The 115,343-nt window shown below is 59.9% G+C and carries 97 protein-coding genes and 2 tRNA genes (2 of these 99 cut by a window edge); 52 read left to right on the top strand and 47 right to left on the bottom strand.

The annotated features are described in order from the left end of the window. Nucleotides 1–65: the end of a flagellar biosynthesis anti-sigma factor FlgM gene (gene flgM / locus I6L46_RS03650; protein WP_005334177.1), read on the top strand. Its footprint begins 256 nt before the window's first position; 65 of the gene's 321 nt are visible here — the last part of the coding sequence; its start codon lies off the left edge, out of view; its stop codon occupies nucleotides 63–65. Further along, nucleotides 62–478: a flagella synthesis protein FlgN gene (locus I6L46_RS03645; protein WP_040066163.1), complete on the top strand. Its 417-nt coding sequence runs from the start codon at nucleotides 62–64 to the stop codon at nucleotides 476–478. The genes flgM and I6L46_RS03645 overlap by 4 nt, the downstream gene beginning before the upstream one ends. Nucleotides 479–514: 36 nt before the next feature. On the opposite strand, the gene yfcE is transcribed toward I6L46_RS03645, so the two are convergent. Then, nucleotides 515–1,057: a phosphodiesterase gene (gene yfcE, locus I6L46_RS03640; protein ID WP_216977424.1), complete on the bottom strand. Its 543-nt coding sequence runs from the start codon at nucleotides 1,055–1,057 to the stop codon at nucleotides 515–517. Between the two features lie 10 nt (nucleotides 1,058–1,067). Further along, entirely contained in the window at nucleotides 1,068–2,711 is a 1,644-nt protein-coding gene (locus I6L46_RS03635; protein ID WP_216977423.1) for a peptide ABC transporter substrate-binding protein, read from the bottom strand. A 156-nt stretch (nucleotides 2,712–2,867) separates the two neighbouring features. Between I6L46_RS03635 and I6L46_RS03630 the strand changes: the two genes are divergently transcribed. Beyond that, a complete protein-coding gene (locus tag I6L46_RS03630; RefSeq protein WP_216977422.1) occupies nucleotides 2,868–3,767 on the top strand; it encodes a DMT family transporter in 900 nt (299 codons plus the stop codon). Nucleotides 3,768–3,786: 19 nt separating this feature from the next. Here I6L46_RS03630 and rsuA read toward each other — a convergent pair whose 3' ends face one another. Then, nucleotides 3,787–4,479 carry a 16S rRNA pseudouridine(516) synthase RsuA gene (gene rsuA, locus I6L46_RS03625; RefSeq protein ID WP_069555270.1) on the bottom strand — a complete coding sequence of 231 codons (693 nt, stop codon included), beginning with the start codon at nucleotides 4,477–4,479 and terminating at the stop codon, nucleotides 3,787–3,789. A gap of 168 nt (nucleotides 4,480–4,647) precedes the next feature. Here rsuA and I6L46_RS03620 point away from each other — a divergent pair, with 168 nt between their 5' ends. Next, nucleotides 4,648–5,847: an HD-GYP domain-containing protein gene (locus I6L46_RS03620; RefSeq protein WP_216977421.1), complete on the top strand. Its 1,200-nt coding sequence runs from the start codon at nucleotides 4,648–4,650 to the stop codon at nucleotides 5,845–5,847. Nucleotides 5,848–5,864: 17 nt separating this feature from the next. On the opposite strand, the gene I6L46_RS03615 is transcribed toward I6L46_RS03620, so the two are convergent. Together I6L46_RS03615 and fsa are read right to left on the bottom strand one after the other, a co-directional pair. Continuing rightward, nucleotides 5,865–6,044 carry a hypothetical protein gene (locus I6L46_RS03615; RefSeq protein WP_005344504.1) on the bottom strand — a complete coding sequence of 60 codons (180 nt, stop codon included), beginning with the start codon at nucleotides 6,042–6,044 and terminating at the stop codon, nucleotides 5,865–5,867. A 131-nt stretch (nucleotides 6,045–6,175) separates the two neighbouring features. Next, a complete protein-coding gene (fsa, locus tag I6L46_RS03610) occupies nucleotides 6,176–6,829 on the bottom strand; it encodes a fructose-6-phosphate aldolase (RefSeq protein WP_158111122.1) in 654 nt (217 codons plus the stop codon). A 128-nt stretch (nucleotides 6,830–6,957) separates the two neighbouring features. Between fsa and I6L46_RS03605 the strand changes: the two genes are divergently transcribed. The 4 genes from I6L46_RS03605 to I6L46_RS03590 all read left to right on the top strand — a co-directional run bounded on the left by I6L46_RS03605 (nucleotide 6,958) and on the right by I6L46_RS03590 (nucleotide 13,111). Next, nucleotides 6,958–7,854 (top strand): glycyl-radical enzyme activating protein, encoded by an 897-nt coding sequence (locus I6L46_RS03605; RefSeq protein WP_216977420.1) that lies wholly within the window; start codon nucleotides 6,958–6,960, stop codon nucleotides 7,852–7,854. A gap of 4 nt (nucleotides 7,855–7,858) precedes the next feature. Beyond that, entirely contained in the window at nucleotides 7,859–10,291 is a 2,433-nt protein-coding gene (locus tag I6L46_RS03600) for a formate C-acetyltransferase/glycerol dehydratase family glycyl radical enzyme (RefSeq protein WP_216977419.1), read from the top strand. 94 nt (nucleotides 10,292–10,385) lie between these two features. After that, on the top strand, nucleotides 10,386–11,132 hold the full coding sequence (locus tag I6L46_RS03595; RefSeq protein ID WP_005350628.1) for a DNA-binding transcriptional regulator YciT: 747 nt from the start codon (nucleotides 10,386–10,388) through the stop codon (nucleotides 11,130–11,132). 128 nt (nucleotides 11,133–11,260) lie between these two features. Continuing rightward, complete coding sequence (locus I6L46_RS03590; protein ID WP_216978004.1) at nucleotides 11,261–13,111, top strand: extracellular solute-binding protein; 1,851 nt, start codon at nucleotides 11,261–11,263, stop codon at nucleotides 13,109–13,111. Nucleotides 13,112–13,205: 94 nt separating this feature from the next. On the opposite strand, the gene I6L46_RS03585 is transcribed toward I6L46_RS03590, so the two are convergent. Continuing rightward, the gene (locus I6L46_RS03585) at nucleotides 13,206–13,598 is read right to left on the bottom strand and encodes a DUF2750 domain-containing protein (protein WP_005334204.1); all 393 of its coding nucleotides are present in this window, start codon (nucleotides 13,596–13,598) and stop codon (nucleotides 13,206–13,208) included. A gap of 159 nt (nucleotides 13,599–13,757) precedes the next feature. Then, nucleotides 13,758–14,306 carry a hypothetical protein gene (locus tag I6L46_RS03580; RefSeq protein WP_108540237.1) on the bottom strand — a complete coding sequence of 183 codons (549 nt, stop codon included), beginning with the start codon at nucleotides 14,304–14,306 and terminating at the stop codon, nucleotides 13,758–13,760. A 245-nt stretch (nucleotides 14,307–14,551) separates the two neighbouring features. Between I6L46_RS03580 and I6L46_RS03575 the strand changes: the two genes are divergently transcribed. Continuing rightward, a complete protein-coding gene (locus I6L46_RS03575) occupies nucleotides 14,552–14,800 on the top strand; it encodes a TIGR02647 family protein (RefSeq protein WP_005334209.1) in 249 nt (82 codons plus the stop codon). On the opposite strand, the gene I6L46_RS03570 is transcribed toward I6L46_RS03575, so the two are convergent. The 11 genes from I6L46_RS03570 to I6L46_RS03520 form a co-directional block, all read right to left on the bottom strand. Next, on the bottom strand, nucleotides 14,787–15,092 hold the full coding sequence (locus I6L46_RS03570) for a hypothetical protein (RefSeq protein WP_108540234.1): 306 nt from the start codon (nucleotides 15,090–15,092) through the stop codon (nucleotides 14,787–14,789). The genes I6L46_RS03575 and I6L46_RS03570 overlap by 14 nt on opposite strands. A gap of 90 nt (nucleotides 15,093–15,182) precedes the next feature. Continuing rightward, a complete protein-coding gene (locus I6L46_RS03565; protein WP_005302803.1) occupies nucleotides 15,183–15,392 on the bottom strand; it encodes a cold-shock protein in 210 nt (69 codons plus the stop codon). 208 nt (nucleotides 15,393–15,600) lie between these two features. Then, nucleotides 15,601–16,701, bottom strand: coding sequence for a dihydrolipoamide acetyltransferase family protein (locus I6L46_RS03560; RefSeq protein ID WP_216977418.1), 1,101 nt, complete (start codon nucleotides 16,699–16,701; stop codon nucleotides 15,601–15,603). After that, nucleotides 16,698–17,684: an alpha-ketoacid dehydrogenase subunit beta gene (locus I6L46_RS03555; protein WP_021231077.1), complete on the bottom strand. Its 987-nt coding sequence runs from the start codon at nucleotides 17,682–17,684 to the stop codon at nucleotides 16,698–16,700. Before I6L46_RS03555 ends, I6L46_RS03560 begins: the two co-directional genes overlap by 4 nt. Beyond that, nucleotides 17,677–18,765: a pyruvate dehydrogenase (acetyl-transferring) E1 component subunit alpha gene (gene pdhA, locus I6L46_RS03550; protein WP_042052718.1), complete on the bottom strand. Its 1,089-nt coding sequence runs from the start codon at nucleotides 18,763–18,765 to the stop codon at nucleotides 17,677–17,679. Before pdhA ends, I6L46_RS03555 begins: the two co-directional genes overlap by 8 nt. Nucleotides 18,766–19,066: 301 nt before the next feature. Further along, nucleotides 19,067–19,936 (bottom strand): hypothetical protein, encoded by an 870-nt coding sequence (locus I6L46_RS03545; RefSeq protein WP_216977417.1) that lies wholly within the window; start codon nucleotides 19,934–19,936, stop codon nucleotides 19,067–19,069. Next, nucleotides 19,933–23,922 (bottom strand): non-ribosomal peptide synthetase, encoded by a 3,990-nt coding sequence (locus I6L46_RS03540; RefSeq protein WP_216977416.1) that lies wholly within the window; start codon nucleotides 23,920–23,922, stop codon nucleotides 19,933–19,935. Before I6L46_RS03540 ends, I6L46_RS03545 begins: the two co-directional genes overlap by 4 nt. 124 nt (nucleotides 23,923–24,046) lie before the next feature. Further along, nucleotides 24,047–24,808, bottom strand: coding sequence for a 2,3-dihydro-2,3-dihydroxybenzoate dehydrogenase (gene dhbA / locus I6L46_RS03535; protein ID WP_216977415.1), 762 nt, complete (start codon nucleotides 24,806–24,808; stop codon nucleotides 24,047–24,049). After that, on the bottom strand, nucleotides 24,805–25,737 hold the full coding sequence (locus I6L46_RS03530; protein ID WP_216977414.1) for an isochorismatase family protein: 933 nt from the start codon (nucleotides 25,735–25,737) through the stop codon (nucleotides 24,805–24,807). The genes dhbA and I6L46_RS03530 overlap by 4 nt, the downstream gene beginning before the upstream one ends. Further along, nucleotides 25,734–27,380, bottom strand: coding sequence for a (2,3-dihydroxybenzoyl)adenylate synthase (locus I6L46_RS03525; RefSeq protein ID WP_216977413.1), 1,647 nt, complete (start codon nucleotides 27,378–27,380; stop codon nucleotides 25,734–25,736). Before I6L46_RS03525 ends, I6L46_RS03530 begins: the two co-directional genes overlap by 4 nt. Continuing rightward, nucleotides 27,377–28,525, bottom strand: coding sequence for an isochorismate synthase MenF (locus I6L46_RS03520; protein ID WP_107685135.1), 1,149 nt, complete (start codon nucleotides 28,523–28,525; stop codon nucleotides 27,377–27,379). Before I6L46_RS03520 ends, I6L46_RS03525 begins: the two co-directional genes overlap by 4 nt. A 266-nt stretch (nucleotides 28,526–28,791) precedes the next feature. On the opposite strand from I6L46_RS03520, the gene I6L46_RS03515 reads away from it, so the two are divergent. Both I6L46_RS03515 and I6L46_RS03510 read left to right on the top strand, forming a co-directional pair. Further along, on the top strand, nucleotides 28,792–30,744 hold the full coding sequence (locus tag I6L46_RS03515; RefSeq protein WP_216977412.1) for a TonB-dependent receptor: 1,953 nt from the start codon (nucleotides 28,792–28,794) through the stop codon (nucleotides 30,742–30,744). 118 nt (nucleotides 30,745–30,862) lie between these two features. Continuing rightward, nucleotides 30,863–31,927, top strand: coding sequence for a 3-deoxy-7-phosphoheptulonate synthase (locus I6L46_RS03510; RefSeq protein WP_216977411.1), 1,065 nt, complete (start codon nucleotides 30,863–30,865; stop codon nucleotides 31,925–31,927). A 72-nt stretch (nucleotides 31,928–31,999) separates the two neighbouring features. Here the strand turns inward: I6L46_RS03510 and I6L46_RS03505 are convergent, their stop codons facing one another. The 3 genes from I6L46_RS03505 to I6L46_RS03495 form a co-directional block, all read right to left on the bottom strand. Further along, nucleotides 32,000–32,998 carry a LacI family DNA-binding transcriptional regulator gene (locus I6L46_RS03505; RefSeq protein WP_182927599.1) on the bottom strand — a complete coding sequence of 333 codons (999 nt, stop codon included), beginning with the start codon at nucleotides 32,996–32,998 and terminating at the stop codon, nucleotides 32,000–32,002. A gap of 176 nt (nucleotides 32,999–33,174) precedes the next feature. Beyond that, entirely contained in the window at nucleotides 33,175–35,076 is a 1,902-nt protein-coding gene (locus I6L46_RS03500) for a transglycosylase SLT domain-containing protein (RefSeq protein ID WP_040066126.1), read from the bottom strand. Between the two features lie 99 nt (nucleotides 35,077–35,175). Then, nucleotides 35,176–37,680 (bottom strand): bifunctional diguanylate cyclase/phosphodiesterase, encoded by a 2,505-nt coding sequence (locus I6L46_RS03495; RefSeq protein ID WP_216977410.1) that lies wholly within the window; start codon nucleotides 37,678–37,680, stop codon nucleotides 35,176–35,178. A 368-nt stretch (nucleotides 37,681–38,048) separates the two neighbouring features. Between I6L46_RS03495 and raiA the strand changes: the two genes are divergently transcribed. Beyond that, nucleotides 38,049–38,387 carry a ribosome-associated translation inhibitor RaiA gene (gene raiA, locus I6L46_RS03490; RefSeq protein ID WP_005334257.1) on the top strand — a complete coding sequence of 113 codons (339 nt, stop codon included), beginning with the start codon at nucleotides 38,049–38,051 and terminating at the stop codon, nucleotides 38,385–38,387. A gap of 111 nt (nucleotides 38,388–38,498) precedes the next feature. Here the strand turns inward: raiA and I6L46_RS03485 are convergent, their stop codons facing one another. Then, entirely contained in the window at nucleotides 38,499–39,008 is a 510-nt protein-coding gene (locus I6L46_RS03485) for a VC2046/SO_2500 family protein (protein WP_216977409.1), read from the bottom strand. A 124-nt stretch (nucleotides 39,009–39,132) separates the two neighbouring features. Between I6L46_RS03485 and I6L46_RS03480 the strand changes: the two genes are divergently transcribed. Continuing rightward, nucleotides 39,133–39,217, top strand: a tRNA-Tyr gene (locus tag I6L46_RS03480). 34 nt (nucleotides 39,218–39,251) lie between these two features. Then, nucleotides 39,252–39,336 (top strand) — tRNA-Tyr (locus I6L46_RS03475). A gap of 176 nt (nucleotides 39,337–39,512) precedes the next feature. On the opposite strand, the gene I6L46_RS03470 is transcribed toward I6L46_RS03475, so the two are convergent. After that, nucleotides 39,513–43,313: a translocation/assembly module TamB domain-containing protein gene (locus I6L46_RS03470; RefSeq protein WP_216977408.1), complete on the bottom strand. Its 3,801-nt coding sequence runs from the start codon at nucleotides 43,311–43,313 to the stop codon at nucleotides 39,513–39,515. A gap of 61 nt (nucleotides 43,314–43,374) precedes the next feature. After that, nucleotides 43,375–45,150: an autotransporter assembly complex family protein gene (locus I6L46_RS03465; protein WP_005334265.1), complete on the bottom strand. Its 1,776-nt coding sequence runs from the start codon at nucleotides 45,148–45,150 to the stop codon at nucleotides 43,375–43,377. 514 nt (nucleotides 45,151–45,664) lie between these two features. Between I6L46_RS03465 and I6L46_RS03460 the strand changes: the two genes are divergently transcribed. Both I6L46_RS03460 and I6L46_RS03455 read left to right on the top strand, forming a co-directional pair. Beyond that, the gene (locus tag I6L46_RS03460) at nucleotides 45,665–46,039 is read left to right on the top strand and encodes a hypothetical protein (RefSeq protein WP_159143464.1); all 375 of its coding nucleotides are present in this window, start codon (nucleotides 45,665–45,667) and stop codon (nucleotides 46,037–46,039) included. A 133-nt stretch (nucleotides 46,040–46,172) separates the two neighbouring features. Next, nucleotides 46,173–46,451, top strand: coding sequence for a peptidylprolyl isomerase (locus I6L46_RS03455; protein ID WP_033136755.1), 279 nt, complete (start codon nucleotides 46,173–46,175; stop codon nucleotides 46,449–46,451). 39 nt (nucleotides 46,452–46,490) lie between these two features. Here I6L46_RS03455 and I6L46_RS03450 read toward each other — a convergent pair whose 3' ends face one another. Beyond that, nucleotides 46,491–47,159, bottom strand: a complete 669-nt coding sequence (locus I6L46_RS03450) for an HNH endonuclease (protein WP_216977407.1) — start codon at nucleotides 47,157–47,159, stop codon at nucleotides 46,491–46,493. Between the two features lies 1 nt (nucleotide 47,160). Next, complete coding sequence (locus I6L46_RS03445) at nucleotides 47,161–48,402, bottom strand: AAA family ATPase (RefSeq protein WP_216977406.1); 1,242 nt, start codon at nucleotides 48,400–48,402, stop codon at nucleotides 47,161–47,163. Nucleotides 48,403–48,757: 355 nt separating this feature from the next. Between I6L46_RS03445 and I6L46_RS03440 the strand changes: the two genes are divergently transcribed. From I6L46_RS03440 to mltB, 8 genes are all read left to right on the top strand, one after another. Beyond that, a complete protein-coding gene (locus I6L46_RS03440) occupies nucleotides 48,758–49,432 on the top strand; it encodes a DUF1499 domain-containing protein (RefSeq protein WP_216977405.1) in 675 nt (224 codons plus the stop codon). Nucleotides 49,433–49,457: 25 nt separating this feature from the next. Continuing rightward, entirely contained in the window at nucleotides 49,458–50,039 is a 582-nt protein-coding gene (locus tag I6L46_RS03435) for a carboxymuconolactone decarboxylase family protein (protein WP_216977404.1), read from the top strand. Further along, complete coding sequence (locus tag I6L46_RS03430) at nucleotides 50,039–52,192, top strand: FAD-dependent oxidoreductase (protein ID WP_216977403.1); 2,154 nt, start codon at nucleotides 50,039–50,041, stop codon at nucleotides 52,190–52,192. Before I6L46_RS03435 ends, I6L46_RS03430 begins: the two co-directional genes overlap by 1 nt. 17 nt (nucleotides 52,193–52,209) lie before the next feature. After that, nucleotides 52,210–53,409, top strand: coding sequence for an ABC transporter substrate-binding protein (locus I6L46_RS03425; RefSeq protein ID WP_216977402.1), 1,200 nt, complete (start codon nucleotides 52,210–52,212; stop codon nucleotides 53,407–53,409). A gap of 77 nt (nucleotides 53,410–53,486) precedes the next feature. Beyond that, nucleotides 53,487–55,121 (top strand): ABC transporter permease, encoded by a 1,635-nt coding sequence (locus I6L46_RS03420; protein WP_216977401.1) that lies wholly within the window; start codon nucleotides 53,487–53,489, stop codon nucleotides 55,119–55,121. A gap of 23 nt (nucleotides 55,122–55,144) precedes the next feature. Beyond that, nucleotides 55,145–55,795: an ATP-binding cassette domain-containing protein gene (locus I6L46_RS03415; RefSeq protein ID WP_216978003.1), complete on the top strand. Its 651-nt coding sequence runs from the start codon at nucleotides 55,145–55,147 to the stop codon at nucleotides 55,793–55,795. A 14-nt stretch (nucleotides 55,796–55,809) separates the two neighbouring features. Further along, nucleotides 55,810–56,424 (top strand): CDP-alcohol phosphatidyltransferase family protein, encoded by a 615-nt coding sequence (locus I6L46_RS03410; protein ID WP_216977400.1) that lies wholly within the window; start codon nucleotides 55,810–55,812, stop codon nucleotides 56,422–56,424. A 132-nt stretch (nucleotides 56,425–56,556) separates the two neighbouring features. Next, nucleotides 56,557–57,648 carry a lytic murein transglycosylase B gene (gene mltB / locus I6L46_RS03405; RefSeq protein ID WP_124929777.1) on the top strand — a complete coding sequence of 364 codons (1,092 nt, stop codon included), beginning with the start codon at nucleotides 56,557–56,559 and terminating at the stop codon, nucleotides 57,646–57,648. Between the two features lie 48 nt (nucleotides 57,649–57,696). On the opposite strand, the gene I6L46_RS03400 is transcribed toward mltB, so the two are convergent. After that, entirely contained in the window at nucleotides 57,697–58,179 is a 483-nt protein-coding gene (locus tag I6L46_RS03400) for a MarR family winged helix-turn-helix transcriptional regulator (protein ID WP_005334289.1), read from the bottom strand. A gap of 95 nt (nucleotides 58,180–58,274) precedes the next feature. Between I6L46_RS03400 and I6L46_RS03395 the strand changes: the two genes are divergently transcribed. Further along, nucleotides 58,275–59,156: a DMT family transporter gene (locus I6L46_RS03395; RefSeq protein WP_216977399.1), complete on the top strand. Its 882-nt coding sequence runs from the start codon at nucleotides 58,275–58,277 to the stop codon at nucleotides 59,154–59,156. A gap of 86 nt (nucleotides 59,157–59,242) precedes the next feature. Here the strand turns inward: I6L46_RS03395 and pgm are convergent, their stop codons facing one another. Then, nucleotides 59,243–60,907: a phosphoglucomutase (alpha-D-glucose-1,6-bisphosphate-dependent) gene (gene pgm / locus I6L46_RS03390; protein ID WP_216977398.1), complete on the bottom strand. Its 1,665-nt coding sequence runs from the start codon at nucleotides 60,905–60,907 to the stop codon at nucleotides 59,243–59,245. Between the two features lie 58 nt (nucleotides 60,908–60,965). Further along, nucleotides 60,966–61,475 (bottom strand): replication initiation negative regulator SeqA, encoded by a 510-nt coding sequence (gene seqA / locus I6L46_RS03385; RefSeq protein WP_075115494.1) that lies wholly within the window; start codon nucleotides 61,473–61,475, stop codon nucleotides 60,966–60,968. A 274-nt stretch (nucleotides 61,476–61,749) separates the two neighbouring features. On the opposite strand from seqA, the gene I6L46_RS03380 reads away from it, so the two are divergent. Genes I6L46_RS03380 through fldA form a run of 4 tightly spaced genes read left to right on the top strand, consistent with a single transcriptional unit; the run spans nucleotide 61,750 to nucleotide 63,690 of the window. Continuing rightward, entirely contained in the window at nucleotides 61,750–62,532 is a 783-nt protein-coding gene (locus I6L46_RS03380; protein ID WP_254203123.1) for an alpha/beta fold hydrolase, read from the top strand. Nucleotides 62,533–62,587: 55 nt separating this feature from the next. After that, nucleotides 62,588–62,809, top strand: a complete 222-nt coding sequence (locus I6L46_RS03375; RefSeq protein ID WP_005334296.1) for a DUF2788 domain-containing protein — start codon at nucleotides 62,588–62,590, stop codon at nucleotides 62,807–62,809. A 20-nt stretch (nucleotides 62,810–62,829) separates the two neighbouring features. After that, nucleotides 62,830–63,126 carry a LexA regulated protein gene (gene ybfE, locus I6L46_RS03370; protein ID WP_005334297.1) on the top strand — a complete coding sequence of 99 codons (297 nt, stop codon included), beginning with the start codon at nucleotides 62,830–62,832 and terminating at the stop codon, nucleotides 63,124–63,126. Nucleotides 63,127–63,165: 39 nt separating this feature from the next. Further along, nucleotides 63,166–63,690: a flavodoxin FldA gene (gene fldA / locus I6L46_RS03365; RefSeq protein ID WP_005334298.1), complete on the top strand. Its 525-nt coding sequence runs from the start codon at nucleotides 63,166–63,168 to the stop codon at nucleotides 63,688–63,690. Between the two features lie 90 nt (nucleotides 63,691–63,780). Here the strand turns inward: fldA and I6L46_RS03360 are convergent, their stop codons facing one another. Beyond that, nucleotides 63,781–64,254 carry a DUF4442 domain-containing protein gene (locus tag I6L46_RS03360; protein WP_005334300.1) on the bottom strand — a complete coding sequence of 158 codons (474 nt, stop codon included), beginning with the start codon at nucleotides 64,252–64,254 and terminating at the stop codon, nucleotides 63,781–63,783. A 241-nt stretch (nucleotides 64,255–64,495) separates the two neighbouring features. On the opposite strand from I6L46_RS03360, the gene fur reads away from it, so the two are divergent. Beyond that, complete coding sequence (gene fur, locus I6L46_RS03355; protein WP_005334301.1) at nucleotides 64,496–64,924, top strand: ferric iron uptake transcriptional regulator; 429 nt, start codon at nucleotides 64,496–64,498, stop codon at nucleotides 64,922–64,924. Between the two features lie 116 nt (nucleotides 64,925–65,040). On the opposite strand, the gene glnS is transcribed toward fur, so the two are convergent. The 3 genes from glnS to nagE all read right to left on the bottom strand — a co-directional run bounded on the left by glnS (nucleotide 65,041) and on the right by nagE (nucleotide 71,321). Then, nucleotides 65,041–66,702, bottom strand: coding sequence for a glutamine--tRNA ligase (gene glnS / locus I6L46_RS03350; protein ID WP_216977397.1), 1,662 nt, complete (start codon nucleotides 66,700–66,702; stop codon nucleotides 65,041–65,043). 355 nt (nucleotides 66,703–67,057) lie between these two features. Continuing rightward, on the bottom strand, nucleotides 67,058–69,721 hold the full coding sequence (locus I6L46_RS03345) for a beta-N-acetylhexosaminidase (RefSeq protein WP_005334304.1): 2,664 nt from the start codon (nucleotides 69,719–69,721) through the stop codon (nucleotides 67,058–67,060). A gap of 121 nt (nucleotides 69,722–69,842) precedes the next feature. Continuing rightward, nucleotides 69,843–71,321: an N-acetylglucosamine-specific PTS transporter subunit IIBC gene (gene nagE, locus I6L46_RS03340; protein ID WP_021231106.1), complete on the bottom strand. Its 1,479-nt coding sequence runs from the start codon at nucleotides 71,319–71,321 to the stop codon at nucleotides 69,843–69,845. A gap of 273 nt (nucleotides 71,322–71,594) precedes the next feature. Between nagE and nagB the strand changes: the two genes are divergently transcribed. From nagB to I6L46_RS03325, 3 genes are read left to right on the top strand one after another with little or no spacing between them, the layout of a single operon-like run. Beyond that, nucleotides 71,595–72,395: a glucosamine-6-phosphate deaminase gene (gene nagB / locus I6L46_RS03335; protein WP_005334308.1), complete on the top strand. Its 801-nt coding sequence runs from the start codon at nucleotides 71,595–71,597 to the stop codon at nucleotides 72,393–72,395. Nucleotides 72,396–72,404: 9 nt separating this feature from the next. Next, the gene (gene nagA, locus I6L46_RS03330; protein WP_216977396.1) at nucleotides 72,405–73,550 is read left to right on the top strand and encodes an N-acetylglucosamine-6-phosphate deacetylase; all 1,146 of its coding nucleotides are present in this window, start codon (nucleotides 72,405–72,407) and stop codon (nucleotides 73,548–73,550) included. 4 nt (nucleotides 73,551–73,554) lie between these two features. Beyond that, nucleotides 73,555–74,769, top strand: coding sequence for an ROK family protein (locus I6L46_RS03325; RefSeq protein WP_103250501.1), 1,215 nt, complete (start codon nucleotides 73,555–73,557; stop codon nucleotides 74,767–74,769). Between the two features lie 71 nt (nucleotides 74,770–74,840). Here I6L46_RS03325 and I6L46_RS03320 read toward each other — a convergent pair whose 3' ends face one another. After that, on the bottom strand, nucleotides 74,841–76,457 hold the full coding sequence (locus I6L46_RS03320) for a phosphoethanolamine transferase (RefSeq protein ID WP_216977395.1): 1,617 nt from the start codon (nucleotides 76,455–76,457) through the stop codon (nucleotides 74,841–74,843). A gap of 230 nt (nucleotides 76,458–76,687) precedes the next feature. Between I6L46_RS03320 and I6L46_RS03315 the strand changes: the two genes are divergently transcribed. From I6L46_RS03315 to I6L46_RS03275, 9 genes are all read left to right on the top strand, one after another. Beyond that, complete coding sequence (locus tag I6L46_RS03315) at nucleotides 76,688–77,923, top strand: HD-GYP domain-containing protein (protein WP_040066103.1); 1,236 nt, start codon at nucleotides 76,688–76,690, stop codon at nucleotides 77,921–77,923. A gap of 353 nt (nucleotides 77,924–78,276) precedes the next feature. Beyond that, entirely contained in the window at nucleotides 78,277–79,947 is a 1,671-nt protein-coding gene (locus I6L46_RS03310) for a sensor histidine kinase (protein ID WP_216977394.1), read from the top strand. Next, nucleotides 79,944–80,648, top strand: a complete 705-nt coding sequence (gene btsR / locus I6L46_RS03305; RefSeq protein ID WP_005350523.1) for a two-component system response regulator BtsR — start codon at nucleotides 79,944–79,946, stop codon at nucleotides 80,646–80,648. Before I6L46_RS03310 ends, btsR begins: the two co-directional genes overlap by 4 nt. A gap of 140 nt (nucleotides 80,649–80,788) precedes the next feature. After that, nucleotides 80,789–82,210 (top strand): carbon starvation protein A, encoded by a 1,422-nt coding sequence (locus I6L46_RS03300; protein WP_005350521.1) that lies wholly within the window; start codon nucleotides 80,789–80,791, stop codon nucleotides 82,208–82,210. Nucleotides 82,211–82,433: 223 nt separating this feature from the next. After that, nucleotides 82,434–82,772: a DUF3302 domain-containing protein gene (locus I6L46_RS03295; RefSeq protein WP_005337862.1), complete on the top strand. Its 339-nt coding sequence runs from the start codon at nucleotides 82,434–82,436 to the stop codon at nucleotides 82,770–82,772. Between the two features lie 3 nt (nucleotides 82,773–82,775). After that, complete coding sequence (locus tag I6L46_RS03290; RefSeq protein ID WP_216977393.1) at nucleotides 82,776–83,813, top strand: HlyD family secretion protein; 1,038 nt, start codon at nucleotides 82,776–82,778, stop codon at nucleotides 83,811–83,813. A gap of 115 nt (nucleotides 83,814–83,928) precedes the next feature. Then, nucleotides 83,929–85,689 carry a DEAD/DEAH box helicase gene (locus tag I6L46_RS03285; protein WP_216977392.1) on the top strand — a complete coding sequence of 587 codons (1,761 nt, stop codon included), beginning with the start codon at nucleotides 83,929–83,931 and terminating at the stop codon, nucleotides 85,687–85,689. A 113-nt stretch (nucleotides 85,690–85,802) separates the two neighbouring features. Next, nucleotides 85,803–87,242: a D-alanyl-D-alanine carboxypeptidase/D-alanyl-D-alanine-endopeptidase gene (dacB, locus tag I6L46_RS03280; protein WP_203116158.1), complete on the top strand. Its 1,440-nt coding sequence runs from the start codon at nucleotides 85,803–85,805 to the stop codon at nucleotides 87,240–87,242. A 94-nt stretch (nucleotides 87,243–87,336) separates the two neighbouring features. Then, entirely contained in the window at nucleotides 87,337–87,633 is a 297-nt protein-coding gene (locus I6L46_RS03275; RefSeq protein WP_224970215.1) for a GrxA family glutaredoxin, read from the top strand. A 104-nt stretch (nucleotides 87,634–87,737) separates the two neighbouring features. Here the strand turns inward: I6L46_RS03275 and I6L46_RS03270 are convergent, their stop codons facing one another. Further along, the gene (locus I6L46_RS03270) at nucleotides 87,738–88,583 is read right to left on the bottom strand and encodes an endonuclease/exonuclease/phosphatase family protein (RefSeq protein WP_005337873.1); all 846 of its coding nucleotides are present in this window, start codon (nucleotides 88,581–88,583) and stop codon (nucleotides 87,738–87,740) included. Between the two features lie 107 nt (nucleotides 88,584–88,690). Here I6L46_RS03270 and I6L46_RS03265 point away from each other — a divergent pair, with 107 nt between their 5' ends. Further along, a complete protein-coding gene (locus I6L46_RS03265; protein ID WP_005337874.1) occupies nucleotides 88,691–88,915 on the top strand; it encodes a hypothetical protein in 225 nt (74 codons plus the stop codon). Here the strand turns inward: I6L46_RS03265 and yciA are convergent, their stop codons facing one another. The 6 genes from yciA to I6L46_RS03235 all read right to left on the bottom strand — a co-directional run bounded on the left by yciA (nucleotide 88,916) and on the right by I6L46_RS03235 (nucleotide 97,462). Further along, complete coding sequence (gene yciA, locus I6L46_RS03260) at nucleotides 88,916–89,320, bottom strand: acyl-CoA thioester hydrolase YciA (RefSeq protein WP_033113469.1); 405 nt, start codon at nucleotides 89,318–89,320, stop codon at nucleotides 88,916–88,918. It abuts the gene before it with no gap. A 59-nt stretch (nucleotides 89,321–89,379) separates the two neighbouring features. Beyond that, the gene (locus I6L46_RS03255) at nucleotides 89,380–90,198 is read right to left on the bottom strand and encodes an NAD-dependent epimerase/dehydratase family protein (RefSeq protein ID WP_216977391.1); all 819 of its coding nucleotides are present in this window, start codon (nucleotides 90,196–90,198) and stop codon (nucleotides 89,380–89,382) included. Nucleotides 90,199–90,422: 224 nt separating this feature from the next. Beyond that, entirely contained in the window at nucleotides 90,423–91,073 is a 651-nt protein-coding gene (locus I6L46_RS03250) for a hypothetical protein (protein WP_216977390.1), read from the bottom strand. Between the two features lie 241 nt (nucleotides 91,074–91,314). Beyond that, on the bottom strand, nucleotides 91,315–94,890 hold the full coding sequence (nifJ, locus tag I6L46_RS03245; RefSeq protein WP_216977389.1) for a pyruvate:ferredoxin (flavodoxin) oxidoreductase: 3,576 nt from the start codon (nucleotides 94,888–94,890) through the stop codon (nucleotides 91,315–91,317). Then, the gene (locus tag I6L46_RS03240) at nucleotides 94,887–96,533 is read right to left on the bottom strand and encodes an NAD(P)-binding protein (protein ID WP_216977388.1); all 1,647 of its coding nucleotides are present in this window, start codon (nucleotides 96,531–96,533) and stop codon (nucleotides 94,887–94,889) included. Before I6L46_RS03240 ends, nifJ begins: the two co-directional genes overlap by 4 nt. 176 nt (nucleotides 96,534–96,709) lie before the next feature. Next, nucleotides 96,710–97,462 (bottom strand): ABC transporter substrate-binding protein, encoded by a 753-nt coding sequence (locus I6L46_RS03235; RefSeq protein WP_216977387.1) that lies wholly within the window; start codon nucleotides 97,460–97,462, stop codon nucleotides 96,710–96,712. A gap of 125 nt (nucleotides 97,463–97,587) precedes the next feature. Here I6L46_RS03235 and I6L46_RS03230 point away from each other — a divergent pair, with 125 nt between their 5' ends. Together I6L46_RS03230 and I6L46_RS03225 are read left to right on the top strand one after the other, a co-directional pair. Then, the gene (locus I6L46_RS03230) at nucleotides 97,588–99,390 is read left to right on the top strand and encodes an MOSC N-terminal beta barrel domain-containing protein (RefSeq protein ID WP_254203122.1); all 1,803 of its coding nucleotides are present in this window, start codon (nucleotides 97,588–97,590) and stop codon (nucleotides 99,388–99,390) included. A 222-nt stretch (nucleotides 99,391–99,612) separates the two neighbouring features. Continuing rightward, nucleotides 99,613–101,325: a methyl-accepting chemotaxis protein gene (locus tag I6L46_RS03225; protein WP_201986494.1), complete on the top strand. Its 1,713-nt coding sequence runs from the start codon at nucleotides 99,613–99,615 to the stop codon at nucleotides 101,323–101,325. A 77-nt stretch (nucleotides 101,326–101,402) separates the two neighbouring features. On the opposite strand, the gene htpX is transcribed toward I6L46_RS03225, so the two are convergent. From htpX to bioB, 5 genes are all read right to left on the bottom strand, one after another. Then, the gene (gene htpX / locus I6L46_RS03220) at nucleotides 101,403–102,275 is read right to left on the bottom strand and encodes a protease HtpX (RefSeq protein ID WP_069527876.1); all 873 of its coding nucleotides are present in this window, start codon (nucleotides 102,273–102,275) and stop codon (nucleotides 101,403–101,405) included. A 113-nt stretch (nucleotides 102,276–102,388) separates the two neighbouring features. Then, nucleotides 102,389–103,066 carry a dethiobiotin synthase gene (gene bioD / locus I6L46_RS03215; RefSeq protein WP_216977385.1) on the bottom strand — a complete coding sequence of 226 codons (678 nt, stop codon included), beginning with the start codon at nucleotides 103,064–103,066 and terminating at the stop codon, nucleotides 102,389–102,391. Between the two features lie 59 nt (nucleotides 103,067–103,125). Continuing rightward, on the bottom strand, nucleotides 103,126–103,941 hold the full coding sequence (gene bioC / locus I6L46_RS03210; protein ID WP_216977384.1) for a malonyl-ACP O-methyltransferase BioC: 816 nt from the start codon (nucleotides 103,939–103,941) through the stop codon (nucleotides 103,126–103,128). Continuing rightward, on the bottom strand, nucleotides 103,934–105,130 hold the full coding sequence (gene bioF, locus I6L46_RS03205) for an 8-amino-7-oxononanoate synthase (RefSeq protein WP_216977383.1): 1,197 nt from the start codon (nucleotides 105,128–105,130) through the stop codon (nucleotides 103,934–103,936). Before bioF ends, bioC begins: the two co-directional genes overlap by 8 nt. Next, entirely contained in the window at nucleotides 105,127–106,215 is a 1,089-nt protein-coding gene (gene bioB, locus I6L46_RS03200) for a biotin synthase BioB (RefSeq protein WP_216977382.1), read from the bottom strand. Before bioB ends, bioF begins: the two co-directional genes overlap by 4 nt. A 221-nt stretch (nucleotides 106,216–106,436) precedes the next feature. On the opposite strand from bioB, the gene bioA reads away from it, so the two are divergent. The 3 genes from bioA (at nucleotide 106,437) to I6L46_RS03185 (ending at nucleotide 110,027) form a co-directional block, all read left to right on the top strand. Beyond that, on the top strand, nucleotides 106,437–107,711 hold the full coding sequence (gene bioA / locus I6L46_RS03195; protein WP_216977381.1) for an adenosylmethionine--8-amino-7-oxononanoate transaminase: 1,275 nt from the start codon (nucleotides 106,437–106,439) through the stop codon (nucleotides 107,709–107,711). A gap of 146 nt (nucleotides 107,712–107,857) precedes the next feature. Further along, nucleotides 107,858–109,077, top strand: a protein-coding gene (locus I6L46_RS03190) for an IS3 family transposase (protein ID WP_216977143.1) whose coding sequence is annotated in 2 segments (ribosomal slippage) — nucleotides 107,858–108,206 and nucleotides 108,206–109,077 — 1,221 coding nt in all. Because the reading frame shifts where the segments join, the coding sequence is not laid out codon by codon here. A gap of 137 nt (nucleotides 109,078–109,214) precedes the next feature. Then, complete coding sequence (locus I6L46_RS03185) at nucleotides 109,215–110,027, top strand: HAMP domain-containing protein (RefSeq protein WP_005350472.1); 813 nt, start codon at nucleotides 109,215–109,217, stop codon at nucleotides 110,025–110,027. Between the two features lie 9 nt (nucleotides 110,028–110,036). Here I6L46_RS03185 and I6L46_RS03180 read toward each other — a convergent pair whose 3' ends face one another. After that, complete coding sequence (locus tag I6L46_RS03180) at nucleotides 110,037–110,381, bottom strand: hypothetical protein (RefSeq protein WP_005359354.1); 345 nt, start codon at nucleotides 110,379–110,381, stop codon at nucleotides 110,037–110,039. Nucleotides 110,382–110,581: 200 nt separating this feature from the next. Here I6L46_RS03180 and asnS point away from each other — a divergent pair, with 200 nt between their 5' ends. The 4 genes from asnS to I6L46_RS03160 all read left to right on the top strand — a co-directional run. Next, on the top strand, nucleotides 110,582–111,982 hold the full coding sequence (asnS, locus tag I6L46_RS03175) for an asparagine--tRNA ligase (protein WP_005337914.1): 1,401 nt from the start codon (nucleotides 110,582–110,584) through the stop codon (nucleotides 111,980–111,982). Between the two features lie 110 nt (nucleotides 111,983–112,092). Continuing rightward, nucleotides 112,093–112,848 carry an ABC transporter substrate-binding protein gene (locus I6L46_RS03170; protein WP_216977380.1) on the top strand — a complete coding sequence of 252 codons (756 nt, stop codon included), beginning with the start codon at nucleotides 112,093–112,095 and terminating at the stop codon, nucleotides 112,846–112,848. Between the two features lie 374 nt (nucleotides 112,849–113,222). Then, a complete protein-coding gene (locus tag I6L46_RS03165) occupies nucleotides 113,223–114,566 on the top strand; it encodes an anaerobic C4-dicarboxylate transporter (protein WP_005337916.1) in 1,344 nt (447 codons plus the stop codon). A gap of 170 nt (nucleotides 114,567–114,736) precedes the next feature. Continuing rightward, nucleotides 114,737–115,343: the 5' portion of an adenine nucleotide alpha hydrolase gene (locus tag I6L46_RS03160; RefSeq protein ID WP_216977379.1), read on the top strand. 50 nt of this gene lie beyond the right edge of the window; the window shows 607 of its 657 coding nt (coding positions 1–607); the start codon lies at nucleotides 114,737–114,739; the stop codon falls past the right edge of the window.

Below are 115,343 nucleotides of genomic sequence, written 5' to 3'. Positions count from 1 at the left end.
ACAGCGACGCTGTGGCCAAGAAGATGTTCAGTTTCGAGGCCAATCTGGACAAAGTTCTGGGATGATGGATTTACCTTCGTTACTGCACACCCAAGATGATTACCTCAGCCAGATGCAAGGCATTCTGGAAGAAGAGTTCAGCTTGCTCGAACAGCATCAGGCACTGGCCCTGCCCGCACTGACCGAGCGCAAACAGCAGTTGCTTGCTGCGATAGAAACTCTGGACAAGACACTGGCAGAGATGCCGGAACTGGCACTGCAGCTGGCAGCCTATCCCGACGAGATGGCGCAGCTTCGTGCAAAACTGGATGCCTGCCAGGCACAAAATGATATCAACGGTCGATTGCTTGAATTGAGCATCGTCTCCAACCGTCGTCTGGCAACCTTTCTGAGTCAGCTGCGCGATCGCAACAGCCTGACCTATGACGCCAAGGGTAACACTCGCTCTGGCACCCGCTCCTACGGTATCAAGGCCTGACATCTCTTATCAGGCCTTGCATTTTTGCTCTCCGTTTTAAAGCTCCAGTCGCAACAGCTCTCGCCCGTCCTCACACGCATTGACGCGCAGTACTCCGTCCTCATAGCTCCCGTAACTGGCAGGCAACTCGCCGCGCGGGAAACAGATCGACCCCGGGTTCATCAAGATCCGTTCTCCCTGCCACTCCAGCACCGGCACATGGGTGTGACCGCTCAGGAAAAGACTACCCTCCGGCAGTTGTACCTCGTCCGGGCGATAAAGATGACCATGGCTGACAAACCAGCGCCGCTCATCGACCAGCAGCTGGTTGTAGGGGGCGGTGATGGGAAAACGCAACAGCATCTGATCCACTTCGGAATCACAATTGCCCCGCACCGCGATGATCTGCGGTGCCAACTCGTTGAGCCGATCGGCCACTGCAGCCGGGTTATACCCCTCCGGCAGAGGATTACGCGGGCCATGGTTGAGCAGATCGCCGAGCAGCAGATAGTGATCCGGCTGCCAGGGCTCAAGTTGGGTCAGCACCCGCTCCAGCGCAATGATGCTGCCGTGGATGTCGGAAATGATGGCAAGTTTCATGAAATGCTCCTCACTGCGGGCTGAAATAGAGATCCTTGGTGGCAATCGTCCCTTTCAAATTCTGGCTGGGCAGCCCTCGCAGCGCGGGATCGACCAGTCTCATCTGATTGTAATGATACACGGGGAGGATCGGCGCCTCCTCAAGCAGCAACTGTTCGGCATGCCGGTAGAGTTCAACACGGCTCGCGCTGTCCAGCGTATTGGCTGCCTGCTCCAGCAACAGATCAAAATCGGGATTGCAGTAGCCGCTCTCGTTGCGCAGATCCTGACAACGGAAGCTGCCCAGCATGGCTGACGGCTCCACGTAATCGCCAAACAGAAAGCTTCTGGCCACCTGAAAATCACCGCTATCCTTGGCCACCTGATAGGCGCCCCACTCCAGACTGTTGAGAGTGACCTGTACCCCCACCCCCAGCTTCTGCCACATGGCGGCAATGGCCATCGCCATCTGCTTGTGGGTTTCTGCGCTGTTGTAGGTAATGCTCAGCTTGAGTGGATTGGCACTGTTATACCCGGCCGCTGACAGCAGCGCTGCCGCTTTGGCCTGGCGGGTTGGCATATCCTCAAGCGCCACAGGCAATATCACCCGGGGGTAACCCGGCATCTCCGGCAACAGCGACCATGCCGCCTGTTCATCCTGCCCGCTCACCGATCCAATGAGCTGCTGTCGATCAACCGCCATGGAGAGCGCCTGACGCACCCGCACATCCTGCAGTTCGGGTCGCTTCAAATTGAACGCATAGAGATAGGTGCCAAACAGCGGCAAGCCCCAGAGCCGCTCCGGAGACTCGCGCTTCATCTTCTGGTAATAGCCGAGGGAGACCTTGTTGGTGAGCTGGATTTCACCAGCCTCATAGCGCAGCCGTTCGGCATGTTGCGAGGTGATAGGCAGATAGGTGACCCGTCCGATACGGGTGTGAAGGTCATCCCAGTAGTGGATGTTGCGCTCGGCTTCTATCTGCTCGTTTGGCGTCCAGCTTGCCAGCCGGTAAGCACCATTGCTCACCAGCTTGCCGGGCTCGGTCCATTGTTTGCCAAATTTGGCTATCGCCTTCTGGTTGACTGGCACAAAGGGGCGCTGACTGATGAGCTGCAGGAAATAGGGAGCCGGCCGCTCCAGGGTGATTTTCAGGATCTGATCGCTTTGCGCTTCAATGCCCAGATTGCCGAGCTCCAGCGCGCCGGCATAGATGGATTGCGCATTGTTGATCCCCGTGGCCAGCAGCAATCCGGCAGAAGGGGAGTTGATGGCCGGATCGAGCAGACGGCGCCATGCATAGACGAAATCAGCGGCCACCAGCGGCTCGCCATTGGACCATTTCAGTTGGGGGCGCAGGAAAAATCGCCACTCCAGCCCATCTTCACTCACCTCCCAGCGCTGGGCCTGAGCGGGGACGATATTCCCCTGCCCATCATCACTGACCAGCCCTTCAAACAGATCGACCAGTACCGCCTCCCCCGGAAAACCGGAGCGCACCAGTGCCGGATCCAGCGACTCCGGCTCGGCACCGTTGCCCTTTACCAGGGTTTGCCGATCGGCAAGCAGAGGCTGCTGCTCAACGGTGGTGGCATGGGCCAGTGGCCCTGCCAGCACGGCAAGCAATAGCGGGGAGAGCCAGCGTTGCGCCAGCTTGGGGAAGAAACCATACCTCATGACAAAACCTCGAATAAAACCACTGCAGGAGGGGAAGGCCGACGGCGCGCCTGATGAATGCCTGATGCCGCTCTTGTTATCCCCGAAAACGCCCCGTATTGTATCGGGCTTGCCCGGGAGATGGAGTCTTTCGGGTTAATTTTTTCAGGAGTTTTTATGGGTTATGAGTGGCTGGCCCTCGCGTCGGCCAGTTTATGGGCAATTGCAGCGTTAATTTCGGTCAAACCGGCCCGTCATCTCGGCGCATTTGCCTATAGCCGCTGGCGCATGTTTCTGGTCAGCCTGATGCTCGGCACCATGAGTCTGCTCACCGGTGGCTGGCAAACCCTCACCGCAAGCGCCCTGCCCCTGCTCGCCATCTCGGGGCTGGTCGGCATCTTCGTGGGCGATACGGCGCTGTTTGCCTGCATGAACCGGTTGGGGCCAAGACGCAGTGCCCTGCTCTTCTCTTGCCATGCGCTGTTTTCCGCCCTGCTTGGGATCTGGCTCTTTAATGAACAGCTGACGGGCTGGCGACTGCTGGGGGCCATGCTGGTCTTTGCTGGCGTGATGCTGGCAATCCTGTTTGGCAGACGCAGTAGCAGCAACGAGTGGGAGCAGATCCGTGGCAATCTGGCGCTGGGAATTGGCCTTGGCCTGACGGCGGCACTGTGTCAGAGCGTGGGAGCCATCATCGCCAAGCCGGTGATGATGAGTGGTGAGGTGGATGCGGTGAGTGCATCGGGTATCCGGATGGGCAGTGCCCTGCTGGCCCACTGCGTCCTTCGGCTGGGGCGCTTGCCGCTGGCCATGCCGCTCAAACCGGTCAATCGCCAGATCCTCGCCATGATTGCCACCAACGGTTTTCTGGCGATGGGGCTGGGGATGACGCTGATCCTAATGGCGTTGCGGCAGGGCGAGGTGGGCATGGTGGCCATTCTCTCCTCCACCACGCCGGTACTGCTGCTGCCGCTATTGTGGTGGCACTCGGGGGAGCGGCCATCCATTGCCGCCTGGGCGGGGGCACTGATTGCCACCCTGGGCACCGCGCTGGTGCTGGGCTTCAGCACTCACTGACACCCGGCACCATCCCAGATCAGAACAGGGCAATCTCCTCAACGGTCAGCTCGCGGTATTCACCGGGTGCCAACTCTTCATCCAGCGTCAGGCCGCCCACCCGCTCGCGATGCAAGCCAACGACCTTGTTGCCGATGGAGGCAAACATCCGCTTGACCTGATGGTACTTGCCTTCATGAATGGTCAGGCGGGCCTCGCACTCGCCTAGAATTTCCAGCTGGGCAGGACGAGTTTTATCGGTCTCGTTACGCAGGTAGACCCCTTCGGCGAACAGCGCGATCGCATCCGGGCTTACCGGATCGGCCAGCCAGACGTGATAGGTCTTGGCACACTCGTGACGCGGTGAGGTGATGCGGTGGGACCATTGACCATCGTCGGTCACCAGCACCAGACCCGTGGTATCGAGGTCGAGGCGACCCACTACGTGCAGCTTGCCCATCGCCGGTTCATCCATCAGGAAGAAGACGGTCGGGTGATCCGGATCCTCGTTGGAGCAGACGTAACCTTCCGGCTTGTGCAGCATGAAATAGCGGTTGCGCTGCTCCAGCGTCAGCAGCACGCCGTCAAACTCGATCTGGCTCTGCTCATTGATATGAAAGGCGGGCTGCTTGACCACAATGCCATCCACCATGACCTCGCCCTGACGGATCAGTTTGCCTGCCAGCGAGCGGGTCAAATCGGAACAATCGCACAGAAATTTATCAAGCCGCATTCACAACCTCGGAGTCCAACAAGTAAAGGGGCGTCATTATATCGGGCGGGGGCGACAACGCCACTGTTAAGGGGTTGCCAATTATGACGAATTGGTCATCCGATGTTACACTTCTCCGGTGTGACCCATCCGAACGATACTCATAATAATAAGAGTCAGGAAGCCCTCATGAAGTCTCAAGCATCCTATCCCGTCATTCCCGTCAACCAGCTGAAACCCGGCATGTATGTCATTGCTATCGCCAGCCAGACAGGTGGGATGGAGATCGCCCAGATGGGCTTGGTGACCAGCGTGGCGCAAATTGCCAATCTGGTGCGTCAGGGGGTACTCACGGTGCGCATCGATCTGGCTCGCAGCAAACTGGGCAGTGCCGAAAGTGACGCCGTTACCTCCCCCGATCTCAATGCCAACAGCGCCCAGGTAGGGCGCCGGGCCAGTGCCAACGGCGAAGGACGGGAGCTTAAAATCCGCCGCCTCTATCAGGAAGCGCGCGAGCTGCAAGGCAAGTTCATTCGCCATCTCAAAGCGGGTGAACCCATCGACATCACCCCGCTGGCCGAAGTCGCCGAAGAGATGGTGGACACCATGTTCACCCACGGCGATGCCATGCTCTGTCTGGCCCGTATTCGCGCCAAGGATGCCTACCTGATGGAGCACTCCATGAACGTGGCCATTCTGCTGGCCAACTTCGGCCGCTATCTGGGACTGGAACGCAGCGTGCTCAAGGAGCTGACCCTGGGTGGCCTGCTGCACGACGTGGGCAAGATCATGACCCCGGACGAGGTGCTCCACAAACCGGGCAAACTGACCGATGAGGAGTTCGCCATCATGCGTCAGCATGTGGTGCACAGTTACGAGATCCTCAGCAATACCCCTGGCATCACCCCCACCATGCTGGAAGTGGCCGCCAACCACCACGAGCGGCTCGATGGCTCCGGCTACCCGCAGCGACTCAAGGGGGAGCAGCTCTCTCTCTATACCCGGATGAGCGGCATCGTCGATGTCTATGATGCCATCACCGCGGATCGGGTCTACAAAGCAGGTATGCAACCGACCCAGGCCTTCCGCATTCTGCTCAAGGGGGTCAATCAGCACTTTGATGCCGAACTGGTCACCAAGTTCATTAAGTGCATGGGGGTCTATCCGGTGGGAACCTTGGTACAGCTCTCAAACCAGCGCCTGGCTATCGTGATGCAGCGCAACGAGCAGCAGCCGCTCAAGCCGGTGGTCAAGGTGATCTATCACGCCACCCAGCGTCACTACCTTGATGTGCAGTGGCTGGATCTGGCCAAGTCAGGGGTGCAGGAGAGCATCGAAAACACGGTCGACCCCAAAGAGTTTGGCATCAACCTCGCCAACTTCTTCTAATCCCTCACCTCGGATCTTCATGATTGGCGCTGGCTGTCGAGCCAGTGCCGGATCAGAAACTCCTCATCCAGCGGCGAGAGATCAAAACGCAGGCTGGCCTCTTCAATGGCGGCGATATCGTGCTGGTGATGCTCGCTGAGCCAAAGCACCGCACGACGCAAATCTTCACCATGGGGGAGCAGCAGATGGTCGCTCATGGGATACCTCCGGTAGACTGCAGGGCGGCCCGCGAAGGTGGCCACCTGTTTCCAGTCTAGTCGGTCAATCCCCATCACCCGCGCTTCTTCACCCTCCCCCCTCAATCACTGCAATCAGCTTGCCACCGGGATCAGCGACCGAAAGCGCGCTGCCAATCCTGATCGAACTTCACCAGCGCCGCATCCACCGCCGGCACGTTCAGCAGCTGCTCGGCCACATCGAGCGGCAAGGTGATCGATTGGCAACCGGCCAGCAGGCAGTCGAGCGCCTGACGGGGAGTGCGGAATGACGCCGCCAGCACCTTGCTGTTCGGTGCGTGCAGCACAAGCAGCTGTTGCAACTCCTGCACGGTGGCGATGCCATCGCCCCCCTGGGCATCCAGCCGGTTGACATAAGGTGCGACATATTCCGCCCCCGCCACCGCCGCCAGCCAGCCCTGCAGCGGGGTATAGACAGCGGTGCCCAGGGTCGGCACACCGTTGGCGGTCAGGCTCTTGATTGCAGCCAGCCCCTCTGCGCATACCGGGATTTTGATCACCAGATCCGGGTCCAGCTCACGCAGGGCAAATGCCTCGCGCACCATCTCGGTTTCGGTTTTGGCCATCACCTGGGCAAACAGGCGCGCCTTGGGCCCCAGCACATCGCGCAGGGCGGGCAGCAGCTCGCGAAGCGGCAATCCCCCGGCGGCGGTAATGGAAGGATTGGTGGTGACACCGGCCAACGGCAGGATCCGTGACCAGCGACGCACTGCCGCCACATCGGCGGTATCGAGATACAGCTCCATCTCTGACTCCTTAACGGGATGTTCAATATGTCGCCATTCTAGCGAAAAAACATCTGCAAATAGCTTGATCGAAATCAAATCAACTTTCGAATGAAAGCAAATAGAATGAAAAAACAAAAGGAGGCGGTATGATTTTCGACCTGCAACGATATTCAACTCACGATGGCCCCGGCATTCGCACCCTGGTGTTTCTCAAGGGGTGCTCGCTGGCCTGTCTGTGGTGTCAAAACCCGGAAAGCCGCTCTCCCAAGCCGGACATACTACTCGACCGGCGCCAGTGCATCGAGGGATGCCAGCTCTGCAGCCAGGCTTGTCCGGCAATCTTGCGTGACAGCGAGGGCATCCAGCTCAGCCGTTCTGCCCTCAAGGCCGATGATATGGAACGGCTGCGCGGCCTCTGCCCAAGCGAAGCGCTGCAGGTGTGCGGCCGCGATGAAACCCTGGACACCCTGATGGACACCATCTTGCGGGATCGCCCCTTCTTCGAGCGCAGCGGCGGTGGCGTCACCCTCTCCGGTGGCGAACCGTTTATGCAGCCCGAATTTGCTGCCAACCTGCTGGCCCGCTGCAAGGCCGAAGGGCTGCACACCGCGGTCGAGAGCTGCCTGCATGTGCCCTGGCACCAGATTGAGCCAAGCCTCCCCTCATTGGATCTGCTGCTGGCGGATCTCAAACACGTGGATAAAGAACGCTTCTTCCACTGGACCCGCGGCAAGGTGGAGCTGCCCATCGCGAACCTCAAACGCCTCGCCGAGCACGGCGTGCCGATGCAGATCCGGGTGCCGCTCATTCCCGGCTTCAATGCCGACCGCGCATCGATCGAAGCCATCACCGACACCGCAGCCAGCCTCGGCACGGTGCAGGAGATCCACTTCCTCCCCTACCACACCTTAGGCGTGGGCAAATATGCCCTGCTGGATCTGCCCTATCAGGCGCCAGAGACACCGCTCGACGACCCCGATTTACTCCACTTTGCCCATGCATACGCCCAACGTCAGGGGCTGCCCCCTGTGACCAGAGGATAAGATCATGACCCAGCTCGACCTCAATACCCTCAGCCCGCGGATCCGCGCCCACAAAGAGAGCCTGATCCACATCGTTCAGCCGCCGGTCTGCACCGAGCGAGCCCGCCACTACACCGAAGCTTATCAGGCTCATCTCGCCCGGCCGCTGCCGGTGCGCCGCGCGCTGGCGCTGGCTCATCACCTCAAGGAGCGCACCATCTGGATCAAGCACGACGAGCTGATCGTCGGCAATCAGGCCAGTCAGGTACGGGCGGCGCCGCTGTTTCCCGAATACACGGTGAGCTGGATTGAGAAGGAGATCGACGAGCTGGCAGACCGTCCCGGCGCCGGTTTTGCGGTCAGCGAAACCGACAAGGCGATCATCCACGCCCTCACCCCCTTCTGGCGCGGCCAGACGGTGCAGGATCGCTGCTTCGGCCTCTTTACCGACGAGCAGAAAGCGCTGCTGGAGAGCGGCATCATCAAGGCCGAGGGCAACATGACCTCGGGGGATGCCCACCTCGCGGTCAACTATGAGGAGCTGCTCACGCTGGGTCTCGATGGCTTCAAGGCCAAGGCGGCCGAGCGCCGCAGTCGGCTGGATTTGGCGGATTGGGCCGATCTGCAGTGCGAGCAGTTCCTGCACGCCGTCGCCATCACTCTGGATGCGGTCAGCGATCACATCTCGCGCTACGCCGCACTTGCCCATGATATGGCAGCACAAGAATCTCGCCCCGAGCGCCAAAGCGAACTTGAGACCATCGCGCTCAACTGTGCCCACATCGCCCACCAGCCCCCCGAGACCTTCTGGCAGGCGCTGCAGCTCTGCTACTTCATCCAGCTCATTCTGCAGATCGAATCCAACGGCCACTCGGTGTCGTTTGGCCGGATGGATCAGTACCTCTACCCCTGGTATCGCCGCGAGGTGGAATTGTCGGAATCCCTGCCTCGGACGCGCGCCATCGAACTGCTGCAAGGGTGCTGGCTCAAGTTGCTGGAGGTGAACAAGATCCGCTCCGGCACCCACTCCAAGGCCTCCGCCGGCAGCCCGCTCTACCAGAACGTCACTATCGGTGGCCAGAACTGGCGGGATGGCAGTGCCAATGATGCTGTCAATGGCCTCTCCTACGCGATTCTGGAGTCCTGCGGCCAGCTGCGATCCACCCAGCCCAACCTCTCGGTGCGCTACCATGCCGGGATGAGCGAGGATTTCCTCGACGCCTGCATTCAGGTGATCCGCTGCGGCTTCGGCATGCCCGCCTTCAACAATGACGAGGTGGTGATCCCAGAGTTCATCAAGCTCGGGGTAAGCGTGGAGGATGCCCACCATTACGCCGCCATAGGCTGCATCGAGACCGCCGTGCCCGGCAAGTGGGGCTACCGCTGCACCGGCATGAGCTTTATCAACTTCGCCCGCATCCTGCTGGCGGCGCTGGATGGCGGCCGCGATGCCACCACCGGCAAGGTATTCCTGCCCCAACCCCAGTCGCTGCGAGACGGGAGTTTTGGCAACTTTGACGAAGTGATGGCCCGCTGGGATGAGCAGGTGCGCTACTTCACCCGCAAATCCATCGAGATCGACTGCGTGGTCGACAGCGTGCTGGAGGCTCAAGCCCATGACATCCTCTGCAGCACCCTGGTGGATGACTGCATCGAGCGCGGCAAGACCATCAAGGAGGGGGGCGCCGTCTATGACTGGGTCTCCGGTCTGCAGGTGGGGATCGCCAACCTCGGCAACAGTCTGGCAGCCCTGAAGAAACTGGTGTTCGAGCAGGGTGTGGTGGATCAGCACGAGCTGGCTGCTGCGCTGGAGCAAGATTTTGCCGGACTGGCGGGGGAGCAGCTGCGCCAGCGCCTCACCAATGCCGCCCCCAAATATGGCAACGATCTGGACGAGGTTGACCTGCTACTGGTGCAGGCCTACCAGAGCTACATCGACGAGCTCAAGGGACTGCACAACACCCGCTTCGGCCGCGGCCCCATCGGCGGTACCTACTATGCGGGCACCTCCTCCATCTCCGCCAACGTGCCCTTCGGTGCCGCCACCATGGCCACCCCGGATGGTCGCCATGCCCGCACGCCGCTGGCGGAAGGGGCCAGCCCCTCGTCGGGTTCGGATCGTCTCGGCCCGACGGCGGTGTTCAACTCCATCGGCAAGCTGCCCACGGCGGCCATCCTCGGCGGGGTGCTGCTCAACCAGAAGCTGAGTCCGGCGAGCCTTGAGAACGAGCGGGACAAGGCCAAGCTGATGAGCCTGCTGCGCACCTTCTTCGAGGTGCACAAGGGGTGGCACGTGCAGTACAACATCGTCTCGCGGGAGACCCTGCTGGCGGCCAAAGCCAATCCGGATCAGTACCGGGATCTGGTGGTACGGGTGGCGGGCTATTCAGCCTTCTTCACCGCCTTATCCCCGGATGCGCAAGATGATATCATCGCCCGCACCGAGCACAGTCTCTGACGGGGCGCACCCATGGCGCCAGTGACGTCATATGATTGGCAAGCCACCCCACGGGTGGCTTGCCGCTATCCACCACCTTCTATGTGAGCGCACCATGAATCCACGCCACCAACTGATCCTCACTCTGGTCCATCAGGCTCGCAAGATGAGCGTGAGTGAACTCTCCCGACATACCGGCGTGTCTGAGGTGACGGTGCGCAACGACCTCACCGCGCTGGAAAAACAGGGGCTGCTCAGACGGGTACACGGCTCGGCTATGGCGCTGGAGACCGATGACCCGGATGCCCGGATGAACATCAATTACCTGCTCAAGGAGCGCCTCGCCGAGCGTGCAGCCCAGCTGGTAGAGGATGGCGAAACAGTCTTTATCGAAGGGGGCAGCGCCAACGCCATGCTGGCGCGACATCTGGCCCTGCACAAACGGGTCACCATCATCACCATCAGCAGCTATATCGCCCATCTGCTCAAAGACACCCCGGCTCAGGTGGTGCTGCTCGGCGGGCTGTTCCAGCATCAGAGCGAGAGCGTGGTGGGGCCGCTCACGCGCCTCTGCATCGAGCAGGTGCACTTCTCCAAGGCCTTTATCGGGGTCGACGGTTTTCATCCCGAGATGGGTTTCACTGGCCGCGACATGATGCGGGCCGACGTGGTCAACAGCGTGCTGGCCAAGGGGATGACCAATGTTGTCATCACCGACAGCAGCAAATTTGGCGCCATCCACCCGAGCCAGCTTGGCGCGCCGGGCCAGATCAACGTACTGGTTACCGACGATGCCCTTCCCGCCCCCATGCGGGCTGCCATTGCGGCCAAGGGGATCACCCTGCACTGCGTTGCGGCCTAGGCCACCCGCTAATTCACGCTATTTCATTGACCTGACAGGATAAAATTTTCATGATGAGCCAGTTCCCATCGGGACTGACATCACCAGTGCGTGACCTGCAGGAAGCAGATTTTCAGGAGAGCAAGGACATGCCATCGACCATCACCGCCGGGGAGCGCCGACTCCCCCCTATCATTCGCGCCACCGCCATCACCCTGACCCTGTGCTGGAGCCCGTTTGGCTGGAGTGCCACGCTGCCCGCCGACTTGAAGTGGGAGAGCAACAACCAGGATCCTCTCTATGCCGATCCAGCCGCCAAGCGCGGCGGTACCTTTCGCACCTTTATGACCAGCTTCCCCCTGACCCTGCGCAAATATGGCCCCGACTCCAACGGCGGCTTTGCCGGTTACGTGCGGGAAACCAACCTGCCTCTGCTGAGCACCCATCCCGTCACCGGCAGCCCCATGCCGATGCTGGCAAACGAGTGGGCCTTCGGCGCCGACAACAAGACCCTCTATTTTCGCATCAATCCCAAAGCGCGCTGGTCAGACGGCCAACCGGTAACCGCCGATGACTGGCTCTTTACCCTCAAGATGATGCGCAGCAAAGAGATCAACGACCCCTGGTACAACAACTACTACAGCACCCAGATAGCCGATATCACTAAGTTTGATGATCACACCCTGGCCATCACCAGCGGCACCGAAAAGAGCCGCCAGGATCTGCTCGAGTCGCTGCCCATCAGCCCGGAGCCGAGCCACGCCATCAAGCTCACCAGCAATTGGGTCAATGAGTACAACTGGAAGGTGTTGCCGGTCACCGGCCCCTATCAGATCGATCAGGTGAAAAAGGGCAAATCGGTCACCTTCAAAAGGATTGAAAACTGGTGGGGGGATGACGAGCGCTACTTCCAGCATCGCTTCAATCCTGCACGGATCGAGATCAAGGTGCTCAGGGATCTGAACATCGCCTGGCAGCACTTCCTGCGCGGCGATCTCGACACCTTCCCGCTGGTGATGCCCAACTGGTGGCACGACAAGACCAAAACCGCGGAGTTCGAGAAGGGTTATATAGCGCGCACCTGGTTCTACAACCAGACCCCGCAATCGCCAATGGGGCTCTATCTCAACACCGCCGATCCGCTGCTGAATAATCTCGATGTGCGACTCGGGATCCAGCATGCCCTCAACCTCGACAAGATGCTCACCACCCTGCTGCGGGGGGATTACCAGCGACTCAACAGTTATGGCTCAGGTCAGGGGGAGTTTACCAACAGCGAGATCAAGGCCCGTCCGTTCGCTCCCAAACTGGCACGGGAATACTTTGCCAAAGCCGGTTTCAACAAAGTGGGGCCGCAGGGAATTTTGCAAAACGACAAGGGGCAGTCACTTACCCTCGCTATCACCTACACCACGGCGGAGCACGCCCAGCGGCTCACGCTGCTGCGGGAAGAGGCCAAGAAGGCGGGGCTTAATCTGGAGCTCAACCTGATGGATGCCTCGGCCGGTTTCAAATCGATGCTGGAGAAAAAGCACCAGAGCGCCTGGATGGCCTGGGCGGGCAGCCGCTATCCCGCCTATTGGGAGTTCTTCCACAAGGTCAACGCCAACAAGCCCCAGACCAACAACATCATGAACATCGATGACGATGCCATCACGGCTCTGGTGGAGCAGTATGACAAGGAGTTCGACTTTGCCAAAAAGGCGGCCCTGTCACGGCAGATCCAGCAGCGGCTCTATGAGCTGGCAAGCTTCGTCCCCGCCTATCAGGTGCCCTACACCCGGGAAGGCGCCTGGCGCTGGATAAAACTGCCAAAAGTACCTGCAACACCCAAGAGCGAGCAGCTTTACTGGCCTCTTGGGGGCGACAACAGCGGTTACAGCTATGGCGGTCTGCTATGGATTGATGAAGAGCTAAAATCCGAGACCAGGGCAGCCATCAAGAGTGGCAAGACTTTCCCGGCCGAGCCCATCATCGACACCACTTATCGCCAGCCCTGATTGCATCAGCCCATCGGCAAAAGTCCTTAAAACAAAAGACCCCGCCAGATAGCGGGGTCTTTGTTGGCAACCGGTGTTGCGAATAGCTCGGTGATCAGCCGCGTTTGGCCTGCTTCTCGGCAATGGCGTCAGCCACGTCAGCAGGCTCCAGTACGATGCCTTCCTGATCCGGGGTCGGGAAAACGGCAACACACAGTTCGTCCTGCTCCATACCGTCAACCCAGCGCTCCAGCCACACCTTCAGGGTGATGGACTGCGGCTTGCAATCGGCCCACTCACCTTCGGCCCACGCCTTGGCGTACTCCGGGTGCGGCCATACCGGGATGCAATCTTCATCGTCGGTGGTCAGCATCATGACGCCATGCTCGTCAGTCAGGACGAACAGCTCTTCATGCTCGACCAGCTTGCTGATGAAGTGATCGTAACGGTAATCAGCGTTCAGTTGCAGCGCGGCATTGCGCTCGGTGTCGCTCAGTTCATAGCTCATTGGCCAAGTCTCTCTCTCGATAAAGGGCGCCATGTTCACATCTTGTCGTCAGCTTGTCCAGCTTGCAGCCCCTTGGCACCGGATGGGGAGGACAATGACGCAAATAAGGATAGAGCAGCCTCCTCGATAGCGAGACCGCCAGCCATCATATTGCCCCTTTTACAGCGCAGGGGTGATCAGCTCCACATCAGGCTGCTCGCTCAGCTTTTGCCGCAGCCAGTAGGCGGACTCCACCTCGACAAAGCAGAGCAGATCCCGGCCATTGGCCGCCATCGCCATCAGCTGCTCAAAACGCAGCTGTTGTTGCTGCTCCCAGGCGGCAGCGAGTTTGGCACCGTGGGCCTCATCCACCACTTCGCGACGCAGCTCGAACAGGTTATCGGTGATCGGGCTGTTGATCTTGGCGGCGGTGTGCCAGTACATCAGCAGGTTATCCATCATCTCGCTGTCGTAGTTGGCCAGTGCATCCAGCTCGGGTGTATCACCGCTGTCGCTGGCGGCAAAATCACACCAGCCCGCATCGAGTGACGCCAGCTCATGAGCCCCCTTGGCATGCTTGCGTAACAGCGCAATGTCGGCCCCCTTGCGTGCAGGCAACCATACCTCGCCCTGATGGGCATCCAGCAGGGACGTCAACGAAGCAGCGGGGTAAACCGGAAAGCGGGTACAAAGTGAATGCAGCAGGGATACCAGAGTGATCTTGACCATGAGCGATACCTTGAACAGGGCGAACAGCCACCAATAGACCGTCCGATATAAAGAAGTGCCCTATCCTACCACGTTTGGTCCGGCTCAGCCCTTGGCGAAGCTGTCAGCCAACCATCTGATTACGCCGAAAAAAACAGCATTTGAAACGCAGCATCCAGCCAAAGATCAATAATTTGAGCCAGCGCCCACTAAAGTGGATCCGGGGATGCTAGTTTGCATACATCTTTAGCGTAAGGAGTAAATCCATGATTGGGATCGACCAGGTTTCTAACGAATTCGTGAACGATTTGAAAATACTGGCATGCTTTGATCCGGCCAACATGAGCCTGGGGATTAAATTACGCAGCGATATGTCTGAAGAGTTGTGCCAGGCGGCAGCCCGTCTGCATCAACAGGGGCTCATCAGCGCAGAAGATGGCGGCTATCTCACCCCGTTTGGCATGACCATGGTTGAACACCTGCAACATCTGTTGGTCGCACTCAAACCGCTTTGACCGGCTGTGGTGCCCAGAGCGAAAAGTTGAGTAGCTCCCAGCGCTCCCCTTGGTGAAGATGACAGGCAAACAGCAAAGGACCTTCGGGTCCTTTTACTTTGCCATCCACCAGCCACTCCCCCTCCCTTTCAGGCACCAGTCGCGCATTCACCTCATCGGGTTGCTGTGCAGTGCCCATCCGGACCTGGACAAATTGCTGGCAGATCACCTGCGCTTCCATCGCGGATTGAACCGGTACCGGCGCATCGGACGTCGGAGTCAAGGTGGCAGCAAGCAGGAGCGATAACAGCATGATTCAGCACATGGGAGTCAGTAGCAGAAGCCATATAAACAAAAAGCCGTGGCACCAGAGGTACCACGGCTTTCTTAAATTCTGTAAGAATTACAGAGCGGTTACGTTCTCAGCCTGCGGGCCTTTCTGACCTTGGGTCACAGAGAACTGTACGCGCTGACCTTCAGCCAGGGTACGGAAACCGTTACCTTGAATGGCGCTGAAGTGAACGAAAACGTCCGGGCCGTTTTCTTGCTGGATGAAGCCAAAACCTTTGGTTTCGTTGAAAAACTTAACGGTACCGGTGATCATGTTAGACATATCTTTTAAACCTGTATTCAAAATAATTACTTATGCTTTTCAGCGGGTAAAGCTCAAAAAACGGGATTAACTTATGAACAACAGGACAAGATGTGAAACATCGTATTCATTGACATAACTATCGCCCTTTCAAGCTGGTTTGGATTATACGTGGCTTTGTAGATTACGCAAACAAATTTGTGCCCTGCCAACGGCAGGGCACAAACCGTTATAAGGTGGCTGCTTCCAACGCTTCGACCAGCGCTCTGAGAAAACGAGCCGCCTCCCCGCCAGTACAGGCTCTGTGGTCAAATGTCATCGACAGCGGCAATGCCCTGACGGGACGCGCTTCACCATGGATGAACACCACTTTTTCGAACAGTTTGCCTGCCCCTATGATGGCTACCTGCGGCGGCGTGACGATGGGGCTGGCATAGCGGCCTGCGATGGCACCGAAGTTGGTGAGCGTAATGGTCGCCCCCTGCAACATCTCGCGCGGCACGGCGCGCGCCTTCACATCGGCGATCATCCGATCCAGCCCTTGCCGGATATCTGCCCCCTCCCGCTCGGCCACGTTCTCCATCACCGGCACATAAAGGCCATGCTTTGAATCCACCGCGATGGCTACATTGACCTCTTTGAACAGCCGCCGTGACAGGGTTTCACCATCAAACCAGGCGTTCATCGAGGGCTCGGCGCGGCACGCCACGCCAATGGCCTTGATAAGGCGCACCGTCACATCCTCATCAGGGCGCCAGTGACGCAAATCCACCTCATCGGTGATGCTGACCGGCACCACAGTCTGATGAGAGAGCTCCATCGCCTTGGCCATGGCCCGCCGTGACCCTTTGAGGAATTCGTTGCCACTGCTCTGCTGGGCCTCGAATGCCTGCTGCACATCCAGCTCGGTCACCATGCCGCCGCTGCCACTTCCCTTGATCCGGTCGATTTCCAGACCCAGCTTCTGCGCCAGCAGGCGCACGGCAGGCATGGCTTGCACCAGCGCGCCACCAGGGGCAATGGCCCCCACCACGAAGTGATCCTCGATATGCTGCTGATGGGCGCTCACCTTGCCCACTACGGTGCCATCATCCTCCCCCCCCTCGAACTCCACCAGCGGCACACCGATATGGAGGATATCCCCCTCGGCGCCGCAGAGACGGGCGATCACCCCGGCCACCGGAGAGGGTACATCCACCAGCGCCTTGGCCGTTTCCACCGACAAGAGCACCTGATCGACCGCGACGGTATCACCGGCACTCACCTTCCATTCGACGATCTCGGCTTCGGCCAACCCTTCACCCAGATCCGGTAATTTGAAAAATTTCATAGCCACTGGTTCTCCATCAGCTGGTGAGCGGCATCGGCGATATCCTGCTCGGTGATGAGGTAATACGCTTCGTTGCGATAGTAGGGAACGGCGGCATCCACGCCGGTCAGCCGTTTGGGTGGCGCCTTGAGGCTGGGAAGTGCCTGCTCGGTCACCCGCGCCACAATTTCGGCTCCGACCCCGAAGCTGCCACACGCCTCGTGCACCACCAGCAAGCGGCCGGTCTTGCGCACCGAGGTGAGGATGGTCTCCATATCCAGCGGCTTGATGGTGGCCAGATCCAGCACCTCGCACTGGATATCCTGCTCGGCCAACAGGTTCGCCGCCCGCATCACCTCCTGAATGCAGGCTCCCCAGGCCACTACCGTGATATCCCGGCCCGGGCGCAGGGTAAAGCAGACATCCAGCGGCAGGCCGACACCGTCATCCACCACCTCGGATTTCATCGAGCGATAAATGCGGTCCGGTTCGAAAAACATCACGGGATCCGGATCGCGGATGGCCGAGAGCAGCAGGCCATAGGCGCGTCTCGGGCTGGAGGGGATCACAACTCGCAGCCCTGGAATATGAGCAAACAGCGCCTCGACACTTTCGCTGTGATGCTCCGGCGAATGGATGCCCGCGCCATACGGGGAGCGATAGACAAGGGGACAGGAGAGGCGGCCACGGGTACGGTTTCGCATCCGCGCCGCCTGACAGATGATCTGCTCCATACCGGGGAAAATGAAACCCTGAAACTGGAACTCAGCCACCGGCTTGAGCCCCTGAGTGGCCATACCGACCGCCACCCCGGCGATCAGCCCCTCGGCCAGCGGCGTGTCGATCACCCGCTTAAAACCGAACTTGTCGCGCAGGCCAACGGTGGCGCGAAACACCCCGCCGTTGACCCCCACATCCTCGCCCAGTACCACCACATCCGGGTCGTGTTCCATCTCGTAGTGAAGGGCCATGTTGACCGCTTCCAGCAGACTGATCTCACTCATGGCCAACCTCCTGCTTCATCCCCTTGGCAATCACTCGCTCGCGCTGGGGCATGAGTTCGGCGGGCAGGCTGGCGTAGTGATAATCGAGCATCGCCTCCGGCGGCTGGGGCGCCATCGCCTCATAACGGGCGACCGCCTGTTCTACCTCTCGGGTAGCCTCCGCCAGCAGGCTCTGCTCCTGCTCTTCATCCCACCAGCCTTTGCTATGCATAAACTGGCGCAGCCGCTTGACCGGCTCTTTCGCCCAGGCGGCCTCGACCTCGGCCCCATCTCGATAGCGAGTGGCATCGTCGGCCGTGGTGTGATCGCCGAGGCGATAACTGACCGCTTCTATCAGGGTCGGCCCCTTGCCGCTGCGGGCCCGCTCGACGGCACTGCGGGCGGCATCGTAGACCGCAACCACATCGTTGCCATCCACCTGCAGGCTGCGCACCCCTGCACCAATCCCCTTTTGGGCCAGCGTAGGAGCGCTCGATTGCAGCTTGCGCGGCACCGAGATGGCCCACTGGTTGTTGTTGACGATGATCACCATCGGCAGGTGCCAGACACCGGCGCAGTTGAGCCCCTCCAGAAAATCCCCCTTGGAGGTGCCGCCGTCACCGATGGTGACCACGGCAACCCGCGGTTGATTACGCAGTTTGAAAGCCGAGGCAATACCGCAGGCGTGGGTGATCTGGGTGGCGATGGGAACGCAGATGGGGAGATCTTCAGAGGGAGTCCCATCGGGTTTGAGAAAATAACTGCCCCGCTCGTCACCGCCCCAATATTGCAGGTTCTTCTCCATCGGCACGCCCCGCACATAGAGGGTGGGCATGTCCCGATAGTAGGGAACGTAGACATCCTGCGGCTGCATGGCGAGCCCAATGCCAATCCCCACGGCTTCTGCGCCGAGATGGGAGGGAAAAGTACCGAGTTTGCCGGTTCGTTGCAGCGCAATCGCTTTTTTGTCATAGCTGCGCACCATCACCATATTGCGGTAGAAGGTGTGCAGTATCGCCTTGTCCAGCCAGGTCGGTAAGGTGGCGACCGGGCACCCTTCCGCATCGAGGTAACGAAGGAAAGGGATGTCGACATGGGTCATAACTGGCTCCTTGCCGTTGTGAGCGTCACCGATGCTGGTGACACCTAGATGTAAATACCTTGTTAAATAAAAAGCAAAGGGATTTACTCAGGTAAGACCAGTAGAAACTTCTTTAAAGTAACGAAGGAGCTGAATTTTCGGCGATGAGTGGTAAGGTATGCCGTAAATGGTGCAACTTTGCAGCACTGAACGCAGGATGCCAAATGTGAAAAAGGGGAGCCTTGCTCCCCCATTGAGTTACTCAAGTCAGCAGTTACTTCAGTTAGCTGTTACTTCGGTCCGCCGTTACTCCAACCAGCAGTTACGCCAGCCACTGTTGCAGCTGGCGGGCCATGCCAGCTGGCAGCAAGTGAGCGCGACTCAGCAAGCGGCTGCGCCAGGGCTCGGCCAGCAAGGTGGGGCAAATTCGCATCTCCCGCCCCCGGTCAGCCACGCGCACCAACCTGTCGATAAGAGTCTCCAGCGGCGGATGCTCTGGCCAGTGGGGATAGAGGTCGGCAGTTGTGATATCGGCCAGCTCGCACACTCGCTCCTCTTCCTCATCTCCCTTTCCATCAGCCATTGGCCAAGGGTGAAGCACCTGCAGCCAACCCGGCCGTGCGGCCTCCAGCAACTGGCCCAGCGTCGGCTGCGCAAAGTGGGGATCCCCAGCGACTTTGAGCAGATGACGCGCCCCCGCCAGCACCACCACGCCGCGGGCGGGAAGTGCAAGAAGATAGTCGGCCAGCGCCAGATCCCGCCCCCTGTTGTGTTGCTGCCACCGCTCCGGACTCATCTCCTGCCACTCGAATAAGGGCTCGCAGAGATGCACCCGCAGCCGCATATGTTCAGGGCGCGCCAGATTGCTCTGGCGCAGAGCGGAAAAGAGAGCCGGAAACTCGGGGGCCATCCAGGCGGGAAAGGCGCAGGAGTCGAGCCAGACCGGATAGAGCAGCGCCAGCGTCAGCGGCTCACCCTGCCAGCTCTCCTGCCCCGTCAGCCAGGCATCGAGCAAGCTCTGATGGCGGCGGTTGCCGCACTCCAGCACCAGATCGGTCATGACTCCCCAGAGCGCAGGATCACAGAGCCAGGCGTGTTGGCGCCGGATAAAATCCGGGTGCCAGTGCGGCTCCCCCAGTCCCACCAGCTTGCCCGCCTGCAAGGCTTCCCGGATGGCGGCAACCGGGGTCATGCATCCCCCTCCTGCCGGATGTGCGGTTGCTGCCCGACCCCATCGACCCGCTCACCAATAAGGGCGCCGATCTTTGCCAGCCAGTCGGGATGCACCATCTCCTGATGGAGGCAGGGGAAGCGCTCATAGCGGATTTCCCCTTTTGTCAGCGGCTCCCAACCACGTCCATCCAGCCAGGGCTGGCGGGAGGCTGACGCCTCGATAAAGATCACCTCCCCGTGGTAGCAGTAGTCGACCGGTTCACGGATCAACCTGTTGTTATGGCCAACCAGCTCAATCATGGCGCTCACCACCTGCTCGTCGAGCATGGCCAACGCACTCCCCTCCGCCCCCAGCCGTGCCACCACCTCGTCGCGGGTGAGGGAGTCGAGCGCATCGTCCGCAACCGCAATGCCTCCCATCCGCAGCAACGCATCGAGCATCCGCTGCTCGTCGGGCAACGGCTGGGTCTGCCACTGCTGACAGGGGTAGGCATCGAGCAGCAGCACCATGGCAACCTCCTGTCCCTGCTCTTGCAGCATGGCGGCCATCCGGTGCACCAGCATGCCCCCGAGCGACCAGCCGAGCAGCCAGTAGGGCCCCTCGCTCTGCTGACGACGCAGCTCGGTCACATAGTCGAGTGCCAGCTCGTCGAAACTGGCGGGCAGCGGCGCATCCGGCTGACAGAGCGCCCGCGCCTGCAGGGCATAGACGGCCATGTTGGTCGGCAGATGGGGCACCAGCGGCGCATAACACCAGCCGAGCCCGCCGGCGGGGTGGACGCAAAAGAGAGTGGGACCAGATGTACCCGCCGGCGCACCGGACGCTCGCAGGGGCAACAGCATGGGCATTGCCTCCCGCTCGCCGCCAAGACGGCGCGCCAGCTGGGCAGGGCTCGGCGCTTCGAACAGGCTAGCCAGAGTGAGCGCCTGTCCGGTCGACTCTTCAATGCGCACCACCAGCTGCGCCGCCAGCAGGGAGTGGCCGCCGAGGGCAAAGAAGTTATCGTCGGCGCCGACCCGCGCCAGCCCCAGAACCTCGGCGAAGAGGCGACAGAGCCGCTCCTCCAGCAAGGTTTTCGGCAGTGACTGACCCACCGCCGACGCCATGTCGGGCAGCGGCAGCCCCTTGCGATCCAGCTTGCCATTGGGGGTAAGCGGCAGTTCGGCCAGGTTTACCAGGAGCCCCGGTACCATGTAGTCGGGCAAGGCAGCGCCAAGGGCGGGTGTAAGCTCGGCCAGCGTCAGCTCTGTGCTATCTGCGGCCACCACATAGGCCACCAGACGGCGATCGCCGGGGGTAAATTCGGGGGCCAGCACCACCGCCTGCGCCACCCGGGGATGGCGCAGCAGCACCTGTTCGATCTCCTCCAGTTCGATGCGCTGGCCGCGGATCTTCACCTGAAAATCGAGGCGCCCCAGATACTCGATGGCGCCATCCTCGCGCCAGGCGGCCAGATCGCCGCTGCGATAGAGCCGTCCCGCCCCGAAGGGGTTGGCAATAAAGCGCTCGGCGGTGAGCTCGGGCTGGCCAAAGTAGCCCTCCGCCACCTGCACGCCGCCGATCCAGAGCTCCCCCGCCACACCGGGAGGCACCGGCTGCAACCAGGGGTCGAGAATGTGGATGCTGGTATTCCAGACCGGATAGCCGATGGGCACGCTGGTCACCGCCTCGTCTGCCCGGCAGGGATACCAGGTGACATCCACCGCCGCTTCGGTCGGGCCATAGAGGTTGTGCAGGGGGGCTGAAAATGCCCCATACCAGCGCTGCACCAGATCCGCGGGCAGCGCCTCACCGGAGCAGAAGACCTGCCGCAGGGCGCAGCAACGGGCAGGCTCGGCCTGTGCGACGAAGATCTGCAGCATGGAGGGGACAAAGTGCAAGGTGGTGATCCCTGCCTGCTCAATCAGCTCGGCAAGGTAGGCGGGATCCTTGTGGCCGCCCGGTTTGGCGAGCACCAGCCGCGCCCCGGTCATAAAGGGCCAGAAAAATTCCCAGATGGAGACATCGAAACCGGCCGGGGTCTTTTGCAGCACCCGATCCGCCGGGCCGATGGGATACATGTGCTGCATCCAGAGCAGCCGGTTGACGATGGCGCCATGGCTCACCACCACCCCTTTGGGGCGGCCGGTCGAGCCGGAGGTGTAGATGATGTAGGCCGCATCTTCCGGTTTGGGGGCTGGCAGATCACAAGGTGCTGTCGTTGCCAACTCTCCCGCCGCCAGCTGCTCTGCCACACCGGGGGCATCGAGGCAGACAAGTGGCGCGGCCACGTCGAGCGGCATCTGAAGCGTATGACAGGTCAACACCAGCGCAGGATCACTGCTGGCGAGAATGTAGCCGATCCGCTCCGCCGGATAGTCCGGATCAACGGGTACATAGACGGCCCCCACCGCCATGATGGCCTGCTGGGCGAGAATCAGCTCGGTAGAGCGCGGGATCACTACCGCCACCCGACAACCGGGGCCCACGCCCCTTCCCGCCAGATAGCTGGCCAGCTGGCGGGTACGCTGGCGCAGTTCGGCCACACTCCAGTGATCGGCGCCACACTCCAGCGCGATGGCGCTCTGATCCGCCGCCGCCAGCCCCTCGGCCAGCAGTGCGCTCAGGGTGGTGGTCGGCAACGGATGGTCGGTTTGGTTCCAGCGCGCCAGCTCAGCCTGCTCGCAGGGCAGCAACAGCGGCAAGCGCACCGCCAGGGCCTCGTCATCCGCCTCACTCCAGGCCGCCAGATAGGCCAGCAGCCGGGCCAGATGACGTTCACTCTCCTGTTTGCTGAAGCGCCCCTGACGGGTTTCGAGAGTAAGGGTCATAGCGCCTGCCTCCTCGGCAAAGTAGAAGGCGCACTCCTCCACCGGCCCCGCCGCCAGCACCTGCACCTCGCCACGAACATGGTTGTGTCCTTCACCAACGCTGAGGGTACGGGCAAAGGGCATCAGATTGACCTGAGGGCCAAACAGCGGCTGACCCGGCTGACGCTGCTGCAACCACTCCTGACGGCAGCTCTGATGACGGCGCAGGGCGGCAAATTGCCGCTCGACCTGTGCCTGCAACTCCCCTACCCGGCTGGTGCCGCTCAGCTCGATGCGCAGGGGCACCACATTGACCTTCATGCAGGGGGTATCGGCCGCCGCTGAGCTCAGTCGCCCCATCAGCGGAATACCCAGCACCACCTCGCCAGCGCCACTCATCCGCTGCACATAGCTGGCCACCGCCGCCAGCAGCAGGCTGTAGGGGTGACAGGCCGAACGACTCGCCCGCGCCACCAATGCCTGCCACTGGCGGCCAGCAAGCCGTTGTTCAAGACGATAGGTGGGGCCCGGCCCTTGCGCCGGACGGCGGGAGAGCGACGCCGGGTTCTCCACCCCGGCCAGCTGCTGCACGAAGAAATCGCGATCCCGCGCGGCACGCGGCGAATCCTGATAGGCCGCCTCCTCGGCCAACAACTCCTGCTGGGTCGCATAACGACAGGGAGCAAGCTGCTCGCCGATGCAGAGCGCCTCATACCAGCTCGCCACCCGCTGGCAGAGCAAACTCAGGCCAAAGCCGTCGATGGCGATATGGTGCACGGCAATAAACCAGGCCCACCGCCCCTCGCCAAGGCGATAGAGCGTCGTGGCAAACAGTGGCCCCCCGGCCAGATTGAAGGGGACGGCCAGCTGCGCACGCATCTCGGCCTGCGCGGCTGCGAGTGGATCGGCTTCGCTGCGCAAATCTCGCTCTGCCAGCTGCCAGCAGGCGGGGTTGGCCACCATCTGCGGACCATCGGCAGTAGCCACAAAGGCGCAGTGCAGACCGGGGATCTCGTCGATGGTCTGGCGCACCGCGCGGGTGAAGTGATGAGGAGCCAGCGCCCCCTCCAGCAGCCAGTATTCGCCGGTATTGCAGGCGGGGCTCTGCGGGTATTTTTGCTGGGCAAACCAGATGCCCGCCTGAGCAGTGGTAAGTGGCCAGCGTGGGTGCTCCCCACGCTGGTGGGTGGCGCGCATCGCCATTGTCTGTTCCATGGGAATGTCCTTGCGCAAACATAGAGCGGGCAGCGGCTGCCCCTGCCCGCATGGCTGAAAAGCGAGGAGGCCAGGCCTCCTCCATAAAGAGAGTGTCACGCCTGCCAGATCGGCAGCGCGCGGGCTAGACCCCCAGGGTGGCACCGCCATCGACCACCAGATCCTGCAAGGTGATATGGCTGGCGGCATCGGAGGCGAGAAACAGCACGCAGGCAGCCACCTCGTCGGGTGTTCCCAATTTGCCAAGGGGGATCCCCAGCTTGAACTGCCCGGGCAGGCCCGCGATGGTGCGCAGCTCCCCTTCACGCTGTTCCCCCTCCTGCCACATGCCGTACAGCATCGGGGTACGGGTCGAGCCCGGCGACACCAGATTGCAGCGCACGCCGTAGGGGGCGAGTTCCAGCCCTGCCGTTTGGGTCAGGCTGGTCAGCGCCGCCTTGGAGGCACCATAGATGCCCATCCCCACTCGCGGCACCCGACCGGCATTGGAGGAGACATTGACGATGGCGCCCCTGCGCCGTCCCTGAAACCAGGGGGTCAGGGCCCGCATCAGGTAGAAAGGGGCGAAAGTGTTGATGGCGAAGGTGCGCTGCAAGAGGGCGTCATCCACCTCATCGAGCCTGCAGGTCGCCAGTACGCCAGCGACATTGACCAGCACATCGGGCCCCAGCCCCTCGTCCAGCAGCTGTTCGCTGCAGCGGGTCACGGCCTCGCTGTCGCTGACATCGATTACCACCCCCTTCACGTTGCCGGGCAGCGCCTCGGCCAGTTGCAGATCGAACGCCACCACGCTGGCTCCCGCCTCGGCAAAGGTGCGCGCCACCGCATGGCCAATTCCCTGCGCCGCGCCGGTTACCCAGACGGTTTTGCCTTGCCACTCGCTCATGGGGTGTACTCCGGTTCGCTGACGTGAACTTCGTTAACCTGACGAGCCTTGGCCTGACTGACATTAAGCTGACGGGAGAGGAGCTCCCACCAGTGAGCCAGGGTCGGCGTGCGGGCCAGCTCGGCCAGCTCCACCACCAGCCCCTGCTGACGCCACTCTTCCACCAGCCCCATCACCGCCAGCGAGTCGAGACCATAGTCGAGCAGATTGTCATCCTCGGTGGGCTGCTCCTGCTGCATCTCGGCGGGCAGCCGCGCCAACACCAGATCACGCAGTGACTCTCGAGTCAGGGGGCGTTTGCTGGCCGCCATCACCTCGGCCACGGTAATCACCCGACCGGCATTGCGGCTGACATAGGAGAGCGCCAGCAGATGATCCTCGCGGGAGAAGTCGGCGATGGCATCTGCCACCAGGAAGGGGCGGATATCGCGCATAAAGGCATCGACCGCCGTCTGCATCACCCCGATATGGCCGTAGATGCCGCAGATCACCAGCTGATCCCGCCCCCATTCGGCCATCAGCTTCGCCAGCGGTGAGCGGCAAAAAGCGCTGTAGCGCCACTTGGTCAGCACCGTATCCTGCGGCTCGGGGGCCAGCGCCGAAACAATCGGCTGACGCTCCGGCGCTCGGGTCAATCCGGGCCCCCACATGTCGTTGAGCAGGGCCCGATCGGCCTGGCTCTGCTCGGCGGGCTGGGCGGTATAGACCACCGGCATGCCAAGAACTCGCGCCTGACGGATCAGGGTGGCGATATGGTCGATAACCTGATTGATCAGCGGATTGCCCGGCCCGTAGAAATCGACGAAATAGTGCTGCATATCGTGGACCAGCAAAGCGGCACGGCCCGGTTCGAAGGGCCAGTTTACCCGCCCGGTTGGCAGCTCTTCTGCGGTAGGCAGCGGATAGGCGGCGAGGGATTGAATGGTCATGCACACTCCTTGGCGAGCTGCTCGCGCAGCGTCTGTTTGTCTATCTTGCCGACCGGGGTGTGGGGCAGTTGCTCCACCAGCACCAAGCGATCGGGCAGTTTGTAATCGGCCACCCCCTGCTCGCGCAGGAAACGGCGCAAACGGGGCAGATTGAGGGGCTCGCGGCACATCAAAAAGGCGCAGCTGCGCTCCCCGAGCATGGGATCGGGCATGGCGACCAGCGCCGCCTGCCGCACCTCCGGGTGGGTCAGCAACAGCTCTTCAATCTCGAGGGCGTCGATCTTCTCGCCACCCCGGTTGATCTGATCCTTGTTGCGCCCCACCACCATCAGATGACCGCCGGGCAAGCGGCAGACAAGATCGCCGGTGCAGTAGAAACCGTCCCGGTCAAAAGCCCGCTGATTGTGGGCATCAGCCTTGAAGTAGCCGCGAAAGGTGTAGGGGCCACGCGTCCAGAGCTCGCCGCACTCACCATCGGGCAAGGGGCGCCCGTCGCTATCCCTCACTTCCACCTCGTCGCCCGGGCTCATTGGACGGCCCTGGGTATTGACGATGTGCCACTGGTCATCCTCGATGCGGGTGTAGTTGACCAGCCCCTCGGCCATGCCAAACACCTGCTGCAAACGGCAACCAAGGCGGCTCGCCACCGCCTCGGCATGAGCCGGGCTGAGGCGCGCACCTCCCACCTGCACACACTCCAGAGAGGTCTGCGGATAGTGGCTGGCCGCCTCCAGCCAGAGCGCCAGAGCCGGTGGCACCAGTGCCGCCCAGTTGACCTGATGGCGCTGCACCAGCGGCAGACAGGTTGCGGCGGAAGGATCCTTTGCCAGCACCACGCAGCCACCGACATAAAACACCCCGAGTGCCCCGGGGGAGCTCAGGGGAAAGTTGTGGGGCGCTGGCAGAGCGCAGAGATAGATCACCCGCTCATCCCAGCCGCACACCGCTACGCTCTGGCGCACGCTGTAGCCATAGTCATCGTGGGTACGGGGGAGCAGTTTGGGGGTGCCGGTGCTGCCGCCGGAGAGCTGGAAAAAAGCGACTTGATCGGCCGGGGTAGGAGTTGGCTCGATAGCCGTCAGCGGCGAACCATCAGCACGGGCTATCGGGTCAGGCTGACACCATGCAAATCCTGACTGAAGATCGGAGCCTTCTGCCTGCTCGAACAGCAGTGTCTGGCAGGAAGGCGATACCAGCTCATCAAGGGCCACGAGGCTCCCCGCTTCACCGGCAAAGCCGGGATGGGAGGGGCTGAGTACCAGCAAGGCGGGCTCAATCTGGCGGGCAAAGGCCACCAGCTCGCGCCGCTGATGGCTGTAGAGGGCGTGCACCGCCACCACTCCGCAGCGGATCAGGGCAAACCAGCAGATATAGAACTCTGCGCAGTTGGGCAACTGCACCAGCGCACTATCGCCGTGGCCCAGCCCGCGCGCAGCCAGCCGCGCCGCCAGTGCATCGACCTCACGCTTTAACTGGCCATAATTGAGGGTTCGCTCGCCGCAGATCAGGGCCGTGCGCTCGGGATAACGTGCGGCGGAGTCATCGAGCAGTGCGGTGAGCGGTTGTCCGCACCACCACCCTTGCGCCCGGTAGTGGGCCGCCAGCTCGGCGGGCCAGGGGGTAAAGGGCACCAGCGGCTTCATGCAGTTACCTCCGGCTCCCGGCTTTCGAGGCCGAAGGCGCGCAGCATGGTGCCGAGCTTGGCGGCGGTCTCCTGCCACTCCGCTTCCGGCGAGGAGCCCACCACTACCCCGGCGCCGGCATAGAGCCGCAGTTGCCTGCCGGCCAGCACGCCACAGCGAATGGTGACTACCCACTCGCCATTGCCATCGGCATCCATCCAACCAACGGCGCCGCAGTAGAAGCGGCGATCGTACCCCTCAAGCCGGGCGATGGCCTGACGCGCTGCCGAGAGCGGCGTGCCGCACACCGCCGGTGTCGGGTGCAGCGCCAGCGCCAGAGCCAGCACGGGAGAGGGCTCATGGAGCCGTCCGGCGATGCGGGTCGAGAGGTGCCACATGGTAGGAGTGGCGATCACCTGCGGCTCCAGAGGGACGTCCAGCTCGCGACAGAAGGGAGCGAGGGCCGCAGCGACTGCATCGGCCACCAGCGCATGTTCATAGCGATCTTTTTGCGCCCCCAGCAGCTCGGCACTGGCCGCCGGTTGATCAGGAAAAGCGTGGCGCGGACGGGATCCCGCCAGCGGATTGCTCACCACCGCCATCTCGCTGCGCGATACCAGCAGCTCGGGGCTGGCGCCAAGCAGGGTCTCCCCATCCGGCAGCGGGATCTGGAACACATAGGCGCCCGGATTCTGGGCCAGCAGAGAGCCATAGGCGTGTGCGGGTGAGGTCTGCTCTGCGCTCTGCACGTCGATGGCGCGCGACAGCACCACTTTCTCAAGCCGCCCCTCGCTAAACTGCTGCAGCGCCGCCCGCACCGCCCCCTGATAGTGGGCAGCGCCGGTCACTTCACTCACCGCACCATGGAGCTGGCAACAGCGGGCGGGCAACAGGGCATCCCTTGCAACCCACTGCGATTGCGCCGGGATCACCAGATGCCAGGGGGATTGGGTATCAAACGGAATGGCGCCGATGGCGATGGGATTGTCCATCCCCTGTTGGCGCAACTGACGCAGATGGGCGAGCAGTTTTTCCGGTGGAATGCCGGTAAAACTGTCGTGGATACCGGAAGCGACCAGTACCCTGTCACCGCTGGCAAAACAGCACACTTTATCCAACCCGGCCGCTGTGGCGGGCCACTCTCCTTCCAGTGCATGGTCACACATGACAGTGCTACTCCTTGGAATGAATCACTGCCTGACACGACTTAAGGTGAGTCATTTGACTCACCAGATATCAGGGTGAACGGCATCCTAACAAGGAGCGAAATAGTGATCAATACAAATGATAATCAATTTCATTAACTTCTTTTTAGTCAAAAGAGGGTGACGAACGAAACTGAACTTCGCCGATAAAAAAGAGTTGCGATCGGAGCAAATTCAACTTGATAATGATAACGCTTATCATTTGTATATTATGGAAGATGTAAATAATGAAATCCTCAACCTCCCGTTTTATTGCTCCCAGCCTGCTGGCCACCACCATCGTCACCCTGCTGACCCAGCAAGCGATCGCCGCCAGCAACGCCCCTCAAGTCGATGAGGTGATCACCGTCACCACCACGGCGCACAATACCCGCTCGGCGCCAGCCTCTATCTCTGTCATCACGGCCGAACAGATCGCCGCAGCGCCCGTCAATGACCTTGCCGACCTGCTGCGCCACGAAGTGGGCATTCAGGCTGAAGCTGACACCAATGGCCGCAGCGATATCGGTATTCGCGGCATGTCCGGCAAGTACACCCTGGTGCTGGTGGATGGCAAACGCCTCTCCTCCTCCAATGCCCTGTGGCGCGGCGGCAACTTCGACAACACCCCGGTCCCCCTTGGCATGATCCAGCGGGTCGAGGTGATCCGTGGCCCCATGTCGGCACTTTACGGCTCCGATGCCATCGGGGGTGTCATCAACATCATCACCAAACAGCCGGGCAAAACCTGGCAAGGGGCGGCCGATGCCGACTTCAAGGCCATCGAGGGCAAGGATGGCGGCGATCAGCACAGGACCAACCTGGGCTTTACCGGCCCGCTGACCGACAACCTGCTGATCCGGATGAACGGCGAGGTGTATGATCGTCAAGCCTGGACCCCCACCGAAGCTGCTGACGGCATCCCCCTTATCGAAGCCAAGCAGACCCGTAACTTTGCCTCCACCCTGAGCTGGCTGGTGGATGAGCAGCAGCGCTTCGAGTTTGACTATCTCTACAACCAGGATGAGCGGCCCCTCGATATCTTCCGCAAGACCGGCAACAAGGTGCACAGCCGCCAGCAGCAAAACGATCGCAACCTGTTTGGCCTGACTCACAAAGGGAACTGGAGCTGGGGTGACACCACCGTCATGGCCAACTATGAAAGTTCCCAGATCGATGATTTCAATACCAGCTACTCGACCCCGCAGCAGCGCGAACTGGAGGAGAACACCTTCACCCTCAAGGGCTACACCAACCTGGCGCTGGCCAACCACTACCTGACCCTGGGTGGTGAATATCTGGATCGGGAGCTGGTGGATGCGGTGAGCTACAAGGATATCGGCGGCAAGGAGAGTCACTCTCAGGAGGCACTGTTTGCTCAGGACGAGATCGGCCTGACCGACAGCCTGACCCTGACTCTGGGCGGTCGTTACGATCACCACGAGATCTACGGCAGCCACTTCACCCCGCGCGGCTATCTGGTGTACGAGCTGAACGATGTGGTGACCGTCAAAGGCGGTGTCAGCCAGGCCTTCAAGGCGCCGGCACCGCACCAGTACTCCAATGGCTACAGCATCGAGAGCTGCGGCGGCAGTTGCCGCATCTATGGCAGCGACAAGGTCAAGCCGGAAACCAGCACCAACTACGAGCTGGGCGTTATCGCAGGGCAAGGGATCTGGGAGACCAGCGCCACCCTCTTCTACTCCGATATCGACGACATGCTCACCTTCAAACAGCTGCCGAACTCCACTGACCGCACCTGGTACAACCTGGAGAAGGCCACCACCAAAGGGCTGGAGCTGACCGGCAGGCTCGATCTGACCGACGACATCAATCTGGGGGCCAACTACACCTACCTGAAAGCGGAAGGCGATCAGGGTCAGGCCCTGCCCGAACGGCCGGAGCACAAGGCCAACGCCAAGCTGACCTGGCAGGCTACCGAGCGGGTCAACGCCTTCGTTGGCACCACCTACACCGGCACCCAATATGCGGAGCAGACCGTCAACAAGACCGTGGTGCTGCACAAGCTGCCCAGCTATCAGACTTTCGATCTGGGCACCGGCTTCAAGGTCACCGAGAACTTTGATCTGCGGGTTGGTATCACCAACCTGACCGATGTGCGCCTGCAGGAGAAAGACCCCACCTTCCAGAACGTGGAACCGGGTCGCAGCTACTACATCAGTGGCTCGGCCCGCTTCTAAAGGTCATCAAGCCAACAGCGCGGGCCCATGCCCGCGCTGCGTTGCCCGACACAATAAGGGGAAGCTCCCCACTGGACAGCAATGAGCATGCAGGTTTCTATTTCCATAAGGATCGCTCATGTTCACTTCACTACTGAACGCATCACCCCTTGCCACCCTGCCCACGCCGGATGAGTTACTGCAAAATCACCCCGTTCCTCCCCGACTCACCCGTCAGATAGCACGCAGCCGCCAGCAAGCCCGCCATATTCTGCATGGAGAGGACGACCGCTTGCTGCTGGTGATCGGCCCCTGCTCCATCCACGATCCCGTCGCCGCCCGCGACTATGGTGGCCGGCTGGCCGAGCTGCAGGGCCAATACGGGGATCAGCTACAAGTCGTGATGCGCACCTATTTCGAAAAGCCGCGCACGACGCTCGGTTGGAAGGGATTTATCTTCGACCCGAGTCTGGACGGCAGCGATCGGCTGGCGGAGGGATTGCGCCAAGCGCGCGAACTGCTGCTGGCACTCGGGCAAGAGGGGCTCGCCTGTGCCACCGAATTTCTCGATCTCACCAGCATGCTCTATCTGGGGGATCTCATCAGCTGGGGCGCCATCGGTGCCCGCACCACCGAATCCCAGCTCCACCGCCAGCTGGCCTCAGCCCTCCCCTGCCCCATCGGTTTTAAAAACAGCACCGATGGCAACGTCCGGATCGCGGTCGAGGCCATCCTTGCCAGCCGGGCCGCGCACCTCTATCCGCAGCCTTCCGGTGACGGGCGGCTGGCACTGGTGCGCAGTCATGGCAACCCCGATGGCCACCTGATCCTGCGCGGTGGCCGCCTGCCCAACTATCAGAGCAATCATGTGGCAGAGGCAGGTGAGCTGCTGCGCCAGCACCATCTCTCCCCTCGCCTGATGGTCGATTGCAGCCACGGCAACAGCCAGAAGCAGCACGCCCGCCAGCTACCCGTGGCTCGGGATCTGGCTGCCCAGCTGGGCAACGGCTGCCACACCATCGCTGCCGTCATGGTGGAGAGTTTTCTCAAGGAGGGACGCCAGGATATAGGCAACCAGCCGCTGCGCTACGGCCAGTCGGTCACCGATGGCTGCATCGGCTGGGAGCAGACGCGGGAAGTGCTCGATACCCTTGCAGAAGGGGTGGAAGCGAGCCGCCAGCAGCGTATTGCCCTGGCGGGGTAAAACCGGAACTAGTGTGGCAGAAAAAGATATGGCCCCGATGGGGCCATATTGCTCTGAACCTCTCGCCGCAGATCAGGCGACCGATTCACGCTCCACCAGCTGGGCTTCGAATTTGAGCGGCAACCCGTCTACCGGCTTGTGATCGAGCAGACGCAGCGCCAGCTCGGCGGCGCGGCTGCCCATCTCCTCGATGGGGTAGCGCACCGTGGTGAGTTTGGGATAGATGTAGCGGGCATAGGGGATATCGTCGAAGCCCACCACCGACACCTGCTGCGGGATCTTGTAACCACGCTCCAGCAGACAGGAGATGGCTCCGGCCACCATGCCATCGTTGAAACCGAGCACGGCAGTGAACTCGACACCGCGCGCCAGCAGTTCGCTCATCGCCACATAACCACCGTTCTCGTCGGCAAAGCCGCGGCTGATCAGGGCCGGATCAAGGGCGATACCAGCCCGTCCCAGCGTCTGGGTATAGCCCGCCATCCGTTGCTGACCATCGACGAACTCCTCGTCATCGGAGGTAATAAAGGCAATCTTGCGATGACCGGCGTCGAGCAGATGCTGGCAAGCCGTGGTGATCCCCGCCTTGTTGTCGAGCCAGACGCAGCGATCTTCGGCACCCGGCACCTGACGGTTGATAAAGACGATGGGAGTGGTACCCGCCGCCAGCTCGCTCAGCTCCTCGTCGGGCAGCGCCTTGCTGTGCAGGATCAGGGCATCGCACTGACGCTGCAGCAGAGCCTGAATGGCATGGCGCTCGCGGGTAATGTCATGGTTGCCCGACATCACAATGGTGAACTTGTTGGCCCGATCGACCATGGTTTCAATGCCCCGCATCATCTGGGCGAAGAAGGGGCCACCGCAGAGGTCGCCGACCAGCACGCCAATGCAGTTGGAACGCTTGCTGACCAGAGCCTGGGCAAAGCTGTTGGGCCGAAAATTGAGTTCCTTCATGGCCGCCAAGACGGCCTCGCGCTTTTCCGGGGCGACCTGCGCCGTGTTGTTGATCACGCGCGATACGGTGGAAATAGACACATTTGCCAGCTGAGAAACGTCTTTTATCGTTGCCACTATCCATTCCTTTATTGTGAGGGGAACCTGCTGGTGCCGACGGCCGAGTATATCCCGCTCCCTGGAATATTTCCCGGAGCCCGATCACCACTCATGTTTCCTTTTGTAACAGAGCGTTGCTGATGATACCCGCTGCCTGCGGAATTTGAAAACGGGGCCGGCTGGCGGCCCTCGACTCAATAGGCGTGATTGAGCTCCCGCTCTGACATGAAGCGCAGCGGCTGCTGTAGCTTGTGCTGATAAATGAGATCGAACGACAACACGTTTTGCACGTAGTTGCGGGTCTCCTTGTAGGGAATGCTCTCGACCCACACGTCCATCGGCTTGTTGTCACTCTGCTCTCGCCAGCGTTTTACCCGTCCCGGCCCGGCGTTGTAGGCGGCCGCCGCCAGGATCCGGTTGCCGTCATAGACATCCAGCAAGCGCTTGAGATAGGCGCTTCCCAGACGAATATTCATCGTCGGATCAAACAGTTGCTGCTCGTTGCGATAGGGTACCCCCAGCTTGCCGGCAGTCTCTTTGGCAGTAGCAGGCATCAGCTGCATCAGACCGCGCGCGCCCACCGGCGACTGGGCCAGCGGATAGAGGGCACTCTCCTGACGGGAAATGGCATAGAGCAGACTGGTGTTCATGGTGCGCTCTTGCGCCATCTGGGAGAAGGTGCGCTTGAGCGGCAGCGGGAAGCGCAGGTCGAGGGCATCCCACGCTTCGGCGCGAATGCTGGCGAGAATGGCCAGCTCGTGCCAGCCCTGATTGAGGGCGATATGGCCAAACTCGATGCGCTGGGCCACTGGATTGCGATCCATGTTGTGGATCCACTCCGAACGGGCCGCCGCAATCTCGTTCATCGACAGCAGCTCGCGTACCCGCAACAGGAAGGGCCAGCGCTGACTGGCCGTGCGCCAGTCCGGTACATGCTTGACGCTCTGGTTCTTGATGCGATAGGGCACACCGGTGCGCTGGGCGGCCATAAAGCCGTAGAAACCGCGCAGGTTGGCAGTCTCCAGATAGAGATCCCGCGCCGGTTTTTGCTGCCCCTGCACTTCAAGGGAGCGCGCCATCCAGTAGCGCCAGCGATCCTCTTTCTGACGGGCCATCGGCATCATCTTCACCCAGCCGGAGAGGCCACGCCAATCCTGCTCCCAGATGGCCAGTCGCGCCCGCAGCTCGGTGATGTCGGGATCAGCCAGCTTTTTCACCGTGCTGTCGACCCAGCTACGCTGGGCAATGGAGCGATCCAGCAGCAGGCGGCGGGCAATGGCACGCTCTACCGGTTTCACCTCGGCCTGGGTCAGGCCGAAACGGCTGCGAAACAGCGCAAGCTGGCGCAGCACCGACTCAGGCTCCTGATTGGCATAGCGGGTCAAGCCGAGGGAAAGCAGCTTGCGGGAATAGGGATTGCTGCTGAAATAGGCCGGGTTCATCGCCTTGGCTGGCTGCTCGAACAGGGTCACCATCTGATCGCCATAGCTCTGCAAGCCGCTACCTAGGGTCGCGCCAAGGTGGCGGATCAGATTGGGATTTTCCGCCTCGAACGCCAGCGTCATCCGCTGCCAGATCTTCTCCTGGGTTCGCTGACCGGATGCCTGCCACAGCTGGAACAGCGGTGAGCAGGCATCGGGACGGGATTGGCCGCTCATCCAGATCTTGCCCGCCCCCTGCAACGCCTCTTTCGGCTTGCCGGTGTAATAGAGCGCCTGATAGTGCATGCAGAGCAGATCGGTGGAGCTCGGCTTGGCCGGATAGAAGCGCAGGAACTGCGACCACTGCTGGCTCTGGGCCAGATAGGTCAGATAGCTGCGCTCCAGCCGGTTGGACTGGGGAGTATCCCCATGCTGGCGGATAAAACGGGTCACATCGTTGTAATCGGCCGCCCCCGGACGAAAGGCGAGCTGATAGTAATCGAGATAGGGCAACAGGGGATAATGGGTCAAACGGGCACGAATTTGCTGGAAACGGGCCTGATCATTGGCCCGTACGGCGTCATACGCCTGACGGTAGAGCGTCTGGTCGGCAGTCTGCGCCATCAGGGTCGGCACGAACAGCGCCGACAAAACAATTCCCCATACAGCTTTCACTGAACATCTCCATTGAGGGCAATACACCGCCCGGGGGCGGTGGGTCTACTGCCTCTCATTCTACCCTTTGCCGGGCAGCGCTACAGCGGGGAGCAGGGACTATTTTTCTGCCTCGCTCAGCTGCATTTCGCGCAGTTGCTCCGGTCTGGTCAGCCGCTGTACATATTTCTCCAGATAGGGCACCGGCAGCGGCTTGGAGGCGAGATAGCCCTGATAGAAACTACACCCCTGCGCCTTGAGAAACTCCAGTTGCTGACGGGACTCCACCCCTTCCGCCGTGACGTTGAACCCCATATGGCGGGCCATGGCGATCACCGCCTCGACGATGGCCATGTTGTCACCATCTTTCGGGATGTCCTGAATGAAGGAGCGGTCGATCTTGAGCTCATCGGCAGGCAGCCGCTTGAGGTAGCTCAGGGAGGAGTAACCGGCGCCAAAATCGTCGATGGCAAAGCTGATGCCGAGCTCCTTGAGCTCGGTCATCTTGCTGATGGTGTCCTCGGCATGACCCAGCACCACGGACTCGGTGATCTCCAGATTGAGGCAGGCCGGATCCATGCCGGTTTGCGCCAACACATCGTGGATCCGCTCCACAAAATCGGTGGCATGGAACTGCTTGGCACTGACGTTGACCGAGATCTGCGGAATGTGGATGCCGTTCTCCTCCCACAGCACATACTGGGCGCACGCCTCGTACAGCACCCAGTTGCCGATATCGACAATCAAATCGGTCTCCTCGGCGATGGGGATAAATTCGGCCGGCGAGACCAGCGAGCGACCGGCCGGCTGCCAGCGAATGAGCGCCTCGACACCAATGATATCGCCGCCATCGACCATATGCTGGGGCTGATAATAGAGGGTCAGCTCTTGCTGACTGAGGGCGTTACGCAGTTCGTTGTGAATGAGCAGACGGCGATCCGCCTGCTGCTGCATCGAGGCATCGAAGAAGCGACGGGTCTTGCGGCCAGCGGACTTGGCCTGATACATGGCGGTATCCGCCTGCTTGAGCAGATCATCAACCCCCTGCTCCCGATCCGGAAACAGGGTAATGCCGACACTGGCGCCGATGTGCAGCACTTGCCCCACATAGGTATAAGGAGCGGCAATCTCGGTGATAAGCCGTTCGGCAATGATATCGGCCTGCATCTCAGCCTGGGGCGGGCTCGCCGAGAGCGATGGCAGCAGCAACACAAACTCGTCACCGCCGAGGCGGGCCAGGCAATCTCCTTGCCGCACCAACCGTTTGAGACGGGCGGCGACCTCCTTGAGCAGCCAGTCACCGGTGGCGTGGCCGAGGGAGTCGTTGATGGTCTTGAAGTGGTCGAGATCGATAAAGAGCAGCGCGCCAATCAGACCGTCGCGGGTCGCCTCGTTGAAGGTCTGCACCAGAGTCTCGTGGAGCTGACGGCGATTGGGCAATCCGGTCAGCTCGTCGTAATAGGCGAGATCCTGAATGCGTCGCTCGGCCGCCTTGCGCTCGGAGATATCCTCGAAGCAGATGACAAAGTGGCTGATCACTCCTTTTTCATCCTGCACCGGTGTCACTATCTCCCACTGGGGATAGGTGTGACCATCGACATGGCGACGCTGGGTCTCCCCCTGCCAGCGGCTGAGGGTATTGAGCTCGTAGCCGAGCCCCCCCAGATTTGGCCAGAGATCCTCTTCAAGATGCAGGCCCAGCACCGACTGGCTGTCGAAGCCGGTGATCTGGCTGAAGGCGTTGTTGACCCGCAGGATCTTGAACCCCGGATCCGTAATGATGATCCCTTCGTGGGTCTCGAATGCAACGGCAGAGAGGCGCATCTGGGCATCGGATTGCAGACGCTCCAGCTCGGCCACCATCCGTACCGAGAAGGTATTGAGCACCGAGGTGAGGTTGCTGGTATCTGCCGGGGCCGAATAGAGCAGCGCCAGATGGCCCAGAAGTTGGCCTCTGGCATCAAACAGCGGCTGACCATAATAAGTCTGCCCGGCCGCCAGCCAGGGTTGATACTCCTGCGACTCGTCGATCACCTCGAAACAGATGGCCCCTTGCTTGTAGAGCTCCTGACAGGGGGAACCCGCCAGCGGATAGTCCTTCAGCGCCAGCCCGTCGGCAGCCAGCACTTTGACCCGGTCTGCACCGCACAACTCACCCACCCAGACCGCATCCACCTTGAGGATATGGGCCAGCTGGCTGACCAGGGTATTGAAGAAATCGAGCCCGGTGCGGGCAGAGAGCGCCTGCGCCAACTGGGTGAGCAAGGTGGTTTGCAGCAATGGCAAAGAGAGGTTGAGAGAGGAGACCGCACTATTGGCGGTATCAAGAGGGGCCAGCCAGCCACAGCAGATCTGCTGGGTGGGCACAAACTGGCCACTCCAGAGCACATGGTTAAGCTGCCCCTGATCATCTTTCAGATGACCGATGAACTGTTCAGGCAGATGTGATTCATGAAGCCGGACGAGAAAGTCGGCAAAGCCTGCCTCATCTTCCGGTAACAGGCGAGCGGCCCAGGGATGATTGCCCTCCCCTTGCCACTGCTGGTAGGCCCCCTGATCAGAGAGACTCCACTGATCATGTTGCCGATCGAAAAACCACATGACTTGCGTGGCCTGCTGCTTCATTTACCACTCCAACACAACAACCAACCACGTTTGATGTCCAATCAGGCATAGCAACGCCCCCTGCATCCGCTCATCAGATCAGAGGTTGCGAGGGAAGAGTACAAACATGCGATATCAAGCAGTGGAAACCGGACATGAGGTCGACACGAAGTGCTGCCAAGAAGGGACAGAAACGATCCTATTCCCGTCATACTGCCTGCCAGTTTCATGGAGCTCAAGCTGTTTTTGGCACGAAACCGGAAAAGATCACAATTTATAAGTTGCTGAATAGCTAAGGGAAGGTTATGTGACATGGATCACATTTCAATCTTTACCAATGAGTAATCTGAAGGTGAAGACACAAGCAAGACGACCCGAAGGGGGCCAATATGAAAATCGAAATTACCAGCAAAATCATCGACATCACCCCGGCTATCCGCGAGCGCATCGAATCCCGTTTTGAAAAGCTCGAACGTCTTCAGGTGCCTCTCATCACACCCCATGTGATTGTTTCCAAAGAGCGTCTGATGTTCACTGTCGAAGCCAGTGCTGGCATCCCCAACGGCAAACTGTTTGCCCAGGCAGAGCATGAGGATCTCTACGCCGCCATCAACGAACTGGGGCAAAAACTGGAGCGCCAACTCAACCGTCACACCGAAAAGCCGATTGCCCGTCGTGCCAATGCCGCGCTCAAAGAGCAGCCGCAACCGGATGAAGCTGACGCTTGATAGCATGCCGCAAGGCTAAAAATTCTAAAGAGCATAAAGGCGGGGTCACCCGCCTTTTTGTTGCCTGTGATTTGCCGACAAACATCGCGTTACACCAGTAAACAGGCGCCATCAACTGAGCCAGTGCAACCGGGTATCCACCCCCTCTTGCAAACGATCGAGGATCGGCAGCAATACCAGCGGATCCTCCTGCCTCGGCACATCGGCCAGCTTTCCTTGCAACCGCTCCCGCGCCAGCGGTGACAGGTTGTCGTAGACAGCCTCATCCAGCAAGGATTGCTTGACCGCCAGCGGCGGCGTTTGCAGCGCCAGCCAGAGCCGCACATCCACCATGCTTCCCCCCTGTTGCAACCGCTCATTGATGGCACTGCAGTCACTCCCAGCCCCTTCAGCCACCAGCACCTCTGCCGGTCTCAGGTCAAAGTGCATACGCCAGTCACGGCTCTGGGAAGTGGCCGCCGGTTTGGCATCAAACCAGGGCTGCTCCTCCACCGCGTCGGTCAGCAGGGCCAGATGCAACCGGAAATCCGCCCGATCGCCATGTTGCAGGTCACGGTTGAGGCGCTGCCCCAACTGGCCCTCATCGACGAGCAGGTGATTACGGATTGAACTGGGCAGCATGAGATAACTCTCGAAAATGGCGATTTCACTGGTTATCGGCCACAAATCCAATTCTTTTAATGGAAAAATCCTGCTTGGGGGTTCACAAAACCGGAAGATCTGTTAGTATGCGCCTCGCACTTGTGGAGGGGTTCCCGAGCGGCCAAAGGGATCAGACTGTAAATCTGACGGCTCTGCCTTCGAAGGTTCGAATCCTTCTCCCTCCACCATTTCAAGTACGACAATTTGAAAGCAATACCCCGTGGAGGGGTTCCCGAGCGGCCAAAGGGATCAGACTGTAAATCTGACGGCTCTGCCTTCGAAGGTTCGAATCCTTCTCCCTCCACCATCATTCAGAAAACCCGGCCTGGCGCCGGGTTTTCGCATTTCTAGTCTGCCCAATCCGTTATTTCTCTGCCCTCCAGTGCCTTATCGCCGTTTGCCTGCTGCCGATCGCGCAATAAAAAAACGGGAGGCCTGCGCCTCCCGTTTACGTTCATATCAGCCCTGTTACGGGATGAAGCGTTAGAGGGTGAAGCGATAGAAGATATCGACCGCTTGAGCCACCCCGCTCATCGCCTGCAGATAGAGCCGTGGCAATACCTCGTAGCGCAGCTTGAATTCGGCGATGGGGCTGAAAACCCCGACCCCGTACTGGAACTGCAAGCCCGGCAGCAGATAGGCCGACAGCGTCACCTGGGTGTTGTCGCCACTGCCCGCGGTATCGAGAGAGACATCGCTCATCCCCAGCGACTCGCCGATGCTCGACACCACGCCATTGGCCTGACTCACCGCACCGGCCACCAGCAGACCGTTGAAACCGCCATCCTCACCGCCGGTCTGCAACCCTTTGCCACGCAGCAGATAGGAGAGCTGTTCCGACTGCGCCATCTGCGGCTCGGAGTAGACAGTGATTTCAGGCTTGCTGGCAGGGCCTGTCACCCGCACCCCGACCGTCACCTGACCCTCGATGGTATCGGGATCCCGGTTGGCTTCGATGTTGAGGAAGGGCCGATCCAGCGGACCGGAGAAGAGGATCCGCCCCTCCTTGATGATGAGGTTCTGACCATATGCCTTGAAGCGGCCATTGGTCAGCACCAGCTGGCCGTTGCCTGCCAGCGGTTTCTCGGGATCCTGACGGATATTGAGACCACCGGAGACATCGGTCTTCAGTCCCATGGCATCAAGTTTCACATCGTTGCCAAGGCGGATCGCCACCTTCATCGCCAGCGGCAGACTTGCCTGCTTGGGAGCAGGGGGCAGATCGTCATAGACCACGGTCACATCATCAGAGACCGCCACCGCCGAATCCGGCAGACTCTTGACCAGAATGCGCGCCCAGGGAATATCCACCTGACCGGTAATGCGGGTCTCCTCCCCCAGCGACACCGCGATATCGGGCGAGACTCTGACCCGGCCCATGCCCGGATATTGTGCCTCCAGATCCTTGCCCTGAATGGTGAGGCTGCCGCTGACCGGCATCTTGGCCCAGCTGAGCCAGCCGCCCAACGCCAGCGGCCCCTTGCCCACCAGCATGGAGCCATCGAGCTCGGCGCGATTGCCTTCAATCTTGAGGCGGGTCACCAGCTTGGTCAGGGTCACCATGTCGGAGTGAGTCTGCACTTCACCGTCACGCAGGTTGAGCTGACCAAACAGCAGGGGCGCCGCCAGGGTGCCGTCGAAGCGGGCATCGGCGGAGATGATCCCTTGCAGGGAGCGCACCTCAGGGATGAGCGGCGCAAAGGTATTGAGCTTGAGGTCGTCAAACTTGAGCTGACCGCCGAGCAGACCGCGACCGGCAGGCTCCCTGATCAGCAAATCGGTATCGATATTGCCGATCTGCTTGGAGGCAAAATCGAGGCGAATGGCCGCCTGCTGCCGCTCGAAATCCAGGGCCAGAGCCAGCTGCTGATAGTCGGTCTTGAGGCCATCGGCCACAAAAGTGCCCGGCGTGGTGCGCACCACCGCATGCAGGGTCGGCTGATTGCCACGCCAGCTGGCACGCCCATCGGCGGAGAGCATCGCCTGCCAGCGGAAGTTGTCCGGCAACCAGGGGCGCAGCCGCTTGAGATCAAACTCGCTCAGGGCAAACTCCAGGGTGCCCTGCGCAGCAGAGACCTGACTCCCCTTGACGCAGAGGCTGGCCCCCTGGGAGCCGAGGCAGAGATCCCCCATCGCCAGCCGCTGACGCGGCAGATCAAGATCCAGTGCCCAGGGGGAGCTCAAGTCCCAACGGCGCAGCGGGGTTTTCAGCCGCAACTCGGAGAGCGCCCCGCGCCAGTGATCCCCCCGCACACCGCCCCCCAGTTTGAGGTTGGCGGCAACAGGGTCACCCTTCATGGTCAGGGTCAACAGATGCTGACTGATATCGCCGCTGAGGTTCAAGGCCAGCTGGCTGAGCTTGGTATCCCCCTGTTTCAGCTGCGCCACCAACAACGCGAGTTCACCAGCCGGTTTGGCGCCGATCACTGCATTGCCCTTGAGACTAATGCCCTTCAGGTCGGTGCCGGCATAGTAGAGCCGGTCGGAGGCGAGATCCGCATCGATTTTTGGCGTCTGCTGATTGCCACTGACCTTCACCTGTCCCTTGATATCCCCTTTCAGGCCAGGATAGATGCCCCCCAGCTGGGGAGCCTGCAGGTTGGCATCGAGCTTCCACTGGGCGCTGCTGATACTGCCCTTGGCCTGCAACTGGTTGGGGCCACTTTGCAGCGAGAGCGCCGGGATCAGCCACTCCATCTTGTCGTTGCCGCTAAGCTCCCCCTTGAGGGCCAGCGGGTACTGGTTGAGTTTGCCATCCACCTTGAGCTTGGGCAGTTTCAGCTCCCAGTGGCCCGCTTCGTTCATCACGAAACGGCTCTCCAGCTCACCGGCCAGCGTCCCTTTCAGCTCGGGCAGCAGCTCGGCCGGATTGATCCCCTTGAACAGGGTCGTTCCCTGCCACTCGATCCCCTTGTTCCAGGCGAGCTTGCCATCGAGCTTCAACTCCCCCTTGAGGGCATTGAGCTGCAAGGCTATCTTGCTGAGCCGCTCCAGATCCCCCTTCCCGTCCAGCGCAAGCTTGAAGGGGGGGACATCGGTTCCCTTGCCGGAGGTATTGAGGGCAAACTGATAGCCGGAGAGCTTGCCCTTGGCAGTCAGGCTCCCTTTATCCAGCCGATAGCTCGGCTCATCTTTGGCAGGCTTGTGAAGAGGCCAACCGAGGCTCTTCCAGTCGAGGGTCAAATCAAAAGGGAGATCCGGGTCGAGGGCGGCCAGCGAGCCCTTGAGATTGGCTGCAATCGGCCCCTTTGCCGACAACGCCAGCCCCAGCTTGCCGACCGAACCGCTCAGCGCCAGCGTGGCCTGCTCACCCTGCAGTTCGCCATCCAGCAACCCCTTGCGAGCCTTGGCATCCAGCGTCACCGCCAGCGGGTAGTCATCACTTAGCTGAATGTGGCCCTTGAGCGCCAGATCGGCCATGGCGTGGCGCAGCGAGAGCTCGCGCACCTCGATGCGATCGTCGGCAGCAGTGGCCGAGAGCAGCAGCTTGTCGAGCCCTTCAATCAGCTCGCCCTGCTTATATTGCACCCGGGTCGCGCTGACCCCTTCCAGCTGGATGGGGAAAGGAAGATGAATGGCGGGCAGGAGAATGGGGGCAGCCTTTGCCGTATTTGGAGCTGGCGTCCCTTTGCCCTGTTTGACGGTCTTGGCGCTGGCCTTGTCGGTACGAGCAACCGCAGCACCGGCTTGCTTCTCGTTAGCGGCCGGCTGCTTGGCGGATTTGGCTGCGCTGGCAGGTGTCGCGTCATCCAGCGTCACCGTCAGGTTATCGAGCACCGGGCCGCGTACAATCAGCCCCTTGCGGTTGAGGGTGGCGCCGATATCGAGGGATCCCAGGGTCACGGCAACACCGGGTACCGCCAGATCGAGATCGGCCACCTTGAGGCTGTCGACCTGAATTTTGAGTGGCAGCGGGCGCCAGACAAAGGGTTCGGAAGGCTCTTCCGGTGCAGGCTCCGAGTCGGCCACCTTCACCACCGGATGAGTCACTTCAAGCGATTTGATCCAGAGTTTGCCCTGCAGCAACTTGCCGAGATCCCAGTCGAGCACGGCGCGATCCACCGTGACATCCACCAGCTCATCCTGCCAGCCCACCCCTTCCAGGGTCCAGCCATAGCCAAGCTGACCCGCCACCAGCTCCCCCTTAAGAGAAGGAAGCGCTCCCTTGGCCTGTTGCCACAACCACTTGTTGCCCTGATGGGTAAAGCCCAGCAGGCTGACGCCGATGAGCAGCAGGAACACCAGCCCCATCAGCCAGAGAAAAATACGTTTTAGCCAGATCACAATGCAGACCCCCGCGCAAGATACAGCCGCAGCGGCCAAAGAAAAAAGCGTTTAGACAACATCATAATTCAGGCCCCAATGCGAAATGTAGCCGCAAGGGCTTGTCCTCCTCCGATACCCCGACCGCCAGATCCAGCCTGACCTGACCGATGGGGGTGACCCAGCGCACACCGACGCCGGTACCTATTTTCCAGGGTTCGCTGTAATCGGTGGTGGAGGTACCGCCATCCACAAACATGGCCCCCAGCCACTTCTCGCTGAAGCGGTAGTTGTATTCCAGACTGGCCACGCTGGTGTAGCGGCCACCGGTCAGCTTGCCATCCGGCCCGGTGGGGGAGATGCTCTCGTAACCAAAGCCGCGCACCGTCTGATCGCCACCGGTAAAGAAGCGCAAAGACGGCGGCACCAACGAGAAGCTGTCACCTATGATGGCCCCCTGCTCGGCCCGCATCAGGAATCTGTGGTTATCGCCAAGAGTTCGCAGCCACTTGCTGCGTCCCCACACCCGCATAAAGCTGATGTCGGAACCCCATCTGGGATCGGAGAACTCCAGCGTCAGCTGCTGGCGATCCCCCCAATCGGGCACCAGAGTGCCGCGCACCCGCAGTCGGGACCAGGAGACCCCGGGGATCAGCAGCAAGCTGTTCCCCTCGTCGGCGCCCTGGGTATAGATCTCGTTCTCCAGCCGGATAAAGACGTCCCGATCCCAGCTCTCCGGCCGCCGCGTCCAGCGGTGTACACCGATGGTAGTGAGATCGGAGCGGGTATCGTTGTTGTCCTTGTACTGGTAGCCGGTCTGGATGGAGTAGTAGTCCCGCAGCGGGTTGCCCACCGGGATCTGATAGTCGAAGCTGAGCTCTGCCTCCGGCGCCGACACCTTGGCGGTGGCAAACAGACGATGACCATAGCGGTTGACCCAGGGCTTCTCCCAGGTGGCACTCATCCGCGGCCCCACGTCGGTGGCATAACCGATACCCGTCTCGATTTCGTGATCGACCCGGTTATCCAGCGTCACCGCAATGGGCACCCGATAGTTGCTCGCCTCGCTCAATACCGGCTTGATATCGACCTGACGGAACAGCTTGGTGGAAGAGACATCCTGCGACATCTCGGCCAGACGGATGGCGAGATAGGGGTCGCCGCTCTTGATGTTGATAAGCGGGCGGATCAGGTGAAGCGCTTCGGGAGTGGCATCGTAGCGGATCTCGCCAAAACGGTAGCGATGGCCCGATTCGAACAGAATAAAGATCTCCGCCGTCCCCTTGTCCGGGAACACCTTGACCTGACTCTTGCTCAGCTTGGCATCAAAGTAACCGCGGGCCAGCCCGAGGCTGCCCAGATCCGCCTTGATGGATTCATATTTGGCGTGATTGAGGGGCTCACCTTCTTTGAGGGGCAACTTGTCCAGCAGGGCGCTGTAGAGCTCGTCGCTGCCCGCATCCCCCTCCAGCAGAATATCGAGGCGGGAGACGATGACCGGCTCCCCTTTGTCCACCTCAATCACCACTTTGGACGGAGTCTTCTTGTCGCGGCTCAGGGTGATCTTCGGCTGGTAGTAGCCATAAACCTGCAGCGCCTTTTGCACGCTCTCGGTGATTTTGGCGCGGGCCGGGCGGTATTGCCGCTCCTGATAGACTGGCAGGGCATTGAGATAGGCTTCAACGTTATCCTTGTTCTCCCCTTTCAACCCCTTGACCTGATAGGTGAGCTTGGCGGCAAACGCGGGCGAAGCCAGCAGCGACAGCAACAGGCCCACCCCCAGTACCCGCAGGCCGCGGCGAAACGCAGGGCCGGACAGTGAACGCCCTGCCAGCAGGGATGAAATGCATCCTGTCAAAGGTCAATATTCCTGAATCTGTGGTGAAGGAAACCAGCGCCCTTTCGGGCCAACCCCGAATGCGGCGCAGCACGTCATGCAGTGCATGGCCGCGACACAAAAATGCGCGCCAGAAAAATGGCGAACCTTATCCTAACATAGGCATCCGCCAGCGACAGCGCGGTGCCATTGGCAAATTCGCCATATCTTTTAAGAGGTTGACCACAAATCACACATTTTGCTGACAATAACGCCGCCCGCTTTCCCGATGGGGGCGAGCTTACCCGCTCTGAACAAGGTTCACTTCGTCGTCAGGCCGCCTTTGTCACCTCTCCCCCTCTCATTAACACCAGAAACCCACCACGACAGAGTTTGTCGGCATCACCCCACCCTCACCGTTTAACAGGCCCGGCACACCCTAAAGCCCGCCGTAGCGGGTGATTAAGAATTGCTCGTTCAGCGCAATCGAATTATCCCGCTGCCTTTGCAGACGTCCCTCCCTCACACTTGAACCATCAACTGAAGGAGACACATCATGCATGCACGTAGCGAACAGATGGCTGACTATATTGCCGATCGTCTCGAGTTCATCACCTTTCTCGCCTGTTGCAGCGCCCTGCTGGCCCTGCTGACCGGCATGAGTGGCCAGCAGGCGCTGGCCTTTACCGCCCTGAACCTGCCGTTTGGCCTCGGCATTTTGCTGGCGATGGCGCTGCTGGCCCCCCTGCCCGCCCACTGGCGGCTGCCGGGAGTCGCCTTGCTGCTGGCAGGTTGCGCCCTGATGACCCTGCAACTGGGGGGAGAGTGGCTCAATCCGCTGGCCATCTGGAGCCTCTACGCCCTGCTCGGTCTGGAGATCATCTGGCAAGCGCGTCCCCGCGCCGTGCTGGCCACCCGCGCTCGCCAGTAACAGGGCTGACGATCGCCGGTAAATGGCGGGTTGTGATGGCTGACGCCGGTGGCAAATTGGGGTACTCTTGCGCCCCGATTTGCTACCCCCCTTGGCGTTAACAACCTTCGCCATCACTCCCAGGAGCGCCCCGATGAAAAAAGCCTGTGCCCAGCACATTCTGGTCAAGACCGAAAAACAGTGTCTGGAGATCAAGGAGAAGATCGAGAAGGGAGCCGACTTCGGCCAGATGGCCAAGCGCTTCTCCACCTGCGCCTCTTCAAAACGCAGCGGCGATCTGGGGGAGTTCAATAAAGGGGATATGGTCAAGCCCTTTGACGATGCCGTCTTCAAGGGTGAACTGCTCAAGGTGCTGGGACCGGTGCGCACCAAGTTCGGCTTCCATCTGATCAAAGTTTTATATCGGAATTGAGAGAAAAAGAGCTGACGTATACGTCAGCTCTTTTTCTTGCTACTCAGCAACACCAATAAATTCTTTCAATAAAGGACCAAGCTCGTCATCCTCAAGTATGCACCAACTGAGAAATGCGCTGTAGGGTGCTGACGGTTTAACTAATAGCTTCATTCTTTCCAAAGCAATTTCTTGTTCTTGTGGCAATACCGTATCGCTATAATATTCATCTAGAAGGTCTAGTAACAGATTGTATTGTGAGAAAACTTTCTTTCTTAAGAATGATGCAGAAACAGTTTTATTCGGTGTATGGGTGCTATTAAATATCTTGTCGAGCAAATCTGAAGTCAAATTTGTTTTTTCATCATTAAACTGAGCTTCTATTTGAAGTTTTTTTGCGTATGGAGTTACTGGCGGAACATGCTTGATCGCCCTTAAAACATCAACGCTTGCATCACAACAATCAACAAGGTCATCATATTTAGCCAACTTTATATTATTACACCGACCGCATGAAAAATAGAGGTTATTCCAATCAAATTTTAGATTTTCATCACCTTGGTGTGGAATAAAATGCTCCACATTTATATCTTGAGGTTCTTTCGTTTCACAAATATAGCATTTCTTATGGAATACCCGATTCAAAGCATCCCATACATCCTGTGAATCATACTTCACTTTATTAGCAAGCGAAGCCGGGGCTGGTTCATTTCTAACAACATTGAACATATTACGACCTCTTTGCCTTGCTAAGCGCAATTTTAGCCGATTTGACAAAATATAAAGACTCAGCATCCAAGGTTGTATCATCTGACGGGAGTATGTTTATCAGCGCTTCTATTCCATCCATATCAAGAGGTGATGCTTTCAATAAGGCCGCCAATTTCTCTATATTTTTTTGAAGCAAACTGGATATGGGGAGTACGCCAAACAACCCTTCTAATACAGCTTCATAGGAGTACATTGAGAGATCATTAACCTGCTCAAGACGTGATAGGTCATAGATCACCGCATCATCAACCGATGAGACGACAAATGGAGAGTGTGTACTAACAATAAACTGTACTTTTGGGAATGCTTTCTTTAAAAATGCGAGAATTTTCTTTTGTAATGAAACATGTAAATGTGCGTCTATTTCATCGATCAGAACAATCCCTGTTAATTCATCTGGGTCGATTGAGCGAAGAGATACTTTAGTAATTAGATCTGCATATACCGCCATAATTGAAGAGAAACCAGAAGATAAACTTTGAAATGTATATGGATCTTTGTGAGGCTGATGGATTTCAAATGATAAGGTATCTGATTTGAATACCAGCCTTAGACTATTGTCTTCAAATAGATCTTGTAGATCCATCTCTAGCTTATCAAACCACTTCTCAATACGCATAGCCTCTTCTGGATTATTATTTATTTTCCTTGACTCAGAAAAAGCTTGATTAGCAATATTGGAGACAAGAAACTCCTCCAACATTGACGAAGAATTTATTGCCCTATTCCTTGTGAATTCTTGATCCTGAGAACGCAACTTATCAATACTAATTACAGATGAAGGCTTAGTGATATCCGATTTTCGCATTGCTTCGAAAGTGATTAAGACACTTTTGAACCCCTGATAATTAACAATAAACTCTTCTATGTTTTTTATTTCAATTGATGGATTTTTTACACTCTCTATTTTATCCTTGGTCTCGGCAACCATTCTTTTATAATGATCATAATGTTGATCAGCTGGCCCCAACCTTTCAAAATTACTCTCGTAAGACCCCAAATTACTGTGAAGCTGATCAATGTCATAATTTTTCTTTTCAACAATGGCCTGTTGGAGCTTCGTAAATAAATATTTCATAAGTTGGGTTTTACCACAGCCATTCCCCCCAGTTAAGATCAGTGTTTTTCCATCCAAGTCAATATCAACAACCTTATCTGAATAGGGTATTTTTGTTTTGATTTTTGTTAAATAACCAGACATATAATCACCTCAATTAATATTGATGTGATTATATTGCAATCTATGTTTTTGTGTAGAACTACATGTTTAAAATGAGAGCCCATTGGAAAAAAAGCACGCTTAGGAGATCACTTTTCCTATGGATTAAAAATCCAAGATGCTGTCACGTTCGAAAATTAACCGCCCAATTGTTTAGCGCTTACAGCACTGTACTACGTTGCTATAGCACAACAGGTATGCCTCGCTCTGCGAGAGCCATCTCACTTGCCCCATGGGCCAAACACCCTATATAAATGCATAGAAATTTACTAACGTTATCAGGCAATTAAGTTTATCCTTCTCGGCATTGTCCACATTCGACGATGGATCCCGTGCTATGCCCCGCTCTTGCTTGTGGCCCCTGCTGGCCTGGTTACTCCCGCTCGCTGGCGCCCTCGGCAGCCGCTTTCATCTCTGGCCCTGGTGGATCGGTTTTGCGATCTGTCTCATCGGAGCCCTTGTCTCCCTGATCTTGCTGGTGCGTCTGCCCTGGAGCCGCAACCGCTACGCCAGCGGCCTTGGCGCCTTGCCGCTACTGCTGCCCCTGACATTTGTGGCACAGGCGCTGCGCATGCCGCTGATCAACGATGTGAGCACAGATCCCTATAATCCCCCCCAGCTACGCTGGGCGGCAGAGCTGAGAACCGCGCAGGATCTGCCAATAAATAGCGCCCCGCTGAAAGCAGTTGAGGCAAAACCCGGTCCTCTCTTTACCCATACCGCCCCCGAAGAGGTGGTTATTGAGGCTGAGGAGCTGATGCAGGAGCTGGGCTGGCAGGTACGACCCAGCCCCGACGGTCTGGATGCGGTGGTTACCACCGGCTGGTTCGGCTTTCAGGATGATGTGGCGCTGCGGGTCTTTGCAGGCCCCAAAGAGACCCGCATCGATATGCGATCAGCCTCCCGTCAGGGGCAAAGCGATCTGGGCACCAACCGGGCGCGGATCGAGGATTTCCTGACCCGCCTGAACGAACGCCTCGGCCAGGCCTACAAACCTAATTTGAAACCGTAAGTGTGAAACAACAAGAAGGTAACTGATGCGCGTTGAGGTCAAACCCGACCGGGAATATGCCTGGTTTATCCGCCCCTTTTTCTGGCTGCAAAAGCGCAACTATGGTCAGGTGCTTATTCCGGGCAAATGCTGGGGCCGCTCGCCGCGTCTCTTTGCCGCCGTCGCCACCCTCTACGGGGTCATCAACCGCAAGCGCTCCCCCATCGACCCCGTGCTGCGCTCGCTGGTGACGGTGCGGGTCTCCCAGCTCAACTGGTGTCGTTTTTGCGTCGACATCAACGCCATGACCCTGGTAAAGAGAGCCAGCTCCAGCGAGAAGGTGGAGGCGCTGGCCAACTGGCGCGAAAGCCCCTTGTTTGACGAGCGGGAAAAAGCGGTGCTCGACTACACAGAAGCGATGACTGGCCTCGATGGAGTCAGCGATGAGCAGGCGGCCCGCCTCAAACCCTGGTTCGATGACGACGCCATGGTGGAACTGACCGGCCTTATCGCCTTCCAGAACATGTCGGCCAAGTTCAACGCCGCCCTCGATATCGCACCGCAGGGCTTCTGCCAGCTGCCTGTGCAACCGGAACGCCCTGCCCAGCCAGACAGCAAGGACGCCTGATGAACCGGACCCGCCTGCTGCTTGCACTGGTGATGGGGAGCCTTATCGGCACCTTTTTTGCCCTCGATCTTGGCCGTTACCTCACTCTGGACGCCTTGCAGGCCCAGCAGGCGGCAGTGGCGCAATGGGTCGACAGTCACTTTGTCTCGGCCAGCCTGCTGTTCGTGCTTATCTATGTGCTGAGCACCGCCCTCTCCCTGCCCGGCGCCAGCCTGCTCACCCTGGGTGGTAGCGCAGTGTTCGGCGTCGCCTGGGGGCTGCTGCTGGTCTCCTTTGCCAGCACCATAGGCGCAACCCTGGCCTTTCTCAGCGCTCGTTTTCTGCTGCGCGACTGGGTCACCGCCCGCTTTGGCGACAAGCTGGCCACCTTTCAGTCCGGCATGGCGAAGGAGGGGGCCTTCTATCTGCTGAGCCTGCGCCTCATCCCCATCTTCCCCTTCTTTCTGGTCAATCTGCTGATGGGGCTCACCCCCATCAGAGTCAGCACCTACTACTGGGTCAGCCAGCTTGGCATGTTGCCCGGCACCTTCGTCTATGTGCTGGCGGGCAGCGAGCTTGGCCAGTTAACCAGCACCGGCAATATTCTCTCCCCCGGCCTGATGGTCGCGTTGACCCTGCTGGGGCTGATGCCCTGGCTGGTCAAGAAATTGACCGACAAGCTCGCGCTGCGCCGCTTGCTCTCCCCCTACCGCAAACCCGCTCGCTACGACTACAACCTGCTGGTGATCGGTGCCGGTGCAGGTGGGCTGGTCACCAGCTATATCGCGGCAGCGGTGAAGGCCAAGGTGGCGCTCATCGAGAAACACAAGATGGGGGGCGATTGCCTCAACAGCGGTTGCGTCCCCTCCAAGGCGCTGATCCGAAGCGCCCGCTTTGCCGCAGAGCAGCGTAAAGCCGACGAGCTGGGCTTTAGCCCAAGCCACTCCCGCGCCGATTTTACCGCCGTGATGGAGCGGGTAGCGGAGGTTATCAAGGAGGTCGAGCCACACGACTCCATCGAACGCTATCAGGGGCTTGGAGTGGAATGCATCGAAGTGGAGGCGCGGCTGGTCTCTCCCTGGGAGGTGGAGGTGAACGGCCAGCGCCTTGCCAGCCGCCATATCGTCATCGCCACCGGCGCCCGACCGCTGGTGCCCAAGCTGCCGGGGCTGGATCAGGTGCCTTACCTCACCTCGGATAGCCTCTGGCAGCTGCGCACCCCGCCGCGCCGCCTGCTGGTGCTGGGCGGTGGCCCTATCGGCTGCGAGCTGGCCCAGAGCTTCGCCCTGCTCGGCATTCCCGTGACTTTGGTGGAACTCTCGGAGCAACTGCTGCCCCGCGAAGATAGTGAGGTAGCCGACGCCCTTGCCGGGCAAATGAGCCGAGATGGTGTGCAGCTACTCACCGGCTGGCGCGCCGAACGAGCGGACTATCTGCCCGCAGCCAAGGGGGATCTCCCCATCCGGCTGCAACTGCGCCGGGGCGATGAGACACAAGTGGTGGAAGGGGATCAACTGCTGCTGGCACTGGGTCGGGTCGCCAATGTGAGCGGCTTCGGGCTCGAAGCGTTGGGAGTCGAGTTAGCCCCCCGCGGCACCATAGCGGTCGATGGCTTCCTTGCCACCAACTTCCCCAGCATACTGGCGGTAGGAGACGTAGCGGGCCCTTACCAGTTCACCCACTTCGCCGCCCATCAGGCCTGGTATGCGGCGGTCAATGCCCTGTTTGGCCAGTTCAAGCGCTTTCGGGCCGACTATCGGGTCATTCCGGCGGCCACCTACACCATGCCGGAGATTGCCCGGGTCGGCCTCAATCGCAAGGAGGCCGAGGCGCAGGGGATTCCCTTCGAGGCGACCCGCTTCGAGCTGGCCGAGCTGGATCGCGCCATTGCCGATGGCGAGCGCCACGGCTTTGTCGAGGTGCTGACCGTGCCGGGCAAGGATACTATCCTTGGCGCCACCATAGTGGGCACTCACGCCGGTGAACGGATCGCCGAGTTCGTGCTTGCCATGCGTCACCGCCTCGGCCTTGGCAAGATCCTCGGCACCATTCACGCCTATCCCACCCTGATGGAGGGGAACAAATATGTGGCGGGTGAATGGAAAAGGGCCCACCAGCCCACCCGGGTGCTGGCGTTGCTGGCCCGTTATCACCGCTGGCGCCGTGGCGCCTGACAACCAGAGAAACGTTTATGCTCAAGCCATTCTCACAACTCAACTCACAGCTCAAACGGCGGCTAAACGCCCTGCTGTGCGCCCTGCCCCTGCTGGCCAGCGGCCCGCTGTTGGCGGCCAACCCAGACGACAACTGGCAACAGACCCTTGAGGAGGCGAAGGGGCAGACCGTCTACTTCAACGCCTGGGGCGGCAGCCCGGAGATCAACGCCTATCTGGTGTGGGCCGGGCAGGAGCTGGCGCGCGACTATCAGGTCAAGCTGGTACAGGTGAAGGTGGATGATATCGCCCAGAGCGTCAGCCAGCTGCTGGCCAACAAGCAGGCGGGTAAGCAAGCGGGCGGCCCCATCGATCTGCTCTGGGTCAACGGCGAGAACTTCAAGGCGCTCAAGGAGCAGGGGCTGCTCGGCGCTCCCTTTACTGCCGAGCTACCCAACATGGCGCTGGTCGACAGCAGCCTGCCGGTGAGTGAGGACTTCACCCTGCCGGTGGAAGGGCTGGAAGCCCCCTGGGGCATCGGCCAGCTCAATCTGATGGTCGATACCGAAGAGGTCGCCAGAGCGCCCACCTCGGCTGCAGCCCTGCTGGCGTGGGCCAAGGCCCATCCAGGTCGCTTCACCTACCCCAAGCCGCCCCAGTTCCATGGCTCCAGCTTTCTCAAGCAGATCCTGCTGGAATTGACGCCAGACCCCGCCCCCCTCTATCGGGACGCGACCGAGAGCGAGTTTACCCAACTCACCGCCCCGCTCTGGGCCTGGCTCGATGAGCTGCATCCGGCACTCTGGCGCAAGGGAAAACTGTTCCCCAGCAGCGCCGCCGAGACCCGCCAACTGCTCGATGATGGCGAACTGGCCATGGCCATCAGCTTCAACCCGCAGGAGGCGCAAAGCGCCGCCCAGATTGGCGCCCTGCCCCCCAGCGTGGAGGCAGTCGCCATGGAGAAAGGGGCGCTCACCAACAGCCATTTTCTCGCCATCCCCTTCAACGCCAGTGCCCGTGCGGGTGCCAAGGTGGTGGCCAACTTCCTGCTGAGCCCGGCGGCGCAGGCGCGCAAGGCCAATCCAGCCTTCTGGGGTGATCCCAGCGTGCTGCGGGCCGATGCGCTGCCTGATTCAGCCAAGGGGCAACCGGCACTGCGCTTCAAAGCGGTGGCCGAGCCTCACCCCAGCTGGCAGCTCAAGCTGGAAGCGGCCTGGGCCGAGCGTTACGGTCACTGATGAGTGCCGCTGGTCACCCGCTTTCCCGCTCCCGACCGTGGCGCCGCATGACACGCCACCCCAGTATGAGTACGGGGATGGCGGTCATTTATCTGGCGATCTTCGTCATCCCTCTGCTGGCGGGGTTGTGGCAACTGCTGGCGGAGGGGATGACCGCCTCTCATCTCGCCTTGCTCCTGGCCCAGCCTGGCCTATGGCACTCCGCTGCGCTGAGCCTGTGGATTGGCGCCGCCTCCACCCTCGGCAGCCTGCTGATGACCGCCTTGCTGCTGGCCCACAGCGACAGCCGGGCTTTCGGGCTGCTCCGTCGTCTGCTCTCGCCCATGCTGGCCATGCCCCACGTCGCCTTTGCCATCGGCTTTGCCTTTCTGCTCGCCCCCTCCGGCTGGCTGCTGCGGCTCCTCTCGCCAGCTCTAACGGGTTTTGCTCTCCCCCCCGACTGGCAAACCATTCGCGACTCTCTAGGGCTCGGGCTGATTGCACTGCTCGTTTTCAAGGAGACCCCCTTTCTGCTGCTGATGGCGATGGCTGCGCAACAACCCATCCAACTGGCACGCCAGCAGTGGCTGGGGGCGAGCCTCGGTTTCAGCGCCCCCCAGATCTGGTGGCGCCTGCTGCTGCCAGCGCTGTGGCCTGCCCTGCGCCTGCCCATCTATGCGGTGGCGGCCTACGGAGTGGCGGTGGTGGATCTCGCCCAGCTGCTCGGGCCCGATGCCCCCGCCCCGCTGGCGGTGCGGTTGTGGCTCTGGTATCAGGACCCGGATCTGCTCTGGCGCGGAGCCACCGCCAGCGGCGCCCTGCTTTTGCTCGCCATCACGGCGTTGCTCATCGCTCTGCTCAGATTACTGGAGTGGCTTCATAAAGAGCTGGGCAAAGGCTGCTGGCTCGATGGCAAACGGGCGGCGCCCCACTTCTTTGCCAACCGGCTCGCAGCGGGCTTTGCCTTCACCCTGATCACCCTCAATCTGGCGGTGCTGGCGGCCCTGCTGCTTTGGTCACTGGCGCGCCGCTGGCCTTTTCCCGCCCTCTGGCCCAGTCAGTGGAGTGGTCACTACTGGCTGGATCTGCTGCCAACCCTGCTGCCGCTGCTGGCAACCAGCACGCAGCTGGCGCTGGCGAGCGGCTTGCTGGCACTGGTGATGGCGGTGTGCAGTCTGGAGGTGCAGGCCGGGCGCCGCCCCTGGCCGCTCTGGCTTATCTGCCTGCCGCTGTTGCTGCCGCAGGCGAGCCTGCTGTTTGGCATCCGGCTCGGGCTGGACTGGCTTGCACATGACTCGATAAGCAGCGGCATTGGCTGGGGCTGGGTGCTCTGGAGCCAGCTGCTGTTTGTCTTTCCCTATGTCTATCTCTGCCTGCACGGCCCCTATCGCCAGTTCGATCAGCGGATCACCCAAAGCGCTCTGCTGCTGGGGGCCACGCCGTGGCGAGCCTGGTGGCAGGTCAAAGCGCCCCTGCTGGCGCGCCCGCTGCTGTTTGCCTTTGCGGTAGGGGCTGCGGTGAGCTTGGCCCAATACCTGCCGACCCTGCTCTTTGGCGCAGGCAGGGTGGTCACCATCACCACCGAAGCGGTGGCCATCGGCAGCGGCCTCAACCGGCGGCTGGCGGGACTTTACGGCCTGCTACAGCTGCTGCTGCCGCTCATTATCTATCTGCTGGCGCTCGGGCTGCCAGCGCGGATCAATCCGGCGCTCAAGGGGAGCGGCCAACGATGAACTCTCACGATGGAAACAGCCATATGCTGAGCACCACACCTCTTCGACTTTACCTTGATGAAAATCTGCTGCTTTCGCTCCCTGCCCTGCAGGTGGCCCCCGGCGAGGTATTGACCCTGATGGGGCCAAGCGGCTGTGGTAAAAGCTCCCTGCTGGCGGGGCTGGCCGGGGTACTGCCCGGCGCGCAGACAGATGGCGGCCCGATCCGGCTGGAGGGGGAGATAAGGCTCGGCGAGCGGCCACTCAACACCTTGCCTGCGCAAGCGAGGTGCATCGGCATGCTGTTTCAGGATGACCTGCTGTTCGACCATCTGACGGTGGCGGAGAACCTGATGTTCGGCATGCCAGCGGCCATCAAGGGAAAACGCGCGCGGCGGGAAAAGGCGGTAACCGCATTGGCGCAGGTCGCACTGGCAGATCAGGCTGACAAGCTGCCGCAACAGCTGTCAGGGGGTCAGCGGGCGCGGGTCAGTCTGCTGCGGGCGCTGTTGGCCGAACCCGATGCCCTGCTGCTGGACGAGCCCTTCTCCCGCCTCGACAAGCCGCTGCGGGCCGCCTTTCGCGAGCTGGTATTCGCGCAGATCAAGGCGCTGGCTATCCCCGCTATTCTGGTGACCCACGACGCAGACGACGCGCCGGGCACCATACTCCACCTCACCGAGTCCTGTTTTTAACCGAGGAGTTCACCTTGTTTGATCGCCACCTGATCCCCGTGATCCGCAGCCCCCTCACCCAGCTTGCCAAACCGCTCTGCCGTGCCGGGGTCAGTGCCAATCAGGTGAGCCTCACCGGTTTTGCCATCGGCATGCTGGCGCTACCGCTGCTGGCCTTTGGCTGCTATCAGTGGGCGCTCGCGGCCATCCTGCTCAACCGCTTGTTGGACGGGCTCGATGGCGCCGTGGCGCGGGAAACCGGCATCACCGACTGCGGCGGCTTTCTCGACATCACCCTCGACTTTATTTTCTACGCCGCCGTGGTGCTGGGCTTTGCCCTCGCCGCCCCCGCCAATGCGCTGCCCGCCGCCACCCTGCTATTTGCCTTTATGGGTACCGGCTCGAGCTTTCTGGCGTTTGCTATCATGGCGGGCAAGCGGGGGATCGATAATCCGGTCTACCACCATAAATCTCTCTACTATCTGGGCGGCCTCACCGAGGGGAGCGAGACCATCGCGCTCTTTGTGCTGATGTGCCTGTGGCCCGCCGCCTTCGCCCCGCTCGCCTACGGCTTTGCCCTGCTCTGCGCCATCACCACCCTGACCCGGCTCTGGAGCGGTTACCACACCCTGCGTCCCCCTCAGCCATAAACAGCACAGCCCTCACAGAAGGGCTAATCCATCGCACGATGAATTGGCGGCAAACAAGGCACACGGAACACTTGCACGGGGATGACAATGTTTTACCATGACGGCACTTTTATCAGTCTCTTTGAGAACCCTATGCGTCGCCTTGCCTCTCTTCTCACTCTGTCGTTATTCCCCCTGCTCGGTGGCTGCAGCAGCGCCCCAGCGCCAAAGCCCGTGGTCGTCCCCCAGCCCAAGAGCGCCTTTATCAATCAGGCGCCATCGAGCAAACCCGTTTATACACAAGGGGTTAGCAAGGGGGACTTCGCCAATCGCCCCAACGTGGACAGGTTCGTCCAGAAAATGGTCGAGAAGCACGGTTTTGACAACGCCCAGCTGCATCAGGTGCTGGCACAGGCAGAGCGTTACGACTGGATCATCCGCCTGATGGATGCCCAGGCGCCGACCACCGCGAAGCCCACTGGCCCGACCGGTGCCTGGAACCGCTATCGCGCCAAGTTCATCACCCCGGACAACGTACAGAACGGCGTCAACTTCTGGCGTGAATACGCAAGCGAGCTGAACCGTGCGGAGCAGATCTACGGGGTGCCGCCGGAGATCATCGTCGGCATTATCGGGGTGGAGACCCGCTGGGGCCGGGTGATGGGCAAGACCCGCATTCTGGATGCGCTGGCCACTCTGGCATTTGATTATCCGCGCCGCGCCGAGTTCTTCACGAGCGAGCTGGAAGCCTTCCTGGTGATGACCCGCGACGAGGGGATGGATCCCACCGAACCCAAGGGCTCCTATGCGGGCGCCATGGGCTACGGCCAGTTTATGCCCTCCAGCTTCCAGCGCTATGCGGTGGACTTTGACGGCAACGGCCACACCAACCTGTGGGATCCGGTGGATGCCATCGGCAGCGTCGCCAACTACTTCAAGGCCCACGGCTGGGAGAAAGGCCAACCGGTTGCGGTGCGCGGTCAGGGCCAACTGCCCGGCTATGAGCATGGCTTTCAGACCCGCTACCCGGTCGCCACCCTGCGCCGCGCAGGGCTCACCCCCACCAGCACCCTCGGCAACCACAGCGAAGCGAGCCTGCTGCGCCTCGATGTGGGCACCGGCTACCAATACTGGTACGGCCTGCCCAACTTCTACACCATCACCCGTTACAACCACAGCACCCACTACGCCATGGCGGTGTGGCAACTGGGGCTGGCGGTGAAAGAGGCCAAAGGCGGTTACTGAGTCAGGTACTGATTTGCCAACAAAAACGGGCCTGCTGGCCCGTTTTTGTTATTCGTTTTCCAACAACCAGCGTTTGAGCAGTGCCGCTAACTGAGCCTGCTCCGCCTCGGTCAGTGGCGCCAGCAGGCGACGCTCGTTGGCCACGTGCAGCTCAACCGCCCGGTCGATAAGCGCTTTGCCCGATTCGGTGAGGCAGACCAGCAGGCTGCGCCGATCGCTGGGTGCCGCTTGCCGCTCTATCAGTCCCCGCTCGGCCAGCTTGTCGAGCCGGGCCGTCATGGCCCCCGAACTCAACATGGCCGATTGGTAGAGCACTGTCGGCGTCAGTGGCTCACCCGACCGACGCAGGGTCGCCAAAATGTCGAAGTCCGTGCCAAGCAGGCCACACTCCTTGAGCTCTTCACTCACCTCACGACCGGCAATTGCCGCCATCCGGGCTACCCGACCCAGCACCCCCATAGGAGAACAGTCGAGATCCGGTCGCTGCCGGGCCCACTGAGCCAGCAGCAGGTCTACATGATCTGATTCCATCGCCAACCACTTATCTTTATATCAAGATACTTGATGATAAATCAATTTGGCGCTAATTTATCTTCACTTAAAGATACTCTTCAAAGAGATAAATAATGCCAATGCTGATCGCCTTGCTGGCTCCACTGCTGTGGGGCAGCACCTATGCTGTCGTCAGCCTCTACCTGACTGACTACTCACCCTACTGGGTTGCCGTATGGCGGGCACTGCCTGCCGGGCTGCTCTTGTTACTGTTGCATCCGCGCATGCCGCCTCTGCCCTGGGGCAAGCAGTTCCTGTTGGCGTTTTGCAACATTGCCGCCTTCTTCGCTTTGCTGTTTGTGGCAGCCTTCCGGCTGCCGGGGGCAGTAGCAGGTACACTTGGTGCCACCCTGCCGCTGGTGCTGATGCTACTGGCCTGGTTGCAAGATGGCGCACGACCGAGCCTGAAATGGCTACTGCTGGGATTGATGGGGTTGGCTGGGGTATTACTGTTGCTCAACCCCTCTGCCAATCTGGATCCTGTCGGAGTTGCATGCGCCATGCTGGCCACAGTGCTGATCGGCCAATCCAGCCGCTGGATGCGCCACTGGCCGGTAAACGATCTGCTGGCGCTGACCGCCTGGCAATTGCTGCTTGGGGGCTTGATGCTGATCCCGCTCGCCTGGTGCCTAGCTGGCCCAATGCCGTTACCGGATCCGGCCAGTGCGCCGGGATTGCTCTGGTTGATCCTGCTCAACACCGCGCTGGGCTACTGGGCCTGGTTGTGGGGATTAAAGCACCACGGCCCGGAGGTGATGGGCATGCTGGCCCTCACCAATCCCATGATGGCTGTGTCGCTTGGGGTATTGATGGTGGGTGAAACTCTGGATGTCAGCCAGTGGATCGGCATCGGGGTGATCTTACTCTCCCTGTTCCTGATGAAGCTGCCAGCACGCCCCTTCTTCAAACGTTGGCAAGCCCGCCGAGCGAGTACAGGGATCTGTAACGAGGCGTAAACACCAGACCACCTCAACCCGCGCATAAACAAGAGGAGCCATTGCGGCTCCTCTTTTTTGTCAACGGTCAGCGACTTGAAGGTGGCTTATACACCTGCCTTGGCCAGCGCAGCAGAGACGATCTGCTGGGCCTCTTGCTGGATGAGGTCGAGGTGCGCGTCGCCCTTGAAGCTCTCCATATAGATCTTGTAGATGGACTCGGTGCCGGAGGGGCGCGCCGCGAACCAGCCGTTCTCGGTGACAACCTTGAGACCGCCGATGGCGGCATCGTTGCCCGGCGCCTTGGTCAACTTGGCGATGATGGGCTCACCCGCCAGGGTGGAGGCTTCTACCAGTGCAGGATCCAGCTTGGAGAGCACCGCTTTCTGGGCGCTGTTGGCCGGGGCGTCGATACGGCGATAGCTGGAGCGGCCAAACTTGGCTTCCAGTGCGTCGTAGTGAGCCTGCGGATCCTTGCCGGTCACCGCCAGAATTTCCGCCGCCAGCAGCGCCAGAATGAAGCCATCCTTGTCGGTGGTCCAAACGGTGCCATCTTTGCGCAGGAAGGAGGCGCCCGCACTCTCTTCGCCGCCAAAACCGAACTCGCCGCTGTAGAGGCCATCCACGAACCACTTGAAGCCGACCGGCACCTCTTTCAGAGTGCGGCCAATCTCGCCGGCAACCCGGTCGATCATGGACGAGGAGACCAGCGTCTTGCCGACGGCCGCATCGGCAGACCAGCCGGTGCGATGGGTAAACAGATACTGGATCGCCACCGCCAGATAGTGGTTCGGGTTCATCAGGCCGGACTTGGTGACGATACCGTGACGATCGTAGTCAGGGTCGTTGCCAAGGGCGATGTCGAACTTGTCTTTAAGGGCAATCAGGCTCGCCATGGCGAACGGGCTGGAGCAGTCCATCCGGATCTTGCCGTCTTTATCCAGGGTCATGAAGGAGAAGGTCGGGTCGACCTTGTAGTTCACCACCTCGATGTTCAGGCCGTAGGTCTTGGCGATAACGTCCCAGTAGGCAACGCCGGAGCCGCCCAGCGGATCGACACCGATCTTGATGCCCGCGTTCTTGATGGCGTCCATGTCCAGCACGTTCTTCAGATCATCCACATAAGGGGTGACATAGTCGTGCTCGACCACGAACGGGCTCTTGAGCGCTTCGGCGAACGGCATCCGCTTCACGCCGGCCAGACCCGCTTCCAGAATGGCGTTGGCACGGTCCTCCACCCACTTGGTGATCTCCCCTTCGGCGGGGCCACCATGGGGCGGGTTGTACTTGAAGCCACCATCTTCCGGCGGGTTGTGAGATGGGGTGATCACCACGCCGTCGGCACGCGCTGCAGGCTTGCTGGCCCCTTCTTTGCCAGAGTTGTAGCGCAGGATGGCGTGCGAGATGACCGGGGTCGGGGTAAAGCCCATACCGGCTTGAATGCGAGTTTCAACGCCGTTGGCGGCCAGCACTTCGACGGCGCTGGCAAAAGCGGATTCGGACAGGGCGTGGGTATCCATGCCGACAAACAGCGGGCCAGTGATGCCGGCCTGCTGGCGATACTCCACCAGCGCCTGGGTCACCGCCAGAATATGGGATTCGGTAAAGGCGCTGTGCAAGGCACTGCCACGGTGGCCGGAGGTACCAAAGGCTACCCGCTGCTCGGGGCGGCTCATGTCCGGCTTGTTGAGGTAGTAGGCGCTGACCAGACGGGGGATGTTGGTCAGATCGCTTAAACGGGCCGGTTGACCGGCGTGGGAATGCTGAGCCATGGCGTTTTCCTTGCGTAATGGCGGCCTTGCCGGGCAAGGCCTGAGTCTTGAAGAATCGTTAAATGGCGCCACACACCTGCGCGATCACCTCTTCGCCATAGCCCATGCTGGCCATCAGCTGGGCAACCATGTTCTGCTTGCGGCTGGTGTTGGTATTGGTGATCACCCAGAACGGGGTCTCCGGTACCGGCTTGGGCTTGGTGGTGCTGCCACTGGCACGCAGAGCCTCGGGATCCTGCGAGAAATAGACGCGCTTGCGCCCCTTGATTTCGGTGGCCTGGGTAAAGCCTTCCGGGTTATCCCGGTAGAGGGTACTCAGCACCAGCATGAAGCGGTTGATGGACTTCTCTTCCTTTTGCAGCTCACCAGAATCGAGCAGGGCTTGCAGCCCTTGTTGGGTGGCTACCGTACTGGGCTGCGCGACGGCAACGGGCTCGGCAACCGGCACACCTTGGTGAGCAGGCTGTTCCAGCAGACGGCGCAGGATATCGGAGGCACTCTCACCAATGTGCCGGGTCTGGCTGGCGATATAGAAGTAGAGATCGTCATCAAGCTCGATGGTTTTCATAGGGATGCGCTGGACTCGTCGAAATTCGGATGCGGCGATTATACATAGGCAAACCCGACAGCCCAAGCAAGGGGCTGGCAGATGTACATGAATCTCATCGAGAATACGGCATAATAGCGGGCCAAGTGTGTGATCAGCCGCACTGATAGCCGATCCGGACGGGATTTTTTAGAAAAAAAACCACATAAAATCCCAATCCATTGGACGAAATCCTTTTCTTTCCAGTGCGTTAAATAAAACAGCGATACGCACCCACGACCGACAAGGTGTCATTTTGCAACAAAACAGCATATTGAACTTCAAGGAGCAGGGTCAGGGCCCGGCGGTCATTCTGATCCACGGCCTGTTTGGCAGCCTCGACAACCTCGGCCTGCTGGCCCGAGCCCTCTGCGAACAGTACCGGGTCATCAGCGTCGATCTGCGCAACCATGGCGCCTCCTTTCATAGCAGCGAAATGAGCTATCCGGCCCAGGCAGCCGATATCCTGGCCCTGATGGATCGGCTGGAGATTGCCGAAGCGACCCTGATTGGCCACTCGATGGGTGGCAAGGTAGGGATGCAGGTCGCCAAGCTGGCGCCAGAGCGGGTAACCAAGCTGGTGGTGGCCGACATGGCGCCGGTCGCCTATCCCCACTCCCGCCACCAGAATGTGTTCGCCGGGCTCAACGCCACACTGCGCACGCCGCCGCAAAGCCGCAGTGAAGCGGAAGCCATGCTGGCGCAGCATATTGAGCTCGCCGGGGTGCGCCAGTTCCTGCTCAAATCCTTCGCCAAAGGTGAATATGGCTGGGGTTGGCGCTTCAATGTGCCCGCCCTTGAGCAAAACTACGCCAACATCATGGGCTGGCCAGAGGATGAGCATCGCTTCGAGGGGCCAGTGCTCTTTATCAAAGGGGGGGATTCTGACTATATGCAGCCCCAATACAGCGAGACGGCACTGGCCCAATTCCCGGCGGCAAAGGTGCGTGTCATCGCGGGTACCGGCCACTGGTTGCATGCGGAAAAACCGGCTCTGTTCAACAAATTGGTTGTGGATTTCCTGTCGACAGGCGGTTAACAGTTTCAAATCCTTTGTGATATAGTGCGCCCGTCATAAGGAGTGTGCGCAATCCATGCTAAGTGAACATATCGACCTGATCGAAAGTTTGGGCCTCAAGTTATTCTTTGTGGCCATTTTCATATTGATTGGCCTGGCCATTCAGGACGTGCTCAAGCGCGGCAACGTGCCCCGTTTCGGTCGTTTTATCGTCTGGTTGGTACTGTTTCTGGGTTGTGCGGGTTTTGTCGCCAAGGGGCTGATCGAACTGGGCTGGGAAGGCTCAGGACTCGGCTAACTTATTTTCATCTGTGATGTATGGCCAAACAGCAAACTGATCGAACAACACTGGATCTGTTCGCAAATGAGAAGCGCCCCGGCAGGCCAAAGACCAATCCACTCCCCCGCGAGACCCAGCTCAAGATCAACAAGCGTAACCAGCTTAAGCGCGATCGGGAAAATGGGCTGAAGCGGGTAGAGTTAAAGGTGGAGGCCGAGTTGCTGGAGCGCCTGAACCAACTTGCGTTACAACAGAACATCAGCCGAGCCGAGCTGATCCAATCTATCCTGAAACAACAGATTGAGTCCGCCTTTGCGGTGGACATTGCAGTCTGAGCGTTGAGCATTAACACCAAATACGGGTAACTAAACACTATGGCAAGTGTAGGTCTGTTTTTTGGCAGCGATACCGGTAACACCGAAGCTGTCGCCAAGATGATCCAGAAAGAGCTGGGCAAAAACCTGATTGAAGTCCGTGACATCGCCAAGAGCAGCAAGGCCGACATCGAGAGCTTTGATCTGCTGATGTTCGGCATCCCGACTTGGTACTACGGCGAAGCCCAGGCCGACTGGGACGACTTCTTCCCCGATCTGGGCGAAATCGACTTCACCAACAAGCTGGTCGCCATCTTCGGTTGCGGTGATCAGGAAGACTATTCCGAGTACTTCCTCGACGCCATGGGCACCCTGCGCGACATCGTCGAAGCAAAAGGCGCCATCATCATCGGTCATTGGCCGACTGCCGGCTACGAGTTCGAAGCCTCCAAGGCACTGGTCGATGACAAGCACTTTGTCGGTCTGGGTATCGATGAAGATCGCCAGCCGGAGCTGACCGCCGAGCGCGTCAAGGGCTGGTGCAAGCAACTGCACGAAGAGATGTGCCTGGGCGAGCTGGAGTAATCCACCTCCCCTCATACCTCTGACAACAAGGGCCCCGACGGGGCCCTTGTTGTATCTGCTTGTTGCGATGCCTGCCTTTATTCTTCCCTGTTATTCACCTCTGTGCTCCGGTTTGGCCCGCACATAGAGGGTGCGCTTGACCTGCGCCACCAGCTCGCCGCTCTTGTCTTGTACCGTCACCTCGAATTCGGGGAAGTGCTTGTTGCCACCTTCAGTCGCCGCCACGATTTCGGCCAGCTTTCCCTCGGTCAGGTTAAACTCGGCCACCAGCTTGCCCTTGCCCGGCTTGATGTAGTTGATGCTGCCCGCCTTGTCCCAGACGTAATAGCGATTCTTGAAGTAGCCCATCAGCATCAGCGGATAGATGGGGTCCGTCATGGCAAACATGCTGCCGCCAAACTGGGTGCGGTTGGCATTCTTGTTCCACCAACGGGATTTGAGGGTCACCCGGCAGTAGCGAAAGTCATCGCTCAGGGTCTCTATCTTGATACCGGCACCCCAGAAAGGGGGCCAGGCGTTGAGTGCGCGGCGCACCCAGGCCGCATTGTCAAAAAGCCAATCCATGGATCTCATCCGACCAGAATATGAAAGTTACATCTTATCAACATCTGCCATGCCAGCAAGTCGGACGACACGATTGATTATTTCAATCCAACCGGCCATTTATGACTAAACCCCTTGAATTGCTGGGTTTATTTTTAGGGAGGCTACGACCTATAATGACAGGCCAAGCGAGTTCAAGGTTGCCATTCCTGCGGCAGTCCATCAGAATAACCCCACCTTCGAGAATGCGAATAAGTAGAATATGGCAGACAACAACCAAGCGTTAAAAAAGGCCGGGCTCAAGATCACCTTGCCCCGGGTCAAAATCCTGGAAATCCTGCAACAGCCGGACTGCCAGCACACCAGCGCCGAAGATCTCTATAAACGACTGATCGACCTGGGTGAAGAGATTGGTCTCGCTACCGTCTATCGCGTTCTCAACCAGTTTGATGATGCCGGTATCGTTACCCGTCACCATTTCGAAGGTGGCAAGTCGGTATTCGAACTGGCCACTCAGGAGCATCACGACCACCTGGTTTGCCTCGACTGCGGCAAGGTGATCGAGTTCTCCGACGAAGTGATCGAACAGCGTCAGCGCGAGATCGCCAAGAAATTCAATATCCGTCTCACCAACCACAGCCTCTACCTCTACGGTCACTGTGCAACAGGTGAGTGCAAGCACGACGAATAAGTCGCCCGCGACTTACAGATAACGGACAATAAAAAAGCCAGCATTAGCTGGCTTTTTTATTGTCCGGCGCAGGCCGCTGGCAGCACACAGGGCAGGGGCTCCCCTGCCCCATCGGCTTAACCTTCTACCTTGCCCCAGGAGTCGCGCAGGGCAACGGTGCGGTTGAACACCAGATGCTCCGGGCTGGAGAGCTTGTTGTCGGCGCAGAAGTAACCTTCACGCTCGAACTGGTAAGCCTGCTCCGGCTTGGCGTTCTTCAGGGATGCCTCGACACGGGCCCCCTCGATGATCACCAGGGATTCCGGGTTCAGCGCGGCTTCGAAGTCATCCTCGGCGCCCGGGTTCGGTACCTTGAACAGACGGTCGTAAAGACGCACTTCGGCTGGCAGGGAGTAAGTGGCGCTGACCCAGTGGATCACCCCTTTCACCTTGCGGCCATCGGCCGGATCCTTGCCCAGGGTCTCGGGATCGTAGGAGCAGTAGATGCAGGTGACTTTGCCATCGGCATCTTTCTCGATGCGCTCGGCCTTGATCACATAGGCATTGCGCAGACGCACTTCCTTGCCCAGCACCAGACGCTTGAACTGCTTGTTCGCCTCTTCTTTGAAGTCCGCTTCGTCGATGAAGATCTCGCGGGTAAAGTTCAGCTCGCGGGTACCCATCTCGGCATTGCTCGGGTGGGCCGGGGCAGTCAGCACTTCATCGGCAGCCAGGTTCTCGATGACCACTTTCACCGGATGCAGCACGGCCATGGCGCGCGGTGCATGTTCGTTGAGGTCTTCACGGATACAGGCTTCCAGCATGCTCATCTCGACGATGTTGTCCTGCTTGGTGACGCCGATGCGCTTGCAGAACTCGCGGATGGAGGCCGGGGTGTAGCCACGGCGACGCAGACCGGAGACGGTCAGCATGCGCGGGTCATCCCAACCATCGACGTGCTTCTCGGTCACCAGCAGGTTCAGCTTGCGCTTGGACATGACGGTGTATTCGAGGTTCAGACGAGAGAACTCGTACTGACGGGGGTGGCAGTCGATGGTGATGTTATCCAGCACCCAGTCGTACAGACGACGGTTGTCCTGGAACTCCAGAGTACAGATGGAGTGGGTGATCCCTTCCAGCGCGTCCGAGATGCAGTGGGTGAAATCATACATCGGGTAGATGCACCACTTGTCACCGGTCTGGTGGTGGTGGGCAAACTTGATACGGTAGATAACCGGATCACGCATCACCATGAAGGGAGATGCCATGTCGATCTTGGCGCGCAGGCAAGCGGTGCCTTCGGCGAACTCGCCGTTCTTCATCTTGGCAAACAGCGCCAGGTTCTCTTCCACGCTGCGATCGCGGAACGGGCTGTTCTTGCCGGCTTCAGTCAGGGTGCCACGGTACTCGCGCATCTGCTCGGGCGTCAGCTCGTCCACATAGGCCAAACCCTTTTCAATCAGCTCGATGGCGTAGCCGTGCAGCTTGTCGAAATAGTCGGAGGAGTAGCAGATCTCGCCGTTCCACTGGAAGCCGAGCCACTGTACGTCCTGCTTGATGGACTCTACGTACTCGATATCTTCCTTCACCGGGTTGGTGTCATCGAAACGCAGGTTGCACTGGCCCTGATAGTCGCGGGCGATGCCGAAGTTCAGGCAGATGGACTTGGCGTGGCCGATATGGAGATAACCGTTCGGCTCGGGCGGAAAACGGGTATGCACGCTGCTGTGCTTACCGCTGGCCAGATCTTCATCAATGATCTGACGAATAAAGTTAGTTGGGCTGTTCGCCTGACTCATGGCTCACCTCAAAAAAGCGTCACTGGCGGAAGTTGTGCCGGCTGGCACCCTCATCCCCCCGCCGTCAAGCCGGGTATGATCCCTTATTACGGGCGCTGTCTCAACCTGAATTTGGCACTTCCGGGCCATTTCCCGGCCATTGCGCCGCTAAAAACGGCGTGGCTTGGCACATTGCACCCCAAATGCATAAAAAAGCCCCGCACTAGGCGGGGCTGAAAGTGATGAAAAACACAAAACAGACAATTACACACAACAAAGGCTCACACGCACAGTCAACCTTTCCCAAACCCGATGCGCCATCGCCCTTGGGAAAGGCGGGTCTTGCGACCCACCTCATGTTAACGGTTGACTGCTATCAGTTCAGTTCGGTAACGCGGCTGGTGCGCTTGCCATCGAAGCTGGTGGTACGCAGGTAGACCTTGCCATTCACGCTCGGCTTGGCCGCGGCGTCATAGGCACTCCAGTTGGTACCGTCCAGGCTGTACTGGATGGGCAGACCCGGCAGATCCACGTTCGCTTCCAGCACACCGTTCACTACCTTGGCACCCGGTACGGAGAGGCGGTATTCAACACCAGCCTGATCCAGTTTCGGCAGCACGCGCTGACCCAGTACGTTGGCAAACTGGTTCCACTCTTTGTTGAGGGTGGCCTTGTTGACGAACTTGGTCTCGCCGGAGAACTCGCGACCCTTCACATAGTTCAGCTCGAAGCCACCTTTGTGCCAGGCACGCTCGGCCACGGAGAAGATACGCGGGTAGACCATGTACTCATACTGAGCATCGGTACGCACGGTTTCACTCCACTGCTGACCGGAGATCCCCTTGAACTTGACCGGATCCTGGTCACCTTTGGCCACGAAGGCGTTGCCGTCGCGGTCAACCGAGGTCTCGGCGTTCTGCGGCAGGTTTTCCGGTGCGAAGGCGAATACCTTGCGGGTGTCGTTGAAACGGGTTGCCCAGTAGTAGCCACGCTCGGCCGGGTGTACTTCGTTCGGGAAGTCGAAGTAGAGGTAATCCGGGTTGGAGAGCACCACTTGGTAACCCTTGTGGGCCCACTTCATCGCTTCGTTGAAGCCACCCCAGTAGAGGGTTTCCCAGAAGTTGACACGGGTGTTGTCGGTGGCGAAGTCCTTGGCACCGCTGGCATACTTCAGACCATCTTCCCACGCCTGCAGGGTAGAGAAGCCGCGGTCTTTGACCATCTGGCCCACTTCCTTGGCGAAGTAAACCGGCAGCTCGCCCACTTCCTTGATCTTGCCTTCGTCGATCATCTTCTGGCACATCGGGGACTTGCCAAACGGCTTGTCCTGCTTGCTGGAGTCGACGTTACCTTTCCAGGCGACCAGCTCTTCTTTCTTGGTGACGGCCGGATCCTGATAGCCACCACCCTGCATGATGTTCTTCGCCTCATCACCACCGTAGTGCCATGCAGTCAGCGGCTGACCGGCGGCCTGGTGCATCTGGGCAACTTCGTCCATGACCTTGGCCACGAAGGTGGCAGCACCCGGCTGGCAAGGGTTGATGAAGGACATCTTGTCGTAGAACTGGACCGAGGTGACGTTGGAGGTGTCAGCCGGATCAGTCAGACGGAACTGGTTGGCTTCCGCTTCTTTGCCTTCCGCCATCAGACGCTTGTAGCGCGCTTCCATGGAGACCACGGCAGCACGGGCGTGAGCCGGCATGTTGATCTCGGGGATCACGGTCACACCGCGGGCCTTGGCATAACGCACCAGATCCACGTAGTCAGACTTGCTGTAGAAACCGGAACCCTGATTGTCGCTGGTCGGGCCGGAACCCAGTTGCGGCATCAGGCACTTGGTTTCGGACTCGTCGTGGCAACGCTGGCTACCGACCTGGGTCAGCTCCGGCAGACCCGGGATCTCCAGACGCCAGCCTTCATCGTTGGTCAGGCCAAGGTGCAGCACGTTGAGCTTCATGGCAGACATCTGGTCAACCAGCTTCTTCATGGTATCCAGACTGCGGAAGTGGCGGGCCACGTCGGTCTGCATGCCACGGTATTCAAAGCGCGGCGCATCCTCGACGGTCATCGGGCTCACCAGCTTGTCATCAACACCCAGCAGGGAGATCAGGGATTGTGCACCCCAGAATGCCCCGTCGATGTCGCGACCCTGGATCACGGTGCCCTTCTGACCGATGGTCATGTCATAGCCTTCAGCCTGCTTGAGCTTGCTGCCGAGCTTGATGGTCACCGGGTAGCCGGTGTCGGAGAGGGTAACACCCAGCTTGGTCAGTTGAGCCTTCAGGGCCTCGGCGCGATCGCTCGGCAGATCCAGGGCATTGAGTTTGATGGTAGAGAAGTCAACCTGCGGGCCAGCTTTGACTACCTGCTTCATCGGGGTCGGCAGGATCTGGTTGTCAATCTTGCCAGCCGGCAGCAGGGTGCTGGTCTGGTTGGCCGCGAAACGGGTCTCGCTGTTCATCAGGATGTTCTTGTCATCCTTGGTACGCTTCCAGCCATCAGCTGGCATCGGCTTCTCGTAGGTGCTGGCATCATTGATGTTGCTCATGCTGGCCAGTACTTTCGGCTCGGCACCTTCGCTGGCGACATACCAGTTCGGCATGATGTCAGATTCGAACAGTACCCAGTATTCCACCACCAGCGGCACTTCGACCGTGGCATCCTTGGCAAAGCCCTGGAACTTCTCGGTTGGCGTCAAACGATAGAGATCGCCGGTCAGGTGAGTGATGGTGAACTGGTCGTTATCCACACGCTGGATACGACGGATGGAGGAGACGTAGATACTCCAGTCTTTGGAGGTGACGTCCGCACCGGTATTGGTCAGGTGCAGCTTGGCAACGCCACAGCTCGCCCACTCGGAACCCAGCGCCTGGCAATCGAGGCCGGCACCGGCACCGTCGTTGGTGACCACTTCATACTTGACCACCAGGTTGTTGGCGAGGGAGTCGACCACGGCCTGCTTGGCGGCATCGGCTGCCTGGACCTGGCTGACAAAAACGGTAGACATGGCAATGGCTAACAGAGAATGTTTCAAGTTCATAACTGCTGCTCTCATTTGAAGTAAAGGTTGGATTTTCTTGGCTTTTTTATATGGGGCCCCTGAGCGGGGCCCTTAGTTATGTCAACAATGGACTTAGACTTGAGGTGAGCGAGTCGCTCGATTAACGCAGGGCTTTCATCTCACCGGCGATGATTTCGGCCAATGGGCCCAGAATCACCTGCAGGTTCTGCTCACCGAGTTTGACCACACCGGCCGCACCCAGGGCTTTCAGCTTGCGCTCATCGACGATGCTGCGGTCTTTCAGAGTCAGACGCAGACGGGTGATGCAGGCATCGATGGAGACCAGGTTCTCTTGACCACCCAGCACTTCCAGGTATTGCTTGGCCAGCTCGGTACGGTTGGTAGATTGAGCGGCAGCCGGAGCAGTATCTTCGTCATCTTCACGACCCGGGGTTTTCAGGTTCAGCTTGGCAATCACTACGCGGAACACGGTGTAGTAGAGGCCGAAGAAGACCAGACCCTGAGGGATCAGCATGTACCAGTTGGTCGCCAGCGGGTTACGGCTGGAGAGCACCATATCCACCAGACCGGCACTGAAACCGAAACCGGCCATCCACTGCATGGAGGCAGCGATGAACACGGAGATACCGGTCAGTACGGCGTGGATGACATACAGTACCGGCGCCACGAACATGAAGGAGAACTCGAGCGGCTCGGTTACACCGGTGAAGAAGGAGGCAAAGGCAGCTGCGATCATGATGGAGGCAACTTTCTCTTTGTTCTCTTTCTTGGCGGAGTGGTAGATGGCCAGCGCAGCACCCGGCAGACCGAACATCATGATGGGGAAGAAGCCAGCCTGGTACATACCGACCACGCCTTTCACCTGCTCCAGGCTCTTGCCAGCGGCCAGAGCGGCATCAATGGTAGCCTGACCACCCAGGAAGTTCGGGATGTCGTTGATACCGGCCACGTTGAACCAGAACACGGAGTTCAGGGCGTGGTGCAGACCGATCGGGATCAGCAGACGGTTGAAGAAGGCGTAGATACCGGCACCGGTAGAGCCCAGGCTCACGATGGACTCACCGAAGGAGACCAGACCACCGTAGATTGCCGGCCATACGGCCATCAGGATGAAGGATACGACGATCATCACCACGGAGGTTACGATCGGTACCAGACGACGACCGGAGAAGAAGGAGAGTGCCTTGTGCAGCTCGACGCTGCTGAAGCGGTTGTACAGCTCAGCGGCGATAACACCACACAGGATACCCACGAACTGGTTGCTGATCTTGGCAAACGCGGCAGGAACCTGCTCCACCGGGATGCTCTTGATCTGGGCCACAGCGCCCGGGCTCAGCAGGGTGGTAACGACCAGGAAGCCGACCAGACCTGCCAGAGCAGCAGAACCGTCTTTATCCTTGGACATACCGTAAGCGACACCGACTGCGAACAGTACGGACATGTTATCGATAATGGCTGCGCCCGCTTTAATCAGGAAGGCAGCCAGCGCACTGTCACCACCCCAACCATTCGGGTCAATCCAGTAGCCAACCCCCATCAGGATCGCTGCGGCAGGCAATACCGCTACCGGCACCATCAGGGCACGGCCGATCTTTTGCAAATAACCGAGAATGTTCACGGTTCCTCTCCTTAGTTAATGTTTTTCTAGAAATTAAGTGCTTATCACGTTTGACGCATAAGCCATCAAGGCTTGATTGGCAGTCTAGGGCTTTTATTTCGCTGCGCAAATTAATAAACCGATAATCGTGATCGTTATCACCCAAACAAGATAAAGGTGGTGGATAGATGTGGCTTAGTTCGCAATCTTTATTTACGCTATAAAACAACTTGAATCCGTCTTAGCCAATTGCCACCGCCAAACCGGTCGCAACCCGACACAGAGGTATCCCATATGCGCCTGATCCCGTTGAAATCTGCCAGCCAAGTAGGCCTGTGGTCTGCTCGTTACATCGTTGACCGCATCAACGCGTTCAAGCCGACCAGCGATCGCCCTTTCGTACTGGGCCTGCCCACCGGTGGCACCCCGCTCAACACCTACAAGCGCCTGATCGAGTTGCACAAAGCCGGTGAAGTGAGCTTCCAGAATGTGGTCACCTTCAACATGGACGAGTACGTCGGCCTGCCGGAAGATCACCCGGAGAGCTACCACAGCTTCATGCACAACAACTTCTTCAGCCACATCGACATTCGTCCCGAAAATATCAACATCCTCAACGGCAATGCCGAGGATCTGGTGGCCGAGTGCAAGCGCTACGAAGACAAAATCAAGTCCTACGGCAAGATCCACCTGTTCATGGGTGGCGTGGGTAACGACGGCCACATCGCATTCAACGAGCCGGCCTCTTCCCTCTCCTCCCGCACCCGGGTCAAGACCCTGACCGAAGACACCCGTATCGCCAACTCCCGCTTCTTCGGTGGCGACATGGAGCAGGTGCCCAAACTGGCCCTGACCGTGGGTGTCGGCACCCTGATGGATGCGGAAGAGATCATGATCCTGGTCACCGGTCACGGCAAGGCACTGGCCCTGCAGGCCGCCGTAGAAGGCAGCGTCAACCACATGTGGACCATCTCCACCCTGCAACTGCATCCGAAGGGAATGATGGTGTGCGACGAGCCCTCCACCATGGAGCTCAAGGTCAAGACCGTTCGCTACTTCCAGCAGCTGGAAGCCGCCAACATCGGCCGTCTGTAAGGAGTCGTCATGTACGCATTGACCAACTGCACCCTCTACACCGGCAGCTGCGTGCTGACCGGCTACGGGGTGCTTATCGAGGGCGACAAGATTGTCGCCATCTCTCACCTGGCCGAATTGCCTGCGGGCATCAAGCAGATTGACCTCAAAGGCGCCAACCTGACCGCCGGTTTTATCGATGTGCAGCTCAACGGCTGTGGCGGGGTGATGTTCAACACCGAGATCACGGTCGAGACCCTGGCAACCATGCAGGCGGCCAACCTCAAATCCGGTACCACCAGCTTCCTGCCGACCCTGATCACCAGTCCGGATGCGGACATGAAGCAGGCCGTTGCGGTGACCCGTGACTACATGGCGGCACACCCCAACGAGGTGCTGGGCGTCCATCTGGAAGGGCCTTACACCAACCTCAAGCGCAAGGGGATCCACCCTGCCGCGCAAATTCGCCAGCCAGCGGACGAGATGATCGACTTCTTCTGCGCCAACGCGGATGCCATCACCAAGATCACCCTTGCTCCGGAGCGCAACGAGCCGGCCCATATCCGCCGTCTGGTGGAAGCGGGCATTCTGGTCTCGGCCGGTCACACTGCCGCCAGTTACGATCAGGCCATGGCCGGGTTTGATAACGGTATTCGCTTTGCGACCCACCTCTACAACGCTATGACTCCGACCCTCAACGGTCGCGAGCCGGGCGTCGTGGGCGCCATCTACGATCGCAAGGATGTCTACGCGGGCATCATCGTCGATGGCCACCATGTGCACTGGGCCAACGTGCGTCTGGCTCACAAGGCGCTGGGGGAGCGACTGGTGCTGGTCACCGATGCCACCGCAGCAGCTGGTGCGCCGGAAGGCTTTGAGAAATTTGATTTTTGTGGCACCACCGTCTTTTTACGCGATGGTCAGTGTGTCGACGAGAATGGTACACTCGGCGGTTCCTCCCTCACCATGATTGAGGGGGTGGAAAATCTGGTCAAGCAGGTCGGATTACCGCTCGATGAAGCACTGAGAATGGCCAGCCTCTACCCCGCTCGCGCCATTGGATGGGACTCACGTCTCGGTAGTATCCAGGTCGGTAAAGTAGCCAACCTCACTGTCTTCGATCAGGACTTCACGGTCCGTGGGACCGTGGTTAACGGACACTACACACAACAGTGACATCATGACTGGCGGACAAATAGCAAACGTAGATCTTATCAAGCAGGTCAACAGTGCAGCCGTGTATCGGCTCATCGACCTGCAAGGCCCCATCTCCCGGGTCAAGATTGCCGAGTTGAGTCAGCTGGCCCCGGCCAGCGTGACCAAAATAACCCGGCAACTGATCGAGCATGGCCTGATCAAGGAGACCTCTCCGCAAGCCTCAACCGGCGGGCGGCGTGCCATCTCCCTGACCACCATCAAGCATCGCTTTCAGTTTGTCTCTGCCAAGCTGGGTCGCGGCTACCTGCAACTGAGTCTCTATGACCTCGATGGCAAGGAGCTCGACCAGCACGTCATTCAGGTGACCGAGATCGACCAGCAACCCGTGGTCGACATGCTGCTGCGAGAGATTGGCGCCTTTATCGATGCCAACCGCGAACGTTGTCGCAACCTCATCAGCATCGCGCTGACCATGCCGGGTCTGGTCAACCCGGAATCCGGCATGGTCATCTACACCCCCAAGTACCAGATCCGCAATCTGGGACTGGCGAAGCTGCTTGAGAACCACTTCAACCTCCCCTGCTACGTGGGCAACGACACCCGCTCGCTGGCGCTGGCCGAACACTTCTTCGGCGAGTCCCGCGACTGCATGGACTCCATTCTGGTGAGTGTCCACCAGGGGACGGGCTCGGGGATCATCACCAAGGGTCAGGTGTTCCTCGGTCAGAACCGCAACGTCGGCGAGATCGGCCATATCCAGGTCGAGCCGCTCGGCAAGCGCTGCCACTGTGGCAACTTCGGCTGCCTCGAGACCATCGCCTCCAACGAAGCGATCATCGACAAGGTGAAGGAGCTCATCAGCCGCGGTCACCAGAGCACGCTGCAAGAGAAGCACATCACCATTCAGGAGGTGTGCAAGGCGGCGCTGGCGGGGGACGAACTGGCCCGCAGCGTGATCGAGAACGTGGGTGAGCATCTGGGACGGGCGGTGGCCATCACGGTCAACCTGTTCAACCCGCAGAAGGTGCTGATCGCCGGTGAAATCACCGCCGCCGAAGAGATCCTCTTCCCGGCCATCCGTCGCTGCGTCGAGCATCAATCCCTGCCGAGCTTCCACCGTGGCCTGCCCATCGTGAAAGCCCGCTTCCAGAACCAGCCGACCTATGGCGGCTTTGCGCTGGTCAAGCGCGCCCTGCTGGAGGGGGATCTGCTGCAGATCATCATGGAGCAGAAGTAAAACACTGATCTTGCGAGATAACCAAACGGCAGCCACTGGCTGCCGTTTTCTATTGTGTGCTTGCTGGCGGTTTAGCCCGCCCGGCACGGTTTGAACAGATCCAGAGCCCCGTCGTAAACCTTGGTCTGCACATCCATGATCCCCAGCATGGAGTGGAACAAATTATCGTGGGAGAAACGCTGACTGCTCGCCTCCGCTGCCAAGCAACCCATATCAAGCTGGCGATCGGCCTGCAACTGGGGCGAGAACCAGGTCAGCAGCGGCACCCGGGTCTGATCATCCGGCGCGAACTTGTATGGTGTGCCGTGCAGATAGAGCCCCATGGCCCCAAGGGATTCGCCGTGATCGGAGAGATAGACCAGTCCCACATCGTACTGGCTCTCCAGCGACTTGAGCTTGTCGATCAGTAGCCCCACCACCTTGTCGGTGTAGCGGATGGTGTTGTCATAGGTGTTGACCAGCTCTTCGTTGCTGCAGTTTTCAATGTCGCTGCGCGGGCAGTCCGGCATAAAGACGCGCTCGCTGGCAGGGTAACGACGAAAATAGGTCGGACCATGGCTGCCCATCAGGTGAAAAGCCACCAACTTGTTGCCCTTCATGCCGGCAATCTGCTGATCCAGCCCCTCCAGCAGCACCTCGTCATAGCAAGACTCCCCCTGACAGAGCGCAGGATAGGATTTGGGGAGGATCTCGATGGTCGGCACATTGCGGCACACCCCTTTGCAGCCGCCATCATTCTCTTTCCACAATACCGAGACTCCGGCATGTTGCAGCACATCGAGCAGGCCGTCACGGGAGCTGGCGAGCTGGTCATCGTAACCACGGCGCGTGAGGTTGGAGAACATGCAGGGCACCGAAACCGCAGTAGCCGTACCGCAGGAGCGCACATTCCTGAACGACACCACCCCCTGCTCTTTGGCCGTGAAGCTGTTGGTTGCCTTGCCATACCCGTTAAGGGAGTAGTTCTGGCTGCGCGCCGTCTCCCCCACCACCAGGAACATCAAAGTCGGCTTGCTTCCCCGGGCCACCACCCTGGCATCGGTCCCCAACTGCTGGTAAGGGATCGGCGTGGCAAACAGCACATCACGCCCATATTTGTAGAGGCCGTGCACATAGTTGGCAGGCACAATCTCTTTGGCCAGCGACTTGTTGTTGCGCCCGACCGAGGCGTAATCCTGATAGTAAAGTGACGCGACGCCCCCGATAAACAGCAGAGAGATAGCCAGTGCACCAGCCCGCAACGCCAACCCATGATACCAGCGAGCCGGATAGCGGATCCGCAGTGACCAGAGCACCAGAACAGGCAACAGCTCGGTCAGCAGAAACCAGAGTGCAACTGAGCCATTCAAATAGGCCCCCGCCTCACCACTGTTGGTCTCCACTATGTTCTGGATCATGCCTGCATCAAAGATGACGCCGTATTTGAGCATGGCGTAGCTGACGATGGAGCCAGTCAGAATGAGCACGGTAAAAAAGGGCTTGAGCACAAACCGGAACGTGAAGGGAATAAACACGGCATTGAGCGCCGCGATCAGCACCAGCGGGATCGAGATGGCAAATCCGGCTTTGACATGGGTCAGGGCGCTGAGCACCGTATAGAAATGCAAAAAGATTGGCCAATTCAGTACCAGGGCGAAAAAGAGTACCAGCAACAGATTGGTCTGCAGTACACCGAGAGTTACACGCATAAACAACTCCTACATACCGGCCTGCAGTGCAGCGGGCCGGCCAAGCCAACAAAAACGACGGGGCCAGCGTAGGAAGTAAAACTTAAGCGCGAATTAAGAGGAGAAGCACGGCGCTCGTGCGCCCCATCACAGCACGGGGTGCTCCGCTGCCCCGAAATGGATTTTTAGTTGTCTATCCATCGGATTTTGCTAGCTTGTTGAGTAGGCATTCACGAAATGCAGGTTAACCGATGGCACTGATCCAAGCCTCGATAGAGCAATTGAGAGTAGGCCACTATATCCATCTCCCCACGGGATGGACTAACCACCCGTTTATGTTCAATACCTTCAAGATCAAGGATCAGCAGCAACTCGACATTCTCCGTCATCTTGATCTCACCCTACTGATGGTCGACCCCGACAAGAGCGATCTGCCCATCGAGCCGCTGCTGCGCGGCGATATCCCGGATGCCGGACCTGATCTTGATGAGCTGGAAGAGCTGATTGCCTCGGGCCCGCCCCCCTTTGACGAAAAGGCCTTTCGCCGCTCCATGCGCGCCGCCGACAAAGCCTTTGGCCAATCCATGAGCGAGCTGCGCGATGCACTCGGGGCACTCAACCTCAAACCGGATGAAGGGCTGGCCAATACAGCCCAGATTGTCCGCAATGCCGCCTTCACCCTCAGTCAGCATGAAGGGCCTCTCGGGCTCCACCTTATTCGCAGCCCCCACACCGATATCCTGCTGCAACACAGCCTCAATGTGGCTTTTATTGCCATGCTGATGGCCCGCGAACTCGGCATGAACCCCATCGAGATTGAGGAGACGGGACTTGCGGGACTTATCCACGACATCGGCGAACTGAAAATCCCGAGCCAGATCACCCAAAAACGGGGGGATCTCAACAAGGCCGAGCAGAACTTCCTCAATATGCATCCCCAGTACGGGCTGGAGATGCTGACCCAGCTCAACGCCTTTGAACCGAAAATCCGTCAGGTCGCCCATCTGCACCACGAGCGGCTCGATGGCAGCGGGTATCCGCTCGGGATCAAGGGCGGGGAGATCCCGCCGCTGGCGCGATTGATCGGGCTGGTCGACTTCTACGACGAGCTGCTCCATCCCCGCAACAGCGGCAACCCGGCCGCGCCGAGTCAGGCCATCAGCCAGCTCTACAAGCTATCCCAGAAGAAGTTCGACCAGAATCTGGTCAAGTTGCTTGTCAAGGTGCTGGGGGTCTATCCGCCGGGATCACTGGTGAAACTCTCCGACGAGAGCATTGCGCTGGTGCTCTCTACCGAACCCACCATGCCCCTCAAGCCGAAGATCCTGCCCTATATCAAGGCCCAGCGGCCAGAAGCCGTCGCTATGATCGATCTGCGGGAAGATGAACGCACCATCACTGCTTTTATCAAACAGGAGGAGCTGGATGAGGGACAACGGCAGTTCTTCAACCTGACCCGCCGCTTCTGCTACTACTTTGCATTCTGAGTTATCCCCAGAAGCTGGGGATAACTCATTGGACAAACCGGAATAATTGCTCAAACCCCCATCAGAAGGTTGCCAACTGACCATGTATAAAAAACGCCCAGCCAAGGGGCCGGGCGGAGCATGCCACCTCCGTGTGGCGTATCCAGCGGATACATTCATGCTCCATGCATCAATATCAACCCGCTGCCGCTTACACAAATATCAATTTAACATGCTGATTTAATATGGTTTTATCCACTTGTTCTGGCAAACTGACGGCCCGTTGCGCCCAGTTGGGCCAACAGAACAAGATCCTGATCACACTTATTCACGGACTGGCTATTTTTTCAGCTGGCTTATGAGGAGCGTTTTTTATGCAGTTGGTTCTCTCCTTGCTGCAACAGATGAGCGTCAGCCTGGTGATCGCCTATCTCTTCTCGAAAAGCCCGCTGCTGCGCCCGCTTGCCAACTATTCAGTGAGACTACCTCACAAGATACTGATATACATCATCTTTTCTAGCTTTTGTATCCTCGGCACCTATGTGGGCCTCGATATCGATGATGCCATCGCCAACACCCGGGCGGTCGGCGCCGTCTTGGGGGGATTATTGGGGGGGCCGCTGGTGGGCTTTCTGGTGGGGCTGACCGGCGGCCTGCACCGCTATACGCTGGGGGGATTTACCGATCTCGCCTGCGCCATCTCCACCACCTGCGAGGGGTTGCTCGGAGGCATAGTGCACTGGCGGCTGATGCGATCGGGGAGAACAGATGCCCTGTTTGAACCGCGTATCGCCTTCTTTACCACTCTCTATGCCGAGATCATGCAGATGGTGATCATCCTGCTGGTGGCGACCCCGTTCGACAAATCCCTGCTGCTGGTGCGCACCATCGCCACCCCGATGATTCTGGCCAACTCCTGCGGCGCGGCGCTCTTTATCAGCATGATCCGCGACCAGCAGCGGATGTATGAGAAGTTCTCCCGGGTCTTCTCCGCCAAGGCGCTCAATATCGCCAACCGCACAGTGGGGATCATGAGTCAGGGCTTTACCCCGGAGGCGAGCCACAAGATTGCCCGCATCATTCAGGAGGAGACAGGCGTGGGGGCGGTCGCCATCACGGACACCGAGCAGATCCTCGCCTTTATCGGCACTGGCGAAGATCACCATCTGCCGGGTACCCCCATCGCGTCAGCCATCACCATGCAGGCCATCGCCCAGAACAAGGTGCTGTTTGCCGATGGCAACAGCCAGCCCTATCGCTGCAGCCTCTCCCCCGCATGCCAGCTGGGCTCGGTGCTGGTGATCCCGCTGCAGGGGGACAAAGGAGTGATCGGCACCATCAAGCTCTACGAGCCGAAGAAGCGGCTGTTTCTCAAGATCAACCACACCCTGGGGGAAGGGATTGCCAACCTGCTGTCACAGCAGTTGCTGGCCGGTCGACTGGAGCAACATCAGCGGCTGCTGGTGCAGTCCGAGTTGAAACTTATCCAGGCCCAGATCAACCCCCACTTTCTGTTCAACACCCTCAACACCATCAGTGCCATCACCCGGCGCGATCCGGACAAGGCGCGGGATCTGCTGCTGCACCTGTCGCTGTTCTTTCGCAAGAACCTCAAGCGCCAGAGTGGCCTTGCGACCCTGCTGGAGGAGCAGGAGCACTGCCAATCCTATCTGGAGATCGAGCTGGCCCGCTTTGGCGATCGGCTGACGGTGATAAACGAGATCCCGCCCCATCTGGCCACACTGCGACTGCCCAGCTTCACCCTGCAACCGCTGATCGAGAATGCCATCAAGCACGGCATCTCGACTCTGCTGGAGCAAGGGCGCATTCGCCTCTGGACCGAAGAGCATCCCGCCTGCGTCACCATCCATGTGGAAGATAATGCAGGCACTTGGCAAGCGCACCCCGCTGGCGACGGTCTGGGCATGACCATTGTCGATCGGCGACTGAAAAGCGCCTTTGGCGAGCGCTATGGCGTGACTATTGCCTGCGAGCCTGAGCAGTGGACCCGGGTCTCGTTCACCATCCCCAAGGAGCAACCATGATCCGCACTCTGATAGTCGATGACGAACACTACGCCCGCGAAGAGCTGAGGCAACAGCTGGCCTGCGATCCTGCCATCGAGATCGTGGGGGAAGCGGCCAACGCCATCGAGGCGCTGCCGCTTATTCAGCGCCTCAAGCCTGACGTGGTGTTCCTCGATATCCAGATGCCCAAGCTGAGCGGTATGGAGCTGGTCGCCATGCTCGACCCCCTACCCCGCATCGTCTTTGTCACCGCCTTTGACGAATATGCGATTCAGGCCTTTGAAGAGAACGCCTTCGACTACCTGCTCAAGCCGGTGGAGCCCGCCCGGCTCGCCAAGACCCTCGCTCGCCTCAAGCAGGATATCTCCCCGCAGCCCATCGAGCGGCTGGCCCCCACCATAGAACATATTCCGGGCTATCTGCACAATCGGGTCAGGCTGCTGCCCATCGCGCAGGTGGAGTATGCCTTCTCCGATCTGGGCGGGGTCCATGTGGCCTGTCAGGGCGAGCTGTTCCACACCCAGCTCACCCTCAAATCGCTGGAAGAAAAGAGCCCGCTGCTGCGCTGCCACCGCCAGTATCTGGTCTCCCCCAACGCCATCTTCGAGATCCGGCTGCTGGATAACCAGCTGGCAGAGATTGTCACCCCGAGCGGCGCCCGGGTGCCGGTCAGTCGTCGCTATCTCAAGGAGCTCAAAGATCAGCTGGGGCTGGACTGAACCGCGGAGTGTGCGCCTGATCACAGCCGCCGACCGCTCGGCGCGCCAAAGCGCCGCTCGGGGAGTTTCACCTGCCAGTCAGGCGCAACCGTTTTAGACTCGCTCCGCACACTAAAAAATAACAATGCAGGAGCGTAGCAATGATCTGGTTCTTCCTCTGTGTCGGCTTACTTGTGGCCGGCTACTTCATATACGGCAAATTCATCGAACGGATATTCAGCCCGAAACCCGAGCTGAAAACCCCCGCCATCACCATGGCTGACGGGGTGGACTATGTCCCCATGTCGGACAAGAAAGTCTATCTGGTTCAACTGCTCAACATCGCAGGTGTCGGCCCAATCTTCGGCCCCATCCTGGGTGCCCTCTACGGCCCGGTCGCCATGCTCTGGATCGTCTTTGGCTGCATCTTCGCCGGTGCGGTACATGACTACTTCTCCGGCATGCTGTCGGTGCGCGCCAAGGGCGCCTCGGTGCCGACCGTAGTCGGTGAGCATCTGGGCACCGCCGCCAAGCACTTCATGAACCTGTTTGCCGTGGTGCTGCTGATGCTGGTGGGCGTGGTATTTGTGCTGAGCCCGGCAGGGCTGCTCGCCAACCTCACCTCCACCGATCTGGTCTACTGGATTGTGGCGATTTTTGCCTACTACATCCTCGCGACCATAGTGCCCATCGACAAGATCATCGGTCGCTTCTACCCCATCTTCGGCGCCCTGCTGGTCTTCATGTCGGTCGGCCTCATCGTTGGCCTGATCGCCTCCGGCAAAGGTTTCTACAACACCGGGATGGACTTCTCCAACCTGCACCCGACCGAACTGCCGCTCTGGCCGCTGCTCTTCATCACCATCGCCTGTGGCGCGGTATCGGGCTTCCACGCCACCCAGTCACCGCTGATGGCGCGCTGCATGCAGAACGAAAAATCTGGCCGCTTCATCTTCTACGGCGCAATGATCGGTGAAGGGATCATCGCCCTTATCTGGTGCACCCTGGGTCTCTCCTTCTACGACAGCACCGAAGCACTCAACGCTACTATGGCCAACGGCGGCCCGGCAGCCGTGGTACACGAAGTCTCCACCAGCCTGCTCGGCACAGTCGGCGGCATTCTGGCCATCCTCGGCGTGGTGATCCTGCCCATCACCTCCGGTGACACCGCGTTTCGCAGTGCTCGCCTGATCGTGGCGGACTTCCTGAAGATGACCCAGAAGCCGCTGGCCAAGCGTCTGCTGATCGCCATCCCCATGTTTATCCTTGGCTTCATCATCTCCAAGGCTGAATTCGGGGTGATCTGGCGCTACTTCGGCTGGGCCAACCAGACCACCGCCGTCATCATGCTGTGGGCTGCGGCTGCCTACCTCATCAAAGAGGGCAAGCTGCACTGGATCTGCACCATTCCCGCCATGTTCATGACTGCTGTCGTGATCACCTATCTGGCCAACGCCCCCATCGGGTTCGGGCTGGAGATGGGGACCTCCACCATTATCGGCCTGACTGCAACGGCGGCCATTACCGTGGCCTTCCTGATGAAGTTCCGCCAGCCGCTGGTCAGCAGTACCAGCGAAGGGTAAAAACAGCAAAAAATGCAGCGAAAGCAGCACAAAAAAGGCGCCTGATGGCGCCTTTTTTAATGACAAAAAGACTAATAATGCAACTGTTGAACGGCTTCAGCTTCAATACAGCGAATAGCTTTAAGATTCCGGGCGAACTGACGATAAATATGTGATTCTTAATTGCTTTAGTGCTTGTTGGAACCAATGATTAAGCTGTGCGTCATGCCAGTGGAGGTTATAAATGGCCCTTGATTATTTTGCACTTGGTCTGCTCGTCTTTGTCGGACTGGTCATTTTTTATGGAGTCATCGTTATCCACGATATTCCTTACGAGATTGCCAAACATCGGAATCACCCTCATCAGGATGCCATTCACGTGGCAGGTTGGGTCAGCCTGTTTACCCTGCATGTGCTGTGGCCCTTCCTCTGGATCTGGGCAACCATCTATCGCCCCGATCGCGGCTGGGGCTTTAGCCAGCGGCTGCAAAAAGATGAAGAGGAGCTGGCGGCCCTCAAGCAGGAGTTGGCGGATCTGAAGAGCCGTATCAACACTATCGAACAGAGTGAGCAACAGGGATAAACCATGGACCTGCTACTGATCCTGACCTACACGGCGCTGTGTGTCGCCATCTTCAAAATCTTCCGCATCCCGCTCAACAAGTGGACCGTCCCCACCGCAGCACTGGGTGGCGTGCTGCTCATCGGCACCCTGATCATGCTGATGAACTACAACCACCCCTACTCCGAGATGGCGCGCAACTACTACGTCTCCACCCCCATAGTGCCGCTGGTCAAGGGCCGGGTCGTTGAGGTTCCGGTGCAGGCCAATCAGCCGGTGAAGAAAGGAGATGTGCTGTTTCGCCTCGATGATGAGCCGTTCCGCCTCAAGGTGGATAGCCTCACCGCACGGGTCGAATCCAACCGCGAGCACCTCAAGTCCATCGAGGCGAGACTGCGCTCCGCCAGACTTGATCGGGATCGTGCCAGCGACCTGATGCGCCGTGGCGTGGGCAAGCAGCGTGACCTCGACGTCACCCAGGCCAACGTGGATGACATCGTGGCCCAGATTGACCAGCAGAAAGCCATCCTGAACGATCTGCAAGCCCAGCTGATGGAAGCCAAGTACCAGCAGTCCCAAACCGTTGTCTATGCCCCGAGCGATGGTCATGTGGTACAGCTGGCCCTGCGCCCCGGCATGATCGCCACCCCCTTCATGTATCGTCCGGTGATGACCTTCATCCACAAGGATGACACCGCCTACGTCGGCTGGTTCTGGCAGAACAGCATGCAGCGACTGGCGGTGGGCGATGAGGCCGAAGTGGTGATCGATGGCGTACCCGGCAAGATCTTCAAAGGCAAGGTAACCGCCGTGGTTCCGGCCATTGCCGCCGGTAACGTGCAGGCCAACGCCGGTCTGCTGGATCAAACCACTGCGGTGCGCCCGGGTCGTCTGCCGGTGGTTATCTCCATCACCGACCCCGAGTGGGCCAAGTATCAGGTAATAGCAGGCTCCAGCGGGCAGGCTGCCATCTATACCCACTACTTCCACCATGTATCTGTGATGCGCAAAGTACTGCTGCGCATGGCAAGCTGGATGAACTACATCTTCCCGTTCCATTGATCAGCACCCAAGCACCCTGCGGGCCGGCATCATGCCGGCCCGCTGTTTTTGTGACGGCAAGCACCCTATAATGGCGCCATCCTGCACCACCCCACATCGACACACCCAAGCCTGCATGTTCGTTCTCAGACCCTATCAGACCGACGCCGTCAACGCCGTGATCAGCCACTTTCGCAAACACCCGGATCCCGCCGTGGTAGTGCTGCCCACCGGTGCCGGCAAGAGTCTGGTGATCGCCGAGCTGGCCCGCAAAGCGCGCGGCCGGGTGCTGGTGCTGGCCCACGTCAAGGAGCTGGTGGAGCAGAACCACGCCAAGTACGAGGCGTGGGGGCTCAAGGCCGACATCTTCGCTGCCGGCCTGGATCGCAAGGAGGCAAGCGCCCAGGTGGTGTTCGGCTCGGTGCAGTCGGTTGCCCGCAATCTGGCGGCCTTCGACGGGGCGTTTTCGCTGCTGATCATCGATGAGTGCCATCGGGTATCGCTCGATGATGACAGCCAGTACCATCAGGTGATCGACCACCTCAAGGTCGCCAACCCGGCCCTCAAGATCCTCGGCCTCACCGCCACCCCCTATCGGCTCGGGCTGGGCTGGATCTACCGGCGCCACTATCACGGCATGGTCAAGAGCCACGGCGAGCGGCTGTTTGGCGACTGCGTGTTCGAGCTGCCCTTGCGTTTTATGGTCAAAAACGGCTACCTGACCCCACCGCGCATGGTGGATGCTCCCATAGTCCACTACGACTTCAGCAAGCTGGTGCCGCGGGAGAACGGCCTCTTCAGCGAGGCAGATCTCAACGGCGAGCTCAAGCGCCAGCAGCGGGTCACCCCCCATATCCTGAGTCAGGTGCTGGAGTATGCTGCCGACCGGCAGGGGGTGATGATCTTTGCCGCCACCGTCGAGCACGCCCGCGAAATTCACGGCCTGCTTGGCGCCCGAGGCCAGCAGGCAGCTCTTATCACCGGCGAGACGCCGGGGCCGGAGCGCGATGCCCTCATCAGCGCCTTCAAGGCGCGGGAGCTCAAGTTTCTGGTCAACGTGGCGGTGCTCACCACCGGCTTCGATGCCCCCCATGTCGATCTTATCGTGATGCTGCGCCCCACCGAGTCGGTCTCCCTCTATCAGCAGATCGTCGGACGGGGCCTGCGTCTCTCGCCGGGTAAGGAGGATTGTCTGGTGCTCGACTATGCGGGCAACAACTTCAACCTGTTTGCCCCCGAAGTGGGGGAACCTCGCCCCCACGCCGGTACCGAGCCGGTGCAGGTGCCCTGCCCCGCCTGCGGCTTTGCCAACACCTTCTGGGGCAAGACCGACGAGGATGGCAAGGTGATCGAGCACTACGGCCGCCGCTGTCAGGGGCTGTTTGAAGATGACGAGGGTAACCGCGAGGAGTGTGATTTCCGCTTTCGCGCCAAGATCTGCCCCGGCTGTGGCGCGGAGAACGACATCGCCGCCCGCCGCTGCCAGAGCTGCGATCAGCTGCTGGTGGACCCTGACGACAAGCTCAAAGAGGCGCTCAATCTCAAGGATTGCATGGTGATCCGCTGTGCGGGGCTAACCCTCACAGCAGGGCGCGGCAAACAAGGGGAGCGGCTGGAGGTGACCTACCACGATGAGGATGGGCTGACCCTCAGTGAATACTTCGGATTTCACTCCCCGGGCGCACGGCGCTTGTTTCAACAGCACTTTGTGCGTCATCATTGGCCCGCCCCGGGGCTGGAGCCCGAATTTGCCACCCTGGCGAGCGTGCTGGCCGCGCAAAGCCAGTTCCGTCATCCGGATTTTGTTATCGCCCGCAAATCGGGTCGCTTCTGGCAGATAAAAGAGAAAATTTTTGATTATGAGGGTCGCTATCGTACCGCCAACTCGATGGCATGATGGCGACCAGCATACATGGCATGAATTGCATTACCCCCGTCGATCCCGCATCGGCTGGTTGAATTATCAGGGTCGGCACCACTGCCGGGCCCTTCATCACGTTAGAGGATGTTATGCAGCGGCTGTTGATTGGTTTTTGTGCTCTTTTTTCTTCTCTGGCGACTCATGCCGCCCCGCTGACGCCCCCTCAGGGTGGCCAGTACGCCATCATGGTGCAGGGCAATAACGGCGTCGAGTTCGCCCGACATGCGGATCAGATGATCGCCCCCGCCTCCACCATGAAGGTGCTCACCGCGCTGGCGGCCCGCCTCGAGCTGGGTGCCGACTTCCGCTTCGCCACCGACATTCAGGCCCAACCCGGTGCCAAACAGGGTGACACCATCAACGGCGATATCTGGATCAACTTCGTCGGCGACCCCACCCTCTCCCGTATGGATCTGCTGGCCCTGTTCAAACAGCTCGGCGTCACCAGCATCAAGGGCAATGTCTACGTCAACACCGGCGCCTACAACGGCTACGAGCGCGGTAACGGCTGGTCGTGGGGAGATCAGACCCTCTGCTTCGCCGCTCCTGTCTCCTCGGTCATCATCGACAAGAACTGCGCCTACGGCACCATCACTGCCACCCAGATTGGCAAACCGGCGGTGGGCAATGTGGCTACCGGCGTGCCCATCGGCATCGGTGCCGACAACGTGGAGGTGATGAGCTATGGCGACATGGCGCGCCAGTTCTGTGCGCTGGAAGTGGACATGGCCAAGGGCAACTTCTACGAGCTCAAGGGCTGCATCACCCCGAACAAGGAGCCGCAGGGTCTGCGTTTCGCCATTCACGATGTGGAAGCCTGGGGCTGGGACAACATCCGCTGGGCGATGAACCGTGCCGGTATCAAGCATGACGGCCTGCTGCGGGTCACCCACAAGGCCCCGGAAGGGGCAGAGACCCTCGGCACCCACTACTCGGTCTCCCTGCCGGTAATGCTCGCCAAGATGCTGAAGAAATCGGACAACCTCTATGCCGATACCTTCCTCAAAACCGTGGGCCGTCACTACTACAACAAGCCGGGCAGCTATCGCAGCGGCACCATGGCAGTGCGCGCCATCCTGACCAAGAACGGCATCGATCTGGGCAACGCCACCCTGGCAGACGGCTCCGGTCTCTCCGCTCACAATCTCATCAGCGCCCGTCAGATGATGTCGGTGCTGAACTTCATCCAGAAAAATGATGCCGAGCTTGGCCTGATCAAGCTGCTGCCAAGCTCGCAGGTGGATGGCACCCTGGCGTGGCGCCGCAGCGTCACCGCCCCCATGATGAAGAACAAGGTCCATGCCAAGACAGGTACCATCACCGGCACCTCCAATCTGGTGGGCTTTATCGACACGGCAGGCGGCCAGCGCAAGGCGTTCGTGATGTTCCAGCGCGGTCTGTCCCAAGATCCGGCCACCCATGAGCGCTATCGTGCCAGCAAGGCCCCTTGGCCCTGGACCGTATTCGAGAAGGGGGTGCTGGAGAGCATCTATCAGCAGCAGCCTATCCAGATCGCCGATGAGAGCTGATCCAATAGGCCCACTCGAATCAGGGTATCGATAATTTCGGCTTCAAGTCGCCACGAGGCAGGGCTATGCTGTTGCCTGCCTCATATCAACGGCCATACAAAAACGGCTTAAAAAACGGAGAGAAAATATGTTTGCAGTGATTTTTGGTCGCCCGGGTTGCCCCTACTGTGTCCGTGCCGTACAGATCGCCGAGCAGCTGACCGAACAGCGCGATGACTTCAAATTCCGCTACGTGGATATCCATGCCGAAGGGATCACCAAAGAAGATCTGGCCAAGAGCGCCGGCAAGCCGGTCAATACCGTGCCGCAGATCTTCCTGGATGAGCAGCACATCGGTGGTTGCACCGATTTCGAAGCCTACGCCAAAGCGAATCTGGGTCTCTACCAGTAATGCCTGCGGGTCATCCCGAACGGGTTGACCGCTAGAGCTTATAAAAAATCCGGCGCCATCAGGCGCCGGATTTTTTATGGGCAACACGCACACATCATCCCCGATCAGGGAGTCACAGACTGGGCGGCAAAACGCGCAATGATGGGGTTGTGATCCGAGCTGTCGGTCGCCGGTGAACTCACCTCGACCAGATCCAGATTGCGGTAGTAGAGGTGATCCAGCGGGCGACCGAAGGCGGTGCGGCGCAGGTCAGGCACCGGCACGGCCTCTTGCAGCCCCAGCTCGTCCACCAGTTTATTCAGCCAGAACTGGCGCTTGTCGCTCCAGGTATTGAAATCACCGGCCAGGATCACCGGCCCCTGATGGCGGCGCACCAAGGCAGTCAAATCGTTGAGCTGCTCGCGGAAGGTGGCCATCCCCAGTTCGAAGTTGACCGCATGGATATTGATGACCATCACGCCATCAGGATCGCCCTGCAGCGGATAGAGGCTCACCAGCCCGGATTTGGGGATGCGCAGCAAAGGCTCGGGGGAGCGCACACCACAGACGAACGCCTGCGGGGTCTTGGCCACCGTCATTACCCCGAACGACACGCCGCCCTGGGTGAAGGCTTGCAGCTGTTGCCACTGGAAATCACCGGCGCGCAGCCAGTCGAGCATATCGGGACGGGTGGCCGACTCTTGCAGCAGCACCAGATCCTGCCCCTTGGCATAACTGTCCATCCCTTCACGCCAGTTTTTGCGCTGGCCCTTGTAGAGATTCCACACCGTCACCCCGAATTCACGGGGCAGCGCCGTGGTCGCCAGCGCCACCAGCGGCGGACGCTGGCAGTCGAGTCCCGGCACAATCCCTTGAGCTGTGACCAGATGGTTCTGATCCGGCACCTCAAAACAGCCTACCAACCCCAGGGTCAGCAGGGAGGTGCCAAGAATGCGATAACTATTTTTCATTGGCTAACAACCGCCCGCCTTTGCTTTTTGTTGCGACCATCACAAACGTCATCCACGCCGACTAAGCTGATAGTCCCTGTTCCACCCAACCAGAAGGACCTTGTCTCATGGCGAAAGAACTTCGGTACAACGTGACGTTTTATGATCAACAAGGAAATTGTCATCAAGTGGAGCTGGCCACCGTCTATCAGATAAGACGGGACCCTCAATGCGATCTCTGCCTGTTTGACACCCTGCAATATGTGGGCTCGGAAGAGATGCTGGAACGCATGATACGGCAAAAAACCGGGCTTGAGCAGGAAATATCCATCATCAATGCCCGGCTGATTTAATCAGGCACTCACCGGAACCGGGCGGGATTTGCCATGTTCGTCGATGGCGACATAGGTGAAGATCCCCTCGGTCACACAGTAACGCTGGGCATCGTTTTCCCGCAGTACCGGCTTGACCCACACCTCCAGCTTGAGCTTCATGGAGCTGCGGCCGATCTTCATGCAGCGGCCGTAGCAGCAGACCACATCGCCCACCTTGACCGGACTGTGGAAGGTCATGCCTTCGACGGATACAGTACAAATACGTCCTTTTGCCAGCTCCTTGGCCATAATGCCCCCACCTATATCCATCTGGGACATGATCCAGCCACCAAAGATGTCGCCATTGGGGTTGGTATCGGCTGGCATTGCCAGGGTTCTCAGCAACAACTCCCCATCGGGGTGACGTTTTGTATCTACCATCATTACCGCCTCTCTCTCATGGATGGCGGCATGATAGGGGGCGATCACCCCCTTGGCAAACCTCAATTGCCCGAGGCGGCGAGCTCGGCAAACCAGTGGGCCGGATCGGGCCAGCGATAGTTGAATCCCATCTGCTGGCAAATCAGCAGACCGTCGATGGGCTGAAATTCACCGGCAGGCTCGATAAAGACCGGCACGGGCAGCCCCTGCTGGCGCGCCGCAAAGGGGTAGAACTGCTCACGTCGCGGATGCACCGGCGCACTCAGGTTGAAGACATCCCCGTCCTTGCCCCGCTCCAGCAGCAGCATGCAAGCCGCCACCACATCGTCCAGATGGACCAGATTGACCGACTGGGCGCCGCCATCGAGAGTCTTGCCCGCCAGGAAACGGCCGGGATGGCGATCCGGGCCATAAAGGCCGGAGGGGCGCACTATCATCACCGCCTCGAAACCGGCCGCCAGTACCGCCTGCTCCGCCGCCAGCATCCGCTCGCCACGGGCATGACGCGGTTTGGGTTCTTCCCCCTCCTGCTGCCCTGCGCCCCATACCGAGGTGGCACTGACAAACAGCACCCGCCGGGTGCCGTGCGCTTTGGCCAACGCGCAGGCCTTTGCCACCGCCTGCGAATAATCATCGGTCTTGCTGGGCGGTACGCAGATAACCAGCGATTCGCAGGGGATGGGCCACGCATCCGACATATGGGCAGAAATCGTCAGCGGATGGGCATCGATCCCCTCCCCCTGCAGACGGGCCGCCTTCTCGGCGCTGCTGACCGTCACCGCCACCGGCTTGCCTGCCGCCAACAGGGCCCGCGCCAGCGGCAGCCCCAGCCACCCCGCCCCCAGAATGCCGATCGTCCCGGCGATATGTTGTTCTGTCATGGTCCCTTCTCCTGCTTGACGCTATTTGCCCCGCAGCTTACCTGCCTTGGTAGGAAAAGGAAGCCTGATGCTGTAGATGGGAGGATTATGCCAAAGTGGCGGTATATTGTGTCGTGCTTTGGAGGCATTCCTTGTCTAACGTTCCTTCTTATCTACACATTTTTCTAATACCGACCACCCAATATATTTTTCACCCAAAAAACATTATTTCTACATAGCCCGTTCTATTTTGGGTGAACAAAAAAGCCTGCATATTTTCGTCTATATCTCAAATCTAAAAACTTTTGAGTATTTAACACTCTGACTTTTAACTTGGAGAACTCGTCAAACATACTAGCTTGCTTACTCTTATCAACGTTGTAATACCAATATACTTGGCTTTGAAGTGCCCCCGCGACAACAAAAGCATTAGATACTTCTTTCAATATGCTCTCATGGTTTTTTTCGAATTCCGGAACTAGGCTTACCCCCCAAAAGCTCAACTCTGATTTTGTCCTTGCCAACTTATTAGCCTTTGCCATCAGTTTATGACGAGCTTCGTTACTACCAGCTAGCAATGAATCACTCTGCTCACGATTAATTGGTATGCAGCCAGCTTGTGGGACACATTGTTCAAAAGGGGACATTAGTTCATAAAGCGACTCTGATATGTCCACCAAACAGGATATATAATCCTTTGACGTCTGATAGGCATCTTCTCTTTTCTTTGAGTCTAGCCATCTTGAATAAGTCCTATATACGATAATTGTCGCCACAACAGTGGCGAACGTAGTAATAACATCAGTCCATTTTACTTCCTTTATTAAAAATTGATAATCAGGAGCATCTATGATTACTCCTAATAAAAACACCATCGTGTAACTTAAAAAGTTCAAACTGCCTCCAAAATAAAGCAAAGCGGACTATTCAATATACGAAAACTGTTCATATATCACATAATATGTCATATATCCTGTCCAGCTTATCCTAACATATCAACACATCACTTTGGTTTTCATGATATCACCACGGCTACGCCTGTAGTTGCTATCAGATAGTGAGTAGTGACATCCAATTGTCGCCCGGTATAAAAAGCGGGCCATTGGCCCGCTTGGTTATATTTCACTCACTTCACCATCACACCGGCGGATGGAAATGGCTGGCCTCGCGGGTGGCCATCTCCTCGTAGGTGGCCCACTTCTGCCACGCCACTTTTTGCGCCACCTGCATCAGCCGCTCGGCCTCCTCCGGATGGCTCTGGGCCAGCACCCGATAACGGGTCTCCTCCTGCCGGTATTCAGCAAGGGGGATGGAGGGGCGCAGGCTGTCGAGGCTGAAGGGGTTCTGCCCCGCACTGCGCAGTACCGGGTTGTAGCGCATCAGCGGCCAGTGACCAGAGGCCACGGCGCGTTTTTGCTGGGTCAGGCCAAACTCCATGTCGATACCGTGGGCGATACAGTGGCTGTAGGCGATGATAAGCGACGGGCCCGGATAGGCCTCCGCCTCACGCAAGGCCTGCAGCGCCTGCTGCGGGTTGGCACCAAAGGCGATGCGGGCAACATAGACGTTGCCGTAGGAGATGGCTTGCAACGCCACATCCTTCTTGGCCAGCGTCTTGCCTCCCGCCGCAAACTTGGCGACGGCGCCGAGCGGGGTCGATTTCGACATCTGGCCGCCGGTGTTGGAGTAGACCTCGGTATCCATCACCAGCACGTTCACATCGCGCCCGGAGGCGAGCACATGGTCGAGCCCCGATGAGCCGATGTCATAAGCCCAGCCATCCCCGCCGATGATCCAGACCGAACGGCGTACCAGCTGATCGATGAGTGACAGCAGCTCGCGGGCCTTGCCGGATTTCACCTCTTCCAGCCGCTCCCGCACTTGCGCCACCCGGGTGCGCTGGGCGCGGATCTCCGACTCCAGCCGCTGCGGGGCATTGATAAGCGATTCGACCAGCGCCTCCCCCAGCTCCCCCTTCATCGCTTCGAGGGCCGCCACCGCTTGACCGTGATGCTGATCAGCGGTGAGACGAAAACCAAAGCCAAACTCGGCGTTGTCCTCGAACAGGGAGTTGGACCAGGCTGGCCCCTTCCCTTCGCCGTTCTTGGCCCACGGGGTGGTCGGCAGGTTGCCGCCGTAGATAGAGGAGCAGCCAGTGGCGTTGGCCACCAGCATGCGATCACCAAACAGCTGGGTCAGCAGCTTGAGATACGGGGTCTCGCCACAGCCGGCGCAGGCGCCGGAGAACTCGAACAGGGGTTCGAGGAACTGGGCACCGCGCACCGTGGAGAAATCCACCCGCTCGCGGGCAGGCCAAGGCAGACTCTCGAACCAGCGCAGCGCCTGTTTCTGACCAGCCAGATGGGGCGCCTTGTCCATCATGGTGATGGCGCGCTCGCCCTCGTGTTCCTCATCTGCTCCTGCCCGCACCGGACAAGCCTGCACGCACTGGCCGCAGCCGGTGCAATCCTCCGGATAGAGCTGCAAGGTATAGCGGCTGTCGGGGAAGCCCTTGGCAGTGACGGGCACCGACTGCGCTGCCTCGGGGGCGGTCGCCAGCCAGTCCTGATGGTAGAACTTGGCCCGCAGCGCCGCGTGGGGGCAGACAAAGACACAGTTGCCGCACTGGATGCAGATATCCGAATGCCAAATCGGGATCTCGCGGGCGATATCCCGCTTCTCGAAGCGGCTGGTGGCGGTGGGGTAAGTGCCATCCACCGGCAGCATGGAGACGGGGATCAGATCGCCGCGCCCCGCCAGCATCTCGCCAGTGACCCGCTGGACAAACTCGCTGCCGCCGGGAGCCAATGGCAGCGGATAGTCGCTGATCTGCTCCTCACCGGCCGGGATCGCCACCTTGCAGAGGTGAGCCAGGGTGTCATCCACCGCGGCGAAGTTGCGCGCCACCACCTCGGGCCCCTTGCGGGCATAGCTCTTCTCGATGCTCTCCTTGATAAGGGCAATGGCCTCGTCCCGTGGCAACACCCCGGCCAGGGCGAAGAAGCAGGTCTGCATGATGGTGTTGATGCGATTGCCCATGCCGTTTTGCTCGGCCACCCGATCCCCATCGATGCAGTAGAGCTGGATATTGAGGGCACGGATACGGGCGCGCAGCCGCTCGGGCAGCTGGCCCCACACCTTGTCCGCCTCATAGGGGGCATTGAGCAGCAGGGTCGCCCCTTCGGCGGCGTGCTCCAGCAGATCGACCGATTCGACAAAACCCCACTGGTGGCAACCGATAAAGCTCGCCTGCTCGATAAGCCAGGGGGCGTCGATGGGCTCGGGGCCAAAGCGCAGGTGGGAGACGGTGCGCGAGCCCGACTTCTTGGAGTCGTAGACGAAGTAGCCCTGGGCGTGGAACCCCTCCAGCTCGCCGATGATCTTGATGCTGTTCTTGTTGGCGCCGACGGTGCCATCAGCGCCGAGGCCGAAGAAGAGCGCCCGCACCCGGCTGGCAGGCTCCAGATCGCCGATGGGGTGCCAGGCCAGACTGAGGCCCGACACATCATCGACAATCCCCACCGTAAAGCGGGGGCGCGGCGCATCGGATGCCAGCTCCTCGAACACGGCCGCGCACATGGCGGGGGTGAACTCTTTGGAAGAGAGACCATAGCGACCGCCACTGAGCCACGGCAGCCGCTTGATAAGGCCGCGCTGCAAGCCATCGATCAGCGCGCTCTGCACATCCAGCAGCAGCGGCTCGCCGCCCGCCCCCGGCTCCTTGGTGCGATCCAGCACCGCCATGCGCCGCACGCTCTGCGGCAGCGCATCAAGCAGCGCCTGTACCGGGAAGGGGCGATAGAGGCGCACAACCAAGACCCCGGTCTTGCGATCCTGTTGGTTGAGCCAATCCACTGTGGTGCGGGCGGTGGCCGCCCCCGAGCCCATCAGCACGATGACGTCAGTTGCATCGGGCGCGCCGTGGTACTCCACCAGCCGGTAGTGACGACCGGTCAGCTCGCCGAGGTTGTCCATGCACTGCTGCACCCGCGCCGGTACCGCTTCGTAGAAGGGGTTGACGCGCTCGCGGGACTGGAAATAGGTATCCGGGTTCTGGGCGGTGCCGCGCATCACCGGATGATCCGGGTTCAGCGCCCGGGCACGGTGGGCGCGTACCCAGTCGTTGTCGATAAGGGCGCGAATTTCATCCCGATGCAGGGCGGTGATCTTGTTCACCTCGTGGGAGGTACGGAACCCGTCGAAGAAGTGGATAAAGGGCACCCGGCACTGCAGGGTGACGCTGTGGGCAACCAAGGCCAGGTCCTGCGCCTCCTGCACCGAGCCGGAGGCAAGCATGGCAAAGCCGGTGCTGCGCGCCGCCATCACATCCTGATGGTCGCCAAAAATCGACAGCCCCTGCGCCGCCAGCGAGCGGGCCGCCACATGGAACACCGCCGAAGTCAGTTCACCGGCGATCTTGTACATGTTGGGCAGCATCAGCATCAGCCCCTGACTGGCAGTGAAGGTGGTTGCGAGCGCCCCTGCCTGCAGGGCGCCGTGTACCGTGCCGGCCGCCCCCCCTTCGCTCTGCATCTCCACCACCGTGGGGATGTTACCCCACAGGTTGGTGTGCCCTTCTGCCGCCCAGGCATCGGCCAGTTCGGCCATGGTCGAGCTCGGGGTGATGGGGTAGATGGCACACACTTCGCTCAGCTGGTAGGCCACCCGGGCCGCGGCTTCGTTGCCGTCAACCATGATCAGTTCATGTTTCATTGGGACTCCTCCGGTTGGCGCAGCTCGATGGCGTGACAAGGGCACTGGTCATGGCAGGCACCGCAGCCAGTGCAGCGCTCGGCATCCACCTGATAGCCTTTGCCCGGCCCAAGCTTGGCGATGGCCTGTTCGGGGCAACTGCCATAGCAGCCGTCGCACTCGAAGCAGTTGCCGCAGGAGTAGCAGCGCGCCGCCTCGTAGCGGGCGGCCACCTCATCCAGCCCGCCGATGATCTCGCCAAAGTCATCCCGCGCCCACGCCGGTTTGACCGGCTGACTGCTGGCCGGGGCGTGGGTCTGGAACCAGAGCTGCAACTGCTCGGGCCCCACCAGCGGGTAGGAGAGCGGTTTGTGGTAGTGGCGACCGCGCAACCAGGCATCCATATGGCGTGCCGCCTTCTTGCCGTGGCCGGTGGCAATGGTAACGGTGCGCTCGGAGGGCACCATGTCGCCGCCGGCAAACAGCCCCGGCACATCCGTCATCAGGTTGCCCGCCACCTGTACAACTCCCTCCTTGTTGACCCGCACGCCGGGGATGCTCTCCAGCACGCTCAAATCAACTTCCTGACCGAGCGCCAGGATCAGGGAGTCCGCTTCAAGGGTTTCAAACTTGCCAGTGGGCACCGGCTTGCCCTCGGCATCCAGCGCCATCACCTCCACTTCGATATTGGTGCTATCGAGCTGGCGGATGCTGCGCAGCCAGTTGATCTTGATCCCCTCCTCCTCGGCCTCGTCGGCTTCAAAGGCGTGAGCGGGCATATGGTCCCGGTCGCGACGGTAGATGATCATCGCCTCCTCGACCCCGAGGCGGCGGGCGGTGCGAGCCGCGTCCATGGCGGTATTGCCGCCGCCGTAGATGGCCACCCGCCGTCCCAGTTTGGGTGGCGGCAGGCCCTGCTCTTCGGCCAGACTGGCCTGTTCGAGGAAGCTCACCGCATCGAGGATCTTGCCCGCTTCCCGGGCCGGAATATCGACCCGCTTGGCCAGATGGGCGCCGATGGCCATAAAGACGGCATCAAAGCCCCCCTCGTCGCGCTCGCGCAGCACATCCTCTACCTTGTGGTTGAGGGTCAGGGTCACCCCAGCCGCCACGATGCGGGCCACCTCCCGATCCAGCACATCGCGGGGCAGACGGTAAGCGGGAATACCGAAACGCAGCATGCCGCCAGCAAGCGGCCCCGCTTCGCGGATCTCCACCTGATGGCCGAGCCGATTGAGGTGCCAGGCACAGGAGAGGCCGGAGGGACCAGCGCCTATGACCAGCACCTTCTTGCCGCTGGCACGGGCAGGTGGCGCAGGCTGCCAACCACGGGCCAGTGCTTCGTCGCCGAGGAAACGCTCGATGGCGTGGATAGAGACGGATTCATCCACCTGCCCGCGGTTGCAAGCGCTCTCGCAGGGGTGATAGCAGACCCGACCATGGATGGCGGGCAAGGGGTTCTCTTCGATCAGGGTCTGCCAGGCCGCCTCAAAACGGCCGGCCTGCGCCAAAGAGAGCCAGGCCTGGATATTTTCTCCGGCCGGGCAGGCGTGATTGCAGGGTGGCAGGGCCGGCCGCCAGACGGGTAGCCGGGTACGCACCGGGCCTGTTCCCGTTTTCAGGGAGAGATCCGGCAATGGGGTCATGTCCAGTTGTTTGCTCATACATTGCTTTCTTCTTTTTGTGTGACAGGCCCCACCCGATGGCGCTTGATACCGTGTAGCCGAAGCGGACGGTGGCCAGATGGGGAAGAAGCGAAAGCGTTAGAAACTGGGAACTGAGTCGATAATGGCCGCTTTTTTGTACTGATTAGCGAATCAGGATCAAAAAATGTTGCACTTTATGGTTCATAGAGACCAGAACGTGACTCAAATAACATCTTCTCCAGCTGACCGCTGGCTTTCAGTTTGGCGAGCCCCCGATTGAAGGTTTTGATCAGCTCGTCAGCGTTGGCACGCTTGCGGCTGATCAGCAGGTGGCCTTCAACTTTCATCACGGGTTTTGAATGGGTTGCAAAGAGATCGACCGTGCTGGCCGGGTAGAACTGACGCAGGGAGTAGTAGCCGACATCTATGTTCTCCAGGGTCAGGTCGGCGCGGCCGGAGAGCAGCAGATCAAAGCTCTGGCGCAGCCGGGTAACGAACTGCACCTGCAGCGGCACCTGCGCGATGGCTGCAAAAAAATCTGCATTGTAGGTATAGCCACTGACCGCAGCCAGCTTGCGATCCGCCAGATCCTGATAGCCGTGCCATTCCAGCGGATCTGACTTGAGATAGAACCAGACGTAGGTTTCGCTCAGGATGGGATCGCTGTAGAGATGGGTTTTGCGCCGCTCGCTCGACTCATACCAGTGGACAGTGCCATCCACCACTCCCTCCTCCGACAAGCGAAAGGCCCGCTTCCAGGGAAGAAACTGGAACTTGACGCTCACCCCTTCACTCTTGAATGCCTCGCTCACCACATGAGGGATAAGCCCCTGATATTTCAGCGTCTCGGAGCAGTAAGGGGGATACTCTCCCGTGGTCAGGGTGAGCTCCTGCGCCCAGAGCCCGTGGCAAAAAAGGCTCCCCGCCAGCAACCAGCTTATTTTCATCCCGATGCCCTCTTGTTCTGTTTTCCCAACTATAGACCGCCCCCTTGAAAGGATTGCCGGATCGTCGGGGAACCGTTATGTTCCCCTTTTTCCAAGCGAACGCGCCGCGTCACAAGGATATGAAGATGCCCAGGCTAGACAGCATTCACCTCTACCCCATCAAATCGACTGCAGGTATGCCGCTGGCTCGCGCCCGGGTGACCGAAGAGGGACTGGCAGGGGATCGCCGCTACATGGTGGTCAAACCGGACGGCACCTTTATCACCGCCCGAACCCATCCCCAACTGCAACAGGTCGTGGCTACTCCCATCGAAGGTGGCTTGCAACTGCGCTATCCGGGATTTGAACCGCTCACCCTGCAAGAGGTCGACTTCAGCCGCGCCCCGCAAGCTACCGGAGTCTGGAGCGACCGCTTCACCGCCCTGCACACCGACCCCAAAGCCGATGGGTGGCTGAGCCGGGTGGCAGGGGAGACGGTGCAACTGCTCTGGCTGGGTGAAACCTCTGATCGCTTTCGTGAAAAGACCGGCACCCGGGTCAGCTTTGCCGACGGTTATCCGCTGCTGCTGATAAGCCAGGCTTCCCTTGAGGATCTCAATCTGCGCTCCGATGCGCTGCACCAGATGAGCCAGTTCCGCACCAATCTGGTGGCAAGCAATACCCAACCCTTCGAAGAGGACAGCTGGGTGCGCATCCGCATCGGCGAGGTGGAATTCGAGGTGGTCAAGCCCTGCAGCCGCTGCATCATGACCACGGTGGAAGCGGGCACCGATCGTTTCAACGCCCTGAAAGAGCCGCTGGCCACCCTCACCCGCTACCGCCGTGGCGAGGATGGCGAGGTCTACTTCGGCCAGAATCTGGTGGCGCTGAACGAAGGGTGGATTGAGGCAGGCAGCGAGATCGAGGTACTGGAGCGCACCCGTCCGGTGGTCTATCCCGCCGCCGCGCCGAAGAAGCGGGAGCTGGTCTGCGTGGCCCGCGAACCGCTGGCGCGGGATCTGGAGACCTTCTGGTTCGAAGCCGCCGATGGCGAGCCCCTGCCCGACTACCTGCCGGGCCAGCATCTGCCCATCAGCCTCGATATCAAAAACGAGCGGATCCAGCGGCGCTATACCCTGAGCACTACGCCGGATCACCCGGAGCGTTACAGCATCAGCGTCAAGAAGGTGGAGGGGGGGCGTATCTCCCACTGGCTGCACCAGCAGTTGCAGGTGGGCGACCGGCTGCTGGCCGCCAACCCCGCTGGCGAGTTTCACTTAGGGTCCGAGCGTAACCTCCTGTTGCTCTCCGCAGGCTCCGGCGTCACCCCCATGCTGGCGATAGCCTGCACCCTGGCCATTCGCGGGGAGCTGGAAGAGGTTCACTTTATGCACCTGTGCCGCAGCGAAGCGGACATTCCCGCCGCCAGCGAACTGCATGCCATGGCGCAGCAGGGGATGACGCTCACCCTGATCCTTAGCCAGCCAGATAGCCACTGGCAGGGGCTGCAAGGACGACTCAATGATGAGCATCTGCAACTGATCAAAGGGCTGGCCGAAAAAGAGGTCTTTATCTGCGGCCCCCACGGCTTTATGGCCGATGCTGCCGCAAAAGTTGCGGCCCTCGGCGTTCCAGCCGCACGGATCAAACAGGAGAGTTTTGGCGGCGCCATTCTCTCGGTGGCCCGCCCCCATCAGGCGGTACAACTGCGTATCGGCCCCCAAGCCTTTACCGGCAACAATCAGGGCACTGTGCTGGATCAGGCCAACAAGCAAGGTGTAGAGCTGCCATGGAGCTGCCGCGCCGGCATCTGCGGCAGTTGCAAACAGACGCTGATCTCGGGCGAGGTGGATCACCCCGACGCCCCCGCCATCACCGTCGCCGAGCGGGCGGAGGGCAAGATCCTTGCCTGCTGCGCCGTGCCGCTCACTGACCTTGAAATCCTATGATCAGGTGATCGGGCCGCATTAACTCACGCCAATCCAGATGACCGGAGAATTGACCCCGGTCATCTTTATCCACACTTGTTCACCTGATCCGCCCTTAATTTGTCCCCACGGCCTTCATCAGTGAGTTTCCCTTCCTATACTCTCAGAGCAAAAAGCCTTGCCAGCCATTGACTTGGCGATGCTCCATACGACACTCAGCCATAGGGAAAGGACGCCCATACCATGGAACAGAACAAGCCCGCCTTTCAGCTCAACCTGCTGCTATCCGTCATCACCCTGATCCTGCTGTCACTGGTGTTTTTCGCCTACAGCTGGGCGGGTAAACAACTGGAAGAGAGTTATCGACAGCAATATGTCTCCTACCTACTGGCCGACGAACTGCGCCAATCCTCCGATGACCTGACCCGACTCGGGCGCACCTACGTCATCACCAAGGATCCAGCCTACGAGCAGCAGTACATGCGGATCCTGGCCATTCGCAACGGCGAACAGCCGAGGCCGGATGGCTACAACCGTATCTACTGGGACTTTGTCGCCGCCAACGGCCAGAATCCCCGCCCCGACAGCAATGTTCGCCGTGGCCTGATCGACCTGATGAAGGATGCCGGTTTCACCGACGGTGAGCTCGCCAAATTGAACGAGGCCAAAAACAACTCGGATGCGCTGGTCAACACCGAGGTCGCCGCCTTCAAGCTGGTGCAGCAGACTGATGGCGACCTGGTTGCCAACCAGCAAAAAGCCATCGCCATGATGCATGACAAGGCCTATCACCAGAACAAGGGGCGCATCATGTCCCCCATCGATGACTTCTACGTGATGATGGAGCAGCGCAACCAGGAAGCGGTCGAGAGCGCCATCGCCAATACCGACATGCTGCGCTATCTCTTTATCGCCCTCGGTCTGGTGTTGATGTTCTTCCTCTGGCGCACCTATCGCTCCCTGCTCGATCTGGTGGGCACCTCGGTCGAACAGCTCAAGACCGATCTCCATATGATGGCGGAAGGGGACTTCTCGCGCCCCATCAAGGTGCCGCCAGGATCGAAAGAGAGCCTGATCGGTCTGCTCGGCGGCATGCAGACCACCCTCAAGGGGATCATCGCCAAGGTCTCCCACTCCACCGAGGAGCTATCCCACTCTGCCGACAGCATCGCCCAGATCGCCGAGCAGACCGCCCAGTTTGCTACCGATCAGCAAACCAGCACCCAGACCATGGCCGCCGCCATCGAGGAGCTGGTGGTGAGCATCAGTCACCTCTCCGACAACGCCACCCATGCCGACGAGCTGAGCAAGGTCTCAGCCAATACCCTGGAGGAGGGATCAGGGGTCATTAAAGAGACGCTCGGCAGCATCGAGAATATCTCCACCACTGTGGGGGATGCAGCCAGCACCATCTCCGAGCTCAACGGCCATACCCAGCAGATTTCGGAGATCATCGGGGTGATCCGAGGCATCGCCGATCAAACCAACCTGCTGGCCCTCAACGCGGCCATCGAGGCGGCGCGGGCCGGTGAACAGGGTCGCGGCTTTGCGGTGGTGGCCGACGAGGTGCGCAATCTGGCCAGTCGTTCGGCGGCGTCAACCCAGCAGATCACCGGGATGATTAGCAAAATCCAGAGCGGGGCGGATGCCTCCATCCGCAGCATGGAGAACACGGTCAACAACGTCTCTCGCGGTGTCACGCTGGCCAACCAGACCGGCGAGGCGATCGCCAGCATCCAGAGCCACGCCTCCAACCTCACCGGCTTGATGGGAGAGATCAGCCACACCCTTCGCGAGCAGTCCACCGCCGCCAACGAGGTGGTCTCGACCGTCGGCAACATCACCTCCCTCTCGGAGCAGTCGGGGGATGCCGCCCGCCACGTGTCCCAAGAGGCGGCCAAGCTCAAGCAGCTGTCACGGGTACTACGCCAGGAGATGGGGCACTTCAAGCTTTAAAGAACGCTGAAAAGCAAAACGGCTGCCCGAAGGCAGCCGTTTTTTATGCGGGGTTATCCCCTGTCATCCAGCATCTATCAACCACGCAGGGCGGCGATACGCTGCTCGATGGGCGGGTGGCTCATGAACAGCTCGCTCATGGAGCGCTTGCCGTTGATGCCAAAGGCCATCATGGAGCCTTCCAGCTGCGGCTCGGCACCGCGGGAGAGGCGCTCAAGGGCGGCAATCATCTTGTCGCGACCGGCCAGCTTGGCGGCACCGGCATCGGCACGGAACTCACGCTGACGGCTGAACCACATGACGATGATAGAGGCCAGAATACCGAACAGCATCTCCAGCACGAACACGGTGATCATGTAAGCAAAACCGCCGGTGCTGCTGCTCTCTTCCTCGTTGTTGGAGCTGAAGAAGTTGCTGATCACGCCAGCCACGATCCGGGCGAAGAACATCACGAAGGTGTTCACTACCCCCTGGATCAGGGTCAGGGTCACCATGTCGCCATTGGCCACGTGGCTCACCTCGTGGGCCAGTACCGCTTCCGCCTCGTCACGGCTCATGCTGTAGAGCAGGCCGGAGGAGACCGCCACCAGCGAATCATCGCGGCGGGCACCGGTCGCAAAGGCGTTCATCTCGGGGGAGTCGTAGATCCCCACTTCCGGCATCTTGATACCCGCTTCGCGGGCCTGACGGGCCACAGTGCTCACCAGCCAGTGCTCGGTCTCGTTACGGGGTTGCTCGATGACCTGGACGCCATAGCTGCGCTTGGCCATCCACTTGGACATCAGCAAGGAGATAAAGGAACCCCCAAAACCGAACACGGCACAGAACATCAACAGCCCGGAAATGCTGGACTTGTTGATCCCCAGAACCGAGAACAGGATATTGAGTACCACCCCCAGCACCAGCATGACGGCCAGGTTGGTCACCAGGAATAGCATAATTCGCTTCATATAGACTCCTTGTGAAGATAAGGGACATGACCGGGGATCACTCGGGATTCCCACCTGATCATGTTAATGTCGACATTCTAGGGAGATTCGATGAATGTTCGCTGAATATGCCGTCAAAGTAGCGGCGAGATATCGAGGCGCCCCTGCAGATCGGCTTCAAGCGGATTGTTTATAAACGGAATTTCGCCGAGAAAGGGAGCTGGCAGCAAGCCCCTCAGGGTGTCCAGATTTTCCTGATAATGGCTCATGGAACCATGGAGCCGATTAATTACCCACCCCGCTACCGGCAACTGATCATTGCGAATGGCGGCAAAGGTGAGCAGCGCATGGTTGAGGCAACCCAACTTGGCCCCCACCACCATGATCACCGCCATGTTCTCCTGCTTGACCCAGTCCGACAGCAGATGCTTGCGATCGAGCGGCAGATACCAGCCCCCCGCCCCTTCCACTACCGTCAGTTCGGCCCCGGCCTGTTCAATCTTGCGTAGCCCCTCGCTCAACCCCTGCATGGTGATGGGCTGGCGCGCCTCGCTGGCGGCAATGTGGGGCGCAATCGGCGGCTCATAGGCGAACGGATTGACCACCTCATAGGGCAGCGGCAGACTCGCCGCCTCCTGCAACAGAACGGCATCCAGGTTGCGCAGCCCGTCCGGAGTGCGAGCACATCCGGCCGAGACCGGCTTGTAACCCGCGCACTTGATTCCCTGTGCGCTGAATTCGCGCAGCAGGGTGCGCGCCACCAGCGTCTTGCCCACATCGGTATCGGTGCCGGTGATAAAGAATGATTTCATACGGTTCTCTCCTTGGCAGGGCCCGTTGACTACCCTGCACACAATGCGATTCCCGGCGCTCAGCGAGGCTTGCTGAGGCGGCCGAGGCACACCCGATAACTGGCGACCAGCCTGCCATCGGGCTGGCGAAACGCCTCATACGCCTGAGTCAGCTGCTGCAATCTGGCGCGACCGCTCAGACCGGCCGGGGCGGCGCGCCCCTGATTGTCATTGACCTGATTGGCCCCAATCCCCTTGAGATCGCGCAACAACTGCGGCAATTCAAGATAGGCGAGATCCCAGGTGATACAACGCAGCTCGGGAGCAGATACCCCGGCGCTAGCCAGCGCCTGCTCCAATTGTGGCAGGCTGAGGAAGCGATTGACATGGGCGTGACCATCAAGCTGCTGCCAGGCGGCTCGCAACTGCCAGAGCGACTCATCGAGCAGGGTCGAGAAAAAGATCTGGCCGCCCGGTTTGACCACCCGCAGCAGCTCGCCGAAAGCCTGGGCTGGACGCTCGCACCACTGCAACGCCAGACTGGAGAAAACCCAGTCAAACGCGCTGTCGGCGAAAGGAAGCTGCTCCGCATCGCCGCAGAGCAGGCGAGCATCGCTGCCACGCAAGGCAGCCTGCGCCAGCATGCCGGGGGCGAGATCCAGCCCCACCAACTGATGACAACGGTTCGCCAGTTGGGGCAAGAAAAAGCCGGTGCCGCAGCCCAGATCCAGCCCGCTCACCGTCAGATCAGTGCCAACCGGCCTGCTCGGCATCCATTCCAACAGCGCCTGACCCACCTCCTGTTGAAAGCGGGCATGGGCATCATAATGACGAGCGGCGGCGCCGAAACGGCGAGCAAGCTGCGCCTTGTCAACCGTTTGAAAACGCTCAGCCATAGTGAGCCTCCCCAAGCGTTGTAACTGCAGGGCAGACCCCCAAGGCATCGAGCAGGCGATCCACATCCTGCTCGCGATGAGCCGCGCTCAGGGTAATGCGCAGCCGCGCCGTACCGACCGGCACCGTGGGCGGGCGGATGGCGCTCACCCAGACGCCGCATTCGCGCAGCCGTTCAGCCAGTTGCAGGGCAACACAGCTCTCCCCCACCAGCAGCGGCTGGATCGGGGTGTCGCTCGCCCCCAGTTGCCAACCCTGCGCCTTTGCCCCTTGCCGGAAGCGGGCGATCAGCTGGCCAAGATGGGCGCGGGCATCCTCGGCGGCGCGTACCAGTTGGATACTCTTGCTCACCGCACAGGCCTGCGCGGCGGGCATATGGGTGCTGTAGACATAGTGGCGGGCGAAGTTGACCAGATACTCCACCAGTTCGCGACTGCCGCCGACAAAGGCACCGGCAACCCCGAGCGCCTTGCCAAAAGTGCCCATCTGGATGTGTACGCTGGCAGGAGGAACCCCCTGCGCCGCCAGCGTGCCACGCCCCTCGGGTCCCAGCACGCCGAGGCCGTGGGCATCGTCGATCATCAGCCAGTTGCCGCTTTGGGCGGCCAATGCCGCAAGCTCAGCCCAGGGGGCCTGATCCCCGTCCATGCTGAACACCCCTTCCGAGACAATCAGTCCACGATTGGGCTCAAGCTGCCGTTCAAGGGCCGCCATATCGTTGTGGGCAAAACGTTTCATCTTGCAAGGGAGCTGGCTGCCCATCTCCTGCAAAGAGGCGTGGTTGAGTTTGTCCTGCCACAGCAGATGTTCCTTGCCGAGCAGCGCTTTGAGCACCGCCTGATTGGCCGAAAAACCGCAGTTGAACAGCAGCACCGCCTCCACCCCGAGCCACTCGGCCAGGGTCTCCTCAAGCTCTTGGTGGGCACGGCTGTACCCGGTCACCAGCGGCGAGGCGCCGGAGCCCGTGCCATAACGTTCAATCCCCGCGTTGAAGGCGGCCTTGATGGCGCCGTGATCCGCCAGTCCCAGATAGTCGTTGGCGGAAAAGTTGAGGTAGTCGCGCCCCGCAACCTTGAGCCGCCCGCCACTCGCCCCGTCGGTCGCGATGCGGTTGCGCAGCAGACCCACCTGCTCGCGCTCGGCCAGAGCCGTGCCCAACACAAAGGGGCCCGTTACTGCAGGGCCGTTCATGACCGCGCAGCCCCTGCATGGGGGCGGGTGGCGTCATAAAACATCTCGGCAGGCTCGCTCTGGCGACTCACCTCGGCCAGCAGTTCCTCTTCTTGAACCTGATCCGGCTTCTGGGCCCGCTGGGCAGGGCGAATGCCGAGCCGCTTGAACAGCTGCATATCGCTGTTTTCGTCCGGGTTGGGGGTGGTCAGCAGTTTGCAGCCGTAGAAAATGGAGTTGGCCCCGGCCATAAAACACATGGCCTGCATCTGCTCATTCATCTTCTCCCGCCCGGCTGAGAGGCGCACATGGGAGGCGGGCATCATGATCCGTGCCACGGCGATGGTGCGGATAAATTCGAACGGATCGAGGTTCTCCTGATCCTCCAGCGGCGTTCCCTTCACCTTGACCAGCATGTTGATGGGCACACTCTCCGGGTGCCGCGGCAGGTTGGCGAGCACCATCAAGAGGCCCGCACGGTCTTTGGCCTGCTCGCCCATGCCGACGATACCGCCGGAGCACACCTTCATGCCGGCGCTGCGCACATGCTCCAGGGTATCGAGTCGATCCTGATAGGTGCGGGTAGAGATGATCTCGCCGTAAAACTCGGGCGAGGTATCGAGGTTGTGGTTGTAGTAATCGAGCCCAGCAGCGCCAAGACGGGCCGCCTGATCGGCGGTGAGCATCCCCAGCGTCATGCAGGTCTCCATGCCGAGCCCGCGCACCTCCTCGATCATCCGGATGATGTAGGGCATGTCCTTCTCTTTGGGATTGCGCCAGGCGGCCCCCATGCAGAAACGGGACGAGCCGTTGGCCTTGGCTTCGCGGGCCCGCTCCAGCACCTTCTCCACCTCCATCAGCCGCTCGGCCTCAAGACCGGTGTGGTAACGGGCGCTCTGGGGACAATATTTGCAATCTTCCGGGCAGGCGCCGGTCTTGATGGAAAGCAAGGTGCTCACCTGCACTTCGTTCGGGTCAAAGTGGGCGCGGTGGACGGTCTGGGCCTGAAACAGCAGATCGTTGAACGGCAGGGCAAACAGGGCCTGAACCTCGGCGAGGGTCCAGTCATGACGAAGGGCGTGACCGCCCGCGGTGAGAGCATTCATACATGGCTTCCGGTTGTTATTAGTGGGATCCTGCGCCCGCCATCCTTGCAAAAGGTCTTTGCAAGAGGTCCTTGCAAGAGCGTGAGCGCAAAACCCGCTGCCCGGCTCGTGCGAATAGTGATCTGCGCAGAGCCAAGTGGCTGAAATTGTTGGCTAGTGTAGAGAGCCCGCGTAGACTGTCAACACCGACCAGATCAGACGAGTTGACAACAGAGCAACAAATGAACAATCAAGAATTCGACCTGCACCATGTGTGGCACCCTTACACCTCTCTCACCCACCCCCTGCCCTGCTATGAAGTGGCCAGCGCCAAGGGGGTGAAGATCACCCTCAGCGATGGCCGTGAACTGGTGGATGGCATGAGCTCCTGGTGGGCTTGCGTGCACGGCTATCAGGTGCCGGAACTGGACGCTGCAGCCACAGCCCAGCTCGGCAAGATGTCCCACGTGATGTTTGGCGGCCTCACCCACGCCCCCGCCGTCGAGCTCTGCCGCAAGCTGGTGGAGATCACTCCGAAGGGGCTGGATCGAGTCTTTCTGGCCGATTCCGGCTCGGTAGCGGTAGAAGTGGCGCTCAAGATGGCGCAGCAGTACTGGCACGCCAAAGGGACGCCCAGAGCCAAATTTGTCGCCCTGCGCAGCGGTTATCACGGCGACACCTTCGGCGCCATGAGCGTCTGCGACCCGGATGGCGGCATGCACGAGCTCTACAAGGGATTCCTGCCCGAGCACCATTTTGTCGAAGCGCCGAGCTGTCGCTTCCACGCCGAGTGGGACGAGCAGTGCGTGGTGGAGCTGGCCACACTCATGGCGGATCATCACGAGGAGATCGCCGCCATCGTGCTTGAGCCCATAGTGCAGGGCGCTGGCGGCATGCGCTTCTATCACCCCCGCTACCTGCAGTGGGTGCGCGCCCTGTGCGACGAATTCGGCGTGCTGCTGATTGCCGACGAGATTGCCACCGGCTTTGGCCGCACTGGCCAGCTGTTTGCTTGCGACTGGGCGGGGATCAGCCCCGACATCATGTGTCTGGGCAAGGCGCTCACCGGCGGCTACCTCACCCTCTCGGCGACCCTCACCACCGAGCATGTCGCCCGCACCATCTGTGACGGCAAGGCGGGGGTCTTTATGCACGGCCCCACCTTTATGGGCAACCCGCTCGCCTGCGCGGTGGCCAACGCCTCCATCGATCTGCTGCTGGCCTCACCGTGGCAGGAGCGGGTGCGCACCATCGAGCATAAGCTGCGTACCGAACTGGTAGAGCTGACCCTGCACCCGGCGGTCGCGGATGTGCGGGTGCTCGGCGCCATCGGGGTGGTGGAGATGAAAGAGCGGGTGGATGTGGCGCGCATCCAGCGCAAGTTTGTCGAACTGGGCGCCTGGATCCGCCCCTTTGGCAAGCTGGTCTACCTGATGCCCCCCTTCGTCATCACCCCTGAAGAGCTGCGGGTATTGACCGGCGCCATCAGTCAGGCCATCACCGAAGGCGAGTTTTAATGCAATGCAACGGGCGGCCATCGCTGCCGCCCGTTTGACTACCGGCATTTGATATATAAAGAGGGCAACTTTATCCACTTCAGTGCAGTTTCTGTGCCGTCCTGAATATAGTTTACACCTTTCCCCCCCAATAAATGGAGAACCCGATGGGACAAGGTGTGAAACGGACACAGCGCGATTACTCACTGACTTTTAAACTGGCACTGGTCGAGCAGATTGAAAAAGGCGAGCTCAGTTGCCAGCAAGCACAAGCCCGATATGGCATTCAGGGCAATTCGACCATTCTGGTATGGTTACGTAAACATGGTCGGCAAGATTGGAGCCAGGGGGCTTCTGTACGTGCCGGCAGGAGCATCACCATGCCTGACCCCGACAACCAGACACCCGAACAGCGCATCAAGGAACTCGAGCAACAGCTGGCGCTGATGAGTCAGAAAGCCCAGTTCTTTGAGGCCGTCGTCGATGTACTGAAGAATGACTACGGCGTCTCCATCGTAAAAAAGCGACCCGGCAAGTCCTCTCGCAGCGGCAAGTCGAGAGGCTGACCATTGTCAGGGCTTGCCTGTTTCTCGGGATAAGCCGGCAGGCTTACTACAAGCGCAATCGGGTCGCCGACGAGCGCCATGCACAGGGATTGCAGGTGGTGCGCTTCGTGCGTCAGGTTCGACTGCGACAACCGCGGGTGGGCACTCGCAAGCTGCATTATCTGCTGCAGGGTCAGGATGATGACGGGCTCAAGGTCGGGCGGGACAGGCTGTTTCGGATATTGACCGAGCACCGCCTGCTGGTGCCACCCAGACGGGCGTATCACAAGACCACCCACAGTTTTCACCGTTTCTACCGTCATCCCAACTTGCTCAAGGCGGGGCCAGAGCAGGTTACGCCGGTGGCCCCGGAGCAGGTCTGGGTTGCAGATATCACCTATCTGCCAGCCAGGAGCGGACCGCTGTACCTGAGCCTGGTGACGGATGCGTACTCACGCAAGATAGTGGGCCATCACGTGCACGAAGGGATGCATGCCGAATCGGTGGCGATGGCGTTCAAGAAAGCGCTGAAGCAACGGCGTGGCGGCGGGGAGCTAATCCATCACTCAGACCGCGGCGTGCAGTATTGCTCGGGACTGTATCAATCATTACATGAACGGTACGGGGTGAAATGCTCGATGACGGATGGGTATGACTGTTATCAGAATGCGTTGGCGGAGCGGGTGAACGGGATTTTGAAAGGAGAGTTATTGTTGCAAAGCCCGCAGGATTTGGCGCAAGCGCGGGAGATGGTGCGTGAAGCAGTAGATATTTACAACGCGGAGCGGCCGCATCATGCGTTGAAATACAGACCCCCCGATGCGGTACATAGGGGGTTCTGAGTAGAGAAATGCTAGTTGAAAATGTGTAAACCTATTTCAGGACTAGACATTCACTTGCCGTAATGTGAGCAAAACACCAGACCTGAGGCCCCAAGAGGGGTAAACTGCTGCGGTTTTACCATCAAGAAAGACTGCTCATGCGCCTCTCCATTGCTGCCAAAATCAACTTTTTCCTGCTCTTCATCTTCTCCATGGTACTGGTCTTCTCCGCAGCCTATCAGGCAGTGCGCGAGCGCGATCTCATCCTGACCCTCATCAAGGAGCAGAGCCGCGAGCAGACCGAAGCCTATTTCGATGGCCTCAACATGCTGATGCTGACCGGCAAGATGGATGCCCGCGATACCCTGCGCGGCAAGTTTCTCGACCACGCTCATGTGGAGGATGCCCGCATCGTCCGTGGCGACGCGGTGAGCAAACAGTTCGGGCCGGGACGGGAGACAGAACAGGTAAAAGATGAGTTTGATGAGCTGGCTCTGGCGGGCAAAGGGAGTCTGGAGGTGGTGCACAACGGCATGCACAGCCGTCTGGTGGTCACCCGACCACTGCTGGCCAAGAAGGATTTTCGCGGCACCGACTGCACCAGCTGTCATCTGGTGCCGGAAAATACCGTGCTTGGTGCGGTGCGCTTTGACTACTCCCTCGATTCGCTGTTTACCCGGGTCGAGCAGAATATTCTCACCTCGGCGCTGATCCTCACCGGCATCTTCGGGATGGGACTGCTGCTGACCCTCTGGGTCATCCGCACCTGGATCGTGCGCCCTCTCAACCAGTTGACCCGCTCCATGGAAGAGGCGACTGACTTACACGACTTCGGACACCGGCTGGAGGGGGATGACGGTGACGAGATTGGCCGGGTGGCGGTGGCCTACAACCAGATGCTCGACAGCGTGGAGCGCCAGCTCGGCAAGCGCACCAAGGCCAGCAGGCAGGAGCCGGATCAGCCCCGCTGAGGCGGGCGCTTAACCGACGTAGTAGAAAAGCAGACTGGCGATCAGCACCAATAGCAGGATGGCCAGATTGACATGCCGGGAGTCATCCTGACGGCGGCTGCGCTTGCGCTCCAGCAGCAACACCGCCAGCGTCAGGGCGCAGCAGCTCCAGAGCCCGTAGACCAGCCAGGGGGTAAGGGCCGGGTCCCAATAATCGCGCACCTCGATCCCGCCATAGACCAGAAAACCGTAGGCAATTTCGGGGCGGGCATAGTGGTAAAGGGAGAGCAGCACGATAAAACCGCCCCAGCAGAGCATCACCAGCCCCTGCAACACCCGTGTCAGCCAATCTGGCCCATGCCGCCGATCTTTCACCCACCTCTCCTGCGCCCGTGACACTCTTGTTGAGTGAACCATGCCGAAAACCCCACCAGAGTCCGACATTTTTGCTTGTTTATCAAACCCGCGCGGGTAAGATTGACGGCTTAGTCTGCCATGGTGGGCCATCTGTGCCCGGGCCAGACTCCCTAGTGTTGCAAATAGCGCTGCAAGAACAAGCTGGAGACAATATTTCGATGACGCACGCATCCGTAGTAGATGTGCTGGCCGGTAAGTATCCGGTCGGCACCACCCAAACTGTCAAAGGGTGGATCCGGACTCGCCGTGATTCCAAGGCGGGGATCTCATTTTTGGCCATTTCCGATGGCTCCTGTTTCCATCCGGTACAGGCAGTTGTCCCCAATACCCTGGCCAATTACGAGAATGAAGTGCTGCGTCTGACCACTGCCTGCTCCGTGGAAGTGACCGGCGTGGTTGCCGCCTCTCAGGGCAGCGGCCAGGCTTTCGAACTGCAAGCGACCGAGGTGAAGGTAGTCGGCTGGGTCGAAGATCCGGACACCTACCCGATGGCCGCCAAGCGCCACAGCATCGAATACCTGCGTGAACAGGCCCACCTGCGCCCGCGCACCAACATCGTTGGCGCCGTGACCCGCGTTCGTCACTGCCTGGCGCAAGCCATCCACCGCTTCTTCCACGAAGAGGGTTTCCTCTGGGTTGCGACCCCGCTCATCACCGCCTCTGACACCGAAGGTGCCGGCGAGATGTTCCGCGTCTCCACTCTGGACATGGAAAACCTGCCGCGCACCGACGCCGGCAAGGTGGACTACAACGAAGATTTCTTCGGCAAAGAGGCTTTCCTGACCGTATCCGGCCAGCTGAACGCCGAAACCTATGCCTGCGCCCTCTCCAAGGTCTACACCTTCGGCCCGACCTTCCGCGCTGAAAACTCCAACACCAGCCGCCACCTGGCCGAGTTCTGGATGGTTGAGCCGGAAGTGGCCTTCAACGATCTGGAAGATAACGCCGCACTGGCCGAAGCCATGCTGAAGTATGTCTTCAACGCCGTACTGACCGAGCGTCGCGACGATCTGGAGTTCTTCGCCCAGCACGTGGACAAGGATGCCATCGGCCGTCTGGAGCGTTTCGTCTCCTCCGACTTCGCCCAGATCGACTACACCGACGCCATCGAAGTGCTGCAAAACTGCGGCAAGAAGTTCGAGTTCCCGGTCTCCTGGGGTATCGATCTCTCCTCCGAGCATGAGCGCTATCTGGCCGAGGAGCACTTCAAGTCTCCGGTGGTGGTGAAGAACTACCCGAAAGATATCAAGGCCTTCTACATGCGCCTCAACGACGACGGCAAGACCGTTGCCGCGATGGACGTACTGGCACCGGGCATCGGCGAGATCATCGGTGGTTCCCAGCGTGAAGAGCGTCTGGACGTGCTGGATGCCCGCCTGGCCGAGATGGGCCTGAACAAGGAAGATTACTGGTGGTATCGCGACCTGCGTCGCTTCGGTACCGTGCCGCACTCCGGCTTCGGTCTGGGCTTCGAGCGTCTGGTGGTATACGTGACCGGCATGGGCAACGTCCGCGACGTGATCCCGTTCCCGCGTACTCCGCGTACCGCCGAGTTCTGATCAGCGGCATCTTGCCACTGCATTGCAAAAGCCGACCTGTGGGTCGGCTTTTTTATTGTCACCGTTATGGATGATACTCAGGATCAACCGGCACAAGGAACTCGTCGCCTATGGGATATCGCCTGCTGCTCTCGCTACTGCTGTCCTGCATGCCTGTTCAACTGTGGGCCGAGCCCGTTCGTCTGACCACCCTGGAGTGGCCACCCTACACCAGCCAGAGCCTGCCCGATGGCGGCCTCACCGGTCATATCGTCAAACGTGCTTTTGCCGAAGCGGGACTGGAGGTGACGTTCGACTTCTACCCCTGGCAGCGGGCGGTACGGCTGGCGGCCGACCCGACCCAGCCTTATGGCGGCTATTTTCCCGAGTACCTCTCTGACACCCTGCCCACCCTGTGGCGCAGCTCCCCTAGCGTGGGCGACAGCGTGCTGGGCATGGCGCAGCGCTCAGGCCCCCCCATCCCCTGGCAGCAGCTCACGGATCTCGCCCCCTACCGGATCGGCGTGGTGGAGGGGTACGTCAACACCCGTGAATTCGATGCCCTGATGGCCAGCAAGCGCCTCAACACTGCCGCCGTCGATGCAGACCTGCTCAACCTGCGCAAATTGCAGCGCGACCGGCTCGATCTGGCGGTGATCGACCGGGATGTCTTTCACTGGCTCATCAACCATGATCGCAAGCTGATCAGCGCCAGATTGCAATTTCACCCGAAGATCCTCGAACACAAGAGCCTGCACATCATGTTTCGTCCCGATCAGCAGGCGTTGCAGCAACGGGTGGCACAGGCCATTGCCAGATTGGATATTGCCAAGCTGAGCCAGGATTATCAGCGCCGCTATCTGCAGCAAGCACCTACGGCCAAGTGAGCCAACCCCCCGAAGTCAGCCCTTGCTGGCAAAAATAGCCTGAGCGCTGGCTTTTTCACCCTCTTCTGCCGCAATCGAGCCCTTTTTATGCCCCTCCCCTGCAGCCCTGTTGCCACACTGTGCTGCCACCATGACCACCCGATGGCTTGGCCCCGAGTGATACCACTTGGTGACAAAAATAATGTTTTTGTTAGTACGTGGTTTTTAAGTGGTTTAATCAAAAATTCATCGAGTTATTGAAGTAACTCAATTTTTTCACTTTTTCAGGGGAGCAGAATAGCAACTAACCCTTTTGGGCTAAATAAAACAGACAATGACAATTCATGGTTCAGGCTACCCGCGGCAATATGGGTTGAATCACACGAGGTAACGGAATGATCTTGATGGAATTTTTAGTGGTACTCGGCTGTTTGCTGCTGGGTACCCGCTTTGGGGGCATGGGACTCGGTCTCATCAGTGGTATCGGTCTCTTCCTGCTGACCTTCGTCTTCGGCCTGGTGCCGGGCGAACCGCCTGTTCAGGTAATGCTGACCATTCTGGCGGTGATCGGCTGTGCCGCTACCCTGCAGACTGCCGGTGGCCTCAACCTGATGATGCAAGTGGCCGAGCGTCTGCTGCGCCGTCACCCGCAATACATCACTATCCTAGCGCCGCTGACCACCTGGACCCTCACCTTCCTGTGCGGTACCGGCCACGTGGTCTACACCATGTTCCCCATCATCGCTGACATCGCGCTGCAGAAGAACATCCGTCCCGAGCGCCCGATGGCTGTCGCCTCCGTTGCCTCCCAGATGGCCATCTGCGCCTCCCCGGTCTCCGTTGCCGTGGTCTCCATGGTCTCCATTCTGGCGGCCGGTCACGGTATCGGTCAGGCTTACGGCCTGCTCGACATCCTGATGATCGCCATCCCCTCCTCCCTGACCGGTGTCATCGTGGCAGCCCTGTGGAGCCTGCGTCGCGGCAAGGATCTGGACAAGGACGAAGAGTTCCAGGCCAAGATCAAAGACCCGGAACAGCGCGCCTTCATCTACGGCGGCGGTGAAACCCTGCTCAACACCAAGTTCCCGAAAGAGGCCTACTGGTCTACCTGGATCTTCTTCGCCGCCATCGCTGCCGTGGTATTGCTCGGTGCCAACGAAGGTCTGCGTCCGGTGTTCACCATCAAGGACAAGACCGGCCCGCTCTCCATGAACCTGGTGATCCAGATGATGATGCTGATCGCCGGTGCCATCATCCTGATGCGCTGCAAGGTCAAGCCGGGCGAGATTGCCAACGGCGCCGTCTTCAAGGCAGGCATGGTCGCCATCTTCTCCGTATTCGGGGTGGCATGGATGAGTGAGACCTTCTTCCAGGCTCACATGCCGCTGCTCAAAGAGACTCTGGCCCATGTGGTACAGGCCCAGCCCTGGACCTACGCCCTGGTGCTCTTCCTCATCTCCAAGCTGGTAAACAGCCAGGCCGCCGCCCTCACCGCCATCGCCCCCATGGGTCTGGCGCTGGGTGTGGAGCCGAAGCTGCTGATCGCCTTCCTGCCGGCGAGCTACGGCTACTTCGTGCTGCCGACCTACCCGAGCGATCTGGCCTGTATCGGTTTCGACCGCTCCGGCACCACCCGCATCGGCAAGTTCATCATCAACCACAGCTTCATCATTCCGGGGCTGATCGGGGTGGTGACCTCCTGCTCGCTGGGCTTTATCCTCACCAGCATCCTGCTCTAATCGCAGTCGCGTTTAACACATTGCCAGACAGGCCCCCGCTTCGGGGGCCTGCTTTTTTCCCGCTCTGTGACCCCAACCATTTTCCCGCCGCCATTTCCGGACACCATACCTTTACCTCTGCCCCCGCCGCTGGGTAGCATGCCCCCTCGTTCACCACCGGAATCTCATCCATGTCTCGCGTCATCCTGCTCTGGAGCGGTGGCAAAGATGCCATGCTGGCCCTCTGTCATGCTCGCCAAGCGGGCCATCAGGTGATGGCACTGGCCACCTTTGCGCCGCCAGAACCCCGATTTCTCGCTCACCCCTTGCCGCTGGTGCGCCGTCAGGCGGAAGCCCTCGAGCTACCCCATCTGCTGGTCACCATAGAAGCGCCGTTCGATCTCGGTTATGAGCGGGCACTGGCACGGCTCAAGGAGGAGTGGCAACTCGATGGCGTAGTTACCGGCGATATCGACAGCGTGGGCGGTGCGCCTAACTGGATCCGCGAACGCTGCCAGCCGCTGGGCCTCACCGTCCATACCCCGCTCTGGCAGCAATCTCGTCAAGCCTTGCTGGCGGATATGCTGGCGCGTGGCATCGTCGCCCACCTCTCCTGCGTCGATACCCGGGTGCTTTCCCCCGAGTGGACTGGACGCACCCTTGATGCCGCCACCCTCTGCGAGCTACAACAACTGGCCGAGCGCGAGGGCTTCGATGCCTGTGGCGAGCAGGGGGAGTACCACACCATGGTGACCGACGGCCCGGGCTTTGCCGCCCCGCTGCGCCTCGATGGCTGGC

Source organism: Aeromonas sp. FDAARGOS 1416 (genome assembly GCF_019048085.1).
GTDB classification, from domain to species: Bacteria; Pseudomonadota; Gammaproteobacteria; order Enterobacterales; family Aeromonadaceae; genus Aeromonas; species Aeromonas veronii.
Note: the sequence above shows the minus strand (reverse complement) of the source record. Positions and strands in the feature narration are given on the sequence as shown.

Coding starts and splice junctions, on each gene's coding strand:
- I6L46_RS03645 (WP_040066163.1), top strand. CDS start 62: ATGATGGATTTACCTTCGTTACTGCACACCCAAGATGATTACCTCAGC.
- yfcE (WP_216977424.1), bottom strand. CDS start 1,057: ATGAAACTTGCCATCATTTCCGACATCCACGGCAGCATCATTGCGCTG.
- I6L46_RS03635 (WP_216977423.1), bottom strand. CDS start 2,711: ATGAGGTATGGTTTCTTCCCCAAGCTGGCGCAACGCTGGCTCTCCCCG.
- I6L46_RS03630 (WP_216977422.1), top strand. CDS start 2,868: ATGGGTTATGAGTGGCTGGCCCTCGCGTCGGCCAGTTTATGGGCAATT.
- rsuA (WP_069555270.1), bottom strand. CDS start 4,479: ATGCGGCTTGATAAATTTCTGTGCGATTGTTCCGATTTGACCCGCTCG.
- I6L46_RS03620 (WP_216977421.1), top strand. CDS start 4,648: ATGAAGTCTCAAGCATCCTATCCCGTCATTCCCGTCAACCAGCTGAAA.
- I6L46_RS03615 (WP_005344504.1), bottom strand. CDS start 6,044: ATGAGCGACCATCTGCTGCTCCCCCATGGTGAAGATTTGCGTCGTGCG.
- fsa (WP_158111122.1), bottom strand. CDS start 6,829: ATGGAGCTGTATCTCGATACCGCCGATGTGGCGGCAGTGCGTCGCTGG.
- I6L46_RS03605 (WP_216977420.1), top strand. CDS start 6,958: ATGATTTTCGACCTGCAACGATATTCAACTCACGATGGCCCCGGCATT.
- I6L46_RS03600 (WP_216977419.1), top strand. CDS start 7,859: ATGACCCAGCTCGACCTCAATACCCTCAGCCCGCGGATCCGCGCCCAC.
- I6L46_RS03595 (WP_005350628.1), top strand. CDS start 10,386: ATGAATCCACGCCACCAACTGATCCTCACTCTGGTCCATCAGGCTCGC.
- I6L46_RS03590 (WP_216978004.1), top strand. CDS start 11,261: ATGCCATCGACCATCACCGCCGGGGAGCGCCGACTCCCCCCTATCATT.
- I6L46_RS03585 (WP_005334204.1), bottom strand. CDS start 13,598: ATGAGCTATGAACTGAGCGACACCGAGCGCAATGCCGCGCTGCAACTG.
- I6L46_RS03580 (WP_108540237.1), bottom strand. CDS start 14,306: ATGGTCAAGATCACTCTGGTATCCCTGCTGCATTCACTTTGTACCCGC.
- I6L46_RS03575 (WP_005334209.1), top strand. CDS start 14,552: ATGATTGGGATCGACCAGGTTTCTAACGAATTCGTGAACGATTTGAAA.
- I6L46_RS03570 (WP_108540234.1), bottom strand. CDS start 15,092: ATGCTGTTATCGCTCCTGCTTGCTGCCACCTTGACTCCGACGTCCGAT.
- I6L46_RS03565 (WP_005302803.1), bottom strand. CDS start 15,392: ATGTCTAACATGATCACCGGTACCGTTAAGTTTTTCAACGAAACCAAA.
- I6L46_RS03560 (WP_216977418.1), bottom strand. CDS start 16,701: ATGAAATTTTTCAAATTACCGGATCTGGGTGAAGGGTTGGCCGAAGCC.
- I6L46_RS03555 (WP_021231077.1), bottom strand. CDS start 17,684: ATGAGTGAGATCAGTCTGCTGGAAGCGGTCAACATGGCCCTTCACTAC.
- pdhA (WP_042052718.1), bottom strand. CDS start 18,765: ATGACCCATGTCGACATCCCTTTCCTTCGTTACCTCGATGCGGAAGGG.
- I6L46_RS03545 (WP_216977417.1), bottom strand. CDS start 19,936: ATGACCCCGGTTGCCGCCATCCGGGAAGCCTTGCAGGCGGGCAAGCTG.
- I6L46_RS03540 (WP_216977416.1), bottom strand. CDS start 23,922: ATGGAACAGACAATGGCGATGCGCGCCACCCACCAGCGTGGGGAGCAC.
- dhbA (WP_216977415.1), bottom strand. CDS start 24,808: ATGAGCGAGTGGCAAGGCAAAACCGTCTGGGTAACCGGCGCGGCGCAG.
- I6L46_RS03530 (WP_216977414.1), bottom strand. CDS start 25,737: ATGACCATTCAATCCCTCGCCGCCTATCCGCTGCCTACCGCAGAAGAG.
- I6L46_RS03525 (WP_216977413.1), bottom strand. CDS start 27,380: ATGAAGCCGCTGGTGCCCTTTACCCCCTGGCCCGCCGAGCTGGCGGCC.
- I6L46_RS03520 (WP_107685135.1), bottom strand. CDS start 28,525: ATGTGTGACCATGCACTGGAAGGAGAGTGGCCCGCCACAGCGGCCGGG.
- I6L46_RS03515 (WP_216977412.1), top strand. CDS start 28,792: ATGAAATCCTCAACCTCCCGTTTTATTGCTCCCAGCCTGCTGGCCACC.
- I6L46_RS03510 (WP_216977411.1), top strand. CDS start 30,863: ATGTTCACTTCACTACTGAACGCATCACCCCTTGCCACCCTGCCCACG.
- I6L46_RS03495 (WP_216977410.1), bottom strand. CDS start 37,680: ATGAAGCAGCAGGCCACGCAAGTCATGTGGTTTTTCGATCGGCAACAT.
- raiA (WP_005334257.1), top strand. CDS start 38,049: ATGAAAATCGAAATTACCAGCAAAATCATCGACATCACCCCGGCTATC.
- I6L46_RS03485 (WP_216977409.1), bottom strand. CDS start 39,008: ATGCTGCCCAGTTCAATCCGTAATCACCTGCTCGTCGATGAGGGCCAG.
- I6L46_RS03460 (WP_159143464.1), top strand. CDS start 45,665: ATGCATGCACGTAGCGAACAGATGGCTGACTATATTGCCGATCGTCTC.
- I6L46_RS03455 (WP_033136755.1), top strand. CDS start 46,173: ATGAAAAAAGCCTGTGCCCAGCACATTCTGGTCAAGACCGAAAAACAG.
- I6L46_RS03450 (WP_216977407.1), bottom strand. CDS start 47,159: ATGTTCAATGTTGTTAGAAATGAACCAGCCCCGGCTTCGCTTGCTAAT.
- I6L46_RS03445 (WP_216977406.1), bottom strand. CDS start 48,402: ATGTCTGGTTATTTAACAAAAATCAAAACAAAAATACCCTATTCAGAT.
- I6L46_RS03440 (WP_216977405.1), top strand. CDS start 48,758: ATGCCCCGCTCTTGCTTGTGGCCCCTGCTGGCCTGGTTACTCCCGCTC.
- I6L46_RS03435 (WP_216977404.1), top strand. CDS start 49,458: ATGCGCGTTGAGGTCAAACCCGACCGGGAATATGCCTGGTTTATCCGC.
- I6L46_RS03430 (WP_216977403.1), top strand. CDS start 50,039: ATGAACCGGACCCGCCTGCTGCTTGCACTGGTGATGGGGAGCCTTATC.
- I6L46_RS03425 (WP_216977402.1), top strand. CDS start 52,210: ATGCTCAAGCCATTCTCACAACTCAACTCACAGCTCAAACGGCGGCTA.
- I6L46_RS03420 (WP_216977401.1), top strand. CDS start 53,487: ATGGCGGTCATTTATCTGGCGATCTTCGTCATCCCTCTGCTGGCGGGG.
- I6L46_RS03415 (WP_216978003.1), top strand. CDS start 55,145: ATGCTGAGCACCACACCTCTTCGACTTTACCTTGATGAAAATCTGCTG.
- mltB (WP_124929777.1), top strand. CDS start 56,557: ATGCGTCGCCTTGCCTCTCTTCTCACTCTGTCGTTATTCCCCCTGCTC.
- I6L46_RS03400 (WP_005334289.1), bottom strand. CDS start 58,179: ATGGAATCAGATCATGTAGACCTGCTGCTGGCTCAGTGGGCCCGGCAG.
- I6L46_RS03395 (WP_216977399.1), top strand. CDS start 58,275: ATGCCAATGCTGATCGCCTTGCTGGCTCCACTGCTGTGGGGCAGCACC.
- pgm (WP_216977398.1), bottom strand. CDS start 60,907: ATGGCTCAGCATTCCCACGCCGGTCAACCGGCCCGTTTAAGCGATCTG.
- seqA (WP_075115494.1), bottom strand. CDS start 61,475: ATGAAAACCATCGAGCTTGATGACGATCTCTACTTCTATATCGCCAGC.
- I6L46_RS03375 (WP_005334296.1), top strand. CDS start 62,588: ATGCTAAGTGAACATATCGACCTGATCGAAAGTTTGGGCCTCAAGTTA.
- ybfE (WP_005334297.1), top strand. CDS start 62,830: ATGGCCAAACAGCAAACTGATCGAACAACACTGGATCTGTTCGCAAAT.
- fldA (WP_005334298.1), top strand. CDS start 63,166: ATGGCAAGTGTAGGTCTGTTTTTTGGCAGCGATACCGGTAACACCGAA.
- I6L46_RS03360 (WP_005334300.1), bottom strand. CDS start 64,254: ATGGATTGGCTTTTTGACAATGCGGCCTGGGTGCGCCGCGCACTCAAC.
- fur (WP_005334301.1), top strand. CDS start 64,496: ATGGCAGACAACAACCAAGCGTTAAAAAAGGCCGGGCTCAAGATCACC.
- glnS (WP_216977397.1), bottom strand. CDS start 66,702: ATGAGTCAGGCGAACAGCCCAACTAACTTTATTCGTCAGATCATTGAT.
- I6L46_RS03345 (WP_005334304.1), bottom strand. CDS start 69,721: ATGAACTTGAAACATTCTCTGTTAGCCATTGCCATGTCTACCGTTTTT.
- nagB (WP_005334308.1), top strand. CDS start 71,595: ATGCGCCTGATCCCGTTGAAATCTGCCAGCCAAGTAGGCCTGTGGTCT.
- nagA (WP_216977396.1), top strand. CDS start 72,405: ATGTACGCATTGACCAACTGCACCCTCTACACCGGCAGCTGCGTGCTG.
- I6L46_RS03325 (WP_103250501.1), top strand. CDS start 73,555: ATGACTGGCGGACAAATAGCAAACGTAGATCTTATCAAGCAGGTCAAC.
- I6L46_RS03320 (WP_216977395.1), bottom strand. CDS start 76,457: ATGCGTGTAACTCTCGGTGTACTGCAGACCAATCTGTTGCTGGTACTC.
- I6L46_RS03315 (WP_040066103.1), top strand. CDS start 76,688: ATGGCACTGATCCAAGCCTCGATAGAGCAATTGAGAGTAGGCCACTAT.
- I6L46_RS03310 (WP_216977394.1), top strand. CDS start 78,277: ATGCAGTTGGTTCTCTCCTTGCTGCAACAGATGAGCGTCAGCCTGGTG.
- btsR (WP_005350523.1), top strand. CDS start 79,944: ATGATCCGCACTCTGATAGTCGATGACGAACACTACGCCCGCGAAGAG.
- I6L46_RS03300 (WP_005350521.1), top strand. CDS start 80,789: ATGATCTGGTTCTTCCTCTGTGTCGGCTTACTTGTGGCCGGCTACTTC.
- I6L46_RS03295 (WP_005337862.1), top strand. CDS start 82,434: ATGGCCCTTGATTATTTTGCACTTGGTCTGCTCGTCTTTGTCGGACTG.
- I6L46_RS03290 (WP_216977393.1), top strand. CDS start 82,776: ATGGACCTGCTACTGATCCTGACCTACACGGCGCTGTGTGTCGCCATC.
- I6L46_RS03285 (WP_216977392.1), top strand. CDS start 83,929: ATGTTCGTTCTCAGACCCTATCAGACCGACGCCGTCAACGCCGTGATC.
- dacB (WP_203116158.1), top strand. CDS start 85,803: ATGCAGCGGCTGTTGATTGGTTTTTGTGCTCTTTTTTCTTCTCTGGCG.
- I6L46_RS03270 (WP_005337873.1), bottom strand. CDS start 88,583: ATGAAAAATAGTTATCGCATTCTTGGCACCTCCCTGCTGACCCTGGGG.
- I6L46_RS03265 (WP_005337874.1), top strand. CDS start 88,691: ATGGCGAAAGAACTTCGGTACAACGTGACGTTTTATGATCAACAAGGA.
- yciA (WP_033113469.1), bottom strand. CDS start 89,320: ATGATGGTAGATACAAAACGTCACCCCGATGGGGAGTTGTTGCTGAGA.
- I6L46_RS03255 (WP_216977391.1), bottom strand. CDS start 90,198: ATGACAGAACAACATATCGCCGGGACGATCGGCATTCTGGGGGCGGGG.
- nifJ (WP_216977389.1), bottom strand. CDS start 94,890: ATGAAACATGAACTGATCATGGTTGACGGCAACGAAGCCGCGGCCCGG.
- I6L46_RS03240 (WP_216977388.1), bottom strand. CDS start 96,533: ATGAGCAAACAACTGGACATGACCCCATTGCCGGATCTCTCCCTGAAA.
- I6L46_RS03235 (WP_216977387.1), bottom strand. CDS start 97,462: ATGAAAATAAGCTGGTTGCTGGCGGGGAGCCTTTTTTGCCACGGGCTC.
- I6L46_RS03230 (WP_254203122.1), top strand. CDS start 97,588: ATGCCCAGGCTAGACAGCATTCACCTCTACCCCATCAAATCGACTGCA.
- I6L46_RS03225 (WP_201986494.1), top strand. CDS start 99,613: ATGGAACAGAACAAGCCCGCCTTTCAGCTCAACCTGCTGCTATCCGTC.
- htpX (WP_069527876.1), bottom strand. CDS start 102,275: ATGAAGCGAATTATGCTATTCCTGGTGACCAACCTGGCCGTCATGCTG.
- bioD (WP_216977385.1), bottom strand. CDS start 103,066: ATGAAATCATTCTTTATCACCGGCACCGATACCGATGTGGGCAAGACG.
- bioC (WP_216977384.1), bottom strand. CDS start 103,941: ATGGCTGAGCGTTTTCAAACGGTTGACAAGGCGCAGCTTGCTCGCCGT.
- bioF (WP_216977383.1), bottom strand. CDS start 105,130: ATGAACGGCCCTGCAGTAACGGGCCCCTTTGTGTTGGGCACGGCTCTG.
- bioB (WP_216977382.1), bottom strand. CDS start 106,215: ATGAATGCTCTCACCGCGGGCGGTCACGCCCTTCGTCATGACTGGACC.
- bioA (WP_216977381.1), top strand. CDS start 106,437: ATGAACAATCAAGAATTCGACCTGCACCATGTGTGGCACCCTTACACC.
- I6L46_RS03185 (WP_005350472.1), top strand. CDS start 109,215: ATGCGCCTCTCCATTGCTGCCAAAATCAACTTTTTCCTGCTCTTCATC.
- asnS (WP_005337914.1), top strand. CDS start 110,582: ATGACGCACGCATCCGTAGTAGATGTGCTGGCCGGTAAGTATCCGGTC.
- I6L46_RS03170 (WP_216977380.1), top strand. CDS start 112,093: ATGGGATATCGCCTGCTGCTCTCGCTACTGCTGTCCTGCATGCCTGTT.
- I6L46_RS03165 (WP_005337916.1), top strand. CDS start 113,223: ATGATCTTGATGGAATTTTTAGTGGTACTCGGCTGTTTGCTGCTGGGT.